The sequence below is a fragment of the Paracoccus ravus genome (assembly GCF_004522175.1).
Taxonomy (GTDB): domain Bacteria; phylum Pseudomonadota; class Alphaproteobacteria; order Rhodobacterales; family Rhodobacteraceae; genus Paracoccus; species Paracoccus ravus.
In genome coordinates this window covers 1-96,420 of sequence record NZ_SDEB01000016.1, presented here as the reverse complement: position 1 = coordinate 96,420, position 96,420 = coordinate 1, and the positions used below count along the sequence as shown (strand labels likewise).

General features: G+C 64.1%; 94 protein-coding genes, 1 tRNA gene and 1 pseudogene. 47 read left to right on the top strand and 49 right to left on the bottom strand.

Annotated features, from left to right (window positions below; genetic code table 11):
- Positions 1–293 precede the first annotated feature (293 nt).
- Complete coding sequence (locus ESZ60_RS13780) at positions 294–740, bottom strand: hypothetical protein (RefSeq protein ID WP_245155702.1); 447 nt, start codon at positions 738–740, stop codon at positions 294–296.
- A 133-nt stretch (positions 741–873) separates the two neighbouring features.
- Here ESZ60_RS13780 and rimO point away from each other — a divergent pair, with 133 nt between their 5' ends.
- The 3 genes from rimO (at position 874) to ettA (ending at position 4,923) form a co-directional block, all read left to right on the top strand.
- Positions 874–2,241, top strand: a complete 1,368-nt coding sequence (gene rimO / locus ESZ60_RS13775) for a 30S ribosomal protein S12 methylthiotransferase RimO (protein WP_167620153.1) — start codon at positions 874–876, stop codon at positions 2,239–2,241.
- Positions 2,242–2,332: 91 nt separating this feature from the next.
- On the top strand, positions 2,333–3,190 hold the full coding sequence (locus tag ESZ60_RS13770) for a sulfotransferase family protein (protein ID WP_134681298.1): 858 nt from the start codon (positions 2,333–2,335) through the stop codon (positions 3,188–3,190).
- A 77-nt stretch (positions 3,191–3,267) separates the two neighbouring features.
- Positions 3,268–4,923 (top strand): energy-dependent translational throttle protein EttA, encoded by a 1,656-nt coding sequence (gene ettA, locus ESZ60_RS13765; protein ID WP_134681297.1) that lies wholly within the window; start codon positions 3,268–3,270, stop codon positions 4,921–4,923.
- A 67-nt stretch (positions 4,924–4,990) separates the two neighbouring features.
- Here the strand turns inward: ettA and ESZ60_RS13760 are convergent, their stop codons facing one another.
- The 5 genes from ESZ60_RS13760 to ESZ60_RS13740 form a co-directional block, all read right to left on the bottom strand.
- Entirely contained in the window at positions 4,991–5,752 is a 762-nt protein-coding gene (locus ESZ60_RS13760; RefSeq protein WP_134681296.1) for an ABC transporter permease, read from the bottom strand.
- Positions 5,749–6,690 carry an ABC transporter ATP-binding protein gene (locus ESZ60_RS13755; protein WP_134681295.1) on the bottom strand — a complete coding sequence of 314 codons (942 nt, stop codon included), beginning with the start codon at positions 6,688–6,690 and terminating at the stop codon, positions 5,749–5,751. Before ESZ60_RS13755 ends, ESZ60_RS13760 begins: the two co-directional genes overlap by 4 nt.
- 68 nt (positions 6,691–6,758) lie before the next feature.
- Positions 6,759–7,532, bottom strand: a complete 774-nt coding sequence (locus ESZ60_RS13750) for a lysophospholipid acyltransferase family protein (protein WP_134681294.1) — start codon at positions 7,530–7,532, stop codon at positions 6,759–6,761.
- Entirely contained in the window at positions 7,532–8,422 is an 891-nt protein-coding gene (locus ESZ60_RS13745; RefSeq protein ID WP_167620155.1) for a cell division protein FtsX, read from the bottom strand. Before ESZ60_RS13745 ends, ESZ60_RS13750 begins: the two co-directional genes overlap by 1 nt.
- 35 nt (positions 8,423–8,457) lie before the next feature.
- On the bottom strand, positions 8,458–9,132 hold the full coding sequence (locus ESZ60_RS13740) for a cell division ATP-binding protein FtsE (protein ID WP_134681292.1): 675 nt from the start codon (positions 9,130–9,132) through the stop codon (positions 8,458–8,460).
- 126 nt (positions 9,133–9,258) lie between these two features.
- On the opposite strand from ESZ60_RS13740, the gene ESZ60_RS13735 reads away from it, so the two are divergent.
- A complete protein-coding gene (locus ESZ60_RS13735; protein WP_134681291.1) occupies positions 9,259–10,071 on the top strand; it encodes a zinc-ribbon domain-containing protein in 813 nt (270 codons plus the stop codon).
- A gap of 1 nt (position 10,072) precedes the next feature.
- Here ESZ60_RS13735 and ESZ60_RS13730 read toward each other — a convergent pair whose 3' ends face one another.
- The 5 genes from ESZ60_RS13730 to argH form a co-directional block, all read right to left on the bottom strand.
- Entirely contained in the window at positions 10,073–12,586 is a 2,514-nt protein-coding gene (locus tag ESZ60_RS13730) for a DUF4175 domain-containing protein (RefSeq protein ID WP_134681290.1), read from the bottom strand.
- A gap of 70 nt (positions 12,587–12,656) precedes the next feature.
- Positions 12,657–13,922: a diaminopimelate decarboxylase gene (lysA, locus tag ESZ60_RS13725; protein ID WP_134681289.1), complete on the bottom strand. Its 1,266-nt coding sequence runs from the start codon at positions 13,920–13,922 to the stop codon at positions 12,657–12,659.
- Positions 13,922–14,197: a DUF2834 domain-containing protein gene (locus tag ESZ60_RS13720; protein ID WP_134681288.1), complete on the bottom strand. Its 276-nt coding sequence runs from the start codon at positions 14,195–14,197 to the stop codon at positions 13,922–13,924. Before ESZ60_RS13720 ends, lysA begins: the two co-directional genes overlap by 1 nt.
- Positions 14,178–14,330 carry a hypothetical protein gene (locus ESZ60_RS20790; RefSeq protein ID WP_167620152.1) on the bottom strand — a complete coding sequence of 51 codons (153 nt, stop codon included), beginning with the start codon at positions 14,328–14,330 and terminating at the stop codon, positions 14,178–14,180. Before ESZ60_RS20790 ends, ESZ60_RS13720 begins: the two co-directional genes overlap by 20 nt.
- A complete protein-coding gene (argH, locus tag ESZ60_RS13715; protein WP_134681287.1) occupies positions 14,327–15,736 on the bottom strand; it encodes an argininosuccinate lyase in 1,410 nt (469 codons plus the stop codon). Before argH ends, ESZ60_RS20790 begins: the two co-directional genes overlap by 4 nt.
- Before the next feature lie 23 nt (positions 15,737–15,759).
- On the opposite strand from argH, the gene ESZ60_RS13710 reads away from it, so the two are divergent.
- On the top strand, positions 15,760–16,305 hold the full coding sequence (locus tag ESZ60_RS13710) for a TlpA disulfide reductase family protein (protein ID WP_167620151.1): 546 nt from the start codon (positions 15,760–15,762) through the stop codon (positions 16,303–16,305).
- On the opposite strand, the gene ESZ60_RS13705 is transcribed toward ESZ60_RS13710, so the two are convergent.
- Positions 16,283–16,864, bottom strand: a complete 582-nt coding sequence (locus ESZ60_RS13705; protein ID WP_134681286.1) for a DNA-3-methyladenine glycosylase I — start codon at positions 16,862–16,864, stop codon at positions 16,283–16,285. The two genes, ESZ60_RS13710 and ESZ60_RS13705, sit on opposite strands and share 23 nt — an antisense overlap.
- Before the next feature lie 92 nt (positions 16,865–16,956).
- Here ESZ60_RS13705 and ESZ60_RS13700 point away from each other — a divergent pair, with 92 nt between their 5' ends.
- The 3 genes from ESZ60_RS13700 to phbB all read left to right on the top strand — a co-directional run bounded on the left by ESZ60_RS13700 (position 16,957) and on the right by phbB (position 19,904).
- Positions 16,957–17,784 carry an EAL domain-containing protein gene (locus ESZ60_RS13700; protein ID WP_134681285.1) on the top strand — a complete coding sequence of 276 codons (828 nt, stop codon included), beginning with the start codon at positions 16,957–16,959 and terminating at the stop codon, positions 17,782–17,784.
- Positions 17,785–17,920: 136 nt separating this feature from the next.
- Entirely contained in the window at positions 17,921–19,096 is a 1,176-nt protein-coding gene (locus tag ESZ60_RS13695) for an acetyl-CoA C-acetyltransferase (protein ID WP_134681284.1), read from the top strand.
- Positions 19,097–19,178: 82 nt separating this feature from the next.
- Positions 19,179–19,904 carry a beta-ketoacyl-ACP reductase gene (gene phbB, locus ESZ60_RS13690; protein ID WP_134681283.1) on the top strand — a complete coding sequence of 242 codons (726 nt, stop codon included), beginning with the start codon at positions 19,179–19,181 and terminating at the stop codon, positions 19,902–19,904.
- Between the two features lie 83 nt (positions 19,905–19,987).
- On the opposite strand, the gene ESZ60_RS13685 is transcribed toward phbB, so the two are convergent.
- The 3 genes from ESZ60_RS13685 to ESZ60_RS13675 form a co-directional block, all read right to left on the bottom strand.
- On the bottom strand, positions 19,988–20,152 hold the full coding sequence (locus tag ESZ60_RS13685; protein ID WP_134681282.1) for a YdcH family protein: 165 nt from the start codon (positions 20,150–20,152) through the stop codon (positions 19,988–19,990).
- Positions 20,153–20,223: 71 nt separating this feature from the next.
- Positions 20,224–20,982 (bottom strand): tRNA1(Val) (adenine(37)-N6)-methyltransferase, encoded by a 759-nt coding sequence (locus ESZ60_RS13680; RefSeq protein WP_134681281.1) that lies wholly within the window; start codon positions 20,980–20,982, stop codon positions 20,224–20,226.
- Positions 20,969–21,184, bottom strand: a complete 216-nt coding sequence (locus ESZ60_RS13675) for a putative signal transducing protein (RefSeq protein ID WP_134681280.1) — start codon at positions 21,182–21,184, stop codon at positions 20,969–20,971. The genes ESZ60_RS13680 and ESZ60_RS13675 overlap by 14 nt, the downstream gene beginning before the upstream one ends.
- Before the next feature lie 75 nt (positions 21,185–21,259).
- Between ESZ60_RS13675 and ESZ60_RS13670 the strand changes: the two genes are divergently transcribed.
- Positions 21,260–22,261 (top strand): polyprenyl synthetase family protein, encoded by a 1,002-nt coding sequence (locus ESZ60_RS13670; RefSeq protein WP_134681279.1) that lies wholly within the window; start codon positions 21,260–21,262, stop codon positions 22,259–22,261.
- 64 nt (positions 22,262–22,325) lie between these two features.
- Here ESZ60_RS13670 and ESZ60_RS13665 read toward each other — a convergent pair whose 3' ends face one another.
- Complete coding sequence (locus ESZ60_RS13665) at positions 22,326–23,765, bottom strand: ammonium transporter (RefSeq protein ID WP_134681278.1); 1,440 nt, start codon at positions 23,763–23,765, stop codon at positions 22,326–22,328.
- Positions 23,766–24,021: 256 nt separating this feature from the next.
- Here ESZ60_RS13665 and ESZ60_RS13660 point away from each other — a divergent pair, with 256 nt between their 5' ends.
- The gene (locus ESZ60_RS13660) at positions 24,022–26,379 is read left to right on the top strand and encodes a transglycosylase domain-containing protein (protein WP_134681277.1); all 2,358 of its coding nucleotides are present in this window, start codon (positions 24,022–24,024) and stop codon (positions 26,377–26,379) included.
- Between the two features lie 52 nt (positions 26,380–26,431).
- Here ESZ60_RS13660 and ESZ60_RS13655 read toward each other — a convergent pair whose 3' ends face one another.
- Together ESZ60_RS13655 and ESZ60_RS13650 are read right to left on the bottom strand one after the other, a co-directional pair.
- Positions 26,432–27,028, bottom strand: coding sequence for an MlaC/ttg2D family ABC transporter substrate-binding protein (locus ESZ60_RS13655; protein ID WP_134681314.1), 597 nt, complete (start codon positions 27,026–27,028; stop codon positions 26,432–26,434).
- Positions 27,018–27,746, bottom strand: coding sequence for an MlaA family lipoprotein (locus ESZ60_RS13650; RefSeq protein WP_245155701.1), 729 nt, complete (start codon positions 27,744–27,746; stop codon positions 27,018–27,020). The genes ESZ60_RS13655 and ESZ60_RS13650 overlap by 11 nt, the downstream gene beginning before the upstream one ends.
- A gap of 149 nt (positions 27,747–27,895) precedes the next feature.
- On the opposite strand from ESZ60_RS13650, the gene ESZ60_RS13645 reads away from it, so the two are divergent.
- A complete protein-coding gene (locus ESZ60_RS13645; RefSeq protein ID WP_134681276.1) occupies positions 27,896–29,638 on the top strand; it encodes a type I secretion system permease/ATPase in 1,743 nt (580 codons plus the stop codon).
- Positions 29,635–30,975, top strand: a complete 1,341-nt coding sequence (locus ESZ60_RS13640; RefSeq protein WP_134681275.1) for an HlyD family type I secretion periplasmic adaptor subunit — start codon at positions 29,635–29,637, stop codon at positions 30,973–30,975. Before ESZ60_RS13645 ends, ESZ60_RS13640 begins: the two co-directional genes overlap by 4 nt.
- A gap of 56 nt (positions 30,976–31,031) precedes the next feature.
- Here the strand turns inward: ESZ60_RS13640 and argF are convergent, their stop codons facing one another.
- The 3 genes from argF to ESZ60_RS13625 form a co-directional block, all read right to left on the bottom strand.
- A complete protein-coding gene (gene argF, locus ESZ60_RS13635; RefSeq protein WP_134681274.1) occupies positions 31,032–31,958 on the bottom strand; it encodes an ornithine carbamoyltransferase in 927 nt (308 codons plus the stop codon).
- 152 nt (positions 31,959–32,110) lie between these two features.
- Positions 32,111–33,280 (bottom strand): aspartate aminotransferase family protein, encoded by a 1,170-nt coding sequence (locus tag ESZ60_RS13630; RefSeq protein ID WP_134681273.1) that lies wholly within the window; start codon positions 33,278–33,280, stop codon positions 32,111–32,113.
- A 165-nt stretch (positions 33,281–33,445) separates the two neighbouring features.
- Complete coding sequence (locus ESZ60_RS13625; RefSeq protein ID WP_245155700.1) at positions 33,446–34,267, bottom strand: ABC transporter permease; 822 nt, start codon at positions 34,265–34,267, stop codon at positions 33,446–33,448.
- A 127-nt stretch (positions 34,268–34,394) separates the two neighbouring features.
- On the opposite strand from ESZ60_RS13625, the gene ESZ60_RS13620 reads away from it, so the two are divergent.
- Both ESZ60_RS13620 and ESZ60_RS13615 read left to right on the top strand, forming a co-directional pair.
- Positions 34,395–35,009, top strand: coding sequence for a GcrA family cell cycle regulator (locus ESZ60_RS13620; RefSeq protein ID WP_134681272.1), 615 nt, complete (start codon positions 34,395–34,397; stop codon positions 35,007–35,009).
- A gap of 3 nt (positions 35,010–35,012) precedes the next feature.
- Positions 35,013–35,441, top strand: a complete 429-nt coding sequence (locus tag ESZ60_RS13615) for an NUDIX hydrolase (RefSeq protein ID WP_134681271.1) — start codon at positions 35,013–35,015, stop codon at positions 35,439–35,441.
- A gap of 38 nt (positions 35,442–35,479) precedes the next feature.
- Here ESZ60_RS13615 and ESZ60_RS13610 read toward each other — a convergent pair whose 3' ends face one another.
- Positions 35,480–36,076, bottom strand: a complete 597-nt coding sequence (locus ESZ60_RS13610) for a hypothetical protein (protein ID WP_134681270.1) — start codon at positions 36,074–36,076, stop codon at positions 35,480–35,482.
- Between the two features lie 245 nt (positions 36,077–36,321).
- Between ESZ60_RS13610 and metG the strand changes: the two genes are divergently transcribed.
- From metG to ESZ60_RS13595, 3 genes are all read left to right on the top strand, one after another.
- Positions 36,322–38,040, top strand: coding sequence for a methionine--tRNA ligase (metG, locus tag ESZ60_RS13605; protein WP_134681269.1), 1,719 nt, complete (start codon positions 36,322–36,324; stop codon positions 38,038–38,040).
- A 40-nt stretch (positions 38,041–38,080) separates the two neighbouring features.
- Positions 38,081–39,001 carry an arginase gene (gene rocF, locus ESZ60_RS13600; protein ID WP_134681268.1) on the top strand — a complete coding sequence of 307 codons (921 nt, stop codon included), beginning with the start codon at positions 38,081–38,083 and terminating at the stop codon, positions 38,999–39,001.
- Between the two features lie 45 nt (positions 39,002–39,046).
- Positions 39,047–39,132: transfer RNA gene (locus tag ESZ60_RS13595), tRNA-Leu, on the top strand.
- Between the two features lie 27 nt (positions 39,133–39,159).
- On the opposite strand, the gene ESZ60_RS13590 is transcribed toward ESZ60_RS13595, so the two are convergent.
- The 5 genes from ESZ60_RS13590 to ESZ60_RS13570 are packed head-to-tail and all read right to left on the bottom strand — an operon-like array spanning position 39,160 to position 46,634.
- Positions 39,160–41,778 (bottom strand): nitrate reductase, encoded by a 2,619-nt coding sequence (locus ESZ60_RS13590; protein WP_134681267.1) that lies wholly within the window; start codon positions 41,776–41,778, stop codon positions 39,160–39,162.
- Positions 41,779–41,788: 10 nt separating this feature from the next.
- A complete protein-coding gene (locus tag ESZ60_RS13585; protein ID WP_134681266.1) occupies positions 41,789–42,634 on the bottom strand; it encodes a formate/nitrite transporter family protein in 846 nt (281 codons plus the stop codon).
- A gap of 11 nt (positions 42,635–42,645) precedes the next feature.
- Positions 42,646–42,978, bottom strand: a complete 333-nt coding sequence (gene nirD / locus ESZ60_RS13580) for a nitrite reductase small subunit NirD (protein ID WP_134681265.1) — start codon at positions 42,976–42,978, stop codon at positions 42,646–42,648.
- Positions 42,975–45,404 carry a nitrite reductase large subunit NirB gene (gene nirB, locus ESZ60_RS13575; RefSeq protein ID WP_134681264.1) on the bottom strand — a complete coding sequence of 810 codons (2,430 nt, stop codon included), beginning with the start codon at positions 45,402–45,404 and terminating at the stop codon, positions 42,975–42,977. The genes nirD and nirB overlap by 4 nt, the downstream gene beginning before the upstream one ends.
- A gap of 15 nt (positions 45,405–45,419) precedes the next feature.
- Positions 45,420–46,634 (bottom strand): MFS transporter, encoded by a 1,215-nt coding sequence (locus tag ESZ60_RS13570; RefSeq protein ID WP_134681263.1) that lies wholly within the window; start codon positions 46,632–46,634, stop codon positions 45,420–45,422.
- Between the two features lie 439 nt (positions 46,635–47,073).
- On the opposite strand from ESZ60_RS13570, the gene ESZ60_RS13565 reads away from it, so the two are divergent.
- Genes ESZ60_RS13565 through lpxK form a run of 3 tightly spaced genes read left to right on the top strand, consistent with a single transcriptional unit; the run spans position 47,074 to position 49,569 of the window.
- Positions 47,074–47,319 (top strand): DUF4170 domain-containing protein, encoded by a 246-nt coding sequence (locus ESZ60_RS13565; RefSeq protein ID WP_134681312.1) that lies wholly within the window; start codon positions 47,074–47,076, stop codon positions 47,317–47,319.
- A gap of 25 nt (positions 47,320–47,344) precedes the next feature.
- Positions 47,345–48,580: a 3-deoxy-D-manno-octulosonic acid transferase gene (locus tag ESZ60_RS13560; protein WP_134681262.1), complete on the top strand. Its 1,236-nt coding sequence runs from the start codon at positions 47,345–47,347 to the stop codon at positions 48,578–48,580.
- A 5-nt stretch (positions 48,581–48,585) separates the two neighbouring features.
- A complete protein-coding gene (gene lpxK, locus ESZ60_RS13555) occupies positions 48,586–49,569 on the top strand; it encodes a tetraacyldisaccharide 4'-kinase (RefSeq protein WP_167620154.1) in 984 nt (327 codons plus the stop codon).
- Here the strand turns inward: lpxK and ESZ60_RS13550 are convergent.
- The 3 genes from ESZ60_RS13550 to ESZ60_RS13540 are packed head-to-tail and all read right to left on the bottom strand — an operon-like array spanning position 49,551 to position 51,879.
- Positions 49,551–50,675 carry a CaiB/BaiF CoA transferase family protein gene (locus ESZ60_RS13550; RefSeq protein WP_134681260.1) on the bottom strand — a complete coding sequence of 375 codons (1,125 nt, stop codon included), beginning with the start codon at positions 50,673–50,675 and terminating at the stop codon, positions 49,551–49,553. The genes lpxK and ESZ60_RS13550 overlap by 19 nt on opposite strands.
- Positions 50,672–51,328 carry a DsbA family protein gene (locus ESZ60_RS13545; RefSeq protein WP_134681259.1) on the bottom strand — a complete coding sequence of 219 codons (657 nt, stop codon included), beginning with the start codon at positions 51,326–51,328 and terminating at the stop codon, positions 50,672–50,674. Before ESZ60_RS13545 ends, ESZ60_RS13550 begins: the two co-directional genes overlap by 4 nt.
- A complete protein-coding gene (locus ESZ60_RS13540) occupies positions 51,325–51,879 on the bottom strand; it encodes a DUF721 domain-containing protein (RefSeq protein WP_245155699.1) in 555 nt (184 codons plus the stop codon). The genes ESZ60_RS13545 and ESZ60_RS13540 overlap by 4 nt, the downstream gene beginning before the upstream one ends.
- Positions 51,880–51,969: 90 nt before the next feature.
- Here ESZ60_RS13540 and mutY point away from each other — a divergent pair, with 90 nt between their 5' ends.
- Both mutY and ESZ60_RS13530 read left to right on the top strand, forming a co-directional pair.
- Positions 51,970–52,998, top strand: a complete 1,029-nt coding sequence (mutY, locus tag ESZ60_RS13535; protein WP_134681310.1) for an A/G-specific adenine glycosylase — start codon at positions 51,970–51,972, stop codon at positions 52,996–52,998.
- Between the two features lie 33 nt (positions 52,999–53,031).
- Positions 53,032–54,165 (top strand): alkane 1-monooxygenase, encoded by a 1,134-nt coding sequence (locus ESZ60_RS13530; RefSeq protein ID WP_209021300.1) that lies wholly within the window; start codon positions 53,032–53,034, stop codon positions 54,163–54,165.
- 91 nt (positions 54,166–54,256) lie between these two features.
- Here ESZ60_RS13530 and ESZ60_RS13525 read toward each other — a convergent pair whose 3' ends face one another.
- From ESZ60_RS13525 to ESZ60_RS13510, 4 genes are all read right to left on the bottom strand, one after another.
- Positions 54,257–55,387: a site-specific DNA-methyltransferase gene (locus tag ESZ60_RS13525; protein ID WP_134681257.1), complete on the bottom strand. Its 1,131-nt coding sequence runs from the start codon at positions 55,385–55,387 to the stop codon at positions 54,257–54,259.
- An 88-nt stretch (positions 55,388–55,475) separates the two neighbouring features.
- Positions 55,476–56,108 carry a ribonuclease HII gene (locus ESZ60_RS13520; protein ID WP_134681256.1) on the bottom strand — a complete coding sequence of 211 codons (633 nt, stop codon included), beginning with the start codon at positions 56,106–56,108 and terminating at the stop codon, positions 55,476–55,478.
- Positions 56,105–56,584 carry an ureidoglycolate lyase gene (locus tag ESZ60_RS13515; RefSeq protein WP_134681255.1) on the bottom strand — a complete coding sequence of 160 codons (480 nt, stop codon included), beginning with the start codon at positions 56,582–56,584 and terminating at the stop codon, positions 56,105–56,107. Before ESZ60_RS13515 ends, ESZ60_RS13520 begins: the two co-directional genes overlap by 4 nt.
- A 25-nt stretch (positions 56,585–56,609) precedes the next feature.
- The gene (locus ESZ60_RS13510; RefSeq protein WP_134681254.1) at positions 56,610–57,761 is read right to left on the bottom strand and encodes an MFS transporter; all 1,152 of its coding nucleotides are present in this window, start codon (positions 57,759–57,761) and stop codon (positions 56,610–56,612) included.
- Positions 57,762–58,127: 366 nt separating this feature from the next.
- Between ESZ60_RS13510 and ESZ60_RS13505 the strand changes: the two genes are divergently transcribed.
- The 3 genes from ESZ60_RS13505 to ESZ60_RS13495 all read left to right on the top strand — a co-directional run bounded on the left by ESZ60_RS13505 (position 58,128) and on the right by ESZ60_RS13495 (position 61,278).
- Positions 58,128–58,808: a GntR family transcriptional regulator gene (locus tag ESZ60_RS13505; protein ID WP_245155698.1), complete on the top strand. Its 681-nt coding sequence runs from the start codon at positions 58,128–58,130 to the stop codon at positions 58,806–58,808.
- A gap of 99 nt (positions 58,809–58,907) precedes the next feature.
- Positions 58,908–60,443: a L,D-transpeptidase family protein gene (locus tag ESZ60_RS13500; protein WP_134681252.1), complete on the top strand. Its 1,536-nt coding sequence runs from the start codon at positions 58,908–58,910 to the stop codon at positions 60,441–60,443.
- Positions 60,444–60,465: 22 nt separating this feature from the next.
- A complete protein-coding gene (locus ESZ60_RS13495) occupies positions 60,466–61,278 on the top strand; it encodes an extensin-like domain-containing protein (RefSeq protein ID WP_245155697.1) in 813 nt (270 codons plus the stop codon).
- Positions 61,279–61,289: 11 nt separating this feature from the next.
- On the opposite strand, the gene ESZ60_RS13490 is transcribed toward ESZ60_RS13495, so the two are convergent.
- Positions 61,290–62,603: a FliI/YscN family ATPase gene (locus tag ESZ60_RS13490; protein WP_134681250.1), complete on the bottom strand. Its 1,314-nt coding sequence runs from the start codon at positions 62,601–62,603 to the stop codon at positions 61,290–61,292.
- 98 nt (positions 62,604–62,701) lie between these two features.
- Between ESZ60_RS13490 and ESZ60_RS13485 the strand changes: the two genes are divergently transcribed.
- From ESZ60_RS13485 to ESZ60_RS13440, 10 genes are all read left to right on the top strand, one after another.
- Positions 62,702–63,088 carry a FlgB family protein gene (locus tag ESZ60_RS13485; RefSeq protein WP_134681249.1) on the top strand — a complete coding sequence of 129 codons (387 nt, stop codon included), beginning with the start codon at positions 62,702–62,704 and terminating at the stop codon, positions 63,086–63,088.
- Between the two features lie 11 nt (positions 63,089–63,099).
- Positions 63,100–63,492: a flagellar basal body rod protein FlgC gene (flgC, locus tag ESZ60_RS13480; RefSeq protein WP_134681248.1), complete on the top strand. Its 393-nt coding sequence runs from the start codon at positions 63,100–63,102 to the stop codon at positions 63,490–63,492.
- Between the two features lie 13 nt (positions 63,493–63,505).
- Positions 63,506–63,784, top strand: a complete 279-nt coding sequence (gene fliE / locus ESZ60_RS13475; RefSeq protein ID WP_134681309.1) for a flagellar hook-basal body complex protein FliE — start codon at positions 63,506–63,508, stop codon at positions 63,782–63,784.
- Positions 63,785–63,789: 5 nt separating this feature from the next.
- Positions 63,790–64,056, top strand: a complete 267-nt coding sequence (locus tag ESZ60_RS13470) for a flagellar biosynthetic protein FliQ (protein ID WP_134681247.1) — start codon at positions 63,790–63,792, stop codon at positions 64,054–64,056.
- Positions 64,057–64,058: 2 nt separating this feature from the next.
- A complete protein-coding gene (locus ESZ60_RS13465; protein WP_134681246.1) occupies positions 64,059–64,775 on the top strand; it encodes a flagellar hook-basal body complex protein in 717 nt (238 codons plus the stop codon).
- Between the two features lie 11 nt (positions 64,776–64,786).
- A complete protein-coding gene (gene flgG, locus ESZ60_RS13460; protein WP_134681245.1) occupies positions 64,787–65,572 on the top strand; it encodes a flagellar basal-body rod protein FlgG in 786 nt (261 codons plus the stop codon).
- Entirely contained in the window at positions 65,572–65,988 is a 417-nt protein-coding gene (flgA, locus tag ESZ60_RS13455; protein ID WP_134681244.1) for a flagellar basal body P-ring formation chaperone FlgA, read from the top strand. Before flgG ends, flgA begins: the two co-directional genes overlap by 1 nt.
- 17 nt (positions 65,989–66,005) lie before the next feature.
- Positions 66,006–66,746: a flagellar basal body L-ring protein FlgH gene (gene flgH, locus ESZ60_RS13450; protein WP_134681243.1), complete on the top strand. Its 741-nt coding sequence runs from the start codon at positions 66,006–66,008 to the stop codon at positions 66,744–66,746.
- Between the two features lie 7 nt (positions 66,747–66,753).
- Positions 66,754–67,269, top strand: a complete 516-nt coding sequence (locus ESZ60_RS13445; protein WP_245155696.1) for a flagellar basal body-associated FliL family protein — start codon at positions 66,754–66,756, stop codon at positions 67,267–67,269.
- 63 nt (positions 67,270–67,332) lie between these two features.
- A complete protein-coding gene (locus ESZ60_RS13440; RefSeq protein WP_134681242.1) occupies positions 67,333–68,277 on the top strand; it encodes a glycosyltransferase family 2 protein in 945 nt (314 codons plus the stop codon).
- Positions 68,278–68,295: 18 nt separating this feature from the next.
- Here the strand turns inward: ESZ60_RS13440 and rfbA are convergent.
- The 4 genes and pseudogenes from rfbA to rfbC all read right to left on the bottom strand — a co-directional run bounded on the left by rfbA (position 68,296) and on the right by rfbC (position 71,649).
- A pseudogene (gene rfbA, locus ESZ60_RS13435) lies at positions 68,296–69,189 on the bottom strand (glucose-1-phosphate thymidylyltransferase RfbA).
- Positions 69,186–70,037, bottom strand: a complete 852-nt coding sequence (gene rfbD / locus ESZ60_RS13430; protein WP_134681241.1) for a dTDP-4-dehydrorhamnose reductase — start codon at positions 70,035–70,037, stop codon at positions 69,186–69,188. Before rfbD ends, rfbA begins: the two are co-directional and overlap by 4 nt.
- The gene (gene rfbB / locus ESZ60_RS13425; protein WP_134681240.1) at positions 70,034–71,071 is read right to left on the bottom strand and encodes a dTDP-glucose 4,6-dehydratase; all 1,038 of its coding nucleotides are present in this window, start codon (positions 71,069–71,071) and stop codon (positions 70,034–70,036) included. Before rfbB ends, rfbD begins: the two co-directional genes overlap by 4 nt.
- Complete coding sequence (gene rfbC, locus ESZ60_RS13420; RefSeq protein WP_134681239.1) at positions 71,068–71,649, bottom strand: dTDP-4-dehydrorhamnose 3,5-epimerase; 582 nt, start codon at positions 71,647–71,649, stop codon at positions 71,068–71,070. The genes rfbB and rfbC overlap by 4 nt, the downstream gene beginning before the upstream one ends.
- 195 nt (positions 71,650–71,844) lie before the next feature.
- Between rfbC and ESZ60_RS13415 the strand changes: the two genes are divergently transcribed.
- Positions 71,845–72,579: a hypothetical protein gene (locus ESZ60_RS13415; protein ID WP_134681238.1), complete on the top strand. Its 735-nt coding sequence runs from the start codon at positions 71,845–71,847 to the stop codon at positions 72,577–72,579.
- Positions 72,498–75,260, top strand: coding sequence for a calcium-binding protein (locus ESZ60_RS13410; RefSeq protein ID WP_134681237.1), 2,763 nt, complete (start codon positions 72,498–72,500; stop codon positions 75,258–75,260). The genes ESZ60_RS13415 and ESZ60_RS13410 overlap by 82 nt, the downstream gene beginning before the upstream one ends.
- A gap of 9 nt (positions 75,261–75,269) precedes the next feature.
- Here the strand turns inward: ESZ60_RS13410 and ESZ60_RS13405 are convergent, their stop codons facing one another.
- Positions 75,270–76,043 carry an ABC transporter permease gene (locus ESZ60_RS13405; protein WP_245155695.1) on the bottom strand — a complete coding sequence of 258 codons (774 nt, stop codon included), beginning with the start codon at positions 76,041–76,043 and terminating at the stop codon, positions 75,270–75,272.
- Positions 76,044–76,169: 126 nt separating this feature from the next.
- On the opposite strand from ESZ60_RS13405, the gene ESZ60_RS13400 reads away from it, so the two are divergent.
- Both ESZ60_RS13400 and ESZ60_RS13395 read left to right on the top strand, forming a co-directional pair.
- Complete coding sequence (locus tag ESZ60_RS13400; protein WP_245155694.1) at positions 76,170–77,642, top strand: KpsE/RkpR family capsule polysaccharide export protein; 1,473 nt, start codon at positions 76,170–76,172, stop codon at positions 77,640–77,642.
- A 3-nt stretch (positions 77,643–77,645) separates the two neighbouring features.
- Complete coding sequence (locus tag ESZ60_RS13395; protein WP_134681236.1) at positions 77,646–78,323, top strand: ABC transporter ATP-binding protein; 678 nt, start codon at positions 77,646–77,648, stop codon at positions 78,321–78,323.
- A 117-nt stretch (positions 78,324–78,440) separates the two neighbouring features.
- On the opposite strand, the gene ESZ60_RS13390 is transcribed toward ESZ60_RS13395, so the two are convergent.
- Positions 78,441–79,823: a phosphohexomutase domain-containing protein gene (locus ESZ60_RS13390; protein WP_134681235.1), complete on the bottom strand. Its 1,383-nt coding sequence runs from the start codon at positions 79,821–79,823 to the stop codon at positions 78,441–78,443.
- A gap of 138 nt (positions 79,824–79,961) precedes the next feature.
- Between ESZ60_RS13390 and ESZ60_RS13385 the strand changes: the two genes are divergently transcribed.
- From ESZ60_RS13385 to ESZ60_RS13375, 3 genes are read left to right on the top strand one after another with little or no spacing between them, the layout of a single operon-like run.
- Positions 79,962–80,363, top strand: a complete 402-nt coding sequence (locus tag ESZ60_RS13385; protein WP_134681234.1) for a ketosteroid isomerase-related protein — start codon at positions 79,962–79,964, stop codon at positions 80,361–80,363.
- Positions 80,360–80,941, top strand: coding sequence for a GNAT family N-acetyltransferase (locus ESZ60_RS13380; protein ID WP_134681233.1), 582 nt, complete (start codon positions 80,360–80,362; stop codon positions 80,939–80,941). The genes ESZ60_RS13385 and ESZ60_RS13380 overlap by 4 nt, the downstream gene beginning before the upstream one ends.
- 8 nt (positions 80,942–80,949) lie before the next feature.
- Positions 80,950–81,804 (top strand): carbon-nitrogen hydrolase family protein, encoded by an 855-nt coding sequence (locus ESZ60_RS13375; RefSeq protein WP_134681305.1) that lies wholly within the window; start codon positions 80,950–80,952, stop codon positions 81,802–81,804.
- A gap of 4 nt (positions 81,805–81,808) precedes the next feature.
- On the opposite strand, the gene ESZ60_RS13370 is transcribed toward ESZ60_RS13375, so the two are convergent.
- Positions 81,809–83,284 (bottom strand): MORN repeat-containing protein, encoded by a 1,476-nt coding sequence (locus tag ESZ60_RS13370; protein WP_134681232.1) that lies wholly within the window; start codon positions 83,282–83,284, stop codon positions 81,809–81,811.
- A 129-nt stretch (positions 83,285–83,413) separates the two neighbouring features.
- Here ESZ60_RS13370 and ESZ60_RS13365 point away from each other — a divergent pair, with 129 nt between their 5' ends.
- Complete coding sequence (locus ESZ60_RS13365) at positions 83,414–85,084, top strand: NAD+ synthase (protein ID WP_134681231.1); 1,671 nt, start codon at positions 83,414–83,416, stop codon at positions 85,082–85,084.
- Positions 85,085–85,087: 3 nt separating this feature from the next.
- On the opposite strand, the gene pncB is transcribed toward ESZ60_RS13365, so the two are convergent.
- Entirely contained in the window at positions 85,088–86,395 is a 1,308-nt protein-coding gene (pncB, locus tag ESZ60_RS13360; RefSeq protein WP_167620150.1) for a nicotinate phosphoribosyltransferase, read from the bottom strand.
- Complete coding sequence (gene pncA / locus ESZ60_RS13355; RefSeq protein ID WP_134681230.1) at positions 86,392–86,988, bottom strand: bifunctional nicotinamidase/pyrazinamidase; 597 nt, start codon at positions 86,986–86,988, stop codon at positions 86,392–86,394. Before pncA ends, pncB begins: the two co-directional genes overlap by 4 nt.
- Positions 86,989–87,085: 97 nt before the next feature.
- Between pncA and trhO the strand changes: the two genes are divergently transcribed.
- A complete protein-coding gene (gene trhO, locus ESZ60_RS13350) occupies positions 87,086–87,976 on the top strand; it encodes an oxygen-dependent tRNA uridine(34) hydroxylase TrhO (protein WP_134681229.1) in 891 nt (296 codons plus the stop codon).
- Between the two features lie 85 nt (positions 87,977–88,061).
- Here trhO and ESZ60_RS13345 read toward each other — a convergent pair whose 3' ends face one another.
- From ESZ60_RS13345 to ESZ60_RS13335, 3 genes are all read right to left on the bottom strand, one after another.
- Positions 88,062–90,344 (bottom strand): NADP-dependent malic enzyme, encoded by a 2,283-nt coding sequence (locus ESZ60_RS13345; RefSeq protein WP_134681228.1) that lies wholly within the window; start codon positions 90,342–90,344, stop codon positions 88,062–88,064.
- 103 nt (positions 90,345–90,447) lie between these two features.
- Positions 90,448–91,935, bottom strand: a complete 1,488-nt coding sequence (locus ESZ60_RS13340; protein WP_245155693.1) for a GumC family protein — start codon at positions 91,933–91,935, stop codon at positions 90,448–90,450.
- A gap of 17 nt (positions 91,936–91,952) precedes the next feature.
- Entirely contained in the window at positions 91,953–92,750 is a 798-nt protein-coding gene (locus ESZ60_RS13335; protein ID WP_245155692.1) for a CpsD/CapB family tyrosine-protein kinase, read from the bottom strand.
- Between the two features lie 135 nt (positions 92,751–92,885).
- Between ESZ60_RS13335 and ESZ60_RS13330 the strand changes: the two genes are divergently transcribed.
- Positions 92,886–93,713 carry a glycosyltransferase gene (locus tag ESZ60_RS13330; RefSeq protein ID WP_134681301.1) on the top strand — a complete coding sequence of 276 codons (828 nt, stop codon included), beginning with the start codon at positions 92,886–92,888 and terminating at the stop codon, positions 93,711–93,713.
- On the opposite strand, the gene ESZ60_RS13325 is transcribed toward ESZ60_RS13330, so the two are convergent.
- Positions 93,710–94,486 (bottom strand): hypothetical protein, encoded by a 777-nt coding sequence (locus ESZ60_RS13325; protein WP_134681227.1) that lies wholly within the window; start codon positions 94,484–94,486, stop codon positions 93,710–93,712. The genes ESZ60_RS13330 and ESZ60_RS13325 overlap by 4 nt on opposite strands.
- A gap of 284 nt (positions 94,487–94,770) precedes the next feature.
- Between ESZ60_RS13325 and ESZ60_RS13320 the strand changes: the two genes are divergently transcribed.
- Positions 94,771–95,475, top strand: a complete 705-nt coding sequence (locus ESZ60_RS13320) for a sugar transferase (protein ID WP_134681226.1) — start codon at positions 94,771–94,773, stop codon at positions 95,473–95,475.
- Between the two features lie 14 nt (positions 95,476–95,489).
- Here ESZ60_RS13320 and ESZ60_RS13315 read toward each other — a convergent pair whose 3' ends face one another.
- Positions 95,490–95,690: a hypothetical protein gene (locus ESZ60_RS13315; RefSeq protein ID WP_134681225.1), complete on the bottom strand. Its 201-nt coding sequence runs from the start codon at positions 95,688–95,690 to the stop codon at positions 95,490–95,492.
- A gap of 557 nt (positions 95,691–96,247) precedes the next feature.
- On the opposite strand from ESZ60_RS13315, the gene ESZ60_RS13310 reads away from it, so the two are divergent.
- Positions 96,248–96,420 (top strand): transposase (locus ESZ60_RS13310; RefSeq protein ID WP_483414161.1); only part of this gene is annotated, 173 nt, incomplete at its 3' end.

The following is a 96,420-nucleotide window of genomic DNA, read 5'->3' as shown; positions in this document are numbered from 1 at the left end:
GGTCACGTTCACTCATCATCACCCATCCCATGCCCGTTCTCCGACTCTGGCCCAGATGCTTCAGCCGGGAAACTGTGACATTCCTGAATTGCCAATGTGAGACATTTTAGCATTGCGGCTATATTTGCGGGTGACGAATTCCGGGATTATGACGCCCGGCACAGGGAAACTCGGCTAAAAAAGTGTACTGGCCCAGAGTTTTCAAAGCGAATCGAGAGGCCAAGATTAGTCGCCCCTGCGATTCGACGGGCCAGGGCGATCGCATCCTTAAGGCAGCGGAAAATTCCCGACTTCTATTTGGCACAAAGCTTGGTCTGCGGGTCCAAGGCAACATATTGCTTGGCCGTGATCTTGTGCATTTTCAGTGAATGTTTCCATTCGCTGTTCCATTTGCGCAGGATTCCGTTGCGATAGTAATGCGCCATCAACTGATCGACGATGGGCGGGATGATCTGGGTGTTCGGAATGCGGGGCGCGTGAAAGCCCACGGTGGCCCCGCGCCCAAGGCAGGCATTCGGCATGGTGATCAGCATGGTGCAGGCCGAACGGCAATAGCCCCGGATCTCGACCGGCCGACCGCTGCGCTCGAGTTGCTGGCGGCGCTGCGCCATTTGCAGCACGTTTCCACCCTTGTCATTGGCGATGACGATGGGCTTGCCGCTCGGGCGGGCATGCGCCTCTGGCGGGGCCATGAGGGCAAGGGACATCAGCAAGGCAAGACTGGCGAGGATCCGATTCATATGAACGCGCATGGTTGTGAAGCTTTCCCGCGATATGCCCAGTGGAACGCCCAAGGCGAAATGACGTTCCGGTGTCCGGGCAATAAGCCGCTTATGGCTTAACAAGCGCGCCGCGCCGCACTATATGGCGCCGATGACCCAGAACCCGCCCCTGCTTCGCCCCGATCTAGCCCCCAGCCCGATCTTCGATACGACGCGAAGGGATGGGCAACCCACGATTGGCATGGTCAGCCTTGGCTGTCCCAAGGCCCTTGTCGACAGCGAGCGCATCCTGACGCGCCTTCGCGCCGAGGGTTATGCGATCAGCCCCGATTACAAGGGCGCCGGCGCGGTCATCGTGAATACCTGTGGTTTCCTCGACAGCGCCAAGGCGGAAAGCCTTGCCGCCATCGGCGAGGCGCTGGCAGAAAACGGCAAGGTCATCGTCACCGGCTGTCTTGGTGCGGAACCGGAATATATCACGGGCGCGCATCCTTCCGTTCTGGCCGTAACCGGCCCGCAGCAATACGAGCAGGTGCTGGACGCCGTGCATGGCGCGGTGCCGCCTAGCCCGGATCCGTTCATTGACCTGCTGCCGGCCTCGGGCGTCAGCCTGACGCCGCGCCATTACAGCTATCTGAAGATCTCGGAAGGCTGCAACCACGCCTGCAAGTTCTGCATCATTCCCGACATGCGCGGGAAGCTGGTCAGTCGCCCCGCCCATGCGGTCATCCGCGAGGCCGAAAAGCTGGTCGAGGCGGGCGTACGCGAGTTGCTGGTCATCAGCCAAGACACCTCGGCTTACGGTCTCGACCGCAAATTCGCGACCGAGCGTGGCCACCGCGCCCATATCACCGACCTCGCCCGCGATCTGGGCAGCTTGGGCGCATGGGTCCGCCTGCATTACGTCTATCCCTATCCGCATGTCCGCGACCTGATCCCGCTGATGGCAGAGGGGCTGGTGCTGCCCTATCTGGACATCCCCTTCCAGCACGCCCATCCCGATGTGCTCAAGCGCATGGCCCGCCCGGCGGCGGCAGCGAAGACGCTGGACGAGATCCAGGCCTGGCGCTCGGCTTGCCCGGACATCACGCTGCGATCGACTTTCATCGTCGGCTATCCCGGCGAGACCGAAGAGGAGTTCCAGACCCTGCTCGACTGGCTCGACGAGGCGCAACTGGATCGCGTCGGCTGCTTCCAATACGAAAACGTCAAGGGCGCGCGCGCCAATGACCTGCCCGACCATATCCCGGACGAGGTCAAGCAGGACCGCTGGAATCGCTTCATGGAAAAGGCCCAAGGCATTTCCGAAGCTAAGCTGGCCGCCAAGGTCGGCCAACGCATCGAGGTGATCGTCGACAGCGTGGACGCGGATGGCGCGACCTGCCGGACCAAGGCCGACGCGCCGGAAATCGACGGCAACCTCTTCATCGACGAGAGTTTCGAGGCGCTGAAGCCCGGCGACATCGTCAGCGTGACGGTGGATGAGGCAGGCGAATACGACCTCTGGGGCAGGCTATGAACAATCGCACGCGTCCGGTGATTGACGTCTTTTCCGATTGATGCGCCTGCCTTAACACTGTCTCGCAAGAGGCAGGCACAAGGGCAGGCGCATGAATTGGGACCCCAAGGGCAGACCCCGCAAACCGGATTTCCTCGGCATCGGGGCGCAGAAGGCGGGAACCACCTGGCTGTCGCAGATGCTGTCCCAGCGCGAGGATATCTGGACCCCGCCCTTCAAGGAGGTCCAGTTCTTCAACCACCGCTATGTCGAGGAGCACCGCCAATGGCTGCCTTGGCATTTCAAGCGCGCCAAGCAGAATATCCAGAAGCGCTGGGAGGCCAGCGGCGAGGAGATGCCCGATGACCTGCGCCGCTATCTGAACCGTGTCACGCGCGAGCCCATGTTCACCAATCACTGGTACAAGATGGTCTTCGCCCCCGCCCCCGAAGGCGCCCGGACGCTGGACATCACCCCCGAATACTCCACCCTCCCCGAAGAGGGCGTGGAATTCGTCGCGAAATTCCTGCCCGAGGCGAAGTTCATCTATATCATCCGCCATCCGGTCGATCGCGCCGTCTCGCAGCTCAAGATGAATCTCACGCGAAAGCGGCGCAAACCCGGATCGGTCGAGGAATGGCTTGCCGAGGTCGAGGACCCGGTCCTGACCGATCGCGGCGATTACATGACCTATGTGCCGCGCTGGAACGCGCATTTCGGGCCGGACCGGCTGCTATACCTGCCGTTTGGCGTCATCGCCCGTGACCCGCTGGGCTTTCTGCGCCGGGTGGAATCCTTTCTCGGCCTTACCCCGTTTGACTATCGCGATGTGGGCAAGAAGGTCTTTGCCTCGGACAATGCGCTGGTGGTGCCGAACGAGGCCCGCGCCCGGCTGCGCGAAAAGCTCGAATCGCAGTTCGGCTTTCTCGACACGACCTTCGGCAAGGACTTCACCGCGCAGTTCCGCTAGGCCCGGCCTTTCCCTTTGGCCACCACTGCACTACATAGCGGCCAAACCCATACAGATTTCATGAACGAGGAATGATCATGGCCTCCTACCAGTATGTCTATCACATGGACGGGGTGTCCAAGACCTATCCCGGCGGGAAGAAGGTGTTCGAGAACATCCACCTGAACTTCCTGCCCGGCGTCAAGATCGGCGTCGTCGGCGTCAACGGTGCCGGTAAGTCCACCCTGCTCAAGGTGATGGCGGGCATGGACAAGGACTTCCAAGGCGAGGCTTGGGCCGCCAAGGGCGCCAAGGTCGGCTACCTGTCGCAGGAACCTTATCTGGACCCCGCGCTGAACGTGCGGGCCAACGTCATGGAAGGCGTCGCCGCCAAGCAGGCCAAGCTCGACCGTTACAACGAGTTGGCGATGAACTATTCGGACGAGACCGCCGACGAGATGGCGCGTCTGCAGGACGAGATCGACGCCGAGAACCTGTGGGATCTCGACAACCAAGTCGATATCGCGATGGAAGCCCTGCGCTGCCCGCCGGATGATGCCGATGTCGAGACCCTGTCGGGCGGTGAGCGCCGCCGCGTCGCGCTGTGCAAGCTGCTGCTCGAAGCGCCCGACATGCTGCTGCTCGACGAACCGACCAACCACTTGGACGCGGAAACGATCGCCTGGCTGCAAAAGCACCTGATCGAATATAAGGGCACGATCCTGACCGTGACCCACGACCGCTACTTCCTCGACGATATCACGACGTGGATTTTGGAACTGGAACGCGGCCGCGGCATCCCGCACGAGGGCAACTATTCCAGCTGGCTGGACGCGAAAGCCAAGCGCATCGCCCAAGAGGCGCGCGAGGACAAGTCCAAGCAGAAGGCGATGGAAAAGGAACTGGAATGGATCCGCGCCGGTGCGAAAGCCCGTCAGGCGAAATCCAAGGCCCGTATCGCTGCCTATAACAAGATGGCCGACGAATCGGTCAAGGAACTGGTCGGCACCGCCCAGATCGTTATTCCGCACGGCCCGCGCCTTGGCAACAAGGTCATCGAGGTCGAGGGCCTGAAGAAGCACATGGGCGACAAGCAACTGATCGAGAACCTCTCGTTCAGCCTGCCGCCGGGCGGCATTATCGGCGTGATCGGCCCGAACGGCGCCGGTAAATCGACGCTGTTCAAGATGCTGGTCGGGCAAGAGCAGCCCGATGAAGGTACCGTCACCATCGGCGATACCGTCAAACTGTCCTTCGTCGACCAGTCGCGCGACAGCCTCGATCCGAACAAAACCGTCTGGGAGGAAATTTCGGGCGGCGCCGAGATGATCGAACTGGGCGATGCGCAGGTTTCCAGCCGCAACTATGTCGGCTCGTTCAACTTCAAGGGCGGCGACCAGCAGAAGAAAGTCGGCCTGCTTTCGGGTGGTGAACGCAACCGCGTCCACATGGCGAAACTGCTGAAATCCGGCGGCAACGTCCTGCTCCTCGACGAACCGACCAACGATCTGGACGTTGAAACCCTTCAGGCGCTGGAAGCGGCGATCGAGAATTTTGCCGGCTGCGCGATCATCATCTCGCACGACCGCTTCTTCCTTGACCGTCTCTGCACGCATATCCTCGCCTTCGAGGGCGATGCCCATGTCGAGTATTTCGAGGGCAACTTCGAGGATTACGAGAAAGACAAGATCCGCCGCCTCGGCCCGGATTCGGTCGAACCCAAGCGCGTGAAGCACAAGAAATTCACCCGCTGATCGCTGAAAACAGAAACGCCGACCGGATCGCTCCGGTCGGCGTTTTTCTTTGCCCGCTTCGCAGCCTCTATTCGCGCAGCCGCCAGCCGGTCAGGAAGATCCAGCGGATCGCGACAAGGCAGACCACGATCATCAGCGCGACCGCGACCAGCGACAGGCCCACCGGCACGTCGGCCAGGTCGAAGAAGGCCCAGCGGAAGCCCGAGATCAGGTAGAGGACCGGGTTGAGCTTGGCGACCGCCTCCCAGAAGGGCGGCAGCATCGAGGCCGAATAGAAGGCCCCGCCAAGAAAGACCAAGGGCGTGATCACCATCATCGGCACGATCTGCAATTGCTCGAAGCTTTTCGCCCAAAGCCCGATGATGAAGCCCAGAAGCGAAAAGCCGATGGCGGTCAGGAACAGGAAGGCGAACATCCAGAACGGATGCGCAATGTGAACGCCGTTGAACCAGAAACTGGTGAGCAGGATCACCAGGGCAATCATCACCGCCTTGGTGGCGGCAGCGCCGACAAAGCCCAGCGTGACCTCGATCCAGCCGGTGGGCGCGACCAGATATTCATAGATCGTGCCTGAGAATTTCGGGAAATAGATCCCGAAGCTGGCATTGCTGACCGATTGCTGCAGGACCGTCAGCATCATCAGCCCCGGCACGATGAAGGCGCCGTAAGCCACGCCCTCGACCGATTGGATGCGCCCGCCGATGGCCGCGCCGAAGACGACGAAGTAAAGCACCGTGGACAGGACCGGCGAGGCGAGGGACTGCCAGACGGTGCGGAAGAAACGGTCCATTTCATGGCCAAAGATGGCCCGGACGGAATGCCAGTTCATGCGCGCACCTCCCGGGGCTCATCGGCAACAAGGGACATGAAAATTTCCTCAAGGCTGCTTTGCGTGGTCGCGACATCCCGCACGGCGATTCCCTGCTCGGTCAGATCTGCCAACAGGCGCGCTATCCCGGTGCGATCGGCATTGGCATCGTAATCATAGCCAAGCTGCATTCCGTTCTCGGCCAGAACCAGCCCTCGCGCGGCAAGGGAAGGCGGCAGGATGCTCAGCGGCTCGTAAAGGTCGATGGTCAGACGCTTCTTGCCGAATTCCCCCATGAGTTCCGCCTTGGGCTTCACCAAGAGGATCTCACCCTTGTTGATGACGCCGATGCGGTCGGCCATATCCTCGGCCTCTTCGAGGTAATGCGTGGTCAGGATGATCGTCACGCCCTGCTTGCTGAGTTCGCGCACGACCTGCCACATCTCGCGGCGCAGCGTCACGTCCACCCCCGCCGTCGGCTCGTCGAGGAACAGGACCTTGGGCCGGTGCGACAGCGCCTTGGCGATCAGCACGCGGCGCTTCATGCCGCCCGAAAGCTCGCGGGTGCGGGCGTCGCGCTTGTCCCAAAGGGACAGGCTACGCAGCAATTCCTCGACATAGGCATCATCCGGGCCCTCGCCATAAAGGCCGCGAGTAAAGCGCACGCAGTCGATGACCTTTTCAAAAGGTTCCAGCAGGATCTCTTGTGGAACAAGGCCGATCAGCTTGCGGGCCTCGCGCCAATGGGTGCGGATGTCGTGGCCTCCGACCCGGACCGTCCCGCCGCTTGGCGTGACGAGACCGCAGATGATCGAGATCATCGTCGTCTTGCCCGCACCGTTCGGACCAAGAAGGGCGAGGATCTCGCCCTCTTCGATGCTCAGCGAGACATCGTTCAGTGCCGGAGTGCCGCTGCCGTAGCGCTTGGAGAGATGGTCGATCTCGATGATGGCGCTCATGCCGCCCTCCTGTATTGTCGCCGGCCTTCCGAGATAGGAAGCGCGCAGGCCCGCCGCAATGCGCGCGATCAGTTTCCGTTCAAAGCCTTCTGCCCGCCTGCCGCCTCGAACAACCGCAGACTGGCGGGCTCGATCATCTCGGCCAGAAGCGGCAGGACCACCTCGGGCGGATCGCCGGCCGGGATCACCGGCAGGAACTCGACCACCGCCGTGCCGCGCCGGATCGGGTAGCCGCGCTTGGGCCAGAACATGCCGCAATTCACCGCGACGGGCATGACCGGAAGCCCGGTCTCGCGCTGGACGACGGCGACGCCCTGCTTGTAGGGCGCGGTGCTGCCGGGTTTTGTACGGGTGCCCTCGGGGTAAAAGATCAGCTGCCCTAGGCCGCGCGGACTCGCCTGGGCGCCCTGCACCTCGGCGATGATCTGGCGCATCGCATCCTTGCCGCGCGAGCGGTCGATCGGGATGCAGCCGACCTTGCGGGCGAACCAGCCCATGACGGGGACATTCATCACCTCGCGCTTCATGACGAAGGCGCGGCGCGGGCTGGCCTGCGCGATGGCAAGGATGTCGAGGAAGCTCTGATGCTTGGCCGCGATCAGCAGGTCGCCCGCCGGGCGGGTGCCGCGAAACTCGACCTTGACGCCGCAGATGATGCGCGCGCCCCCCATCATGAGCCAGAGCCAGCGATCGCCCGTGCGATTGGCGTTGGCCGGATCGATCAGCGTGCCGGGCAGGCCGATCAGCCCGACCAGCGCCGTGGCGATCACGGCATAGACATAGAAGATCGCCGTCCGGACCCAGTCGAGGATCGAGGCGGGGCGCGGCTGATAGGCGTCCATCAGCGCACCTCGCCCAGCATCCGCAGCGCGGCGGCGCGGGTCGCTGCAAAGCCGATCGCGGCCGCGGCGACCGGGATCAGCAGGGGCCAGAACCACGAGGCCCCCTGAAAACCGAGGCCCGTCAGAAAGCCGCCCGCCTCATCGACCGCAGGCAATGCCCAGATCGCCGCCATGCCCAGCAGCGTGCCAAGCGCCGCGCCCGCGGCTGCCCGCCGGGTGAAGCGGCGCACGAAGGCCGTGGCGATGGTGATGTCGCGCGCCCCGATCAGGCGCAGCACCTTGATCACCTGCCCGTTCGCCGCCAGCGATGCCTTGGCCGCCAGGGTGATCATCGCCGCCGAGGCCGCGCCGATCAGCACCAGCGAGAAGAGCCCCAAGAGGCGCAGCCGAGACGCCGCGGCCACCAGCGGCGCGCGCCAGCCGGTATGGTCGTCCAGCACCGCGCCGGGGGCCTCGCCCTCGAGGCGCAGCCGCAGCGCCTCGGCATCCAGCCCGTCGCGGTTTTCGGTGACCTCGATCAGGCGCGGGACAGGCAGGGCCTCGACGGGGACATCCGGGCCGAACCAGGGCTCGAGCAGCTTTTCCACCTCGGGATCGGCCAGCAGGCGAGAGCTCGCCACGCCGGGCGTGGTCTTGAGCACTTCCATCACGGTCACGGTCTGGTCGTCGATCTGCTCGGGCGGGGCCGAGACGCGGATCGTCATGCTTTGCGCCAGCTCCGAGGACCAGCGTTCCGCCAGCCGACCCGTCGCCAGCGCCAGCGCCAGTGCGAAGACCGCCAGAAAGGCCATCGCGGCCGCGGCAAAGACCGTCAGTTGCGCGGTGAATCCGGTGGGCGGCACGACCCGGTCGGTTCCCGCGTTATCGGGGCGCGTCAGGCCGCGCCACAGGCTCGAAAGATCAAGTTTCGTCCGTTCGCGTCTGGTCAAAGGTCAGCTCCCGCAAGTTGCAGCCGCCGTCCGGCGATGCGCAGGACACGCGCCTGCACATGCTGCTTGGCGGCGCGGATCAGGTTCAGGTCATGGGTCGCAAACAGCACCGACTTGCCGGAATGGTTCAGTTCGATCAGCAATTCCAGAAGCCGCATCGACATGTCCCAGTCAAGGTTTCCCGTGGGCTCATCGGCGATGATCACATCGGGCGACATGATGACCGCCCGCGCCAAAGCCGCGCGCTGCCGCTCGCCGCCCGACAGTTCCGGCGGCAGGGCGCGGCTGGCCTGGCTCAGTTGCACCCATGACAAGAGGTCGCTGATCGATTGCATGTCCACGGCCTGGCCCGCGACGATCTGCGGCAGGGCGATATTCTCGGCGACCGGCAGGTGGTCGAGGAATTGCGTGTCCTGGTGCACCACGCCGACCCGGCGGCGCAGCGCCGCGATGCGGTCGCGGTCCAGCGTCGCGACATCCTCGCCAAAGGCCGACATCCGCCCCGAACTTGGCAGCAGATCGGCATAGCAGAGCCGCAGGAAGGTGGTCTTGCCCGAGCCGGATGGCCCGGTCAGGAAATGAAATGATCCCGGCTGCAAGGTCAGGGACAAATCGGTCAGCAGCGGCTCGCTTCCACTGTAGCCGAAGGACAGGTTCTGCATCTCGATCACTTGGACCCCCTTCCGTCCGGGCTTCTTGGCCTACGGTTCGCGGCTTGATAGAACAGTCCGACGACGAATGCGAGACGCAGGCTTTGACAAGCGCCTGCGCCCGACGGCCCCGAAAGAGACCCGAGAATGCGCCTGACCTGCCCAAGCTGCGCTGCCCAATACGAAATCCCGGATTCCGCGATCCCCGCGGCGGGGCGCGAGGTCGAATGTTCCGCCTGCGCCGAGGTGTGGTTTCAGCCCGGCGCGGCCGAGCCCGCGTCGCCGGGAGCGAACACGGCCGTTTACGACGCCGCAGACCGCCCGGTGCTGAACCAGCCCTTGAACGAGTCCGTCCTGTCGATCCTGCGCGAGGAAACCGCCCGCGAACTCGCCCGGCGCGGCGGAAATGGCACCAAGCCGGAACCGGACCGCGAATCGGGTCTGTCCCGGCCGGATGACATCGCATGGCCGGTTGCCACCGTGATCCTGCCCGGTGAACCGCTTGCGCCCGATGCCCCCGCGCCCGAGGAAGCAGCCACGCCCAGCCTTCCTGCCCGGACAGATGGTGACAAGACGCTTCCCCAGAAGCCCGCCCTGCCCGATGCCGAGCGGCTGGCGGCGACCCTGCTGCGCAAAGAGGTCGTTCTGCCCGCCACGGAAAGACCGATACCGGCCGAGACCGTGATCCTGGAGCCCTCCCCGCCGACCCCGTCCTTGCCCGTCCGTCCCGCGCCCGCCGTCCGGGCTGAAACAGAAACCCGCTCGGGCTACATGATGGGATTCTGCCTTGCACTGATGCTCGCGGCGGCATGTCTTGGCCTTTACCTGCTGACGCCGAAACTGGCCGAGCAGCGGGGGCTCGAAGCGCTTGGACATTGGCGGCAGGAAATCGACCAGGGCCGGATCTGGCTGGCCCAGCAGGCGCAAGCCCTGACCGCTTTGCTGGGGCTGGGCCGCTAGGTCAGAAATCCCCCAACAGCCGACCAAGATAGTCGCGCTCGTCACGCGGCCGCTCGCGCTCGCCGCTGCGGCGGCGGATCTCGTCCTGCAGATCGCGGGCCCGGCGCGCCGGATCTCCGCCCTGGGCAAGTTCATTGCCGGTCGAAAGTTGCCCGCCATTCCCCTCGGTCGAGCGCCCCAGGGGGTCGGTCTGGGGCGGGCGGCGAAACGCCTCGGCCAGTCCGCGTTGCCCGCTGCCTTCGGCCGAAGGCCCCTCGGGGCCGTTCTCCTGGCTGCCTTGCTGGGGCTGGCCCTCCTGCCCGGCCTGCTGGTTCTGGGCATTCATCTCGCCCAGGGCACGCATCCCTTCGCGCATCTGTTGGATCGCCTGCGCCTGACGATCCATCGCGCCCGCCTGATCGCCCTCGCGCAGGGCCTGCTCGGCCTCTTCCATGGCGCGGCCCGCCTCATCGAGGCTGCGCCGGGCCTGATCGCCCTGAGGCGTGCCGCGACCGGGCATCAAGCCGCGCTGCTGGCCAAGATCCTCGCGCAATTCGCGCTGGCGGTCGGCCAGTTCCTGATTCTGCGGACCACCCTGACCCTGCTCGCCGCCAGGCTGCCACTGGCCGTATTGGTCCTGCATCTGGCGCATGGCCTCATCGGCAAGCTCCTGCTGCTCGCGCAAGGTATCGGCCAGCCGGTTCATCGGTCGTTGCCGGCCCTGCCCCTCTCCGCCCTCACCTTGGGTCACCTTCATGTTCTGCATCATGCGGTTGAACTGATCCAGCAATTGCTGAGCCTCGGCCATGCGGCCCTCGTTCATCAGGCGCTGGATCTCGTCCATCATCTGCTGGATCTGGTCGCCAGTGATCTGCTGGCCCTGCTGCTGCGGCGAGCGGTCGAATTTCTCGGACGGATCCTCGTTCTGCTGCTGGGCAAGCATCTCGGTATAGGCATCGGTCGCCTCGCGCAGCTCATCCATCAGGCGCTGGATTTCGTCGGGGCTCGCACCGTTGCGGATCGCCTCGGAAAGCCGCTCCTGCGCCTGCTGCATCCGCTCGAGCGCATCGGCCAAGCCGCCATCCTCCAGCGCCACGGCCGCGTCCCACAGGACCTGCGCCAGCCGGTTGCGGGCCTCGTCGCTGAGCGGCCCGGCCTCGAGCGTGCCGATCACGCCGCGCAGCCCTTCGGCAAGGCCCGGATCCATGAAGCCGTCGGGCTGCCAGCTTGCCGCGCGCAGGATCTCGGCGCTGCGGGGCGCGTTCTCGCGCGACCAGAGCAGGTCGCGCCGGGTCTCGATCAGCGCCGCGGCAAGCGGGTCGAAGAAGCGTCGGCCCGGCAAGATCATCTTGACCGGGGCCGAGCTGCCCTTCTGCGCGATCCCGTCCATGACCTCCAGCGAGACGGTGACCGGCAGGTTCGCCCAAGGGTGGCGGGAAAGATCGGTGACGAGCTGGCCGCGCACGTCCTTGCGGCTGCCGGTGGCCATCAGCGGCAGCTCGACCTCTATCGCGGGGCGGTTCTCGGGCGGCGTCGCCAGCCCGAAGCGGCGGTCGATGGCCGACATGTCGATCGCGACCACGGCCTTGCCCTCGGTCACGCCATTGTCGTCGGCGGCGGTGAAGGGCTGCAGGAAGCGGCCATCGGCGCGACGCTCGGGAGCGACGACCGGCTCGACGGTCGGGGGCGCGTCGGGGATCACGGTGATGACGAATTCGCGCCCGGCAAGGCGCAGCAGCCCGTCCTTCTCGGCAGTGAATTCCGGGGCATGCGGGTCGGTGGCCGGAAGCTGCGAGCCGATGCTCTGCTCGATCGCCGCGCCCTCGCCATAGAGCCGGAAGCTGAGCTTCGAGCCCTTCGGCAGGGTCAGCACCTCGCCCTCGGGCAGCGCGTTCAGGTAGATCGCCGGGCGTCGGGTATAGGCGGGCGGCTCGGCCCAGCCCTCCCATGAGGGGCCGATGCCGGGCCCGGGCTGGGTCGGGCCGCTCGGCCGCAGCGTCGCGCCAAGCGCCGCGATGCCCTGCCCGAAGCGGCCGGCCGGGGCGAAGAGCAGGGTCATGGCCAGCGCCACGAGGCCCACGAGCCGCAGCGCCACCGGATCGCGCCAGCGCAGCCGCGCATCGGGCAGGACCGGGCGCGCCGCCCGGGCCGCGCGCCGCATCTGAGCCTGGTGCGCCTGCCACAGCGCCAGCGCCCCGTCATCGCCCTTGCCGATGGTCAGGTCATCGCGCAGCGCCGAAAGCGGCTTGCCCTGCAGGGTGGCATCGACCCGGGCCCGCGCCCGCGCGCGGGTCGGGCGGTGAAACCTCCGGACACCCCGGATCGTGGCCCAGGCGATGGCCAGCGCCGCGACCAGCATGAGCCAGGTGAGGCTCTGGCGGGCCAGCAGCTCGGTCGCGCCGAAGGCGAGCGCAGTGAAGCTCGCGGCAAGGACCACGCCCAGGGGCCAGAAGGCATGGGACAGCGCTTCCCACCACATGCCGAGCCGGGTCAGTTCGACCGCATATCGGACATGGGATGGGTCGCGCCCGGTCATGGGGCGCGCCGGAAAGTCTGCGCCCCCGCGGGCGGATGCCCCCGGGCGGCGCGGTCTCGGATGGGAATGCTTACAACCATTCCGGAATGGTATCGCGTCCCAGCATTTCCTCAAGCGTCGGTCGCGCCCGAATGACGGCGAATTGATCCCCGTTCACCAGAACCTCGGGGACGAGGGGCCGGGAATTGTATTCCGAGGCCATCACCGCGCCATAAGCCCCGGCCGAGCGCAGGGCGACGAGATCCCCTGCCCCCAAAGCAGGCAGTTCGACCGCCTTCTCGAACGTGTCGCCGGTCTCGCAGACCGGGCCGACCACGTCATAGGGCGCGACGGCGGCACCCGGGGCCTGCTCGGCGACCGGGACGATGTCGTGATGCGCGGAATACATGGCGGGGCGAATCAGGTCGTTCATCGCCGCGTCGAGGATCAGGAAGTCGCGCCCCTCGCCTTCCTTCAGGTAGATCACCGAGGACAGCAGGATGCCCGCATTGCCCGAGATATTGCGCCCCGGCTCGATCTCGATCTCGCAGCCAAGATCGCCGACCGCGTCGCGGATCACCTTGCCGTATTCGATCGGCAAAGGCGGCGCATTGTTGTCGCGACGATAGGGAATGCCGAGGCCGCCCCCCATGTCGAGGCGGCGGATGTCGTGCCCGTCGGCGCGCAGCGCGCGGGTCAGTTCGGCCATCTTGGCATAGGCCAGGCGGTAGGGTTCCAGATCGGTCAACTGGCTGCCGATATGCATGTCGATACCGACGACCTCGATCCCCGGCAGGGCAGCGGCGCGGGCATAGACCTCGCGGGCTTTGGCAATCGGAATGCCGAATTTGTTTTCCGATTTGCCGGTCGCGATCTTTTCATGGGTCTTCGCGTCAACATCCGGGTTCACGCGGACAGCAATCGGCGCGCGCAGGCCCATCGAGGCCGCGACTTCCGAAAGCAATTCCATCTCGGGTTCGGATTCGACGTTGAACTGGCGGATGCCGCCCTCCAGCACCATGCGCATCTCGGCCGCGGTCTTGCCGACGCCCGAAAAGACGATGCGTTCGCCCGGCACGCCCGCCGCCTTGGCCCGGGCATATTCGCCCGCCGAGACGATATCCATGCCCGCGCCCAGATCGCCCAGCACCTTCAAGACGGCCAAATTCGAGTTCGACTTGACCGCGAAGCAGACAAGGTGATCGGTCCAGTCAAGCGCCTGCTGGAACAGCTTGAAATGGCGGGTCAGGGTCGCGGTCGAATAGACATAGACCGGGGTGCCGACCTCGGCCGCGATGCGGGTCAGGGGCACGTCCTCGGCATGAAGCACGCCATCGACGTAATTGAAGTGATCCATCAGGTGATCCTGCGAGAGCGGATGAAAAGATAAAGCGGCAGCGCAGAGCCGATGCCTAGCGCCAACGCAGGAAAGGTAAGGAAAGCCGCCCAGTTGCGGCGCACCATCGTCTCGACCATGCACCAGAGGCCAAGGGCGATCTGGGCCACGATCTCGGTCCCCGAGGCGCTCTGCCACAGGGTCTCGCCCCGCCACAGCGCCACGCCCGCGCCTATAGCGGCAAGCGCCAGCCAGACCAGCCGCAGCGGCGTCAGATCAGAGCGACGAGACGACACCGACGCGCGCCTCTCCGCTGAAATGAACGCCCGGCTCAGACGGCTCGGGGCGGGTCGGAGGACCGTCCACGCCGCAAGCCGCCAATGTCGCCAGCATCAGCGCAACAAGCGCCAGCAGCATCGTTTGGGTCATGCTTTTTCCCCAAGAAGCTCGGTCCAGCGTGCGATCTGGGCGCGGACCTGCACGGGCGCGGTGCCGCCATAGGACATGCGCGAGGCGACGGAATTATGCACGCCCAGCACGTTGAAAATATCCTCGGTGATCGCCGGATTGACCGATTGCATCTGTTCCAGCGTCAGTTCCGGCAGATCGACGCCCGATTTCTCGGCTATTGCAACCAGCGCGCCGGTGGCGTGGTGGGCATCGCGGAAGGGCAGCCCCGCCTCGCGCACCAGCCAATCGGCCAGATCCGTCGCGGTCGAGAAGCCCGAACCGGCGGCCGCTTCCAGCCGGTCGCGATTGGCGGTCAGGTCCGACAGCATCCCGGTCATCGCGGCGAGCGCGATCATCAGGTTATCGGCGGCGTCGAAAACCTGCTCTTTGTCTTCCTGCATGTCCTTGGAATAGGCCAGCGGCAGGCCCTTCATCACCACGAACAGCGCGACGGCAGCCCCCAGAATCCGCCCGATCTTGGCGCGGATCAGTTCGGCGGCATCGGGGTTCTTCTTCTGCGGCATGATCGACGAGCCGGTCGAGAAGCGGTCCGACATGGTCACGAAACGGAACTGCGCCGAGGACCAGATCACCAGCTCTTCGGCGAGGCGCGACAGGTGGACGGCGCAGATCGCCGCGCTCGACAGGTATTCCAGCGCGAAATCACGGTCGCTGACGGCGTCGAGGCTGTTCGCCATAGGCCGGTCGAAGCCCAGCGCCTCGGCGGTCGCGTGGCGGTCGATCGGGAAACCGGTCCCGGCCAGAGCCGCCGCGCCCAGCGGGGATTCGTTCATGCGCTTGCGGGCATCGCGGAAGCGCGACAGGTCCCGGCCAAACATCTCGACATAAGCCATCATATGATGGCCCCAGGTCACCGGCTGCGCTGTCTGCAGATGGGTGAAACCGGGCATGACCCAATCCGCGCCCTTCTCAGCTTGGCCTAGCGCGGCCCGGATCAGCGCGTCGAGGCCCTCAATTGCGGCGTCGCATTGGTCGCGCACCCAAAGGCGGAAATCGGTCGCAACCTGGTCATTGCGCGAACGCGCGGTATGCAGCCGCCCCGCCGGTTCGCCGATGATCTCTTTCAGGCGCGATTCCACATTCATGTGAATGTCTTCCAGCGCGGTCGAGAACGGGAAGCCGCCCTTCTCGATCTCTGACAAGACCGTGAGAAGGCCTTCCCCGATCGCCTCGGCATCGCTACTGCTGATGATGCCTTGTGCGGCCAGCATCGCCGCATGGGCGCGGCTGCCCCGGATATCCTGGGCATAGAGCCGCTGGTCGAATCCGATCGAGGCGTTGATTGCCTCCATGATCGCGTCCGGCCCGGCGGCGAAACGTCCACCCCACATCTGGTTGGCGGTGCTGGCGGGCTGCTCGGTCATGGCTGGTCCTTCGGGGGGATGAAATGCTGCGTTCGTTGGTTCTTTATACGGCCCTGCTCATCGGTGCAAACTCGGCCTTGGCCGGGGAAATCGACTGGCAGGCCTTCAAGGACGGCGCGCTTGCGAAACTGTCACAGACCGAACCGGCCCCGGCCCCAGAGACCGAATTCACCGACCCCGAAGGCGGCACCCATTCGCTGAAGGATTATCGCGGCAAGGTCGTGCTGCTGAACTTCTGGGCGACATGGTGCGCCCCCTGCCGCGAGGAAATGCCCTCGCTCGACGCCCTGCAAGCCGAGTTGGGCAGTGAGGAGTTTCAGGTCGTGGCCATTGCTGCGGGCCACAACCCCCCGCCCGCGATCAAGAAATTCCTGACCGAAGCAAAGGTCGAGAACCTGCCCGTTCTTCTCGACCCGCGCCAGACGCTCGCCCGCGAGATGGGCGTGATGGGCATGCCCGTGACGGTGCTGATTGACCGCGAAGGCCGCGAGATCGCAAGGCTGATCGGCGGCGCCGATTGGTCCTCTGATGCTGCCAAGGCCCTGATCAGGCAGGCGACAGCGCCCTGACCTTGGCATGGCTTGGGCAGGTCGCGATATGGTCGTTCACCAGCCCACAAGCCTGCATGAAGGCATAGGTGATGACCGGCCCGCAGAATTTGAAACCGCGCTTCTTGAGTTCCTTGGCCATGGCCTCGGATTCGGGGGATTTCGCGGGGATGTCGGCAAGGCTCGCGCGGCTTTGCTGCAGCGGCTTGCCCCCGACGAAGGACCAGATGAAGGGCGAGAAGCCCTCGGCGGCCTCGATCTCCAGATAGGCGCGCGCGCCGGTCACGGTTGCCTCGATCTTGCCGCGATGGCGGATGATGCCGGGATTTTGCAGGGCGCGGGCGATTTCAGCCTCGCCCCAAGCCGCGACGCGCTCGGGATCGAAACCCTCGAAACATTCGCGAAAGGCGTCGCGCTTGCGCAGGATGGTGATCCAGCTCAGCCCCGCCTGAAACCCGTCGAGGACCAGTTTTTCCCAAAGCGCGCGCGAATCGTATTCCGGCACGCCCCATTCGTCGTCGTGATAGGCGACGTAGATCGGGTCGGTGCCACACCAGCCGCAGCGCGCCTTTTCGGTCATGATCCGTTAACCTCAAGCTGAGAAACCTGCCCGGTTTTACCTGATCTTAGGAGATGAAGGCCAGAGTTTCCGGGACGACAGGAGCTTTGGTCATGACAGAACAATTCGAGACCCGACCGGAATTCGGCTCGCCGCTGGATTTCGCCATCGACCAGAAATCACGCATGACCATGGCCACGGTGCGACGCGCGGTCGAGCGGGGCGACGCGGTGCTGGCCTATCAGCCGGTGGTGCAATCCGAACGGACCGAACTGACCGCATTTCACGAAGGGCTGATCCGGATCATCGACGAGACCGGGCGCATCGTGCCGCTGCGCGATTTCATGGCACTGGCGGAAACGACGGAACTGGGGCGTCAGATCGACTGCCTGTCCCTGTCACTTGGACTACGCGCGCTGGCCGATGAGCCGTCACTGCGCCTCTCGATCAACATGTCGGCCCGATCGATCGGCTATCCCGCCTGGCTGCGGCTCTTGCGCGAGGGAATCGGCAAGGACCCCCGGCTGGCGGAAAGGCTGATTCTCGAAGTCACCGAAAGCTCGGCCATGGGACTGCCCGAGGTGGTCGGACCCTTCATGCATGAATTGCAGTCCCAGGGCGTCAGTTTCGCGCTGGATGATTTCGGCGCGGGCTATACTTCATTCCGCTATCTGCGCGATTTCTGCTTTGACATGATCAAGATCGACGGGCAGTTCATCCGCGAGATTGCCCTGCAGCGCGACAACCAAGTTCTGGCCCGCGCACTCCAGTCCATCGCCCATCACTTCGACATGTTCACCGTGGCCGAGGCCGTGGAAACCGCTGATGACGCGGCTTTTCTGATCGATATGGGCGTCGATTGCATGCAGGGCTATTATTTCGGCGCTCCGACCATCGTGCCGCCATGGCGCGCCCCAAATGCCCGGGCCGAACGCGGGTGACCGGGGCAGAAGCCCAGAAACCCGGCGGCGTCCCAAGGCCGGACCTGCGCGTTTCCTGACCACTTGACGTTACGGCACATTCCCGAAACTGTCGGCCCCGACCCAGCCATTCAGGGATCGTTGGAAGGAGTCTGACATGACCAAAGCCGTAATCGTGGCCGCCGCGCGAACGCCCGTGGGCAGCTTTCTCGGGGGTTTCGCCAATACGCCGGCCCATGAACTCGGAGCCGTGGCGATCAGAGCCGTGCTGGAGCGCGCAGGCATTGACGCGGCCGAGGTCTCCGAAACCATTTTCGGTCAGGTGCTGACCGCCGCCCAAGGCCAGAACCCCGCGCGCCAAGCGCATATCGCGGCGGGCCTGCCCAAGGAATCGCCCGCCTGGCTGATCAATCAGGTCTGCGGCTCGGGGCTGCGCACCGTCGCATTGGCCGCTCAGCAGGTGATTCTGGGCGATGCCAGCATCGTCGTCGCGGGCGGGCAGGAATCCATGTCGCTTGCGACCCATGCCGCCTATATCCGCGCCGGCCAGAAAATGGGCGATATGAAAATGCTCGACACGATGATCCGTGACGGGCTCTGGGACGCGTTCAACGATTACCACATGGGCCAGACCGCCGAGAATGTGGCTGCCAAATGGGAAATCTCGCGCGCCGCTCAGGACGAATTCGCCGTCGCCTCGCAAAATAAGGCCGAGGCCGCGCAGAAGGCTGGCCGTTTCGCAGATGAGATCGCCCCGGTCACGGTCAAATCGCGCAAGGGCGACATTGTCATCGACGCGGATGAATATATCCGCCACGGCGCGACGATTGAGGCGATGGCGAAGCTGCGCCCCGCCTTTACCAAGGAGGGCACTGTCACGGCCGGGAACGCCTCGGGCCTGAATGACGGCGCGGCGGCGCTGATCGTGATGTCCGAGGATGAGGCGGCGCGGCGCGGACTGACTCCCTTGGCGCGTATCGCGTCTTATGCCACGGCGGGCGTCGATCCCTCGATCATGGGCAGCGGCCCGATCCCGGCAAGCCGCATGGCGCTGAAAAAGGCAGGCTGGTCAGTGGCCGATCTTGATCTGGTCGAGGCGAACGAGGCCTTTGCCGCCCAGGCCTGCGCCGTCAACAAGGACATGGGCTGGGATCCGGCGATCGTGAACGTGAATGGCGGCGCGATCGCGATCGGCCACCCGATCGGCGCCTCGGGCGCGCGGATCTTGAATACGCTGCTGTTCGAGATGAAGCGCCGCGACGCGAAAAAGGGCCTTGCCACGCTCTGCATTGGCGGCGGCATGGGCGTCGCGCTCTGTGTCGAACGGCCGTAACAAGAGTGGCGCGCAATTATCTTGCGCGCCGATCTTCCTTACGATTACATAAATTCTCGGCCGAATTCCTGAGGGGGGACAGATGGCAAGGATTGCATTGGTAACTGGCGGCTCGCGTGGCATCGGCGCGGCCATTTCGAAAGCATTGAAAGCTGCGGGCTATGAGGTTGCCGCAAATTACGCAGGGAATGACGATGCCGCGCGCGCCTTTACCGAAGAGACCGGGATCAAGACCTTCAAATGGTCGGTCGCGGATTATGATGCCTGCGTTGCGGGCATCGGCCAGGTCGAAGAGGAAATGGGCCCGATCTCGGTGCTGGTGAACAATGCCGGCATCACCCGCGACGGGATGTTCCACAAGATGACGCCCGCGCAATGGAAGGAAGTCATCGACACCAATCTGACCGGCCTTTTCAACATGACCCATCCGGTCTGGAGCGGGATGCGCGACCGCAAATTCGGCCGCGTGATCAATATCAGCTCCATCAACGGCCAAAAGGGTCAGGCCGGGCAGGCGAATTACTCTGCGGCCAAGGCGGGCGATATCGGCTTCACCAAGGCCCTGGCGCAGGAAGGCGCCCGGGCGGGTATCACCGTGAATGCGGTCTGTCCGGGCTATATAGGAACCGAAATGGTCCGCGCGATCGACGAGAAGGTCCTGAACGAACGGATCATCCCGCAAATCCCGGTGGGTCGCTTGGGCGAACCGGAGGAAATCGCACGCTGCGTGGTGTTTCTGGCCTCGGAGGATGCGGGCTTCATCACCGGCTCGACGATCTCCGCCAATGGCGGGCAGTATTTCGTCTGATTCGCTTGTGCGAAACAAGAACGGCCCGCATCACTGTGCGGGCCGTTTTCCGTCTGAAATCCGTGTCGATGATCCGGCGACGCCTAATGCGTCAGGCGCGTGATCTCCTCCTTGAGGCGCAACTTTTCCTTTTTCATTTTTGCGATCGAAAGATCGTCCATTCCGGGGCAGCGCGCGGCGGCCTCGATCTGATCGGAAAGTGACTGATGTTTGCGGCGAAGCTCCTGAACATGGGATTCAACCGTCATTGTCGTCCTCCTCTTGGATTGATCGAACGAGATCGGATTGCATCACAGAATCGTCGCAATGTCATCGGAAATTACCCCTCCCGGAGGTTGAGTGCGACACCCTGCCTCAGGACGGCGTGAGCCCGCTCGGTCAGATCCTCGCCATCGGTCAAATGTGACGGTTTTGCATGCATGACAAAGGGGAAAAGCAGCCGCGAAGGTGCTCTCGCGCCCTTGCGGGCCTGAACGATCACACGCCCCGCCTCACGCCCTTGCCGCGCGCTGACTGGCAGGATCGTGATCCCCCCGGCGCGGTCCGAAAGCGCGCCCAGAATGCCAGCGAGCCGGTCGGCGCGGTGAATCACCGTCAGGCTTCCGCCCGGCTTGAGACGGCGCAACCCGGCGTCGATCCAGACGGTCAGGGGCGTATCTTCATGCCGCGCCGTGCCGCGACCATCCTCGGCCGCGACCGTCCCGCCGCTGAAATAGGGCGGATTGGCGATGACATGGTCGAAATTCTCGGCCTTGAGCGCAGGTGGCATCAGGGCAAGATCGCCCTGAAAGATCCGCGCCTGAAACCCGTTGGCCGCCGCATTCTCGCGCGCCAGATCGGCGTATGCGGGTTGGAGTTCCAGACCGGCAAGGGCCAATCCGGGCACGCGCGCCGCGACGCAGAGCAGCGCGACCCCTGCCCCGCAGCCCAGTTCCAGAACGCTTTCGCCCGGCGCGGCGGGACAGGCGGCCGCCAGCATTACCGCATCTGCCCCCGAGCGGTATCCGGCAGCGGGCTGAAGAATATGGACCTGCCCCCCCAGAAACTGGTCCTTGCGGACCTGATCAAAGCCCATCATCGATTTCATTATCGCGCAGGATGGCGCGGGCCATGAAATGATGACGGTCGGCAACCATCAGCCGGCGCGGAAGCACGCCCAGCGACCCCTCGAGAATGCTCATATGTTCATCAAGCGCGAAGCTCGCGATGCCTTCTGCCGCCAGCAGATCGGCGACGCGGGTGATCAGAAGCGGATTGGTGGTGCGAATGAGTTCCTTCATCGGCTCAAAGGGTACGGGGCTGTTGCGCCTGTGTCCATGGCATGGCAATGGCTTGCGAATGAAAGGGAATGGCAGATGGGCATGAACGAAAACGTCTCGAAGCCGCTGGATCGGCTTTCCTCTGAACTGGCCGATGACATGGCGGCCGTCAATGCACTGATCCGCGAGCGGATGGCGAGCCGCCACGCACCGCGCATTCCCGAAGTGACGGCGCATCTGGTCGAAGCGGGCGGAAAGCGCTTGCGCCCGATGCTGGTTCTGGCTGCAGCCCGGCTCTGCGGCTATCAGGGCGATAGCCATGTCCTGCTGGCGGCTGCGGTCGAGTTCATCCATACCGCGACGCTGTTGCATGACGATGTGGTCGATGAAAGCCAGCAGCGGCGCGGTCGCCCGACCGCGAACCTGCTCTGGGACAACAAGTCCAGCGTGCTGGTCGGCGATTATCTGTTCGCCCGCAGCTTCCAGCTCATGGCCGATACCGACAGCATGGAGGTGATGCGCATTCTCGCAAATGCCAGCGCCACCATCGCCGAGGGCGAGGTGCTGCAGCTGACCGCGGCGCAGGATATCTCGACCAGCGAGGACACTTATATCCAGATCGTGCGCGGCAAGACCGCCGCCTTGTTCTCGGCCGCGACCGAGGCTGGGGCGGTGGTCTCGGATGTGAATGCCGATGTGCGGCAGGCGCTGTTCGACTATGGCGATGCCTTGGGAATCGCGTTCCAGATCGTCGATGATCTGCTGGATTACGGCGGAGCGACCTCGACCATCGGCAAGAATGTCGGCGACGATTTCCGCGAGCGCAAGCTGACCTTGCCGGTGATCAAGGCGATTGCCGCCGCCGATGCGGATGAGCGCGACTTCTGGGAGCGCACCATCGGCAAGGGCCGCCAGAACGAGGGTGATCTGGAAACCGCGCTGGCGATCCTGAAGCAGCGCGGGGCGCTCGATGCCGCGCGGGCCGATGCCATCGCCTGGGCCCAGCGGGCCAAGGCTGCGCTGGATCTGGCTCCGGCCCATCCCCTGCGCGAGATCCTGTCCGACCTCGCGGATTACGTCGTCGCGCGGATCTCGTAATGCTCCGAGAAATATGAAAAAGCCCGGCTTGCGCCGGGCTTTTCCGTTTCAGACCCCCTGTCCCTCAGGCGTTATAGGCATTCTCGCCATGGGTGGTGATGTCCATGCCCTGGCGTTCGTCATTGGCGGTGACACGCAGGCCGATAACGGCCTTGACGATCATCAGCGCGACAAAGGACACCACGCCCGACCAGATCACGCAGACCACTACGCCCAGTGCTTGGGTAAAGACCTGGCCGCTGATCGAATAGGCTTCGGCCACGGCATTGGTCGAATAGTCCCAGATCCCCGAACCGCCCAGCGACGGAGCCGCAAAGACGCCGGTCAGGATCGCCCCGATGATGCCGCCCACGCCGTGGATGCCAAAGACGTCCAGGCTTTCGTCGATGCCCAGCTTGGATTTCAGGCTGACGACGAACCACATGCAGACGAAGCCCGCGACAAGACCGATCACGATCGCGCCCATCGGGCCGACGAAACCCGCCGCCGGGGTGATCCCGACGAGACCGGCGATTGCGCCAGACACGCCACCCAGAAGCGAGGGATGACCACGAAGCAGCCATTCGCCAAAGGCCCAGGCCAATGCGGCGGCGGCAGTCGCGACGACGGTGTTCAGGATCGCCATGGCGGCAATGCCGGTGGCTTCCATGTTCGAGCCGGCGTTGAAACCGAACCAGCCAATCCACAGCAGGCAACCGCCGAGGAAGGTGAAGGTCAGGTTATGCGGCGCCATCAGCTCCTTGCCGTAGCCAAGACGCGGGCCGACAACGAGGGCAGCGACCAGACCGGCGACGCCGGCATTGATATGGATGACCGTGCCGCCCGCGAAATCAAGGTCGCCATGGCTGAAGAGGAAACCGGCAGGCGCGGTATAGGCGCTCGGGCCGCCCCACCACCAGACCATATGGGCCATCGGCAGGTAGGAGAAGAAGAACCAGATCACGACGAAGAGCAGGATGGCCGAGAATTTCATCCGCTCGACCGTGGCGCCGACGATCAGCGCAGGCGCGATGCAGGCAAAGGCCATCTGGAACACGACAAAGACATATTCCGGCACGAAGACATTGGCCGAAAACGTCTCAGCCAGGCTCGAGGTGTTCACGCCCGCCAGGAAGGCTTTCGACAACCCGCCGATGAACGGGGTCAGCGCGGTGGCGTCCTCGGCCGAACCCGCGCCGGTGAAGGCCAGCGAATAGCCGAAACAGACCCAGAGCAGCGCCATCACGCAAAAGACGGTAAAGACCTGCATCAGCACCGACAGCATGTTCTTGGCACGAACCAGACCACCGTAGAACAGCGCAAGGCCCGGCACCGTCATCATCATCACGAGGATGGCAGAGATCATCATCCAGGTGGCGTCACCCTTGTCGACGATCGGCGCGACGGTTTCGACCGCCGCCGCCGCGGCCTCGGTTGCTTCCTGCGCCAGGCCCGGTGCGGCCAGCCCGACGAGCGGGAGGGCAAGCGCCGGGATCACTGGATTGATCGCGGTTAGTCTTTTCATGTTTCCTGCACCTTCTTTCTGCGTTCCAGCAGTTCCGTGTCGGAGCCAAGAAAACGCGGCGGCCCGCGATCAGCACAAGAGTTGTGCAGCCTTTCGGAAGTTCCTTGTTTTTTCTCGCCTGTTTTTTCATCAGTCGGCGATGGATCTGCGATTGGGGGCGGCAGTTCACTGATAGGTCATCTTGGTTCTCAAATTGCCCGGCATCCTGTATCTTGCGCGCCAAATGGCCAGAACCCGGCCGGGCAGGAAAACAGGCATGAAGAAACCAACCGGCAAGGGCCGGATTGTCGCGGACAAGCGCAATTTCGACCAAAGCCCTCAGAAGGCACAGAAATCCGCCAGCCAGCCCCGGAAATCCCGGGTCCGGTCGACAGCGCGGAGCGGCAATTTCGTCACGCGGGGAATCGCCGGGCTCGTGACGCTGATCTGGCGCGTGGTCTGGGGCTCGTTCTGGCGCCTCGGCGCAACGGTTTTCGCGATCGTGGCTGCCGCGACTTTTTACTTCTATACGACGCTGCCTGAACCCTCCGCATTGTTCGATGGCCGTGCACGCGGATCGGTCACCATGCTCGACAGCGAAGGACGGGTCTTTGCGTGGCGTGGCGAAACTTTCGGCATGGTCAGCGCGGACAAGATCGCCCCGGTCCTGAAGGATGCGGTTGTGGCGACCGAGGACAAGCGCTTTTACCGCCATCTCGGCGTCGATCCGCAGGGCATTGCCAGCGCGATCAAGATCAACCTCGCCGCCGGTCGCGGCCCGCTATCCGGAAACGGCGGCTCGACGATCACGCAGCAGGTCTCGAAACTGCTTTGCCTGGGCGAGAGTTTTGACCCGATCAAATGGAAATCCGAAGCCGATTTCGAGGCCGAGTGCCGCAAATCGACGATCTGGCGCAAGGTCAAGGAAGTCCCCTATTCGCTCGCGATGGAGATCAAATACTCCAAGCAGGACATCCTCAACATCTACATGAACCGGTCGTATCTCGGCGCAGGGGCGCGCGGCTTCGAGGCCGCCTCCAAGCGGTATTTCGACAAGTCGGCCTCGGAGGTGAATGCCTCGGAAGCGGCGATGCTCGCGGGGCTGCTCAAGGCGCCCAGCTATTTTGCGCCGACCTCGAACCTGGAGCGGGCGCAGGACCGGGCCAGTACGATCCTTGCCCTGATGCATGATCAGGGCTATCTGGACGATGCGCAACTCGCCGATGCGAAGGCGCGTCCCGCGGTGCTGTCCAAGGCTGCGGCGGCCCGCGCGGGCGGCTATTTCGCGGATTGGGTGATGGAGGCCGGGCCCGGCTTCCTGACCAGCGAGACGACCGAGGACGTCACCATCTCGACGACCTTTGATCAGCGCATCCAGCGCGCCGCCGAGCGGGCGCTGAAGCGGATCTTTGACGAGAAGGTTGCCGACAGTTCGAAGGCGCAGGCTGCGGTCGTGGTGATGTCCCCCGATGGCGCGGTGCGCGCGATGATCGGCGGGCTCGACAATACCGCGACCGGGACCTTCAACCGCGCCACCCAGGCGATGCGCCAGACCGGTTCCAGCTTCAAGCCCTTCGTCTTTGCCGCGGCTCTGGATCAGGGCTATGGCCCGAACGATCTTGTGCTGGACGCCCCGCTGACCATCAATGTGCGCGGCTCGGGTCCCTGGTCACCGCAGAACTACACGCGCAAATATGCCGGCGAGGTCACCCTGACCCGCGCGCTGATGCAATCGCTGAATACCGCGACAATCCGCCTGCAAGAGATCGCCGGGCGCGATGCCGTGCGCCGCGTCGCGCATGATTTCGGCTTTGCCAATGACATGGCCAGCGGTCCCTCGCTGGGGCTGGGCGTGTCGGAATCGACGCTTCTGAACATGACGGGCGCCTATGCGGGCATCCGCAATGGCGGCACCGCGGTCCGGCCCTATGGCCTGGTCGAATTGCGCATCAAGGGCGACGATCAGGCGCTGATCGGTCAATCCGGCGGTATGGGCCAGCGCGTCATCTCGCAGAAGGCCGCAGGCGAACTGATCGGCATGATGGAGCAGGTCATCCAGAAAGGCACCGGCACCCGCGCCAAGCTCGACCGGCCCGCCGCGGGCAAGACCGGCACGACGTCGAGCTATCGCGATGCATGGTTCATCGGCTTTACCGGGCAGTATGTGACCGGCGTCTGGCTGGGCAATGACGACAACAAGCCGCTCAAAGGCGTGACCGGGGGTGGCCTGCCCGCCGAGATCTGGCAGGCCGTGATGACCGAGATCCATGACGGATTGCCGGTCGAATCCCTTGGGAATTTCGTCTTTGACGCCAGCAGCGCCGTGCCGCAGGTCGTGTCGACCGGGGACGAAGGCGCGGCCGATCCACTGGCCGCGGCCCTGTCGCAGGCGCTTGGCCAGCCCAAGCCGCAGACCCAGGACGCCGCGCCTGTCGCAGACGGAACCGACCCCTCGGACCCGGCGCAGGCGGGTCGCAGGCTGCCCGATCCCGGTGCCCAGACCTCGGGCGGGCCGCCGCAGATCCCGGGCGAGACTTCTTCGACGGCCGATATGGGGGGCGACACGGAAATGACGCCGGTCGACGATCCGCTGACCCAGGCCTTGCGCGGCATCGACGGCGTGATGACGCAATGAAAAAAGGCCGGTCCGGTTCCCGGATCGGCCCTTCCCTTGCTTTGGGGCGGGTTCAGCCCGCCTGCTGCAGATCGGAGGTCAGGCCGGCCATGTCGCCCTTGCGGCGGGCCAGCATCGCCGTGACCTCGGCGCGCTCCGAGGCCAGCATGTTCACGCCCTCGATGATGATGTTGAAATAGCGGCTCTTGCCGGATTTGTCCGAGACATGCCACTCGACCTCCATCGGACTGCGCCCCCTGAGATGGGCGACCGAGCTGACCGCAAAGAACGACTTCACGGGGCGCGCGCCGGTGACCTCGATCTTGGAACCGATGAATTCACGGAACCGCTTGCCGTATTTGCGGCCGATATAGCCCAGGAATGCCTGCCGATAGGCCGAGAACTCGGCCGGGCTGGCCTGCCGCGCAGCCGGCCCCAATGCGGAACGCGCAATGATGTCCACATCCGCATAGCGCGCAAAGATGGACTCGAACTCCTTGTACATCCGCGCCGGAGGCTGGCCGGAATTGATCACCGCATAGACCTCGTCCAGCGATTTCTGCACGAGGCTGCTCGCCTGAACCGTATCGAGCGCATGGGCGGGAAACGCTGCGAAAGCAGCCCCCGCACCCATCAGGCCCAGAAAGCCGCGTCGGGTCTCATTCGGCATAAGGGTCAATCTCTTCTCCTTCCTGGCCAAGTTCGTGACGGCGATGCTGCATCCAGATCAACCGCGTCTGTGCATAACTATCGGCGCTTTCATGCAGGATGGAATCGACAGAATCGCCGAAACGCGCCCGTTCACCGGCTTTTGAGACTGCCCGTGCCCCCAACCCGATCAGCCATTCATCCAGATCCAGCACCTGATGCATGGGGTCGATCACCAGATCGACGACCCGCCCGGCCGTGTCGCGCGTGGTCGAGGGACCTAGCAGCGGCAGTTCCAGATAGGCGCCCTCGGGGACGCCCCAGACCGCGAGTGTCTCGCCGAAATCGGTATCCTGCTCAGGCAGCGCGAAATCGGCACTCGCAGGGTCGAGAAACCCGGCCAGACCCAGCGTCGAATTGACCGCAAAGCGGAACCCGGTCATCACGGCCGGCTCGACCCGGCCCTGCAAGAGATGGTTCAGCGCCTTGCCCGGCTGCGCCAGATTGCTGCCGAAATTTCCGATCCCTTGCAGGACATGGCTTCCCATCCCGCCCCCGCCATCCGAGGACAGTCCGGCGGTCGCGGGCTTCACGACATGGGCATCAAGACCGCGGTTGAAGGCATGGACCTGCCGGTTCATCGGCTCGAACGGGTCATGGATGTCGTTCTGGGAATGATTCGTGGCGCAGGCCGCGCAAAAGCCGCAGGCCAGAACTGCAAAGATGGTGTTGCGGGGCAATATTATGCTAACCTTTCCGTGTTATAGCCCTGACGTGAGCCAAGTTTTTCTTACGGATCAGTCCATTCGGCCTGTTCCACCCCTCGCTTGGGATATGCGCTACCATGTGCCGCGGCAAGCTCGGCGGCAGGAACCGGAGAGATTCAGGCATGTCCTTGCCGGTTGTATTGAAATCCGGCCTCGGCGAACTTCGCGCCGCATCGGCCGAGGGTCGCAGGCTCTATCTGGCGGTCGCGATCTTTTCGCTTGCGGTCAATCTTCTGATGCTGACCGGCCCGCTCTTCATGCTGCAGGTCTATGACCGCGTGCTTGCCAGCCGATCTCTTGAGACGCTGACGGCCCTTTTCCTGCTGGTCGCCTTTCTCTTTGCCATGATGGGGCTTCTTGACCTTGCGCGCAGTCAGATCATGGCCCGGCTCGCCGCGCGATTGCAGGAACGATTGGAGGGGCGGGTTTTTAACGCCGCGCTGCGGGACGGGCAGGCTTCGGGCTCCGATGCCGTCACCAAAGGGGGGATGCGCGATCTCGAAGCGGTGCAGAGGCTGATCGCGTCGCCCGTGCTCATGGCGATGTTCGATCTGCCCTGGGCGCCGTTCTTTCTGGCCGCCGTCTACCTCTTTCATCCGCTGCTGGGGGTGGTGGCGACGGCCGGGCTTGGCGTCCTGGTCGGGGCGACATTGCTGAACCAGAAACTCGGCCGCAACGCCCTGCAAAAGGCCGCCTTGGCGGGCCAGTCCTCCGAGCGTCTGGCTGATATTTTTCACGGCGAGGGCGAGCTGATCCGCTCGCTGGGGATGCGGGATGCAACCTTTCTGCGCTGGCGCGCGGCGCGTGATGCAGCCGCCGAAGCGACCCTTGTCGCTCAGGACCGCGCGGCGGGTTTCACCGTCTTCTCGCGGACCTTCCGGCTGTTTTTGCAAAGCGCGCTGCTCGCGGCGGGGGCCTATCTTGTGCTGCGCCAAGAGATCACCCCGGGTGCCATGATCGCCTCGTCGATCCTGATGGGGCGCGCGCTGGCCCCGGTCGAACAGGTTGTCGGCGGCTGGCCCGTCGTCCAGCGCGCCCAGGACGGTTGGATGCGTCTGGGTACATTGTTGGCGCGGCGTCCCGCCATGGCCGGGCATACGCCCCTGCCTCGGCCAAAGGCGGCGCTTGAGGTCCGCAACCTGACGGTTCTGCCGCCCGGCCAGGCCATTCCCACGATTCGCGGCGTCAGTTTCGAGCTGGCGCCGGGTCAGGCATTGGGGGTGATCGGCCCCTCGGGCGCCGGTAAATCCACCCTCGCCCGCGCCTTGATCGGCGCATGGCCGATCGCGGCGGGCTCGATCCGGCTCGATGGTGCGACGCTGGACCAATATGATCCCGATATTCTGGGCGGGCTGATCGGCTACCTGCCCCAGCAAGTCACTTTGTTCGAGGGAACGATCGCCGAAAACATCTCCCGGCTCTCGCCTCACCCGGACCCGGTCAAGATTGTCGCCGCCGCAACTGCCGCCGCGGCTCATCGCATGATTCTCGAATTGCCGCTGGGTTACGACACGCCTGTCGCGCAGGGCGGTGGCCGGCTCTCGGGCGGGCAGATCCAGCGTATCGGGCTGGCCCGCGCGCTTTATGCCGATCCCGTGCTTTTCGTGCTCGACGAGCCGAATTCCAATCTCGACAATGACGGGTCGGCGGCACTGAATTCGGCGATCCGCAGCATCAAGGCGCGGGGCGGGGCCGTCATCATCATGGCCCACCGTCCCGCCGCGATCAGCGAATGTGACTTACTGATGATGATGGATCAGGGCCTGCGTCGCGCCTTTGGTCCACGCGACGATGTGCTGCGCTCGATGGTCAAGAATGCCGAGCAGATCAGCCGCACGCAGGGCCTTGGCGGGGGTGTGGCATGAACGCGCAGAGTCAACCTGTCCAGGAAAGCCCAGCGGCAGCGCCGCGCTCCGGGCGGTCGGCGCGGGGACCGATCCTGCTCGGTGCATTCGCGCTGCTGCTTCTCGTCGGCGGTTTCGGAGGCTGGGGATTCGCCGCGCGGATCGCCGGTGCGGTCGTCGCGCAGGGCCAGATCGAGGTCGAGCAGCGCCGCCAGATCGTCCAGCATCCCGATGGCGGAGTGGTCGCGCGCATTCTCGTGACCGATGGGCAGGCCGTCGATGCCGGCCAGATCCTGATCCAGCTCGACGGAGCCCTGCTTGGCACGGAACTGGCCATCGTCGAGGGGCAATATTACGAGATTCTCGCCCGACGCGGCCGGCTCGAGGCCGAGCGCGCTGATAATCGCGAGATCAGCTTCCCCGATCCGCTGACCGAGGCCGCGCAGAGCCGCCCCGAACTTGCCGAACTCATGCAGGGTCAATCGCGGTTGTTTCACGCCCGGCTTGATACCTTGGCCCAGTCGCTCGGCCAATTGGCCAAACAGTCCGAGCAGGTCCGGTCCCAGATCACCGGCATCGAGGCGCAGAATGCCGCGCTGCATCAGCAGCGGGATTTCATATCACAGGAATTGAAGGACCAACGCTCGCTGCTCGACAAGGGGCTGGCCCAGGCTCCTCGGGTTCTGGCCCTGGAACGCGAGGCCGCACGCCTTGACGGACTCTTGGGGGAAACGACCGCGAGCCGCGCCCAGGCCGAGACCCAAGTCGCCGAAATCGACCTCTCGCGGCTCGAGAGATCCGCCACTTATCGCGAACAGGCAGAGACCGAATTACGCGATCTGGGCTATCGCGAACTGGAATTGGCGGAAAGACGGCGCTCGCTCCACGAACAGATTTCGCGCCTTGAGATCCGCGCGCCGGTGGCCGGGGTGATCCAGGAATTGCAGGTGACGACGCCACGCTCGGTGATCCGGGCGGCCGACCCGATCCTTTACATCATCCCGCAGGACCGCCCGCTTGTCGTGGCGGCGCGCGTCGCCACGATCAATATCGACGAGGTGCATCCCGGCCAAGACGTGGTGCTGCGGTTCTCGTCCTTTTCATCGCGCACCACGCCCGAGATCGACGGCATCCTCAGCAGGGTCTCGCCCGACACTCTGATCGATCAGACGACGCACCTGCCCTACTACCGCGCCGAGGTGACGATTTCCCCCGAACAGATCGCAAAGCTGGGCGGGCTGGATCTCATCCCGGGGATGCCGGTCGAAGTCTATGTCCAGACGGGCAGGCGCAGCCCACTGGCCTATCTGCTCAAGCCGCTGACGGATTACTTCACCCGCGCCTTCCGCGAGGTCTAGAAGATCGCGCCTTTTTCGGGGGCGCGATCAACTGCAAAAGGCACGGGCAGTCGCGATCAGACGTCGAGACACCAGCGCATGATCGCCTTTTGCGCGTGAAGCCGGTTCTCGGCCTCGTCGAAAATGACCGAGTTGGGACCATCCATGACGGCGCTGGTCACTTCGTCATCGCGATGGGCCGGCAGGCAATGCATGAAAAGCGCATCGGCCTTGGCCTGCGCCATCAGGGCCTCATTGACCTGATAGCCGCGCAACTGGTTGTGGCGACGTTCCCGCGCCGATTGCGGATCATGCATCGACACCCAGGTATCGGTCACGACCAGATCCGCCCCCTCGACCGCCTTCGCGGGGTCGCGTTCGATCAGGGCCTGGACGCCTTGGGCGCGTGCGAATTCCAGGGCCTCGGCCTCGGGATCGAGGGTCTGCGGGCCGGTAAAGGTAAAGTCATATCCGAACTGCCCGGCCGCATGGATCATCGAGGCACAGACATTATTCCCATCACCCGACCAGACGACCTTGCGCCCTGCTATATTCCCGCGATGCTCCTCGAAGGTCATCACGTCGGCCATGATCTGACAGGGATGGGTACGGTTCGTCAGGCCGTTGATCACCGGAACGCTGGCATATTCCGCCATTTCCAGCAACGTCGCCTCTTCGAAGGTGCGGATCATGATCAGATCGACATAGCGCGACAGCACCCGCGCCGTATCCGCAATGGTCTCGCCATGCCCGAGCTGCATCTCCTTGCCCGAGAGGACCATGGTCTGCCCGCCCATCTGCCGCACCCCAAGGTCGAAGCTGACGCGCGTCCGGGTCGAGGGCTTTTCAAAGATCAGCGCCACCATCCGGTTTTTGAGCGGCTGATCGGCGTCGGGCGTGCCCTTGGGCTGGCCGTTACGCGCATCCTTCATCCGCCGCGCCGAGTCGATCATGCCGCGCAGCTCGGCCTTGTCGGTGGTATGGATGTCGAGGAAACTTTTCATTTTCTGTCGTCTTTCGGATTGATCCGGCAAGGAAGCCGCTTTGCCGGCTAGAGGTCAAGGGAGAAGCCCATTTCGCGCGTTTCGACGGCCCGGCAACGTCGTCGGCGATGCGCGAAATGGCGTCTCATGCCCTTTTCCTCCATTTTCCGAGTTCAGGCCGCCAGCCGTGCCGCCGCCCGATCAAGCCGCGCCACCGCTTCGCCAATATCCTCGTCGCTGATATTCAGCGGCGGCAGCAACCGCAGGGTATTGTCGGCGGCGGGCACGGTCAGGATCTGCTCGGCATAGCCCGCCTTGACCAGATCGCCCGGCGCGGCCTTGCATTTCAGCCCCAGCATCAGCCCCTGCCCGCGAACCGAGTCGAAGATATCGGGATGGGCCGCGACAAGCGCCTCGAGCTTCTGACGGAAAAGGCCCGCCTTGCGGTTCACCTCGGCCAGAAATTCCGGCGCGGCGATAATCTCCATGACTTTCGCGCCCACCGCGCAGGCCAAAGGATTTCCGCCATAGGTCGAGCCATGCGTGCCCGCGACCATGCCCGCCGCCGCCGCTTCGGTGGCCAGCACCGCGCCCAGCGGGAAGCCGCCGCCGATGCCCTTGGCGACCATCATCACATCGGGCGCGATCCCGGCATATTCATGCGCGAAAAGCTTGCCCGTGCGCCCCATGCCGCATTGCACCTCATCGAGGACCAGAAGCGCGCCGGTCTCGTTGCAAAGCGCGCGGATCAGGCGCAGATCCTCGTCGGAAAGCGGGCGAATGCCGCCCTCGCCCTGCAGCGGCTCGACCATGACGGCCGCGGTCCGATCCGACATCGCGGCCTTGAGCGCCTCCATGTCGCCCCAGGGCAATTGCCGGAAACCCGGCATCAGCGGCCCGAAGCCCTTGACCATTTTCTCGGACCCCGCCGCCGCGATGGCCCCAGTGGAGCGACCATGGAAGGCCCCCTCGAAGGTCAGGATCTCGAACCGGTCCTCGCCCAGATCGGACCAGTATTTGCGGACCATCTTGATCGCGAGTTCGGCGGCCTCGGTGCCGGAATTGGTCAGGAAGACGGTGTCGGCGAAGGTGTGCTCGACCAGCAGGTCGGCCAGACGCTCCTGCTCGGGGATGTGATAGAGGTTCGAGACATGCCAGATCCGCCCGGCCTGCTCGGTCAGGGTCTTGACCAGTTCCGGATTCGCATGACCCAGCGCATTCACCGCGATCCCCGCGCCAAGATCGAGATATCGCGTCCCATCCGTGGCAATGGCCCAGCTGCCCTCGCCACGTTCAAAGGCGAGATCGGCACGGTTGTAGGTCGGCAGGACATGCGGAATCATGGATGGGTCCCTTTGCAGACATGGGCCGCGTCGAGCGGTCCCGGTAATGACGGAAAGGCAGGCAGGATCGGTCGTTGACGAATCAACGTCGGGGACGAGCGGAATATGCGGTCCGAATGATCATGCGGGTCGCATATCGCGGAACGCTGCGTCACGCAACGGGATTCACGGCTTCATCCGGTAGCCCGAGCGAAGGAGCCGCCAAACCGCATAGAGCACCGCCGCCGCCGTCACCAGCGAAACCACCAGCCCCCGTCCGACAGGCGCATCGGAAACCCCAACGATTCCAAAGCGCGCGCCGTCGATCAGGTAGAAGATCGGGTTCCAATGCGCGAGGGTCGCAAAGGGCTGCGGCAGCGCCTCGACCGAGTAGAATGTGCCCGACAGGAAGGAAAGCGGCGTGACGATGAAGTTCGTGATCGCGGCCATCTGGTCGAATTTCTGCGCGAAGATCGCGCCCAGCATCCCCAAGCCCCCCATCACCAGCGCGCCCAGCGTGATGAAACTCAGCGCGATCAGCGGATGGGCGACGCCCTGCCCGATCAGCAGCGCCATGCCCGTGGCGATCACCGCAGCGACGATCAGCGCGCGGACCAGCGCGCCGATCAGATAGCCGGTCAGGATTTCGCCCGCCGACAGGGGCGGCATCAAGGTATCGACGATATTTCCCTGCATTTTCGATGAGATGATGCTCGACGAGGTATTCGCGAAAGCATTCTGGATGACCGTCATCATCAGGATGCCCGGCCCCAGAAAGGCCAGATAGGGCAGGCCCATGACCTCTCCCCGATCACGCCCCAGAGCCAGCGCGAAAACCATCACGAAAAGCCCGGCCGTCATCAGGGGCGCAAAGACAGTCTGCTGCCAGACATTCATGAAGCGCATGATCTCGCGCCGGGCCAGTGTATAGAGGCCCAGCCAGTTCACGCGGCCGAAACGGCGCACGCCCATCTGTCGAAATCCGGTATCGGGCTGGAACTGGCTCATCTGCGCTCCTTGAATTCGCGGCATGGGGCGGGTAAATCTGGCTATCCCCGGTGTAAGACCGGGTTCCGCGGAATTGAAGCCACCAGTACGACAGTGCACCGGATGAGCGGTGCAGGAAAGGCAAGCCATGTCCTGGACCGACGAGCGCGTAGAAACGCTGAAACGCATGTGGGCCGAAGGCCAGTCGGCCAGCCAGATTGCCAAGGAACTTGGTGGCGTGACCCGAAACGCCGTGATCGGCAAGGTGCATCGCCTTGGCCTGTCGAACCGAAACGAGGACGGAACCGAAATGCCTGCCGCACCCGCTGCGCCCGAGGCGAAGCCTGCGCCCCAGCCCACCGCTGCTGCCCCTGCCCCGCAACCCAAACCCACGCCTGCGCCCGAGCCTGCGCCAAAGCCTGCTGCCGCAGCAGCAGCGCCGGAGCCTGCGCCTGTCGCACCTGCGCCGGTGAATTTCAACCGCCGCCCGATCGTGCCGGCGGGTCAGCCGCTGCCGCCGCAGCCCTCGGCCAATGAGATCAGCCCCGAGGCGCTGGCCTCGGTGCGCGAAGTCGAGAAGCGCGCGCGCAAGCTCACGCTGATGGAGCTGACCGAGCGCACCTGCAAATGGCCGATCGGCGATCCGGCGACCGACAAGTTCTGGTTCTGCGGCCTGCCTTCAGTGGCCGGAAAACCCTATTGCGAGGCCCATGTCGGCGTCGCCTTCCAGCCGATGAGCTCGCGCCGCGACCGTCGTCGCTAAGCCTTGGCACATTTCCCCCGGCTCGCCGCCTTGGCCGTCACGCTGGACGGCGACCGGGTTCTGCTCGTGCAGCGCCGCAATCCGCCCGATGCGGGCCTTTGGGGTTTTCCCGGAGGCCATGTCGAGCCGGGCGAAACGGCGCTTGACGCCGCCGCCCGCGAATTGGCCGAAGAAACCGGCATCGTCGCGAGGCCCCGGAATTATCTCGACAATATTGATGTGATCGAACGCGGGGCCGATGGCGCGTTGCGTTATCATTTCCTGCTGGCGGCGGTACTTTGCGACTACGTCTCGGGCGAACCGGTGGCGGGCGATGATGCGCTGGACGCGGGCTGGTTCGCGGTGGAAGACATTCTCGCCGGGGCAAGGCCACTCAGCGCGGGCGTCTCGCACATCCTGACGCGCGCCCTTGCCGCGCTGCAGACCCTATAGGCGGAACGCGTCGCAAGGCCGAAATCGCGCGGCGCGGCTCAGAACTTTTTTCTGAGCCCCAGCAGATTGGCATTCGTGCCGCCCTTCATGTCCCCCAAGGTTCGCTGGCCGCCCGAGCGATGATGCAGCCGCCAGAACAGGCTCCAATCCTTGTCCGGCAACGAGAACTCGATCTCGGGCGACAGGTAGAACAGCACCGTCGCATCGCCGTCGTATTTCTCGACCTGATTTGCCTCCCGCCCCGGCTGGACGGAATCGACAAAGCTCAGGCCGAACACGACCGAAGGCGTCAACTTCCAGTCGGCCGCCACATCGACGGCGCGAAACCGTGCCACCGGGCCGCCCCAAAGCTCGGTGCTTTGCCCGCCGCCATAACGGAGCGCGGCCCCCGCCTCATAGCCCAAAGTCAGGAAACGCCCGGACTTTCCAAGCCATTGCATCCCTAGCCCGGTGACGTAATTGCCTTCGTAATTCGCGCCAGCAAGATTGAGGCTGCCCGCCATGGATTCGTCCAGAATCCGTCCCGTCATAACGAACAGATTGCGCTGCCCGGACTGATCCGTCTCGGCATTCGCCACACTGCCTGACAGACATAGCATAGCGATCAGCAGGACGGTCCGTCCTGTGCTACGCATTTGCTGGAATTCCGGCGCATGCATCGAGAACCGCAACATGAGGTTGGGACTGGGATCAGCTTAATTCGGCAGGTCGATGCGGAACAAGAACAATCTAAGCGCGGCCCGTCGGCGGCGCCGCGCTGACGTACCTGCCGCGGGCCGGGGCAACATGCCGCCGCGCGCCCTGCGGCAGCAATGTCCGCAGGACTTTCCATCTTGGCGCTTCGCGGCTAGAGATGACGCCGATCAAAAGGACGCATCCCATGGCCCGGCATCTCATCACCTCGGCGATCCCCTATATCAACGGGATCAAGCATCTCGGAAATCTCGTCGGCTCGCAGCTGCCGGCGGATCTTTACGCACGCTACCTGCGCCAGAGGAACCATGAGGTCATGTTCATCTGCGCCACCGATGAGCACGGCACCCCCGCCGAGCTTGCCGCGAAGAAAGCAGGCAAGCCCGTCGCCGTCTATTGCGCCGAGATGCATGAGGTGCAGGCCGAGATCGCCCGCAATTTCGGCCTGTCCTTTGACCATTTCGGGCGGTCGTCCAGCCCGCGCAACCATGGCCTGACCCAGCATTTTGCCGGTAAACTGGATGAAAACGGCTGGATCAGCGAGGTTGAGGAAAAGCAGGTCTATTCCATCGACGACGGCCGCTTCCTGCCTGACCGCTATATCGAGGGCACCTGCCCGAATTGCGGCTATGACAAGGCGCGCGGCGATCAGTGCGAGAATTGCACCAAGCAGCTCGACCCGACCGATCTGATCGAGCCGCGTTCCGCGATCTCGGGTTCGACCAATCTCGAGGTTCGCTCGACGAAGCATCTCTATCTGCGCCAGCGCGCGTTGAAGGACCAGATTTCCGCTTGGATCGACAGCAAGAAAGACTGGCCGATCCTCACCACCTCGATCGCTCGCAAATGGCTGAACGACGGTGACGGGCTGCAGGACCGTGGCATCACCCGCGATCTTGACTGGGGCATCCCGGTCCAGAAGGGCGACCAGCCTTGGCCGGGGATGGAGGGCAAGGTCTTCTATGTCTGGTTCGACGCGCCCATCGAATATATCGCCGGCACCGCCGAAGGCACCGATGCCAAGGGCCAGCCCGACAGCGAGTGGCGCCGTTGGTGGCGTCTGGACGAAGGAGCCGAGGACGTCACCTATACCCAGTTCATGGGCAAGGATAACGTGCCTTTCCACACGCTGAGCTTCCCGGCGACGATCATCGGGTCGGGCGAGCCGTGGAAGCTGGTCGATTACATCAAGTCCTTCAACTACCTGACCTATGATGGTGGCCAGTTCTCGACCAGCCAAGGCCGCGGCGTCTTCATGGATCAGGCGCTGTCGATCCTGCCCGCCGATTACTGGCGCTGGTGGCTGCTCAGCCACGCCCCGGAATCTGGCGATAGCGAATTCACCTGGGACAATTTCCAGCAATCGGTGAACAAGGATCTCGCCGATGTGCTGGGCAACTTCGTCAGCCGCATCACCAAATTCTGCCGCTCGAAATTCGGCGAGGTGATCCCCGAAGGCGGTGAATACGGTCCCGAGGAACTGGCTTTGATCGAGGCTCTGACCACCCGCATCCGCGCCTATGAGGGCTTCATGGACGGCATGGAGGTCCGCAAATCCGCGGGCGAGCTGCGCGCGATCTGGGTTCTCGGCAATGAATATCTGCAATCGGCAGCGCCGTGGTCGACCTTCAAGACCGACCCCGCCCGCGCCGCGATGCAGGTGCGTCTGGGCCTGAACCTGATCCGCCTTTACGCCGTTTTGTCCGCGCCCTTCATCCCGTTCGCAGCGGATGCGATGCTGGCAGCGATGGGCACAGACAACCGCGACTGGCCGGGCGATGTCGCCGAGGCACTGGGTGCCCTGCCCGCCGGTCACGCCTTCACCACGCCCGATGTGCTTTTCGCCAAGATCAGCGATGAGCAGCGCGACGAATGGCAAGAACGCTTCAAGGGGATCCGCAGCTGATCCCCGGCGTTGAATCACCAAAGCAAGTGCAGAGGTAACCATGACCCATTGCATCCTGATCGGCGCTCCGGTCGATGAAGGCCAAGCCCAGCCCGGATGCCTCATGGGCCCGGCCGCCTATCGCGTGGCGGGCCTGGCCGAGACACTGGCCGAACTTGGCCACACGGTCGAGGATCGCGGCGATGTCATGCCCGCCCCCGGTCGTGGCGAGACTTGTGATAACCCGGCAGTCCATCACCTGCCCGAGGTGATCTCCTGGACCGAGGCGCTTGCGGCTTCGGCCAGCGCTGGCATGGCAGATGGAATGCCAGTTTTCCTGGGTGGCGACCATTCGCTGTCTCTGGGCACGGTTGCGGGTGTCGCGGCTCATGCAAAAGCGGTCGGACGCCCGCTTTTCGTGATCTGGCTGGATGCACATAGCGATTTTCACACCGTCCAGACAACGACCTCGGGGAACCTGCACGGCACGCCGATGGCCTATGCGGCGGGTCGCGACGGCTTTGCGCCCTTCCCGCCCTTCCCCGCCCCGGTTCCGGGCGAGAATATCTGCATGTTCGGGATCCGCTCGGTCGACCCCGCCGAGCATACCGCGCTGAAACAGACCGAGATCACCGTCAATGACATGCGGGTTCTGGACGAGCAGGGCGTCGCGGCCCCGCTGCGTGCCTTCCTCGAACGGGTCCATGCCCAGAACGGCCTGCTCCATGTCAGCCTTGACGTGGACTTCCTCGACCCCTCGATCGCGCCCGCCGTCGGCACCACGGTTCCGGGCGGCGCGACCTTCCGCGAGGCGCATCTGGTCTGCGAGCTTTTGCATGAATCCGGGCTGATGACCTCGCTGGATCTGGTCGAGCTGAACCCGTTCCTCGATGATCGCGGCAGGACCGCGAAGATGATGGTAGATCTGGTCGGCTCGCTGATGGGGCGCAAGGTCTTCGACCGTCCGACGCGGAGCTACTGATCCCGCTTGCCAATCTCCGCTGCGCCCATTAGCCACGAAACTGGCGCGGGCGTGGCGGAATGGTAGACGCATGGGTCTTAAACACCCTGGGGCGCAAGCCTGTGCGGGTTCGAGTCCCGCCGCCCGCACCAATTTCCCACTTCATTGTTTCGAGTGTGTTATTCAGCCGCAATCCGGCTCGACGCGGCGATCAACGCCTTGAGTTCCGGTCGACACGAGCCGCAATTCGTGCCCGCCCGCAAGGCTGCGCCGATCGCCTCGACCGTGACCAGATCCTGAGCGGTGATCGCCGACAGGATCCGGTTCACCCCGATGCCGAAACAGGCGCAGACCAGCGCGCCTTCGTCGGGGCGATCCGCACCCGCACGTCCGGCCAGAAGATCGGGGCTGCAAGCCTCACCCAAGGCGGCGGCAACATGGCTGCGCGACAGGGCCACTGGCTCGGGGGAGACAAAAAGCGCGGCTTGCAACTGGCCGTCCACGACAAAGGCCAGCCGGGTGATCCCCCGGCGGCGGTCGCGGACCACCAAAGGTTCCGCCGCGATGCCGAACAAGGTTTGGGCCTCGGCAACCCAGTCCTCGGGCGTCGTGCCTGAGGCAAGCTCGGCCTGCTGCCCGCCCGGCAACCGCGCCAGCGCCCAGTAGTCGCAATCGGGCTTCATGGGCTGGCGCGACACCGCAAAGCCATACCAAGCCGCCGCGAAGGGCCGGATCGCCACCGGCGCGGATTTCGAGGCGGGTTGGCCTGAAACAGGATCGGTCACGCCTTGCACCAGCGCATCGATCCGACCGGTCGGTGCGGTCTCGCCGCTCCAATGGATCGGCGCGAAAGGATGTCCTGGGGCAACGCGCTCGGTGATCAGGACGCGTAGCAGGGCCTTGCCATGCGGGCTTTCGACCTCGGCGAGGCTCGCGGCTTGCAGGCCCAGCCGTGCGGCGTCAGCCGGATGAAGCTCAAGAAAAGGTTCGGCGAGATGGCGCGAGAGCCGGGGCGAAAGCCCGGTCCGGGTCATCGTGTGCCAATGGTCGCGCACGCGTCCCGTGTTCAGCCGGAAAGGATGCGCCTCGTCCAGCGGCTGTGGGCCGCGCGCTGCGACGGCCACCATCCGCGCGCGCCCGTCCGGCGTATGATACCGACCATCGCCGAAGAAGCGCCCGCCGCGTTTCTGCGCTGATTGCGGCCAAAGAAACGGACGCAGCACGTCATAGTCCTCGCGGGTGATCCCGACATGATCCGAGATGTCGAAATCACTGCCAAGCGCGCCCGCCACCCCCGAAAGCGCCGCATGTTCGGCGAAGACCTCGGAGGGGTGCTGCCAAGAGAAAGCGTCCCGCCAGCCCATGCGCCCCGCCACATCTGCCAGAATGCGCCAATCGTCGCGGGCCCGCCCGACAGGCGGCAAAAGACGACGCTGGCGGCTGATGCGGCGCTCGGAGTTCGTCACCGTGCCGTCCTTTTCGCCCCAGCCTGTCGCGGGCAGCAGGACATGGGCAAGTCGCGTCGTATCGGTCTGGGCCATCATGTCCGACACCACGACGAAATCGCATCCCGCAATGGCGCGGGCGACGCGATCAGCCTCGGGCATGGAAACGGCGGGATTGGTGCAGATGATCCACAGTGCCTTGATACGCACGTCCTCAACCGCGCGAAACATGTCCACCGCCTTGAGGCCGGGCCGCTCGGCCATACGCGGCGCGCCCCAGAAACCCTGCACCGCCGCGCGATGGGCAGCGTTTTCGATATCCAGATGACAGGCCAGCATATTGGCAAGCCCGCCGACCTCGCGCCCGCCCATCGCATTGGGCTGGCCGGTCACGCTGAAGGGCCCCATGCCGGGACGACCGATCCGCCGCGTCGCCATATGGCAATTCAGGATTGCATTGACCTTATCCGTGCCGCTTTCGGATTGGTTCACGCCCTGCGAATAGACCGTGACGACCTTGTCGCTGCGCAGCCAGAGGTCGAGGAAACGCGCCAGATCCTCCGGGGCAAGGCCGGTCTCGCCCGGCACGGCCAGGCGGGCGGCGGCAAGGGCAGCCTCCAGCCCCGTGGCTTCGGGATCGCGGATCAGGCCGCGCGCCTCGATCTCGGCCAGCAGCAGGTTGAACAGAACCGCATCCGCGCCGGGCGCTATGGCCAGATGCAGGTCGGCCATGTCGCAGGTCGCGGTGCGGCGGGGATCGATGACGACCACCCGCATCTCGGGGCGCGCCTCTTTCGCGGCGGCGATGCGCTGATACAGCACCGGATGGCACCAAGCGAGGTTCGAGCCGACCAGAACGACCGTATCGGCCAGTTCCAGATCCTCGTAAAGGCCCGGCACGGTATCAGAGCCGAAGGCGCGCCTATGCCCCGCGACCGAGGATGCCATGCAAAGCCGCGAATTCGTGTCGATATTCGCCGAGCCGATGAAACCCTTCATCAGTTTGTTGGCGACATAGTAATCTTCGGTCAGCAATTGGCCCGAGACATAGAAGGCGACCGAATCCGGTCCATGCTCGGCAATGGTTTGGGAAAAACGCTGCGCGACAAGGTCCAGCGCCTCATCCCAATCCGCCTCGCGCCCGTCGATGCGAGGCGCCAGCAAGCGGCCCTCATGCCCGATGGTCTCGCCAAGGGCCGAGCCTTTGACGCAAAGGCGGCCCTTGTTCGCCGGATGATCCGGGTCGCCCTTGATCGCAAGGCCGCCCTTGCCATCGGGCGTTGCAAGCACCCCACAGCCCACCCCGCAATAGGGACAGGTCGTGCGCGTGGAGGGGAATGCGGGATGCGTCATGGTCAGGCCCTCACTCGGCAGGAACGGCCAAAGGCTGGGTTTCCTCCGCCGGAACGCGGGCGGGCGAGGTCTTGTGGTGAGTGGCATAGATCATTGCGCCGACAAAGGTCAGACCGCCGACGAGATTGCCGAGCACCGTCGGGATCTCGTTCCAGATCAGGTAATCCATGATGGTGAAATTGCCGCCCAACAACAGTCCCGCCGGGAACAGGAACATGTTCACGATGGAATGCTCGAAACCCATGTAGAAGAACACGAGGATCGGCATCCACATCGCCATGATCTTGCCCGAAACGCTGGTGGACATCATCGCGGCGACGACTCCGGTCGAAACCATCCAGTTGCACATGACCGCGCGCACGAACAGCGTCAGCATCCCCGCCGCGCCATGAGCGGCATAGCCGAGCGTCCTCCCCTCACCGATATGGCCGATTTTTTCGCCGACCGCGTTGGGGGCTTCCGAGAAACCGAAGGTCACGATAATCGCCATAAAGACCGCGACGGTGAAAGCTCCCGCGAAATTGCCCGCGAATACCAACCCCCAATTGCGCCACAACCCTTGCATCGTGACGCCCCGGCGCTTGTCGATCAGCGCAAGCGGTACAAGAGTAAAGACCCCGGTCAGCAGATCGAACCCCAGCAAGTAAAGCATACAAAAGCCGACCGGAAAGAGCAGCGCGCCGATCAGCGGATCGCCCGTATTCACAGTGACGGTGACGGCAAAGGCCGCGGCCAGCGCAAGGATCGCGCCCGCCATATAGGCCCGGATCAGCGTGTCCTTAGTGGACATGAAGACCTTGGCCTCGCCCGCATCGATCATCTTTTTCGCGAAATCGGAAGGATTGACATAGGACATGATGGTTCTCCTCAGGCGGCCCGGCGGGCCATCAATTCGGCGCTAATCAGGATGCGGCCATTTTCGACACGGATCGGATAGGTGCGGACAGCGCCTTCATCGGCGCCCTGCGCCTCGCCCGAATTCATGTCGAAGACCCAGTTATGCAGCGGGCAGGTCACGGATGTGCCATGCACGATACCCTCGGACAAAGGCCCGCCTTTGTGGGGGCAACGGTCATCGAGCGCAAAGACCCGGTCATCGGCGGTGCGGAACACCGCGATGCAGCCGGTTTGCGTTTTCACCACGCGCGCGCCCTGCTGGGGCACGTCTGAAAGCGCGCCGATATCGACGAAAATGGTCATTCCGCTGCCTCCAGCGTCAGATCTGCAAGGGGGCCCCATTTGGGCGTCTCGGCGGGGGTGGAAAGCTCGGCCCAAGGATCGGTGCGATAGACCGACTGGCTGATCTCGAAACGTTCGACCAAGGCCTTGCGGTTTTCCAGATCATCGACGACCTGCGCCTTGATCCAGTCAAGGCCGACCTTGCCCATCCATTTCCAGAGCCGGTCCAGATACTTGCCGTTCTCGCGGTAAAGTTGGGTCACGGCGAGGATGATCTGGATGGTTTCTTCCTCGGACGGGGTCGAGGCCAGATGCTCGGTTTCCTTGACCTCCATTCCCGCCGCGCCGCCGATCGAGATATTGTAGCCGCTATCGACGCAGACCACGCCGATATCCTTGCAGGTGGCCTCGGCGCAGTTCCTCGGGCAGCCGCTGACGCCGAGCTTCAGCTTATGCGGCGTCCACGAGCCCCACATGATCTTTTCAAGCTTGATGCCCAGACCGGTCGAATCCTGCGTGCCGACGCGGCAGAACTCCTTGCCGACGCAGGTTTTGACGGTGCGGAGGCCCTTGGAATAGGCATGGCCGCTGACCAGCCCGGCATCGTTCAGATCGGCCCACATATGGGGCAAATCCTCTTTCTTGACGCCCAGCAGGTCGATGCGCTGGCCACCGGTCACCTTGACCATCGGCACATTGTATTTGTCGGCGGCGTCCGCAATGGCGCGCAGTTCCGCCGGGGTGGTCACCCCGCCCCACATGCGCGGCACGACGGAATAGGTGCCGTCCTTCTGGATATTGGCGTGGTTGCGTTCGTTGACGAAGCGCGACTGGCGGTCGTCTTTGTATTCCAGCGGGTATTCGGCCAGCAGGTAGTAATTCAGCGCCGGACGACAGGAATGGCAGCCGCCGACCGATTTCCAGCCCAGTTCCTGCACGACGGCGGGGATGGATTTCAGCCCCATCGCCTTGATCAGACGGCGCACGTCCTCATGCGTGTGGTCGGTGCATTTGCACATGCCGGCGGGCGCTTCGACGACCTCGCCGCCAAGCGCGAATGCCATGACCTGCTGCACCAGCCCGGTGCAGGTCCCGCAGGAGCCGCTGGCCTTGGTGCAGGCGCGCATCTGATCCAGCGTGCACGCTCCGCCCGCGACCGCGTCGAGGATCGTGCCCTTGGAGACGCCGTTGCAGCCACAAATCTCTGCCTCAAGCGGCAAGGCTGCAACGGCCGCCATAGGGTCCAGCTTGGCCCCCCCTTGGAAGGCCGGGCCGAAGATCAGCGTCTCGCGCATCTCCGAGATATCGGTGCCGTCCTTCATGAGCCCGTAGAACCAGCTGCCATCGCCAGTCTCGCCATACATGACGACGCCGATGATGCGGTCGTCCTGCAGCACGAGACGCTTGTAGATGCCCCTGCCCGGATCGCGGAAGACGATATCCTCGCGGCCCTCGCCCTCGGCGAAATCTCCGGCGCTGAACAGATCGCAACCGGTGACTTTCAGCTTGGTCGCGGTCTGGACCGGGACGAACTCGGCAGCCTCGTCCAGCAGAGTCTTCGCCAGCACCTTGGCTTGGTCGTAAAGCGGCGCGACAAGGCCGAAAAGCTGCTTGCGATGCTCGACACATTCGCCAAGCGCAAAGATATGCGGGTCCGAGGTCCGCATCGCGTCATCGACGGTAATGCCGCGCTCGACCTCCAGATGGGCATCATTGGCAAGCCGGGTTTCTGGGCGGATGCCGACGGCCATGCAGACCAGATCGGCGGGATAGACGGTGCCGTCTTCCAGCAGCACGGCCTCGGCGCGGTCTTTGCCCAGGATCGCCTTGGTCGCGCCCTTGCAATGGACCTTGATGCCGCGCTTCTCCAGATCCTTTTGTAGAAGGTAGCCTGCCGCCGGGTCCAACTGACGCTCCATCAGGTGGCCCATCAGGTGGATGACGGTGACGCGTGCGCCTCGTGCCGCCATGCCTGCGGCGGCTTCCAGACCCAGAAGCCCGCCGCCGATGACGACGGCATCCTTGCCGTTGGTGTCCATCATGGCGTGGGTGTCTTCGAGATCGCGATAGGTCACGACGCCGGGCAGGTCCTTGCCCGGAACCGGGATGATGAAGGGGGCGGAACCGGTGGCGATGACCAGCGCGTCATAGGGCGCGCCGCCCTTGTTCGAATAGACGATGCGGTTCTTGCGGTCGATCTTGACGACCGGCTCGCCGAAGCGGCAATCAACGCCGTGCCGCGCGTACCAGTCATCGTCATGTGTGACGATTTCCTCATAGGTCTTTTCGCCCGACAGCACCGGCGACAGCATCAGCCGATTGTAGTTCCCGCGCGGCTCGCCGTTGAACAGGGTGACCTCATAGGCATCGGGGGCAGCGTCGAAAATCTGTTCGAGCATCCGGCCCGAGGCCATTCCGGCACCAATGACCACTAGCTTCTTTTTCATGGCTGTGGGCTCCTTTCAGGCGGTTTGTAATGCGGGGGCGCGATTCAGGCGGCGGATCGAGACATGCATCCAGCCAAGGCAGACCGCGACGATCAGGAAAAGGACGACGAAGCAGCTCGACCAGCTTCCGGTCGTGTCCTTGAGCCAGCCGAAGAGCAGCGGCAGGATGAAGCCGCCAAGGCCTCCGATCATGCCGACCAACCCGCCGACCGCGCCAACATTCTGCGGGTAGTAGCTCGGGATGTGCTTATAAACGGCGGCCTTGCCGAGGCTCATGAAGAAGCCAAGAACGAAGATCGTGACGAGAAACAGCTCGGCCGAAATGCCCAGCGACAGGATCGCGGTGCAGGCGAGCGAGACGATCAGCGTCCAATACATCACCGTGCGTGCGCCGATCCGGTCCGACAGCACGCCTCCATAAGCGCGGAAGATCGAGGCCGGGATCGAATAGGCCGCACCGATCATGCCCGCCGTCTTGATATCGAAGCCATAAACCCCGATCAGGTAGCGCGGCAGCCATAGCGCCAGCGCGACAAAAGCCCCGAAGGCGAAGAAGTAGTAAGCTGCGAAGCGCCAGACCTGCACGTTCTTCAGCGGAGCGAATTCGGCCTTGAGGCTGCGCAGCGGGGCTTTCGTGCCGCGACGCGCTTCAGTCACCGGGTCGTCCTTGCTGAAGACCCAGAACAGGATCGCGGTCAGCGCCAGAGCAGCGGCCCAGACCTGCGCCGTGGCCTGCCAGCCATAGGCGACCATGACGAAAGGCGCGACGAATTTGGTCAGCGCGGCGCCGACATTGCCAACGCCGAAGATGCCAAGCGCCGTGCCTTGTTTCGCGCTCGAATAAAAACGTGAGACATAGGCCACACCGACCGCGAAAGACCCGCCTGCCAGCCCGACGCCAAGCGCCGCGAGCAGCATCTGTGGATAGGTCGTGGCCCAAGACAGCAGGAAGGTCGCCAAGGCCGAGGCCAGCATGGTCAGCGTATAGACGACGCGACCGCCAAGCCGGTCGGTCAGCACGCCCAAGACGATCCTGACCAGCGAGCCGGTCAGCACGGGCATACCGATCAGCAGGCCGAATTGGGTCTCGGTCAGGGAAAGCTCTTCGCGGATCTGGATGCCGATAATGGCAAAGATGGTCCAGACAGCGAAGCAGATGATGAAAGCAAAGGTGGAGAGCGTCAGCGCGCGGCTGGAATCCCCGGTGGATGCGGCAGAACTTGCGGACATGGGATGCTCCGATGGCAAAGCGGGTTGCAGTGGCTGTCGGAAAGCGCACAGGAGCAAAGCCTGCCTTGCAGGCGAAACGAATGGGCGCTTTCAAGGATTCCGCGTCCTCGCGGGATCGTGCCGCATCGTTGCGAGCGGGCCGGTGGCGCGCCATTGCGCCGGGCCTATGGATGAGTTGTGACAATTCCGCCGCGTTGCGGCAAGCGGCATCTCGGAATTAGCCGCACAAGCGGACGCGGATCGCATCTCAAGCCTGCGGCATAGGCGATTGCCCGGTGGACTGCGCAAAATGCGATCACTGCTGTAACGATATCGCCCATATGCAATTCTGATCGGATGACATCCCGCCACGGAATCGCAATCTCCCGGCCGGTCCTGCCCTTGGTTTCCGGCCCCGGCTCGGCTAGGTTCCCGCCAAAACGCTTATCAGGAGATTATGATGCCGCAGCGCCTTCACCTTGTGTTCGGTGGCGAACTCGTGGATCCGTCCCGCACCGAATTCCGCGACACGGACCAGATCCATGTCGTCGGAATCTTCCCGGACTATGCCAGCGCCTTCGCGGCCTGGAAGGCCAATGCGCAGCGCACCGTCGACAGCGCCCATACCCGCTATTTCATCGCGCATCTGCACCGCCTGCGCGACGAAGAGCGCGAAGTCAGCCCGACCGAGGAACTCGGCAACTGATTCCGGGGCAAAGGGGGTGCGGGACATGGCATCGCCGGGTCACTTGACGTCATCCCTGGCGCTCTGGCTGCATCTGCGTCGGCGTCGGGGCCAGATCCCCGCGGCACCCGAGGCGATCGCGCTGCCCTCCGGCCAGGGACCCGTGATGCTGATCCACCTCGCCGCCCAAGCCGACGACCCGCCGGCGGTAGCAGGGCTGGTCCGGGCGATGCGGGCGATGCGTCCCGCGCTGCGCTTTGTGATCACCGGGGCGTTGCCGCCCGAGGATGTGATGGCTCCGGGTCTCGGGGCCGTCCATGTCCCGGTGCCGCAGCATCTTGCCGAGGCGGATCGGCTACTCGACCGGATCGCACCGCGCGCCCTGCTGCTGCTGGGGGATGACTTGCCCTCGGCGCTGATCAGCCGCATGGCCGAACGCGACCTGCCGGTGATACTGGCCGAGGCGCGGCTGAGCGATGTCAGCCGCGTCGGGAACTGGCGGATGATCGTCAATCGCGGGTTGATGCAGCGCATCACCCGGGTCATGGCACCCGACCTGACGGCGGGCAGCGCCGCGCGCCAGCTTGGTGTTCGCGCCGACCGTATCGAGCTGACCGGCCCCGTCACCGAGACCCTGCCCCCGCTGAGCGTCAACGAAGCCGAACGTGCGGCGCTGGCGCAGATCCTGCGCGGGCGGCATGTCTGGCTGGCCGCCACCCCAAGCCTGCCCGAAATCCCGGCTCTGCTCGCCGCCCATCAGGCGGCGCTGCATCACAATCACCGCGCGCTGCTGATCCTTGCCGGATTGCCTGCGGCGCTGGTCCCGGACATCCGCGCCGAGGCCGAGGCCTTGGGTCTGGCCACCGTCCTGCGCTCTGATGACGAGGATCCCGAGGCGGATGACCAGGTGCTGATCGCGGATGACGCCTTTGAGATGGGATTGTGGTATCGTCTTGCACCGGTCTGCTTCATGGGCGGCACACTTTCTCCCGGCCCGGCGCTTGAGCCGCGCCATCCTTTCGAACCGGCCGCGCTTGGCTCAGCCATTATCCACGGCCCCCTGACTGCGGCCCATGCGGCGGAATGGATCCAGCTGGACGGCGCTTCGGCGGCGCGGCTGATCACCGATGGCGATACGCTAACGCGCGCCGTCTCGGACCTGACCGCGCCGGATCAGGCCGCAGTGCTGGCGGGGAATGCCTGGTCGGTCAGCACCGGCGGCGCGGCTGTCACGCGCCGCATCGCCGAGACCGTCATCGAGGCGATGGAGACCGGCCAATGAACCTGCTGCGTGCCCCCGATTTCTGGTTCCGCCCTCCCGGGACAGCCGCACGCCTGCTTTCCCCGCTGGGCGCGTTATATGCCGCGGGCACCGGGCGGCGCTTGGCGCGGGGCGAGCGCATCCGCCCCGGGGTCCCGGTGATCTGCATCGGCAATATCAATGCCGGAGGCACGGGCAAGACGCCCTCGACCATCATGCTGGCCCAAATGCTGCAGGCGCGCGGAGTTGCGGTGCATATTGTCTCGCGCGGTTTCGGCGGGAGCGAAAAAGGCCCGCTGCGCGTCGAGGAATCGCGTCACCGCGCCCAAGAGGTCGGGGACGAACCCCTGCTGATGGCGGCCTTTGCCCCGGTCTGGGTGTCGGATGCGCGGCTCGCGGGGGCAAGGGCGGCGGTGGCCGCAGGGGCGCAGGCGATCCTGCTTGATGATGGCTTTCAGGATCCTTCGCTGGCCCATGACCTGTCGCTGGTCGTGGTCGATGCGGCGCGGGGATTTGGCAACGGGCTTTGCCTGCCCGCCGGGCCATTGCGCGAACCCGTCGATCGCGGCCTTGCCCGCGCCGATCTTCTGCTGTCGATCGGCGAACCAGATGCGCAACAGCGTTTTGCCGCGGAATGGGGCGCGCGGATCGCATTGCCGCATCTGCGGGGCAGGCTCGCGCCGCTTCGGACCGGCATGGACTGGCAGGGGCTGCAGGTTCTGGCCTTTGCCGGGATCGGCCATCCAGAGAAGTTCTTTGCCACGCTGCGCGGGCTTGGGGCCAGGATCATCCGCGCCGAACCGCTCGAGGATCACCAGCCCTTTACCCCCGCCCTGCTGACGCGGCTTGAGACCGAGGCACGGCTAATCGGTGCGCAGCTTGTCACCACCGAGAAGGACGCGGCGCGCCTGCCGCGCAGCTTCCGGCCAAAGGTCCTGGCCCTGCCGGTCAGGCTGGAGCTTGAGGATTCCGCGCCATTGACCGAACGGCTTCAGGCGCTGGGGCTTTGATCGGCAGCGCCCAGCCGCGGCGAGGCGCGCTCGAGCGAAAGTTCCGCATCCGAAAACCGGATCGGCAGGCGCAGGCCCGGCACACCTTCGGGGGCGATGCGCAATCCGCGGGCAAGGATCTGGGGATCGGCAAAGACATCGGCCATGTCGTTGATCGGCCCGGCCGGCACACCTTCGGCCTCGAGCGCGGCCAGGAGCGCATCGCGCTGCCACGCGACCGTGACCGCCGAAAGCGCGGCGGAAAGCGCCTCGCGATTGGCGATGCGAACAGCGTTGCTGGCATAGGCCGGGGCATCGGCTAAGGCAGGCAGGCCCAGCACATGGCACAGGCGGCGATATTGCCCGTCATTCCCGGTCGCGATGATGATCCAGCCATCGGCGCAGTCAAAGACCGCATAGGGCACCAGATTGGGATGGGCATTCCCCAGCCGCGAGGGCGCGACGCCGGTCGCCAGGTAGTTCATCGCCTGATTGGCCATCACCGCCGTCGCCACGTCGAACAACGCCATATCGACATGCTGGCCCCGTCCGGTCGCGTGGCGCTGATTCAATGCGGCGAGGATGCCGACGACGGAATAGACCCCGGTAAAGATATCGACCACCGCGACGCCGACTTTCTGGGGCTGGGCATCGGGTTCGCCGGTGACGCTCATCATCCCGGACATGCCCTGGATGATATAGTCGTAACCCGGGCGATGGGCATAGGGTCCGGTCTGGCCAAAGCCGGTCACGCTGCAATAGACGAGGCGCGGGTTCAGGTCCGCCAGAGTTTCGTAGTCCAACCCGTATTTCGCCAGGCCGCCGACCTTGAAATTCTCGATCAGGACATCCGCATCCGCGGCCAGTTCTCGCACCTTGGCCTGACCCTCGGCGGTGCGGAAATCGGCGGTCACGGACCGCTTTCCACGGTTCGTCGCATGGAAATAGGCGGCCGAGCTTTCGCCGTCATGCTCGATGAAGGGCGGGCCCCAGCGGCGGGTATCGTCGCCGTCGGGGGATTCGACCTTGATGACCTCGGCCCCCAGATCGGCGAGGATCTGACCGGCCCAGGGGCCGGCCAGAATGCGGGCAAGCTCGACGACCTTCAGGCCGGCAAGTGGCGTCACTGCTTCCCGGCCTCGGCGAGCTTGGCGTCGAGGATCTTCTTCATGTCGTCCCAGGGCTGGTTCTTGACCGTCTCGCCATTGACGATAAAGGTCGGCGTGCCCTCGATCTTGTCCTCGGTGGCGTTTTTCTGGAAGGTCGCGACAAGATCCGCGACCTTCTGCTGATCCGCCCAGCAGGCATCCATCTGCTCGGCGCTCATGCCGGCCTTGGCACCGACCTTACGCAGGTTCGCGGCGATCTCGTCACCGGACTTCGCGGCCAGCCAGGTCTTCTGGTCGTCGAAAAGCAGATCCGAGACAGCGTAATATTTCGCATCGCCCCCGCAGCGCGCGAGGATGCCCGCCCAAAGGCCGACCGCATCGAAATAGACATCGCGCTGGATGAACTTGACCTTGCCCGTATCGACATATTCGGCCTTCAGCTTGGGCCAGTTCTCGCTATGGAACGCCTGGCAATGGCTGCAGGTGAAGCTGGCATATTCGATGACGGTCACCGGCGCGTCGGCGCTGCCCAGCACGATGTCGTCGAGGATCTTGCCTTCGGGCATCTCGGCCTGGGCAGGGGCGGCTTCCTGCGCAATGACCGGCGCGACCGCGGCCAAGGTCAGCGCAGCCGTGGCGGCGGCGATCAGCGAGCGACGAGTTGAGATCATGGATTGGCCTTTCGGTCGTTGGTGTCCCGGCGGGACAGGATGTTCAGCGCCATCTGCCGCATCGCGGCCGAAAGCTGGGGGTCGTCGAAGCCCTGCGCGATTTCCTCGGCGCGGGCCAGACGGGCGGGATCGGGCGGCGCGGTCCGGCGCGGCCCGGCAAAGCCCGCCTGCTCCTCGGCAAAGCCCGAGGCATCGGCAAAGCCGGTCGGCGCGGTCTGGGTCAGGCTGATCCGCGAGACCGCATTGAAACCGTAGCAGGCATTCACCTTTTGGCGGATCTGTTCCAGCTGCATGGTGATCATCGGTGCACGCGCACCCGCCACCAGCAATGTCAGCGTCGCGCCGAAGCCCTTGCCATGGCTGATTTTGACGGGGCGAGCGTGGGCTGCGATCTCGGGGCCGACCACCTCGGGCCAGTTGGTCAGAAGCCGTGCCACCGCGAAGCCGCGGCTCTCGCCCGCGGAACGCACCCGATGCGCGACAAGGCTTGCCGCGGCTTCGAACCCGCGCATCCGGCGGCGCGGGAAAGTGTCGGGTTTCTTCTGGGCCATAGGGGGACCATGTGATTAATCTGGCGCGCAGTCTGGACCGAGCCGCGCCCGGACGCCAGAGCGGAGAACTGATAATTGCGTGACCCGAGGATGATATCCGCCGAATTGCTGGGATGGTACGACCGCCATGCGCGGACCCTGCCCTGGCGCGTGCCGCCGGGCCGGGGTCAGGCCGATCCCTATCGCGTCTGGCTCTCGGAAGTGATGCTGCAACAAACCACCGTCGCTGCGGTCAAGGCCTATTTCGAGCGTTTCACCGCGCTTTGGCCGACGGTCCGTGACCTCGCCCGCGCCCCGGATGAGCAGGTCATGGCCGAATGGGCCGGGCTGGGCTATTACGCCCGGGCCCGCAATCTTCTGGCCTGTGCCCGCGCGGTCGCGGCCCAAGGCGCATTCCCCGAGACGCGCCAGGGATTGACCGCGCTGCCGGGCATCGGCCCCTATACCTCGGCCGCGATCGGCGCGATCGCCTTTGACAGGCCCGAGACGGTGGTGGACGGCAATGTCGAGCGCGTCATCTCGCGGCTTTTCGCGCTGGAAACGCCGCTGCCTGCCTCGAAATCCGAAATTCACGAAATTGCGGGGCGGCTGACCCCGGCCAAGCGCCCCGGCGATTATGCGCAGGCGATGATGGATTTGGGCGCCACGATCTGCACGCCGCGCAGCCCCGCCTGCGGCATCTGCCCTGTGAATGAATTCTGCGAGGCACGCCGTCTCGGGATCGCGCCGGATTTGCCGCGAAAGGCGCCGAAAAAGGCAAAACCCCAGCGCTCCGGCCGGGTCTGGATCGGCTTTTCGACGGATAAGGTGCTGGTCGAGACCCGCCCGGAGAAAGGCCTGCTGGGCGGCACGCTGGCCTTTCCGTCGAGCGATTGGGACGGCTCGGACCTGCCTCCCCCCGCCCCGGCCGATTGGCAGGAACTGGGGCTGGTGCGCCATATCTTCACCCATTTCGCGCTGGACCTGACGGTGATGAGTGGCGAGTTGACCAGCCGCCCGGAACGCGGCAGGCTCGTCCCGCTTCGCGAATTCAGCCCCGGCGCCCTGCCCGGCCTGATGCGCAAGGCATGGGCGCTTGCCCGTCCGCTTCCCGCCCGCCCGCGACCCGATGTCGCATAGGCCAGCCGACGTTTCCTGCATGATGGTTGACTGATGTCCGATGCCCGCGCCCGCCTGTTCGATGCCCTGCCCTTCTGGCTGTCGCTGGGAATGGTGCCGCTGGCCATGATCGCTGCCCGTTTCGGCGGCTGGTGGTGGGTGCTCATGCCGCTCTATGCCTGGTATCTGATGACCATGCTGGACGTCGTGCTGGGCCTGAACTCGGAAAATGCAGATACCGACACGCCCGAGGCACTGCTCTTCTGGCATCGCGCCATCACCGTGATCTGGTTTCCGCTGCAGGCCGCGATGATCTTTGGCGGTATCTGGTTCGCTACGCGCGGGGAATTGTCGGGGCTGGAAAAGCTGGGGCTGTTCTTTGGCATCGGCACGGCCTCGGGAACCATCGGCATCGTCTATGCCCATGAATTGCTGCATCAGAGGAACCCGGTCGAGCGATGGCTGGGCGATCTGCTTCTGGCCTCGACGCTCTATTCGCATTTCCGCACCGAGCATCTGCTGATCCATCACAGTTGGGTCGCGACGCCGCGCGATGCGGTCTCGGCGCGGTACAACGAGGGTTTCTTCCGGTTCTTCTGGCGCGTGTTGCGCGATTGCCCGAAAAGCGCCTGGGAGGCCGAGGCGCGCCGTCTTGCCCGCGCGGGACGCTCGAAACTCGATCGCCGCAACCCGTTCTGGCGCTACGGCGCGCTGCAACTCGCGATGCTGGCCCTCGCTCTGGCTCTGGGCGGGATTCAAGGGCTTTTGCTGTTCCTGTGGCAGGCATTCGTCGCGGTCTGGCAGCTCGAACTGACCAATTACGTCGAACATTACGGCCTGACCCGCAAGCATCTGGGCGAGGGCCGATATGAGCATGTCCTGCCGCGCCACAGCTGGAATGCCTCGCACAAGGCCACGAACTGGCTGCTCATCAATCTGCAGCGTCATTCCGATCACCATTACAAGCCCGACCGCCGCTTTCCGCTGCTCCAGACCTATGGCGAGGAAGAGGCCCCGCAATTGCCGATGGGCTATCCGGCGATGACCTTCCTTGCGATGATCCCGCCCTTGTGGCGGCGACGGATGAATCCGCGCGTCCGCGCCTGGCGGCGGCAATTCTATCCCGAGATCAAGGATTGGTCGGCCTATAACAGCGGCAATCTGCCCAGGCCGCGCAACGCGCTTTAGCAAAAAAGACCCCGCCCGGCGGATATCCGCAGGACGGGGCAAGGGGTCCCGGCCGCGCCAGAGCTCGCGGTGGTCCGGGACGCGGCGAAACTCAGTTCGGTCGCCCCTTGTCGGCCTCCATCTCGGCGCGAATTTGCTGCCGCAGCATGTCGATCGGGACCATCTTGCCCTCGCGGCGGTAATGCCAATAGGTCCAGCCATTGCAGGTCGGCGCGCCTTCCAGCGCCGCGCCCACCTGATGGATCGAACCCTTGAGTTCATGGCCGACGATGCTGCCATCGGCACGCACCTTGACCTTGTGGCGGCTATCCATCGAGAAAAGCTCTTCGCCGGGGCGCAGCATGCCGCGCTCGACCACCTGACCAAAGGGGACGCGCGGCTCGGCGCGCTTGGCCTTGGTGGTGGCAAGCGCCTCGTTATCGAGCTTGCGCACGCGGGAGATACGCCTTTCGGCGACCTCGCGGTAAGCCTGTTCGCGTTCGATCCCGATGAAATTCCGGCCCAGCATCTTGGCCACCGCCCCCGTCGTGCCCGTCCCGAAGAACGGGTCCAGCACCACATCGCCGGGATTGGTCGAGCCGATCAGCAGCCGATGCAGCAGCGCCTCGGGCTTTTGCGTCGGATGGGCTTTCGCGCCGTCCTTGTCCTTGAGCCGCTCTCCCCCGGTGCAGATCGGGAGCACCCAGTCCGAGCGCATCTGCACACCCTCATTGAGAGATTTCAGCGCCTCGTAATTGAAGGTGTATTTCGCGTTCTCGGATTTCGACGCCCAGATCATCGTCTCATGCGCATTGGTCAGCCGCTTGCCCCGGAAATTCGGCATCGGGTTGGTCTTGCGCCAGACCACGTCGTTCAGGATCCAGAAGCCCTGATTCTGCAACTCGGCCCCGACACGGAAGATATTGTGATATGAGCCGATCACCCAGATCGCGCCATCTGGTTTGAGGATGCGGCGCGCGGCGGCCATCCAGTTCCGGGTGAAACGGTCATACGCCGCGAATCCCCCGAACTGGTCCCAATGGTCATCGACCGCATCGACGCGCGAATTGTCGGGCCGGTGCAACTCGCCCTTCAATTGCAGGTTGTAGGGCGGATCCGCGAAAATCAGATCCACGCTATTGGCGGGCAGCTTCTTCATCACCTCGACGCAATCGCCCGCCAGGATCTGGTTGAGCGGGAGCGCCCGCGCGGATGCGCGGCTTTTGGGAGCATGCTTCGTCATCACTGCCTCGGATTTCGGCTATTTGTCCGCCGATATGGTTGTGGCGATGATGATTCACACATGATTCGGCGTCAAATTCTTTTTTGAATCAAGCGCTTGCGATCAGGGGTTTACACAAGATATTGTGGACAGGCGCGAAGCTGCGCCGATGATGTGGTGTCACCCCCAGATCGCTGAGCGCCTGCAGATGGGCTTTTGTCGGATATCCGGCATTGCCTTCCCAGCCGTAGCCGGGGTGCTGTTGCGCCAAATCCACCATGATCCGGTCCCGCGCAACCTTGGCGAGGATCGACGCGGCCGCGATGGAGAGGCTCAGCGCATCGCCCTTGATCACGGGCTTGGCGCGCAGCTCCAGTCCCCGCGGCAGCATATTCCCGTCGACCAGCACCATGCAGGGCCGCTGTCGCAGGCCCGCAAGGGCGCGGCACATTGCCAGATGCGATGCGCGCAGGATGTTCAATTCGTCGATCTCGGCAATGCTGGCATGGGCGACGCACCAGTCGCAGCTTTCCATGATCAGCGCGGCCAGAGCGTCGCGCCGCTTGGCGGTCAGCTGCTTCGAATCGTTCAGCCCCTCGGGAATTCGCTCGGGATTCAGGATCACCGCCGCAGCCGTGACCGGACCGGCCAGCGGTCCGCGCCCGACCTCATCCACGCCAGCGACAAAGCGCGCGCCGCCCGCGATTTCGAGTTCCTCAAGGCTGTAATCCGGCATGCTCATGCCCGCACCGTCACAGGCGCGATGACGACCTCTTCGAGATTCGCGCCCTCGCCATCGCGATCGACGACGAGAAAATCCGCCGGGCGATCCAGCGGCGTCAGAACCCCGTGCCAGACACCCGCCCGAAGATTGACGCCCACGCCCGCAGGAACCAGGAAGGCAAGCGGCGCGCCGGGGCGGCCATTCTCGTCCGGGGCGACGATCGAAAGCCAAGGGCCCGAACCGATCGGGAAAAAGGCCTGCGAGCCCAGCGGATGGCGTTCGAGCAGGGTGCAGTCATAAGGCAGGCTGACCGGCTCGGAGCGGAAGATCGAGATGATCGCCTCGCCCCCGCCGCGCTCGACCGTCGCCAAGGCGTGATGACGTTCGCACCGACCGGCATTGATCAGCCGGGTCGGAGCCTCGCGGGTGGCCAGGATCTCGCCAAAAGGTGCGAAGGCTTCGGCCGAAATCGGCCTGATGGTAATGCTGCTCATGTTTTTTTCCTGTCTGGGCGGCTTCTCAGCGATGTTCCATCCGCGGAAGGAAAACCGTCAACAGGCCCATCAGAGGAAGGTATGCGCAGATTTCATAAACAAATTCTATCCCGCGCGCATCCGCCACGAGGCCCAGCAGGGCCGCGGCAATTCCGCCCATCCCGAAAGAGAAGCCAAAGAACAACCCCGCCACAAGTCCGGTCCGTCCGGGGACGAGTTCCTGCGCAAAAACCACGATGGCCGGAAAGGCCGAGGCAAGAACCAGCCCGATTAACACCGTGAGGATCCCCGTCGCCGCCAGCCCGACATGGGGCAGCAGCAGCGTGAAGGGCAGGATGCCGAGGATCGAAAACCAGATCACCTTGAGCGGTCCGATTCGGTCTCCGACCAGCCCGCCCAACATCACGCCAGCTGCCATGCCGCCCAGAAACAGGAACAACATGACCTGGGACTGCTGCGTGGTCAGGCCGAACTTCTCGATCAGGTAAAAGGTGTAATAGCTCGAGATGCTGGCCGTGTAGATGTTCTTGCTGAAGGTCAGCAGCGCCAGAATGCTGATCGCGGCGATCACCCTTCCGCGCGCCAGAGGAAGGTCGCGCGGGGCCTGCGCCCCGGCAGCCTTGCGGCGGCCTTCGGCCCAGGCTCCGATGCGCCACAGGATCGCGGAACCCAGCAGGGCCGTCGCCGAAAACAGCGCGATGGACGGCCTGCCCAGCGGCACCACGATAAAGGCCGCGAGCAATGGCCCCAGCGCCTGCCCGAAATTGCCACCAAGCTGGAACAGCGATTGCGCCGTGCCAAAGCGCCCCCCGGAGGCGATGCGGGCCACGCGCGAACTTTCCGGGTGAAACACCGAGGATCCCACGCCGATCAGCATGGCACCCGTCACCAGCACCCAATATTCATGCGCGAGCGCCAATAGCAAAACCCCGCAAAAGGTCGAACCCATGCCCACCGCCAGCGATCCCGGCATCGGTCTGCGATCGGTGATCGCCCCCACCACGGGCTGCAAAAGCGATGCGGTCACCTGAAAGGCAAAGGTCATCAGGCCGATCTGCCAATAGGACAGGGTGAATTCCTGTTGCAGCAGCGGATAGATCGCCGCGAGCAGCGACTGCATCACGTCGTTGATCATATGGCATAGGCTGATCGCCACCAGAACCGGCCATACTGTCATCGTGGAACGGGTTACGTGAATTGCACTGGCTTCCGACACGCAGGCACCTCTTGCTTGACGCGCGGACAATCTTCCCCGACCCGAAGATTGTCAACGCGCCACCACCCGACTGGTTCACGTGAATAAGAATTTTTCTTGACCTATATGGATCTATTCCGTCAAAACCTCTTCTTGTTAGTTAACGCCGTTCCCGACGGGCATAGCTTTCCCGATCTAGGTACAGGCGGGAAGAAAAGGCTTTTCCTGTCGACCGTATCGAGTCCACCACCGACCATCATACGGAAACTATTGCATATAATGTCTCATATTCCCCAAGGATTTTCCGCAGCAACCGCTGTTCTGACTGCCCCCTCGCGCCGCAAGGGAATGACGTGGCAAGCCGTGCAGGATATTGTCCTGGAGCGCATCCAGACCGGGATCTGGAACGAAGGTGAATTGATCCCCACAGAATGCGAACTCGCCGCGGAATTGGGCTGCGCGCGGGCGACTGTGAACCGGGCCATGCAGGCCTTGGCCGAGACCGGCGTCGTCGAGCGCCGGCGCAAGGTCGGCACACGCGTCACCGCCCATCCGCGCGTCCAATTGGTCCGGACGCTGCTGCGGCGCGAACTCGAGGCGGCCGGTCACCAATATGGCTACCGCCTGCTCGCCGCCGAGGAAGCCGTCCCGCCCGCCGAAGTCGCCCAGGCCATGCTCTTGCGCAAGGGCGAGACGCTGCTGATGAGCCGCGCGGTCTATTTCGCCGACAATATTCCGCATTGCTGCGAGATCCGCTGGACGAACACCTTTGCCGCGCCCGGTCTCAGCCCGGCCATACTCGAGGGTCTCAGCGCCTGCGAATGGCTCTTGGGCAATGTGCCCCTGAACCGCGCGAGCATGTCGATCGGTGTCTCGACCGCCGACGGCCCCTTCATCGCTCCGGCGCTGAACCTGCCCCAGAACGACCCGGTTCTGGAACTCGAACGGCTGGAATGGCTGAACAATATGCCGGTCTCGCTGTCGCGCCGCTACTTCCCGCGCGATCACCGGTTTGCCGGGCAGATGTGATCCGGACGATGCGGCGAACCCTTGCCAGGACGCCGCATTCGGCGCAAATTCGCGTCACAGGCAAATAAAACAATAAACCAGAACGAGTAGATTAAGAACATGTCCTCCCGCGTTCCTCATGCAGGCGCGCTCTTGCGCCTATCGCTGATTTCGGCTGCGATTCTCGCCGTCAGCACCCCCGCGCGGGCACAAACTGCCGTCCGGCCTCCGGTCCGGGCGGTGGAAGTTACGGCGAACATGCCCGTGCAGGCTGCCGTCTCCGCCGAGTTGCAGGGTCAGTCCGGCACCGGCGCGGCCAAGGCGTTGAAATCGGTCTCGGCCCAAGATCTCGAGGATGCGGCCTATCGCGGCGGTGACTTGCCCGATGGGCAATCCGCCCTCACCGCCAAGGTGCAGGTCCTCCTTGACCGCTCGGGCATCTCGCCGGGGGTGGTCGATGGCTGGCGCGGCGGCATGAGCGAAAGCGCGATCAAGGCGTTCCAGCGACGCGCCGGATTGCCGATGACCGGCCGGATGAATTCTGATGTGTGGTCCCGTCTGCAAGCCTATGCAGGCGAGCCGATCACGAATTCCTACACGATCACCCAAGCGGATGCCGAGGGTCTCGTGGACCGCATCCCGACCGACTATGCCGAAAAGGCGGCGATGACATCGCAGGGCTACACTTCGGTGCTGGAAAACCTGGCCGAACGTTTTCACATGGATGAAAAATTCCTCGCCAAGCTCAATCCCGGCGCGGCCTTCCGGCCCGGCGAGACGATCAGCGTGACACGTCCCGCAAAGCCGATCCGCGCGACCGTGACCCGCATCATCGTGGATAAGGAAACCCGGCGGGTCGCCGCCTATGATGCCAATGGCCGGATGGTCGCGGATTATCCCGCCACGGTGGGCTCTTCTGACACGCCCTCGCCGCATGGTACGCATAAGGTCAACGCGATCGCGCTCAACCCGACCTATACCTATAACCCGCAGCGCAATTTCAAGCAGGGCGAGAACGATCGCGTGCTGATCGTGCCGCCGGGTCCGAACGGGCCGGTGGGCAATGTCTGGATCGACCTCAGCGAGCCGACCTATGGCATCCACGGAACCGCGACGCCTTCGCGGCTGTTCGTCAACCAGTCGCATGGCTGCGTGCGGCTGACGAATTGGGATGCATTCGAACTGGCGCATATGGTCAAGGCAAATGTCACGACGGTCGAGTTCCTGGCCCCCGGGGTCGGGATCGCGGATGTGACACAGGCAGTCGCGCCCGGGCCGCAGGCCTCGGGACTGGTCCTCAGTTCTGCCCGCCCGCCCATGCGCGCATCCACCGCCGGCCTAATCGGCCAACCGGCCGAGACCGTTCAAGCCGAGATCCAGCCGAGTGACGCCACACCGCGTGTCCGCGCCAAGGCCATCGCTGCCGCCGTGCAGGAAGCCGCCTCGACCGTCGCGGTGAGCATCATCACCGGCACACGTCCCCGAGCAGCCCCGCCCGAACGCGGCGAGCCGCTGAGCGAAGCCCTGGCACGCGCCGAAGCGCTTGCCGATGACATGCTGGCGCAGCGCGCGGCGGATATGGCCGCGACAACCGCGCTGAACGATGTCACGGGCCAGAAACTGCCGCCACCCGCCAAGCCGGTTTCGGTGGAATAACCAAATGCGGCTCCGGGCGGCGATGCTTGTGCTTCTTCTGCTGCCCGGTTTCCTGCATGCCCAGGCGCCCCGCCCCGAGCCCCGACCGGCGGCAAACACCGCGCCGATGCCCGACCCCAGCCCCGCGCCCGAGCCGAAGCCTGAGCCCGAGCCCGGACCCGAGCCTAAGCCTCAGCCTGAGCCTGAGCGCAGACCCGAGTCCGAGCCTGCGCCGCTCTCGGCCGAAACAGCCGAATCCGATGGCCAGCCCGACCAAATCCCCGAGACCAGCGCCTTTGACCACGCGGCATGCCTGCTGGAACTCTCGCTGCTTGGCGCGGAATATGATGAGCCAGAGGCCATTACCGAGCCCGGACAACCCGGTTGCGGTATCCGGCGGCCGGTTCGCCTGCATGCCCCATTGCCCGGCCTCAGGATCGAGGGCGGGGGTGCCTTGATGCATTGCGACACCGCGCGAAGCCTGGCCCATTGGCTGCGCGACGTCTTGCGGCCCGCGGCCTCCCGGCTGCCGGATCGACCTGCACTTAGTGAGCTGGTTCCCGGCTCGACCTATCAATGCAGGCAGACGATCGGCGGCACGGGCGCGAAACTTTCGGAACACGCCACCGGAAACGCCTTTGACCTTTCGGCGCTGGTCTTTTCCGATGGCAGCCGCATGGAGATTGCGCCGCGCGACGGCGACGGCGATATGGAAATGGCGTTTCAGCAGGCGATCCGCGCCGGTGCCTGCCTTTATTTCTCGACGGTTCTGGGTCCGGGCAGCAATGCCGCGCATGACGACCACCTGCATCTCGACATCAAGCCGCGCAAGGGCGGATTCCGGCTTTGCCAATGAGGCAGGCCCCGTCACCTGCCGGGCTGGAGCGCCGATGACAGCATCTGAAAGCTTTCGGGCACGCTGCCGCTCTTGCGCGTAAAGAACGCGTCGAGCGCGGGATAGATGCGGACCGCCTCATCAAGCCGCGCATCCGTACCCTGGGCGTAAAGACCGGCGCGAATCATCAATTCGGATTCGGCATAAAGCCCAAGCGCGGCGCGGGCTCGGGCGAGTTGGCCATTCTCGGCCTCGGTCGCGGCATGGGGCAGCGAGCGCGACACCGAACGCAGCACATCCACCGCCGGGAACCGCCCACGCTCGGCAATGCTGCGGTCCAGAACGACATGCCCGTCCAGCACGCCACGGAGAATATCGGCGACCGGTTCTTCCATGTCCGAGCCCGCGACCAGCACGCTGAAGACGGCGGTAATATCCCCGCTGCCCATCGCGCCCGGCCCGGCACGCTCGGCCAAGGACATGATGAGATGCGAGACCGACGGAGGAAATCCACGATAGCTGGGGCTTTCACCCGAGGCGAGCGCGATCTCGCGATGTGCCTCGGCAAAGCGCGTGACGGAATCGGCAAGGAAAAGAACATGCTTGCCCTGATCCCGGAAATGCTCGGCCACCGTCATGCCCGCCCAGGCGCAGCGCCGGCGCATCAGCGGCGACTGGTCCGAGGTCGCCGCCACGATGACGGCCCGCTTCATCCCCTCAGGGCCGAGCACCTCTTCGATGAATTCGCGCAGCTCACGACCGCGTTCGCCAATCATCGCGATGACGACCACATCGGCCTCGACCCCGCGCGCCAGGGCAGAAAGCAACGTCGACTTGCCCACACCGGAACCGGCAAAGAGCCCGATCCGCTGCCCCCTGACAATGGGAAGGAACGTGTCGAAAACCGCGAGTCCGCTGCGCAGGCGTTCGCCCAGCCGCTTGCGCTGCGTCGCCGGCGGCGGGGGGGCGCGAAAGCCGCGATCCTCCACGCCCGAGTCGATCGGATGCCCGTCAAGCGGACGGCCCAGCGGATCGATCACCCGCCCGATCCAGCTGTCGTCTGGTGCCAGAAGCGGCGCGAAAAGTAACTCGACCCTGATCCCGATGGACAGCCCCTCGGTCGAGCCATCGGGAAGCACCGAGACCTCGCCCCTGTCGATCGCGACGATCTCGCCGCCGCCTGCTTCGCCGGATTCGCGCAAGAATTCCACGCGATCGCCCACCGAGCCATGAACCACCAGCCCCGCGACCCGGACCAGCCCGCCACCGATCGAGACGACCTTGCCGAAATAGCGCGCCTTCCGAAGTCGCCGCAATTCGGCGGTAATCAGTTGAATTTTATCCATCACGCTAACCAGTCCCGTCTGAAAGGTGACATCCGCGAAACTGTTTCTAAACGAATTGAAGTTAAGACCGGGTTTATCGAAACAGAGGAGAAGCCTCGATGTTTGACCGGATCGACACCCTCCGGATGGCGTCTGCCCTGACGACCCATGCCGAGAACCGGCAGAAGCTCATCGCCCGGAATGTCGCCAATGCCGATACGCCCGGCTTTCGCGCCCAGGATCTTGCACCGTTTCCACAGAGCTACGGCGGGGGAAAGCCGCTCGAACTGCGCATGACGCGACCGGCACATGTCGCGGGGTCGGGCTGGTCCGCCTCGTCGAACGTCACCGACACGCAAGGCGAACCCGCCCCCAATGGCAACACCGTCTCGCTTGAGGAAGAGATGATCCGCTCGACTCAGGCAAAGCGGCAATTCGATCTGTCGCTTGCCATCACGCGCGCGTCGCTGGACATGATCCGGACGAGCCTGGGTCGCCGCGCCTGATGGGGGATTGGATGAAAACGCCAGCTTCCGCCGCCGATCTTGCCGCCTCGGGAATGCGGGCACAATCGGTTCGCCTGCGCCATGTCTCGGAAAACATCGCCAATATCGACACTCCCGGCTACCGCCGCAAGCTTGTGACCTTTCAGGAGGAAATGGATTTCGGCCGGGCAACAGGCGGGGTCAAAGCCAGTCCCACGCGCCTCGACCAGACCGAACGGCAGCGCATCTTCGAGCCGGCCCATCCGCTCGCCGATGACGAGGGTTATTACACCGGATCGAATGTCGATCTTGTCGTCGAAATCGCTGACGCGCGCGAGGCCGGGCGCAGCTACGAAGCCAATCTGCGCATGTTCGAGCAGTCCCGCCAGATGAGCAGCGCCCTTCTTGATCTGATCCGCCGATAGGAGCCCAGCCATGATGACATCGAGTATCGCCGCGGCCGCCGCCTATGACCGCGCCCGCCCCGCCCTTGCCCCGACGGGGGGCATGTCCGAAGAATTGCGTTCCGCCGCGGCCGAGTTCGCGCGGGTGATGCAGCAGGTGGATGTCTCGGCCCAGGCCGCCATGACGGGGGCCTCGGACACGCATCAACTGGTCCAGAGCATCACCCAGGCGCAGCTCGCGCTAGAGACGGCGGTGTCCATCCGGGACAAGGTTGTCGAAGCTTATCAGGAAATCCTGCGTATGCCGGTCTGACCGCGATGGATGAGAACCAGATTTTCGACATGGTGCGACAGGCTTTCTTGATCGCGGCGCGCATGTCCGCGCCGATGCTGATCGTCGCGCTTGTCGCGGGCGTGGTCATCGGCCTTCTGCAAGCGCTCACCTCAGTCCAGGAAATGACCCTGACCTTCGTTCCAAAGATCGGCCTGATGCTGGTGGTATTCTGGGTCAGCATGAGCTTCATGACCGAGATTCTCTCGGATTTCTTTACCGAGCAGATCATTCCCCTCGTCGCAGGAAGCTAGCCATGGACAATGCGATCTATGCTTCTTTGACGCGGCAATCCGGGCTGATGCGCGAAATGCGCGCGATTGCCAATAATATCGCGAATGCCAATACGACCGGCTTTCGTCGCGAGGGGGTGTTGTTCTCGGAATATATGGTCTCGCTGCGATCGGGCGGAGAGACGCTGGCGATGGCCAATATCCGGGGCCGGATGGTCGATCTGAGCCAGGGCGCGATGCAGGCGACCGGCAGCAGCCATGACCTGGCCATTGATGGCGACGGTTTTTTCATGGTCCAGACCCCCGAGGGCAACCGCCTGACCCGCGCCGGCGCCTTCGCCACCAATGCCGAGGGCGAGATCGTCAATCCCGACGGCCATCCCCTGCTCGATGACGGCCAGGCGCCGATCGCGGTTCCGCCCGGCACGCGCAGTCTGGGCATCGCCGAGGACGGGACAATATCGGCGGACGGGACACCCATCGGCCGGGTCGGCGTCTTCGAATCTCCGGATCCGGCGGATCTGCGCCATGTCGCCGGGACGCTTTTCGAGGCCCCCGAGGACCCCGAAACAGCAGAGGAAGCCAAGGTCCGGCAGGGCTTTCTCGAGGAATCGAATGTCGAGCCGGTGGCCGAGATCGCACGGATGATCGAGGTGCAAAGGGCCTATGAACTGGGCCAGTCCTTCCTGGATCAAGAGGACAAGCGCATCCGCCAGGCCATCACCTCGCTCACGCGTTGAAAGGAAATCAGATGAAGGCTCTTCAGATCGCCGCCACCGGGATGAGCGCCCAGCAGATGCGGGTCGAGGTCATCTCGAACAACCTGGCGAACATGTCCACGACCGGCTTCAACCCGCGACGCGCCGAGTTCTCTGACCTGCAATATCAGCAGGCGACTCGTCCCGGCACGCTGACCTCGACCTCGGGCGCGATGGTGCCGGCCGGCGTCCAGCTTGGGCTGGGGGTGCGCCCCGCATCGGTCGCGGTCATGCTGGGACAGGGTGGGCAGGTCCAGACCAATGGGGAACTCGATGTCGCGATCGACGGCAATGGCTATCTTGAGGTGATGATGCCCTCGGGGATTTCGGCCTATACCCGGGATGGCAGCCTGAAGCGCTCGGCCGAGGGGCAGATCGTCACCTCCGAAGGTTTCCCGCTGATCCCGGACATCACCATTCCGCAAGAGGCCAGCAGCATCTCGATCAGCCCCTCGGGCGAGGTCCTCGCCCATTTCAACGACCGGGTCGAGGCGGAAAATCTGGGCCAGATCACGCTTGCGACTTTTCTCAATGAAAAGGGGCTCGAGGCGATCGGATCGAACATGTTCCTCGAATCCCCTGCCTCGGGCGCGGCGATCGTTGCCGCGCCGGGCGAAGAGGGGCTCGGCACGTTGCGGGCCGGCTATCTCGAGGAAAGCTCGGTCGACCCGGTCCGCGAGATCACCGAGTTGATCAAGGCCCAGCGGGGCTACGAGATGAACTCGAAGGTCATCACTGCCGCCGATCAGATGCTGAGCGCCACGGTCCAGGTCCGCTGATGCGCAGCTTTTTCATCCTGCTCTGTCTTGCCACGCCCTGCCCCGCGCTGGCCGAAGCAATTTTTGCTGCCAGAACGCTGCATTCCGGGACCGTGCTCACTGCCGAGGATCTGCGCGGCGCGGATGGGGCCGCTCTCGATACCGACGCGGCATCGCATTTCGCGGGCAAGCAATTGCGGGTGATGGTCAGCAAGGGCCGCAGCATAGATCCCGCGCAGCTTTCCGCGCCGACCGTCATCGAGCGTAACCAGATCGTGACCATCGCCTATGAAAACACCGCCCTGCGCATCGAGACCGAGGGCCGAGCCCTGGGCTCGGGTGCCATCGGAGAGTCGGTTCGCGTGATGAACAACAGCTCCCGCACGACGCTGATCGGCCGCATCGCGCCGGACGGCACTGTCCTTGTGTCGCATTGACGGAACGGATTGCCAGAATGACGAGAAAGACCCGTTTCCTGTTGCTCGGCACAGCCCTTCTGCTGGGACTCGGCGCCTGCAGCCGTGCCGCGAATATCGGCCAGACCCCGCGGCTTTCACGTGCCGAGGACAGCGCCGAGTTCCGGGCCATGGTGGCCTCGGACAGCATGTATGACGGGCTGCCCCAGAGGGCGACGCAGAGCGCCTCGCTTTGGACCACCGCGCAGAATTCGCTCGTGGCCGAGCGGCGGGCCTCGGCGCGGGGCGATATCCTAACCGTCGTCATCGAGATCGACGACCGGGCCGAGATGCAGAACACATCCGGCCGCAGCCGCAGCGCATCCGACAAGGTCGGCATCCCCGCCCTGGCCGGACTGCCGCAGCGCGCCGCCGAGATTCTGCCGGAAGGCGCGGGACTTGATGAACTGGTCGATGCGAAAAGCGCCTCGGCCTATAAGGGCAGCGGAAACATCTCGCGCCGAGACAAGCTGACCCTGAGGGTCGCCGCAACGGTCGTCGAGCGCCTGCCCAACGGCGTTCTGCGCATCGAGGGCACCCAGGAGGTGCGCGTCAATTTCGAGGTCCGGGTGCTCACGGTCAGTGGCTTCGTCCGGCCCGCGGATATCGCCCGGCGCAACGAGATCGCCTATGATCGCATCGCGGGCGCGCGGATTTCCTATGGCGGTCGCGGGCAGATCAGCGATGTGCAGCAGCCCCGTTACGGCCAGCAGATTGCCGATATCGTGATGCCATATTGAGGCCATAATGTTGCATAAAATCATTGTTGCCGTCCTTGCCATTGCCGCCTTTGTCGGGGGCGCCTTGGGGGGCGAAATGCTTCGCGCCCGGCTCGTCGGACCGGGCGAGACCGCCAGCGCAGCGATTGGGGGCGATCCCCATGCCGGGACGGATGGAGCCGCAAACTCCGATGCGGCGCTGCTTGACGGCGAGCGCGAGGGCGATGACTGGTTCCGTTTCCCCAAGCAGTTCTTCGTGCCGATCCTGCGCAATGGATCCACCGATTCGGTCATGGTCCTGACCCTGACGCTGGAAATCTCGGCCGATGCCCGCCCCGAAATCGAGGCACGGGAATTCCGCCTGCGCGATGCCATGCTGAACGCCTTGATGATCGAATCGAATACCGGCGCCTTTGACGGGAATTTCACCTCGCAGCCCTCGTTGGACCGTTTGCGGAGCGCCCTTCTCAAGGCGGCGCGGCAGGCAGGAGGACCCAAGGTCGCGCGCGTCCTGATCGAGGACATCGCGCGTCAGCAGCAATGAGACGGGCTGGTCTGGAAGGCTCGCTGCTATATAGCGGTAGATGCAATTTCCCGGGTCAAGAACGTGCCGCCCCTCATCACCATCGTCATGGCCACCTATCAGGGGGCAGATTATCTTCCGGCCCAGCTCGACAGCATCCTGGCGCAGGATCATGCGCGATGGCGGCTGCTGGTCTCGGATGACGGATCGCGGGACGACACCTGCGGCATCATCCAGCATTATGCCGCGCGCGATCCCCTGCAAAGAATCAGCCTCATCGGCGGGCCGGGACGTGGCGCGACCGCGAATTTCCTGCATTTGATCCGTCGCGCCGATCCCGAGGCGTGGATCGCCTATTGCGATCAGGATGACATCTGGCATCGCGACAAGCTCTCCCGGGCGGTTGCGCATCTGGAACAGCGCCGAGAGGCCGCGGTCTATGCCGCGCGGACGACGATCTGCGACGAGTCCATGCGCATCCTTGCCCCCGCGCCGCATTTCCGCGGGCCGTTCAGCTTCCCGAATGCCCTGATCCAGGCCTGTCTGCCGGGCAATACGACCGTCGCGAATAGCGCGGCCTTGCGCATCCTGCAGGCCGGCGCGGAAGCGGCGGACAGGGCCGGGATCATTTCGCATGACTGGTGGACCTACCAGCTGCTTGCGGGCGCCGGTGCCGATATTCATCGTGACGAGGCACAGGTGCTGCTTTACCGCCAGCATGGCAGCAATGTGATGGGCCGCAATGACACGGCCAGCGCCAAGGGCGCACGACTGTCGATGCTCTTCGACGGCAGTTTCGCGGCTTGGCTGGCCGCCAATCACAACGCGCTTGAGGGCGCGGCGCATCTGCTCTTGCCCGAAAACCGCGAGCGGCTCGAGGGTTTTGGCAGATTGATCCACGCCGCGGGACCGGAAGCCGCAGCACGCATGATCGCGCTGCGGCTCTACCGCCAGAACCGCAGCGGAACGCTCGCAGTGCTGGCGGCAGCCTTCGCAGGACGCCTCAGGAAACCATCCGCTCCGGCCTGAGGCGGGCTCTCCCGGCCGTCAGGCCAAGAGCGAGCGAAGATATTTCCCGTAATCGTTCTTGGAGAACTTCCCGGCATTTTCCGCCAGTTTCTCGCGGCTGATCCAGCCGTTATTATAGGCGATCTCGTCGGGACATCCGGTCTGCATGCCCTGGCGTTGTTCCAGCGTGCGCACGAAATTCCCGGCATCGAGAAGGCTTGCATGGGTTCCGGTATCCAGCCAGGCAAAGCCGCGCCCCATGCGCTGGACCGTCAGGCTGCCCTCATGAAGGTAGGTTTCCAGCAAGGTGGTGATTTCCAACTCGCCCCGCTCCGAAGGCTTGACCTCGCGGGCCCGGGCGGATGCCGTCCCGTCCAGGAAATACAGGCCCGTGACGGCGTAATCCGATGGCGGGACCGGCGGCTTCTCGACGATCGAGACGGCCTTGCCGGCCTCGTCGAAATCGACGACGCCATAGCGCTCGGGATCGGCCACGCGATAGCCAAAGACCGTGCCCCCTTCGGCGCAGGCATCCGCCGCCTCAAGCATGAGGGGCAGGCCGTGACCGAAAAAGATGTTGTCGCCCAAGACCATGGCGGATGGCGCGCCGGCCAGGAAGTCCTCGGCCAGGATATAGGCCTGCGCCAGCCCGTCGGGCGAGGGCTGGACGATATATTCGAAACGCAGCCCCCATTGGCTGCCATCCCCCAGCAGGCGGCGAAACTAGTCGCCGTCCTCGGGGGTGGTGATGATCGCGATCTCGCGGATACCCGACAGCATGAGCACCGAAATCGGGTAATAGATCATCGGCTTGTCATAGATCGGCAGAAGCTGCTTCGAGACGCCCATGGTGATGGGATAGAGCCGGGTTCCCGAGCCTCCGGCCAGGATGATGCCCTTGCGTTGCGTGCCAGAATTTCGCGCTGCGTTCATGCTTTCAACTCCGTCAATACCTGCGTCAGGCCAAGGCGCCAGTCGGGACGGGAAATCCCGAAATCACGCGCGATCGCGCTGCAATCCAGTCGAGAATTCGCCGGCCGTCGCGCCGGGGTCGGATAGTCGCGGGTGGAAATGTCGCTGATCCGGCAGGACAGCCCTGCCTGGGCCATGATCTCTCGTGCGAATTGCGCCCAGGACACGTCCGGCGTTCCGGCGAAATGGTAGATCCCGCCTTTCTTGGCGTCAGCCAGCATCTGCGAGACCATTGAAAGGCAGGCGGCCGCGATATCGGCAGCGGGGGTCGGCCCGCCATGCTGATCGGCCACGACGCGCAACTCGTCGCGTTCGGCGCCCAGCCGCAGCATGGTCTTGACGAAATTCGCGCCATGGGCAGAGAACACCCAGGAGGTGCGCAGCACCGCCCATTGCCCTCCCGCCTCGGCAATCCCGCGTTCCCCGGAAAGCTTCGATGCCCCATAGACGCCCAAGGGGCCGGTCCCGTCGGCCTCGGTCCAAGGGCGTTCGCCCGAGCCGTTGAACACATAATCCGTCGAGATATGGACGAAGGGCACGCCCAGCCCGGCGGCCGCACGCGCCATCGCGATCGGTGCCTCGGCGTTGACCGCATGGGCCAGATCCGGCTCGGATTCGGCGCGATCGACGGCGGTATGGGCGGCGGCGTTGATGATCGCGCTGGGGCGCGCAGCCGCGATCAACTCGCCTAGCCGCGTGGCATCGGCCAGATCCGCCTGGTCACGCCCGAAAAAGCGCGCCTCGGGCGCAAGGCGGGCCAGGTCGGTCGCAACCTGGCCGCTGCGGCCGAAAACAATCAGACCCCTCATGCCTTGCCCAGCCTTTCCCCGACGCCCTGGCGCGCCAAGAGCGGCTGCCACCAATCGGCATTCGCAAGATACCATTCGACGGTCTGGCGCAGCCCCTGTTCGACCGTGACCGAGGGACGCCAGCCCAGTTCCGTCCGGATCCGAGTCGGATCAATCGCATAGCGGCGATCATGGCCGGGCCGGTCGGTGACATGGGTGATCAGCCGCTCATGCGGCGCGTTCTCGGGGCGCAGCTCGTCCATATGGGCGCAGATCGTGCGGACCAGATCTATGTTTCGCGCCTCGTTCTCGCCGCCGATATTGTAGCTGCGGCCCAGCTCGCCCTTTTCCAGGACCAGCAGCAGCGCATCGGCATGATCCTCGACATAAAGCCAGTCGCGGACATTGCCGCCATCGCCATAGACCGGGATCGGCCGTCCATGCAGCGCGTTCAGGATAACCACCGGCACCAGCTTTTCGGGAAAGTGGAACGGGCCATAATTGTTCGAGCAATTCGTGAGCACCACGGGCAGGCCATAGGTCTCGTGCCAGGCACGCACCAGATGATCCGAGGCCGCCTTGCTGGCCGAATAGGGGCTGCGCGGATCATAGGGCGTCTCTTCGGTGAATTGCCCCTCATCGCCCAGCGACCCAAAGACCTCGTCGGTCGAGATGTGGTGAAAGCGGAAGCCTTCCGGCCGCCCCTGCCCGAGCCAATAGGCGCGCGCGGCCTCAAGCAGGTTATAGGTGCCGGTAATATTGGTTTCGATGAAATCGCCCGGCCCGTCGATCGAGCGGTCGACATGGCTTTCCGCCGCCAGGTGCATAATCGCATCGGGCTCGTGGTCGGCCAGAACCCGGTCGAGCGCCGCGCGGTCGCGCAGATCGGCCTGCTCGAAGACATAGAGCGGGCTGTTCGAGACCGAGGCCACGTTTTCCAGATTGGCCGCATAGGTCAGGCTGTCGAGGTTGACCACCTCATGCCCGCGCCGCACGGCAAGCCGCACCACGGCCGAGCCGATAAAGCCCGCGCCGCCCGTGATCAGGATTTTCATAATGTCGCCTCGTAATCAAAAGGTCCCGTATAGGAAAACGGGCTGTCGAAATCCGCCAGCCGTGGCGCGGCCGCATCCTTGCCGGAAAGCAGGGGCGCGCCTGTCAGTCCCCATTCGATGCCGACGCTGTCCCAGGCCACCGCGCCGTCACATTCCGGCGCGTAATGATCCGTGCATTTGTAGCAGATCTCGGTATCCGGCGCGCGCGTGACAAACCCGTGCAGGAACCCCGCCGGAATCCAGAGCTGACGCCCGTTTTCAAAGGAAAGCTCTTCGGCCACCCATTTTCCGTAGCTGGGGCTGCCCTTGCGGATATCGACCGCGACATCGAGCAGGCTGCCCCGGCCGCAGCGCACCAGTTTTCCCTGGGCATGGGGCGGTGACTGGAAATGCAGCCCCCGCAGGGTCCCGGTTGCGGCCGAGAGCGAATGATTGTCCTGAACGAATTCCGGCAGGTCCAGCCCCGCCTCGCGCAGGGTGCGCCGGTTCCAGCTCTCCGAGAAGAAGCCACGTTGATCGCCATGCCGGCGGGGTTCGAGTATCAGCACGCCGGAAAGCGAACTCTGCCTGATATTCATTGGCATCTTCCTTGTCTTGGCGGGAAACTTCCTCTTCACGATGCCGCTTGAAATCCCGCCACGCGAATATCGGCGGGCGGCACGGAACCCCCTAAAATGCTCAGAATTTTTGACCTTTTTGCGGGCGGGACATCAAGCCCTCATTAAGCGCCAAGGCGTAGATTTTCCGGAATGCCTCCTTAATGGAAACCGGCCATGCTGCCCTACCGGCTCGTCGTTACATTTGCGGACCAGACGAACCCGTTCCTGCTCAACATTGCGGATCTGGGGACGCTGCAGACCCCGGACGGGGGCGTCCTGTTTTCGGCCACGCATCTGGGGGGCGGGCTGGCATCCTATGTGGTCTCGGCGGCGGACGCGCCGCTGCGCCTGATCTCGGCCCTGGCCTATAGGACGGACCAGACTTATCTGGACCGGCCCCAAGCTGCCTTGGCCATGATCGATGGCCAGATGGCGCTGATCGCGGCGGGACTGACCAATGCGGCGTCGAATGTGTTGAGCGTGGACAAGTCTGGTGGCCTCGCCCTGGCTTCCGACGGCAAATTCGCCGCTCTGGGTGCGGGCCTCACCCATATCGGGAGTGTCGAAACCCCCGAAGGGCGCTTTCTCTACACCGCCCGCGATGCCAGCACGACATTGCAGACCTGGCGGATCGGTGAAGCAGGAACATTCAGCCACGCTTCGACAGCGACGCTGCCCCAGGGAACAGCGCTCGCAAGCCCGGCCGAATTCGATGACCTGGTCCTGACCGCGCTGGGGACAGACAATTCATCGCCGGGGTCTCGGCGCTTGGGAACTGGGTCTCGGTCCAGGAATTGCGGGCGGATGGCACGCTCGGAACGGCGCAGATGCTGCTGTCCGAACGAGGGCTGGGTCTCAACGCGCCGCGTCAGGTCGAGGCGATCAGCGTCGCGGGCCAGACCTATCTGATCGTCGGATCGGGGGAAAGCTCGACGCTGACGACCCTGCGCCTGACCGAGACCGGCGGCCTTTCGCCCGCCGATCATATCCTTGACGAATTGGGCACCCGGTTTCGCGGCGCATCGGCGCTTGAAGCCGTGATGCTGGACGGTCGGGCCTTCATTTTCGCAGGTGGGTCGGATGACGGCATTTCCGTCTTTACCATCCTGCCGAACGGTCGTTTGCTGCATCTGCGCAGCATCGCCGATAGTGACGCCGCCAGCCTGGCGGATATTTCCAGCCTTTCGGCCTTGGCGCTCTCGGGCAGGATCGCGCTTTTTGCCGCCTCCCGAACCGAGAACGGGATCAGCCAATTCGTCTTTGACCCCGGCCCCATCGGCATGACGGGCATCGCCGGGGCGGGTCGGATCACCGGCAGTCCGGGGTCGGATCTGCTTCAGGCGGGGGACGAGACGACCCAGATCAATGGCGGCGCAGGCGATGACATCCTGATCTCGGGCGCGGCCCCCATCACCTTCCGCGGTGGGGACGGGGCCGATCTCTTCGTCGCGACGGCGGTGGCCGGCCGCATCCTGATCGCGGATTTCCAGCCAGGGATCGACCGGCTGGACCTGTCCAATCTGGGCTTTGTGCGCAGCACGGCGCAGCTTGGCTTTCAATCGGTCTGGGACGGGATCCGGATCACCTGGGGCGAAACCGAAATCCAGATGCGGACCGCCGACCGTCAAAGGCTGCGCGACACGGATTTCGATAATGCGCTTTTCCCGATCGCCCATTACGGGGCGCCCGACATGCGCACCAGCCTGATTGGCTCTGCTGCGGCGGACACGCTTACCGCCAGTTTTGCCGGGTCCAGCATCCGCGGCATGGGCGGCCACGACCGGATCACCGGCCGCGAGGGCGATGACAGCATCTGGGGCGGCAGCGACAATGACACGATCTATGCCGCCGGCGGCAATGACACGATCTATGGAGAGGACGGGCATGACCTGCTGCATGGCGGCCTGGGCGAGGATTCCCTTGACGGCGGCGCCGGGAATGACCGGCTCTATGGCAGCCACGGCGCGGACAGGCTGTTCGGCGCGATGGGGAATGACTCTCTCTATGGCGAGGACGGGGACGACCAACTTCACGTCTCATCGGGCCTGAACCGGCTGTGGGGCGGCCTGGGCGATGACATCATCATTGCCGGGGTGGGCAACGATTCGCTTTATGGCGAGGCTGGCAACGATCGGCTCTATTCCGGCTCGGGGAATGATCTGCTCTGGGGTGCCGAGGGCGATGACCGGCTGGATGCCGGGGCGGGGAACGACTCGGTGTCCGGCGGTCCCGGCAATGACTTCATTACCGGCGGCGACGGCAATGATCTGCTGGATGGCAGCCTGGGTCATGACCAGATCGAGGGGCATGCCGGAAATGACAGCATCCTTGCCGGTTTCGGCAACGATACCTGCCTGGGCGGGGCCGGCAATGATACGATCCGCGGCGGCGGCGGAAACGACCATCTGCAGGGGGATGACGGGAATGACCAGATCTGGGGCGAAGATGGCAATGACAGCCTTATGGGTGGAAATGGCGACGACCTGATCGACGCCTCGGCCGGCGATGACACCCTGTCCGGCGATGAGGGGCATGACCGTCTTTATGGCGGCAGCGGCCGGGACGTGCTGAGTGGTGGCGGCGGGAATGATCGGCTCTATGGCGGGAGCGGTGGAGACAGGCTGGTCGGCGCCATGGGGAACGATTCGCTCTATGGCGAGGACGGGGACGACGAGCTTCATGTCTCATCGGGGCTGAACCGTCTCTGGGGCGGCTCAGGTGACGACATCATCACCGCCGGGGTCGGCGACGATTCGCTTTATGGCGAGGCCGGGAACGACCGGCTCTATGCCGGTTCGGGAAATGACCTGCTCTGGGGCGCCGAGGGCGATGACCGTCTGGATGCAGGCGCCGGGGACGATTCCGTTTCGGGCGGCCCGGGCAATGACTTCATCACCGGCGGCGACGGCAATGACCTGCTGGACGGCAGCCTGGGCCATGACAATATCGAGGGCCATGCCGGGCATGACAGCATCCTGGCCGGGTTCGGCAACGATACCGGCGCGGGCGGGGCGGGCGATGACACGATCTGGGGCGGCGGCGGAAACGACACGCTGCTGGGCGAGGCCGGGGATGACGTCCTTTATGGCGAGGCGCAGGATGACCTGCTCATCGGCGGCGAGGGCGATGATCTGCTGGATGGCGGCAGCGGGCTCGACACGCTGCTGGGCGGGGCCGGCAATGACACCCTGTCCTCGCGCTATGGGCATAACGTGATGTCCGGAGATGCCGGGGACGATCTGATCCTCGGCGCGTCGGGGAATGACGTGATCCGCGGCGGAACGGGGCGGGACACGATGACCGGCGGGATCGGGGCCGATATGTTCGACTTCTCGTCGGTCCATGACCATGACCAGTCTGTGGACCAGATCACTGATTTCCGGCAGGGGCTGGACCTGATCGACCTGCGGGGCCTGGGTTTGGGCTATATCGCGTCGACCGGATTCTCGGGCGCGAGAGAGGTCCGCAGCTTCTGCGACGCGGCGGGCCGCGCTTTTGTCGAGATCGACTCGGACGGGGACGGATCCTGCGATCTCACGATCGCTCTGGGCGATATCGCGGCGCTGCTTCGCAGCGATTTTCTGCTGTGAGGCGGCGGGTCATCGCTCAAGAAGGTCGCGATGGTTGCGCGCGAGCAACAGCAGGCCCAGGACCAGAAGCAGCGTGGACACGCCGAAAACAAAGAACGGCGAGACGAACTCTGCCTCATAGGTCGGGTAGAATCCCTTGCGCAGCTGCGAGGTGCAATGCAGCAGCGGGTTGAACCACAGGATCTGCTTGGCCGCCATCGGCATCATGTCATAGAGAAAGAAGATCCCCGAGGCGAGAAAGAGCGGACGGGTGATGATGCCCCAGACGCGTTCCCAGATCGGAAAGGTGGTCATCAGGTAGCAATTGACCGTGCCGATCCCCGCCGAGAGCATGACGATCATCAGCAGCGCCTCGAATATCTCGGCCAGATTGATGACGACAGGAAGCCCGTAAAACAGGAAGATCCCTCCCACCACGATCGCCAGAACGCAGATATGCGTCAATGCGTTCAGGATCAGACGCGCCAACAGGGCATCGACGAAAGTCACATTGGGATAGGCCAGCAGGGGCCGGGAATATCGGATCGAGGAGGCCACCTTGTTCGTCAGGTCGTTGAACATGATGAAGGGCAGGAAGCCGGTGGCGTAGAACAGCGGAAAATTCGTCCCCAGTCCCGGCCGCGCCAGGGCCATGCTGAACACCACGGTCAGCAATGCGACCCCCAGGACCGGCTCGAGAATGGCCCAGATATATCCGCCCGCCGAGCGCCCATAGGTGGTCGCCATCTCGCGCAGCACCAGCGCGGCCAGAATGCGCGGCATCAGCATCCGCGGCTTTGTCATGCGCGGCCTTTGCGGCGAGGGATGGTCGCTTGCGCGTTCGGACATATGATCACAAAGGCTGGTCTAGATGGGCCGCACTATGTATCAACTGAAGGAAAAAGGTAAACCAGCGAAAGCGCGACGGCTGTGAGCAACCCCAACGACACCACCAACGCGACAGGCCGCAAGCCCCTGCCCGAGGCCCAATCGGCAGGTATTGCGCCCGAAGGCGCGCCCCGCGAAGCGCCGCAGCAAAGCGCGACCGCTCGGTCCGTGGCCCGTCCCTTTCCGGCCAAGGCGCCGATCCAGAACGTCTCCGAGCTTGCCCGCGCAAGCGTGCGGCCCCTGCCCTCGAGCCCGGCTTCCGAGACGAGATCCGCGCCGCAGCCCATCCCGGTCAAACCGGTTCCCGCCTCGGTCCCGGCAAAACCCGTGCCGGCCAGAACCCCGGCCATGCCCCCCGCCGGACCGGCGCAGACCCCGCCGATCCGTCCGACCGTCGCCACCAGCTATGCCCGTCGCCGCCACTGGTTTCTGCTTCTGACCTTTCTGCTGCTCGTCGTCCTGCCGGGCGCCTTCTGGGGATGGTATCTCTGGACCCGGGCCCAGGACCAATATGTCTCGACCGTGGGCTTTTCGGTCCATAAAGAGGAACTGTCGCCGGCGGTGGACCTGCTGGGCGGACTTGCGCCCCTGACCGGGGCGGCCGGCGCATCGGATACGGATGTGCTTTACGAATATATCCGCAGCCAGGACATGGTCGAACGGATCGACGCCGAGCTTGATCTGCGCAGCCGGTTTTCGCGCGACTGGCCGCAGGATTTCATCTTTGCCTTCGATCCCAAGGGACATGTCGAGGACCTGACCGATTATTGGCAATGGCAGGTCAAGGTGCTTTACGATACGTCGAGCAACCTCATCACGCTGAACGTCCACGCCTTTTCGCCCGAGGATGCGCAACGCATCGCCGCTGCCGCGTTTCAGGCCAGTTCAGACAAGATCAACGCGCTTTCCGCCATTGCCCGCGACGATGCGACCCGGCTGGCCAAGACCGAGCTTGAAGCCGCGCGCGACGCCGTGACGCAAAGCCGTCAGGCGATGACGCAGTTCCGGATGCGCACCATGATCGTCGATCCCGAGGCCGATCTGACCAGCCAGATGGGCGTCCTGACCGGGCTTCAGACGCAACTGGCCGAGGCGCTCGTGGCCCATGACGTGCTGACCGAGACGGCAAAGCCCGATGATCACCGCGTGATCAAGTCGCAGCAGAGGATCGACGCCCTGCGAAACCTGATCGAGACCGAGCGCGGCAAGTTCGGCCAGCAAGGCAAGGGCCCCGATGGCGAGAGCTATTCGCAGCTTGTCGCGGAATATGAAAAGCTGATGGTCGATCGCGAATTCGCCGAAGGCACCTATCGCACGGCGCGCGTCGCCTATGAGACCGCCCTTGCCGAAGCGCGGCGCAAATCCAGGTATCTTGCCGCCCATATCGAACCCAAGGTCGCGCAAAGCTCGGTCGTGCCGAACCGGCCCTGGCTGCTGGTCGTCGGGCTGGGGCTTCTGCTGTCGGTCTGGTCGATCCTTGCCCTGATCTATTACAGCATCCGTGACCGCGTCTGAGCCATGATCCGGCTGGAAAATCTGACGAAGCTCTATCGCCTCAGGGGGCGCAGGAACCTTGTCGCGGACAATATCAACGCGATCTTTCCCACCGGCGCCTCTGTCGCCCTGCTGGGGCGCAACGGGGCGGGAAAATCCACCCTGTTGCGGATGATTGCGGGGACCGTCTCTCCGACATCGGGACGGATCGTCTCGACCGGGACGATCTCATGGCCGGTCGGCTTCGCGGGCAGCTTCCATCCCGAACTGACCGGGGCGCAGAATGTGCGCTTCGTCGCCCGGATCTACGGCGTCGATACCGATGAGTTGGTCGCTTATGTCGAGGAATTCGCCGATCTGGGGCAGCATTATCACCAGCCCTTCCAAAGCTATTCCTCGGGGATGAAATCGCGCCTCGCGATGGGGACCAGCATGGGGATCCATTTCGACACCTATCTGGTCGATGAGGTCACGAGCGTCGGAGATGCGGATTTCCGCGCCAAGTCGCAGCGCGTCTTCAACGACCGGATGAGCCGTTCGGGCGCGATCGTGGTCAGCCATTCCATGCCGATGATCCGGCAGATGTGCAATATGGGCGCGGTTCTGGATCGCGGCCAGTTGCATGTCTATGACAATTTGGACGAGGCCATCGCCATGCACGAGGCCATCCTGCGCGTGCCTCCGGACGTGGTCGGGGACTGATCGGGCCTGCCTGACCCCAGCGCTTTGGCAGAGCGCTTGCGCAAGACGCAACCGATCGCGCCTTGCGGCACCCCGATTAAATCGGATTTCCGTTCCGGGCCACCCGGCGAGGCGCGATCACGCCATGTTCAGCAAGGTGCCGATCTCTCGGGCACGGGCCTCGACCAGCGCGGCATCGCCGACCGATTCGACATTCAGCCGGACAACCGGCTCGGTGTTCGAGCGCCGCAGATTGAAGCGCCAATCCGCGAATTCCAGGCTGATCCCGTCGGTATCGTCGCGCGTCGCGGCCGCCCCGGCGAACCGCTCCAGCACGCGCGCGATGGCCGCCTCGGGATCGGTCAGCCGGAAATTGATCTCGCCGGACGAAGGATAGGCCGCGATCCGCTGGGCCAGAACTTCCTCCAGCGTCTGAGCCTTGCGGGACAACAACTCTACCACGAGAAGCCACGGGATCATCCCGCTATCGGCAAAGGCGAAATCGCGGAAATAGTGATGGGCCGACATTTCGCCGCCATAGATCGCATTCTCGCGCCGCATCGCCGTCTTGACAAAGGCATGGCCGGTACGGGCCTGCACCGCCTCGCCTCCGGCTTCGGCGATCATCGCGCGGGTGTTCAGGACGACCCGGGGATCATGCACGATCCTTTCGCCGGGATGCTTTTCCAGAAAGGCCGTGGCCAGAAGCCCCACGATATATTCGCCCGGAATGAAACGCCCTTGGCCGTCAAAGAAAAAGCAGCGATCGAAATCCCCGTCCCATGCGACGCCCAGATCGGCACCATGCGCCCGAACGGCCTGAGAGGTCATGGGCTGGTTCTCGGGCAGCAGCGGATTGGGAATGCCATTGGGGAAATCCGCATCCGGCTCGTGGTTGATGCGGATGAAACGCAAAGGCGCGCCGCGCCGGGAAAGCTCATCCGCAATCGCGTCGAATGTCGGGCCGGCCGTGCCATTGCCCGCATTGACGAGGATGGTCATCGGCCGAAGCGCCGCGATGTCGACGAAATCAACCACGGCGCGGGCATATTCCTGTCGCGCCTGCGCAAAGGGCGTGACCTGGCCGGGCGCGGCCCTGCTGAAATCACCCGAACGCGCCAGCGCGGCCAGATCGGCGAAATCGGTCTCGGGATCAAGCGGTGCAGCCCCCGGGCCGACCAGCTTCATGCCGTTGTAATCGATGGGATTATGCGAGGCCGTCACCTCGATCCCGCCATCCGCGCCATAATGGGCGGTGGCGAAATACATCTCTTCGGTTCCGGCCAGGCCAAGATCGCGGACATGCGCACCGCCCTCGGTCAGACCACGGATCAGAGCCGCGGCCAAAGCGGGCGAGGTGGCGCGGCTGTCGCGTCCGACGATCACCTCGCGCGCGCCACGCAGCTGGGCAAAGGCCCGGCCGACGCGCCATGCCACATCCTCGTCAAGCTCGCTGCCCAGCCGTCCGCGAATGTCATAGGCCTTGAAGCAATCGATCTGGCGCGCGGGGGATATGGACATGGCAGGTCTCCGGTTTCCTGCCCGAATGGCTACACCAGCGCCGTCGGCAAGGGAATGGCCGCCCTCAGCCGAAGGGGGGAGGTGACGCCCCGCGCCACCCGCGCTAACACAGTCGCAATGTACCGACGGGGAAAGACCATGCAGACCAAAGACCTGATCGCCGCCTATTACGCTGCCTTCAACGCGGGCCGGACCGAGGAAATGTTGACCTATCTGCATGACGAGGTCGAGCACCACGTCAACGAAGGCCAGATCCGTCGCGGCAAGGATCTGTTTCGCGCCTTCAATGCCCATATGACGGATTCCTACAAGGAAGAACTGACCGACATCACCATCTTTGCGAATGATGCGGGCGACCGGGCTGCGGCGGAGTTCGTGGTCAACGGAACTTATCTGAAAACCGATGACGGGCTTCCCGAGGCAAGGGGACAGAAATACGTGCTGCCCGCCGGGACGTTCTTTTCGATCCGAGACGGCAAGATTGCGCGGGTGACGACCTATTACAATCTTGCCGATTGGACAGCGCAGGTCTCGGCATGATCACGACGCGGGTTCTGACCGGCGCGGCCGTCGCGCCGGTAATCGACGATCTGGCCGGGCTGCGGATCGCGGTGTTCCGGGACTGGCCCTATCTCTATGACGGGGATCTGGCGCATGAGCGCGACTACCTTCAAGCCTATCTCGCCCCCGGCGCCGTTGTCGTCGCGGCTTATGACGGTACGCGCATGGTGGGGGCCGCCACCGGCGCGCCGATGGAGGATCACGCCGAAGGGTTCAGGCAGGCCTTTGCCGGGCGGCCCGAGAATCTGACCGATATTTTCTATTGCGCGGAATCGCTCCTTCTGCCGGAATATCGCGGGCGCGGGCTTGGGCATGTGTTCTTCGACGGGCGCGAGGCGCAGGGGCGCGCCCTTGGCCGCCGCTACAGCGCGTTTTGCAGCGTCGAGCGGTCCCAGGATCACCCGCTTCGCCCCGCCGATTACCGCCCGCTGGACGGATTCTGGCGCAAGCGCGGCTATGCCCCCCTGCCGGGCGTGATCGCGCATTTCGACTGGAAGGACGTGGACGCCGAGTCCGAGACACGCAAATCCCTGCAATTCTGGATGAAAAGCCTGTGACACGCGAAATCAAGATCGCCGCCGCCGCCTACAGCTTTGACTGGTTCGAGGATTTCGACGCCTATCGCGCCAAGCTCTCGCGCTGGGTCGAGGCGGCCTCGGACTGCGACCTGCTGGTCTTTCCCGAGTATGGGGCGATGGAACTCGCCTCGCTCGGCGGGGCCGGGATCGCGGGCGATCTTGAGGCGTCCCTGCATGAGGTGGCGCGCCATGAAGCGGCGCGGATCGCACTGCATGAGGAACTTGCCGCGCGGTATGGATTGCATATCCTTGCCGCATCGGCACCGTTCTTTGTGGGGGAAAGGCCCTTCAACCGCGCAACGCTGATCGGCCCACGGGGCCGGATCGGGCATCAGGACAAGCAGGTGATGACCCGCTTTGAACGCGAGGAATGGCACGTCGTCGGCGCGCCGGGCCTGCGCGTCTTTGACACCGCGATCGGTCGTCTTGGCATCCTGATCTGCTATGACAGCGAATTCCCCCTGCTGGCGCGGCAATTGGCCGAGGCCGGGGTCGAGTTGATCCTGACGCCCTCCTGCACCGACACTGTCGCGGGTTTCAACCGCGTGCGGATCGGGGCCATGGCGCGGGCGCTGGAAAGCCAATGCGTCGTGGTCCATGCACCGACCGTCGGAGATTGCGACTGGAACCCCGCCATCGACGAAAACCGCGGCAGGGCCGCAATCTATGCGCCCTCGGACGGGGTCTGGCCGGAAAGCGGTATTCTGGCCGAGGGCGAGATGGACCGGGCGGGATGGGTCAAGGCAAGGATTGATCTGGACCGGGTGCGGGAAAGCCGCGAAAATGGCCGCGTCCTACCCTTTGCGCATTGGCCCGAAAGCCATGTCGGCCTGATCACCTGAGGCGTCAGGCGGGTGGAGGCTCTTGCGCCGGCTCGGCCGGGACCGGCTGGTCGGGCGGGGCTTCGGCATCCGCCGCGCCGTCCGGACCGGTCTGCGGGGCGGGTTTCGCCAAGCGGTTGTCCTGCCATTCCCCCGCCGCGACCTGACCGGTCGCATAGGTCATCACGCCCTGCCCCTGCCGCTTTCCGGCTGCGAAATGGCCGGTATAGACATCGCCATTGGCATAGGTGGCGACGCCCTCGCCATCCATCTCGCCCTTGGTCCAGTTGCCCTCGTAGCGAAAGCCGTTCGGCGCGATCAGACGGCCCTTGCCATGCCGCAGCCCGGCGACGAAAGCGCCGTCATAGGTCGTGCCGTCGGGATAGGTGGCCTGCCCCTGGCCGTGCCGCTGCCCGTCGCGCCATGCGCCGTTATAGACATAGCCATCGGGATAGGTCATGCGCCCCTGGCCTTCGTTCCGGCCGCGCTTGAAGCCGCCCTCATAGACCAGCCCGTTGGCATATTTCGCGACGCCCTGCCCCTCGATTTCCCCGGCGCGCCATTCGCCCTCATAGCTTGCGCCATCGGGATAGGTGATCCGGCCGCGCCCTTCGGGCAGGTTATCCGCGAGAGAACCCTCGAAGCTCGAGCCATCGGGATAGGTGATGCGGCCCAGCCCTTCCATCCGGCCTTCCCGCCAGTCTCCGGCATAGACATAGCCGTCCGTCGCCGTGAATGTCCCGATTCCAGAGCGCAGGTCGGTGCGGAAATCGCCCTCGTAGCGGTCGCCATTGGCATAGACCACGACACCGCGCCCCTCGCGGCGGCCATTGCCAAAGCGTCCCTCATAGACATCGCCCGAAGGCTCGGTCAGCTTGCCCTCGCCCGACATCTGGCCCCCGGACCAGCCCCCTTCATAGATCAGCCCGTCCGGCATGGTCAGCCTGCCGCGTCCGGCGCGCTGGTTGGCCTTCATCTCGCCGTCATAGCTCGCGCCGTCCGGATAGGTGATCCTGCCGCGGCCTTCCTTGGCACCCATCCGCCACTGGCCCTCGTAGCGATAGCCATTGGGCTGGCTCAGAACGCCCTGCCCGTCATGTACGGCATTGAGAAAACCACCCTGATAGACCGAGCCATTCGCGTAACGCGCGACCCCCTGCCCGGTGATCTGGCCGTCCTTCCAGTCGCCCTCATAGGTGCCGCCATCGGCATAGGTGATCTTGCCCTTGCCATGCGGCTTGCCCTTGGCAAACGCGCCCTCATAGACCGAGCCATTGGGGAAGGTCGCCTGGCCTTGGCCCAGGATCTCGCCCTCGACCCAGTCGCCGGTATAGGCATAGCCCGAGGGCAGCGTATAGGTGCCGCGCCCATGCTGTTTTCCGTTGCGGAACGTCCCTTCATAGACGCCGCCGTCGTCATATTGCTTGGTCACGACGGATTGGGCACCGGCCATACCCGTGCCCGCCAGGATCATCGCGCAAGCGACAATGGCTGCTTTCATGGGTTCCGCCTCTGCCTTCGTGGTTCTTTTGGGCGGGTTTACCGCAAGGGCGTCCCGCGCGCAAAGGCCGACTTTTCCTTTGGCACGGTCTGGCCTATCTAATTCCGGCAATCTCGAAAGGACGATCCCATGGCCGACCGGTTCCGCATCACCCTTGGACAGCTCAACCCCACGGTGGGCGACCTGCCGGGCAATGCCGCCAAGGCGCGCGAGGCCTGGGCAAAGGCGCGGGAAGCGGGGGCCGATATGCTGGCCTTGCCCGAGATGTTCATCACCGGCTACCAGACGCAGGATCTGGTGCTGAAACCCGGCTTCACCCGCGAGGCCATGGCCCGGATCGAAGAGCTTGCCCTGGCTTGCGCGGACGGCCCCGCGATCGGGATCGGCGGCCCCTATGCCGAGGGTGACCGGCTCTACAACGCCTATTGGATCTTGCAGGACGGCAAGGTCGTGGCGCGGGTCCTGAAACACGAATTGCCCCATAAGCAGCTTTTCGACGAGTGGCGGCTTTTCAATGTCGGCCCGATCAGCGGCCCCTATCGCATCGGCCCGCTGCGCATCGGCAGCCCGATCTGCGAGGATGCCTGGTGGCCCGAGGTCAGCGAAACGCTTGCCGAAACCGGAGCCGAGATCCTCATGGTGCCCAATGGCAGCCCCTATCACCGGGGCAAGCTGGACCTGCGCATGGGCCATATGGTCGGCCGCGTGGTCGAAACCGGCCTGCCGCTGGTCTATCTGAACTCGGTCGGCGGACAGGATGACCAGATCTATGATGGCGGCAGTTTCGCCCTGAATCCCGGCCCGGATGGCGGCGCGGTCAAGGTCATGCAGATGGCGCCTTTCATCGAGATGATCGAGCATCTGGATTTCGAGCGCACGCCACAGGGCTGGCGCGCCGTGCCGGGTCGCATGGATCACCACCCCGATGAATGGGAGCAGGATTACCACGCGATGGTGCTGGGCCTGCGCGACTACATGCGCAAGTCGGGCTTTCGCAAGGTCGTGCTGGGCATGTCGGGCGGGATCGACTCGGCGCTGGTCGCGACCATCGCGAGCGACGCGATCGGGCCGGACAACGTCCGCTGCGTGATGCTGCCCAGCGAATATTCATCGCAGGCCAGCCTCGACGATGCCAGTGACGCCGCGACGCGCCTCGGCGCGCGGCTCGACACCGTCCATATCGAGGGCGCGCGCGATGCCGTGGGCGAGGCGCTGGCCCATCTGATGGAAGGGACCAAACCCGACACGACCGAAGAGAACATCCAGTCGCGCCTGCGCGGCGTGATGCTGATGGCGATCTCGAACAAGTTCGGGGAATTGCTTCTGACCACCGGCAACAAGTCAGAAGTCGCGGCCGGCTATGCCACGATTTATGGCGACATGGCGGGCGGCTATAACCCGATCAAGGATCTCTACAAGACCCGGGTCTTTCAGACCTGCCGCTGGCGCAATGAAAACCATCGCGACTGGATGATGGGTCCGGCGGGCGAGGTCGTGCCACCGCAGATCATCTCGAAGCCGCCCTCGGCCGAACTGCGCCCCGACCAGAAGGACGAGGACAGCCTGCCGCCCTACGAGGTGCTGGACGCGATCCTCGAAGGTCTGGTCGAGAAGGACCTGGCACTGAAGGACCTTGTCGCGCAGGGCTTCGATGCTGAGACCGTCAAACGCGTCGAGACCCTCCTTTATGGTAGCGAATGGAAGCGCTATCAGGCCGCGCCCGGCCCGCGCATCTCGACCAAGGCCTTCTGGTTGGACCGGCGCTATCCGCTGGTCAACCGCTGGCGCGACCGGCTGTAAGGCTCAGACGACCACATCCAGCCGCTGCTGCTGGCCCACGTCAAAGACGCGGCGGTAGCGCTGGATCTGGTCCGCAGGCCCGGTCGCCTTTTCGGGATTGTCCGAAAGCTTGACCGTCGGCCTGCCCTCGGCCGCAACCGCCTTGCAGACCAGAGAAAACGGCGCAAGCCCGTCGCCCGGCACCAGCCCGCGGAAATCATTCGTCAGTAGCGTGCCCCAGCCAAAGCTGACCTTCACCCGCCCGTGGAAGCGGTGGAACAGCTCCTTGATCTTTTCGACATCGAGCCCGTCCGAAAAGATGATCAGCTTCTGACGCGGATCCTCGCCCCGGCTTTTCCACCATGCGATTGCATTCTCGGCCCCCTCGGCGGGATCGCCGGAATCGATGCGGATCCCGGTCCATTTCGCCAGCCAATCCGGCGCGTGCTGCAGAAATCCCTTGGTGCCATAGGTATCGGGCAGGATGACGCGCAGATTGCCGTCATGCTCTTCGTGCCAGTCGGCGAGGATGCGGTAAGGGGCCTCGCGCAATTCCGCGTCGCTCTCGGCCAGGGCGGCAAAGACCATGGGCAGCTCATGGGCATTGGTGCCGATCGCCTCGATGTCGCGGCGCATGGCGATCAGGCAGTTCGAGGTCCCGGTGAAGCACTTGCCAAGACCCTCGATCATCGCCTGCACACACCAATCCTGCCACAGGAAACTGTGCCGACGACGCGTGCCGAAATCGGCGATGCGCAGATCGGGACCCAACTCGCGCAGGCTTTCGATCTTTTCCCAAAGCCGGGTCATGGCGCGGGCATAGAGCACCTGCAATTCGAAGCGGCCCATCTCCTTGAGGATGGCGCGCGAACGCAGCTCCATGATGATCGCAAGCGCGGGGATCTCCCACAGCATGACCTCGGGCCAGCGCCCCTCAAAGGTCAGCTCATATTGCCCGTCGCGCTTTTCCAGATGGTAGGCAGGCAGGCGCAGGTTTTCCAGAAACTCCATGAAGTCCGGGCGGAACATCTGGCGTTTGCCATAGAATGTATTGCCGCGCAGCCACGTGCTTTCACCACGCGTCAACGACAGTCCACGGACATAGTCCAACTGCTCGCGCAACTCGCCTTCGTCGATCAACTCGGCCAGCCGGATGCGGGTTGTGCGGTTGATCAGGCTGAAGGTGACATTCGTGTGCGGTCGGTTGCGGAACACCGACTGGCACATCAGAAGCTTGTAGAAATCCGTGTCGATCAGCGAGCGGACGATCGGGTCGATCTTCCACTTGTGGTTATAGACCCGCGTCGCGATATCGACCGTTGGCGTCATCATAGCAGGCTGATCCCGGCTTGGCGCATGTTCTCGCGGGCGATCTCGCGCGAGCCATTGAGGTCGATGGCGCACGTCGCCGCCTCGATCACGCTGACGCGGAAACCCTGCCGCGCCGCATCGACCGCCGACCAGGCGACGCAGAAATCATGCGCGAGGCCGACGAAATACAGGTCCTCCATCTCGCGCTCGCGCAGATAGCCGGTCAGGCCAGTGGGGGTAGAATAATCGTTCTCGAAAAAGGCCGAATAGCTGTCGATATGCTTGCGGAAGCCCTTGCGGATCACCGCCTCGGCACGATCAAGGCGCAATTCGGGATGGAAGTTCGCGCCCTCGGTGCCGATCACGCAATGCGCGGGCCACAGAACCTGCGGGCCATAGGGCATCTGGGTCAGCGAAAAGGGCATGGCTCCGGGATGGTTGTCGGCAAAGCTTGCGTGATCCGCCGGATGCCAGTCCTGGGTCAGCACCACATGTTCGAAATCATCCATCATCGCATTGATCGGAGCGACGATTTCGTCACCGCCCGCGACGGCGAGCTTGCCTCCGGGACAGAAATCCACCTGCAGATCGACGACAATCAGGGTTTTCGCCATGGCGTCCTCCTCTTTTCAGGCTGTCGTAGGGTCCCCGTCCCAAGCCGTCAATGCCAAGAGCTTGAACCGGACCGCAAGCGGAACTAATTCTGCGCCCATGTTCACCGTCGCCGCGCTTTACCATTTCACCCGTTTCCCCGATCCCGCAAGCCTGCAGGGGCCGCTGGCCAAGACCTGCTGCGCCATGGGCGTCAAGGGAACCCTGCTCATCGCCCCCGAGGGGATCAACGGCACCATCGCCGGCCCCCGCGAGGGGATCGAGGCGGCGCTTGCCCATATCCGCGCCCTGCCCGGCTGCGCGGATCTCGAATGGAAGGAAAGCACCGCCGCCGAAATGCCCTTCGGCCGCATGAAGGTGCGCCTCAAGCGCGAGATCGTCACCATGGGCCAGCCCGACGTGGACCCGACCGCCTCGGTCGGCCATTACGTCGAGGCGCGGGACTGGAACGCGCTCATCAGCGATCCCGACGTCGCGGTGATCGACACCCGCAACGATTACGAGGTCGAGATCGGCACCTTCGCCGGAGCCGTCGACCCGGCCACGCGGACCTTCCGCGACTTCCCCGACTGGTGGCGCGAGAACGCGCATCGCTTCCACAACAAGCGCATCGCCATGTTCTGCACCGGCGGCATCCGCTGCGAGAAATCGACGAATTTCCTGCTCGGCGAGGGCGTGCCCGAGGTCTATCACCTCAAGGGCGGCATCCTGAAATATCTCGAGGAGGTCCCCGAACAGGACAGTCTGTGGCAGGGCGAATGCTTCGTCTTCGACAAGCGCGTGAGCCTTGGCCACGGGTTGAAGCAGGGGAATTTCGATCTCTGCCATGCCTGCCGCCGCCCGATCGCCGCCGAGGATCGCGCCCGCGCCGAATATGAGGAAGGCGTCAGCTGCCATCGCTGCGCCGAGGAATATTCCGAAGCCGACCGCGCCCGCTTCCGCGAGCGCCAGCGTCAGGCCGACCGGGGCGAGTGTTTCGCAAGCGAATAACGAAAAAGCGCGCCCTAGGGACGCGCCTTCTTTCTTGCCGAAATATCCCGGGGGAATCGCCGTCAGGCGATGGGGGCAGAGCCCCCTATTTCACCTGACCCAGCCGCCCCGCCGCGATCGCCGCCATGTTCAGGATGTCATTGACCGATGACCCGGTCGAGCAGATCTGGATCGGCTGCGGCACCCCTGTCAGGATTGGGCCGACCACGGTTGCCCCCGCCATTTCCTGCAAGAGCTTCACCGAGATCGAGGCCGAATGCCGCGCCGGAACGACCAGCACGTTCGCCGGGCCGGTCAGGCGCGAGAAGGGGAATTTCGCCGCCTGAGCCGGGTTCAGCGCCACATCCACGGTCATCTCGCCCTCATATTCGAAATCGACCTTGCGGGCGTCCAGAACCTCGGTCGCATGCGCCATTTTCACCGCGCGCTCGCTGACCGGATAGCCGAAATTCGAGAAGGACAGAAAGGCCACGCGCGGGTCCAGACCCAGCCCACGCGCGACATGCGCGCCGCGGGTCGCGATATCGGCCAGATCTTCGGCCTCGGGCCATTCATGGACCAATGTATCGCCGATCAGGATGATGCGACCATTATGCAGGACCGCGGTAATGCCGACCGCCCCATCGGCAGGGGTGACATCGAACACTTTGCCGATCTGCGCCAGAACATGGGCGTTCTTGCGCGTGGCCCCGGTCACCAGCCCGTCGCCATGGCCATGCATCAGCATCAGCGCGGCAAAGACATGGCGGTCGCGATTGGCCAGGCGATTGGTATCCTCGCGGTCAGAGCCCTGACGCTGCAAACGGGTATAGAGCGTCTCGTGATATTGCTCGAGATGGCGGGTATTCGACGCATTGACAACGGTCAGTTCGCGCACCGCATCCCCGAGGCCCGCGGCCTCCAGCTTTTCCTTGACGTCGGCCTCGCGGCCCACGACCAGCGACTGGCCCATGCCGCCACGCTGCCAGGCGACAGCGGCACGCAACACGCGCGGATCGTCGCCCTCGGCAAAGATCATCCGGGCCTGCGCCTGACGCGCGCGGGCATGGATGCCCTGCAGCACGGCGGCGGTCGGGTCCATGCGGGCCTTCAGCGACTGGACATAGCCCTCCATGTCGATGATCGGGCGGCGGGCGACGCCGGTTTCCATCCCGGCCTGCGCGACCGCGGGCGGCACGACATGGATCAGGCGCGGATCGAAGGGCGTCGGGATGATGTAGTCGCGGCCGAATTGCAGCTTGCGGCCGTAAGCCACGGCGACCTCGTCGGGGACGTCCTCGCGGGCCAGCTCGGCCAGCGCATGGGCGCAGGCGATCTTCATCTCGTCATTGATAGCGCGGGCATGAATGTCCAGCGCACCGCGGAAGAGATAGGGGAAGCCCAGGACGTTGTTCACCTGGTTCGGGTAATCCGAGCGCCCCGTCGCCACGATGGCGTCGGGACGGACCTCATGGGCTTCCTCGGGGGTGATCTCGGGATCGGGGTTCGCCATGGCGAAGATGACCGGATTCTCGGCCATGGACAGGACCATGGCCTGCGTCACCGCGCCCTTGGCCGAGACACCAAGGAACACGTCGCAGCCCTTCATCGCCTCTTCCAGCGTGCGTAGGTCCGTTTTGACCGCATGGGCCGATTTCCACTGGTTCATGCCCTCGGTGCGGCCTTGGTAGATCACGCCCTTGGTGTCGCACATGATGCAGTTTTCATGCCGCGCGCCCATGGATTTCAAGAGTTCGAGGCAGGCGATCCCAGCGGCCCCCGCGCCGTTCAACACGATCCGCACGTCCTCGATCTTCTTGCCCGAAAGCTCCAGCGCGTTGATCAGGCCCGCCGCGCAGATCACCGCCGTGCCGTGCTGGTCGTCATGGAAGACCGGGATGTCCATGAGTTCCTTGAGACGCTGCTCGATGATGAAGCATTCCGGCGCCTTGATGTCCTCGAGATTGATACCGCCGAAGGTCGGACCCATCAGCTTGACAGCATTGATGATCTCGTCCGGGTCTTCGGTATCCAGCTCGATATCGATGGCGTTCACATCGGCGAAGCGCTTGAAGAGCACCGCCTTGCCCTCCATCACCGGTTTTGATGCCAGCGCGCCCAGATTGCCCAGACCAAGGATCGCCGTGCCGTTCGAGATCACCGCGACCATGTTGCCCTTGACGGTATAGTCATAGGCGGTCTCGGGACGCGCGGCGATGGCCTCGACCGGGACGGCCACGCCCGGCGAATAGGCCAGCGACAGATCGCGCTGGGTGGCCATGGGCGTCGAGGCGACGATGTCGTATTTGCCCGGACGCGGCTCGAGGTGATAAGCCAGCGCCTCCTCGGGCGAGATGCGGGACCGGCGGGGGGTATTGTCGTCGCTCATGGGCGTCCTCCTCATTTCCCCGCTTCATTAACGAAGCGGAAAGCCGGGCTAAAGCGCCAATTGCGTTGAGGCTGTACCCACCGTTCGGCGGTGTCGCGCGACGTCAGCCCAGGCCGTCTTCTGGTGCGGCGGCCACTTCGGGCGCGGTTAAACCGGGAATCTTGCCCATGATTGCAAGTGCCCCCAGCGCCCCCATGATCAGAATCAGGATGACATAAGCCATGCCGATCCGCCGCCCGAGTATCTCGCGCCGCGATCTGCGGTAGCGCAGCGAGACCACGGGGCGCGCCCCGGTCACGCGCGCGAACTGATCCGCGCGCCGCAGCACCGGATTCATCATCTCGAGCAAAAAGGCGGCCGCGAAGGCCAGGCCGAAGCTGCCGATCGCCCCCATCATCGCGCGCTTCTTGCGGTTTGACATGGCAGCATATTCCGGCGGCACGGCGCGTTCGAGGATGATAAAACGCTCGCTCTGGTCATTGTCGAGCAGCAGGCTTTGCGTTTCGATCAGCGCCAATTGGCGCGAGATTTCGCCATATTGGTCCTGAAGCCGGACCTGTTCGCGCATCATGGATTCCAGATCGCGCGCCACCTGCGGGGAATCGGCCTGGGCCTTTTCGATCTGGTTTCGGCGGGTCGCGATGCTCAGCTGTTGGCGGCGCAGTTCCTGCAACTGGGTTTCCAGCAGAGTCGCTTGGCGCGACATGACATCCGCCGAACCCTCGCCCCCCGCTTTAAGCCGCCGCAGATTGTCTTCCAGACGGGCGATTTCGGGATGACCTACCGGCAAGGCGCGCCTTGTCTGCGCCAGATCGACCTCGGCCGACCGGATCTGCTGGACCAGCGATCCCTGCCGATCCGTCCCACCCGCCACCAGCGACAACTGGTCGCGCTGCAAGGCCATGATCGAGCGATCCAGCGTCGCCCCGGACTCGTCGAGCTGGGCCAACTCGCTGCGCAGGCTTTCCTGCGCCTCGGGCAATGCATCCTTGTGACGGCTGCTGAATTCGGCGATCTCGCGGTCATGCCGGGACAGTTCCCGGGTCAGCCGCTGCTCTTCGGTCGTCAGAAAGCTCTGGGCCTCCTGAATGCGGCGCTCGCGGTTCTCCCGATCCCTGTTGACCACACTATTGGCAAAGTCATTGGCGATCGCGGCGGCCAGGGCGGGCGTTTCGGCCTGCGCCGTGATCACGATGGCCGCGAGCGAGGCCGGAGCGCCGGGATTGCCCGAGGCGGCAACGCTCTCGATAAGGATCGAGCTGCGCAGGGCGCCGATCTTTTCGGTCTCGCTGAGTTCCGGCAGATCCTTGAACAATTCGAGCCGATCGATCACCTCGAGCATATTCGCGCGCGCCGTCAGAACCTGCTCGATCAGCTGCACCCGGCGCGTGGCGGGCAATGCGGCATCGCTTCCCGGAACGATGGTGGCGGGCGTATCGACCTGGATCACCGCCGTGGATTCGTAGACCCTCGGCGCAGAGACGATCAGATAGATGGAAATCAGGATTCCCAGCACGATGATCGTGGCTATCAGCGGCAAGCGCCGCCAAATCATCGAGATCAGATCCTGCAGGTTCTGTATCGGGCCCAAGTAAACCTAACCTCGGATCAATCTTCGGATTTGTTGAGGATCACGCCGATGACAGGCGGCGTGTCCTTGAGAAGGCGCTGGACCTGCGCCACATCTGCCGCAGTTCCTTTCTGCCCATCGGCCACCAGCAGGACGGCATCAACCAGCGGCAGCAACGCGAGGCCCGAATCCTCGCCGACCAGCGGGCCGGAATCGATGATCTCGATCGCATCCGGCCAGAGCCGTCTCAGATCGTCGAGACGCGGCGCGAATTCCTCGTCCTGCAGCAGTTCCGCGGCATCGAACTCGGCCCCGGACGGGGCCAGCACGGCAAGGTTCGGGGCCTCTTCCAGCACCATGATCATATCCGCGACGCTCATCCCTTCGCGCATCAACTCGCCCAGATTCTCGCAGCCGGGGATGCCCAGATCGCGCGCGATCGAAGGGCGCGACAGGTCCAGGTCGATCAGGATGACTCGGCTGTTGCGTTGTCGCGCAAGGGCAAGGGACAGATGGATCGCCACGAAACTCGCCCCTGCCCCACGCGACACCGGAATGACGGCAAGACGCCGCCAGTCGCGGCTGCGCATCTCGCCCAGCAGGCGGGTGCGCAGGATCGAGAAATTATTCGCGATGGCCTTGGCATGATCCTGGTTTTCAACGACTCGGGCCGCCTCGCGGCGGATGAAGCTGCTGGAGACCTGCCGACCAAGCGGCCGCGTCGCGATCGCGCGCGTCGCCCCGGTTTCGGCGTTCTTGTCCGTCTCGGCCTGCAATCGCCTGGTCCCTTCGTCCTGTGCCCATGCGCCGCCCTTCGCAAGCCGGCAGGAGTTCATGACTTTGCCCTTGGGGCCATGCTAACGTCCTCGACATGAGCGCGACAACTGAAAACAGAGGCATGTCCGAGGATGCTGATGCGACGCCCTGCCGCGGCGGATTACTCGGACCTGTCTTCGCAAGGCGAAAGACAGATGCAGCGGACCACCATTCTGATCCCCGCCCATGACGAGGCCGGTTATATCGACACCTGTCTGCGCGGCCTGCTGACGCAGGATCATCGCCCGCCCGTCGCGATCATTGTGATTGCCAATGGCTGCCGAGACGACACGGCCGCACGCGCGCGCAGCCATGGCCGGGCCTTTGCAGCCCGTGGTTGGTCCTTGCGTGTCGAGGAATTGGCCGAAGGAGGCAAGATCGGCGCCCTGAACCATGGCGACGCCTGCGCCGCGCCGGGCATCCGCATCTATCTGGACGCAGATATTGTCATGTCGCCGCGGCTCTTGGCGGGGCTCGTGCTGGCACTTGATACGGCCGAGCCGCGCTATGCGGGTGGTCGGCTTCGCGTCGCCCCGGCCGAAAACCTGCTTTCCGCAGCTTACGCCCGTTTCTGGCAGAAGCTGCCCTTCGTGGCACATGGCGTCACCGGCGCGGGGCTTTTTGCCGTGAACGAGGCAGGCCGGGCCCGCTGGGGCGCGTTTCCGCAGGTGATCTCGGACGATACATTCGTCCGTCTGCACTTCAGCGAGGCCGAGCGTCTGCTGGTCGACGAGCCCTATTCCTGGCCGATCGCCGAGGGTTTCACAAGGCTCGTCCGGGTGCGCAGAAGGCAGGATCAGGGCGTGGCCGAAATCGCCCTGCGCTTTCCCGAACTGCCCCCCAGACAGGGCCATGTCAGGCCCGGCCGGCACGAGTTGCTGCGGCTGGCGGCGGGGGATCCGCTGGGCTTCGCCGCCTATGGCGCCGTCGCGCTGGCCGTTCGTGCCGGGCGAAACCGGCAAGATTGGGCGCGCGGGCGCTAATCGGCAATATAGGCCTCGACCGTCTCCTGCGCGAGACGCTGGAGCACCTTGGCCTGGTCCTGGGGCACGGGCGGATAGGGACCCCAACGCCCCTGTAGCCGACGGGGCAAACCGTCCGGCGATGTGCCGGTCAGCGCCGCGAAATGGATCATCGCGATGTAATAGAACCCGCTTTCCGTCGGGTGAATGCCATCGCTGAAAAAATCGTGAATCGTTGTCGCGCCCGGCACCTCTCCGGCGGCAATCGCGTCATGCAACCGCACCATGCCCAGACCCGCGGGAATCATCTTCATGGGCGGCGCGCCTTTCGGCAGCCCATCATTGACGCTGTCCAATATGCCCTGCCAAAGCGGCAGATCCGCCACGATGCGGTCCCGCCAGGCACGCGTCGATCCGGATGTGCCCCCGTCGATTTCGTCCCAGGTCTGATAGAGATAGCCCTGCACCTGGGGATTGCCCTCAAGCGCGACGCGCATCCAGCGCAGCGCGTAATCCCCGCTGGCGTGATATTCGATCGTCGGTGCCAAGGGCACGCGTTCGGTCAGAATGAAGGCATCGACCGGGTTTACGGGCAGCCATGTCAGCCCATCTTTCCCCTCGGCTTCGGAGGCATGTTCCCATTGCGCCTGCAAGGGGGCGCCATTGATGATCTGATACTCGACCGGCGCGTTCAGAAGATCATCCATCATCGTGGGCAAGGTGGGGCTGACCAGACTGTGACCCAGATAGAACGCGGAAATGCCTTCGGCCAGAAACTGAAGGTAGAAAGACACGCGTCACTCCCATGAAAGCTCTGACCTGCACCGGAGTCATATCCCAAAAGCGACATTCCGTAAAACAACCGGGAATTGTTTTTGCGCATCGCGCGACTTGAGCCCGGTAATCATGAGAAAATTTGCCGCGGCATCATATGCTTTTCAGGGCAAGCATGGGAAGATAGGATGGAAGTTGTTGAAATAAAATAAACCTATCCTTTTCGATAGGGAGGCATTTCGTTCTAGTTTTATTCAAATGCCGGGCTATACTTCCCTCGTTAACGATTAACACAGGTTTACCGATGCGACCGTCGAGGGACTTTGTTACTTCGCATTTGGAACTGGTCGACGCCTCAGCCCGTCAGAAACTCGAACTTTCGTCCGAGCCTGTTGGCGTCCGCTCCATTTATGCCCGTTTTGCAAAAAGGCCGCTTGATCTCCTCGCGATTCTGCTTGCTGTGCCAATTGTCCTGCCGGTCATTCTGGTGCTTGTCCTGCTGATCCGGGCTGATGGCGTGCGGCCCTTTTACTCACAGATGCGCGTTGGCCGCTCGGGTCGCGCCTTTCGATTGTGGAAATTGCGAACCATGGTCGAGGATGCGGACAGGAAGCTGGCGGATTATCTTGCCATCAACCCAGAGGCGAAAGCTGAATGGGATTCCACGCAAAAGCTCAAGAGCGATCCCCGGATCACCCGACTGGGCCATTTTCTCCGCAAAAGCTCGCTCGATGAGTTGCCGCAGCTTTGGAACGTCTTTCGCGGCGACATGAGCATCGTCGGTCCTCGTCCTATGATGGTCGAGCAAGCTCGGCTTTACCCCGGCGCCGATTACTTTCACCTTCGTCCGGGGGTCACCGGTCTTTGGCAGATTTCGGATCGCAACGACAGCACCTTTGCCGCGCGCGCCTCATTCGACGCGACTTATGCAACAGATCTCAGTTTTTCGAATGATCTTTCCATTATCCTGCGCACCGTGGGCGTGGTCATGCGCTGCACCGGTTACTGACCATTCTGCGGGCGCTAGCTGCGCCCCAGAGTTTCATGCTCTTCGACACAGCGAAACCTGCGCCAGCCGATGAAAAGCGTCGCGACTGTTCCACTGAGCATATAAAGCAGAAAGGCCGCCCAGAACGAAAGTTCCAAGAGAACCACGCCCGCAATCGTGGTCATAGCCGCGATGGCGACTCCCAATGTCAGGATGCCGATCAGTGTGACCTCCAAACCAAAACAATCTGTCTTTATGGATAGTGCCCAAGATTGGGCGAATCGCTAGTCAATTTTATGACTGCGCTTATAATCGGATCAGTTTCGCCAATCGACTGGTGCATTTGCGCATATTCCAGCCGATAGGGTCGTTTCGAAAGAAATGACCTTTGAATAGCGCAGGCTGTCAAGGTGTCCGCCCTTGCGAATCGGATATATCCGTCAAGACCTCTCCTCGGCCCTCGCATAGCTTCATCCGCCGCGAGATTGCCACCCTGACGCACACGGGATTCAAATCCACCGTTTCGCCATGAGTGGCCATGTCGGATGCTTTGCGCCGATTTCGGACGAACCGGGCTTGCCTAATACCCATCTGCTTGGCGGTCCCGGCGTCAGCTTTGCCATCCATGGCCCCGAGGAATTCGGCAGCTTTGGCCGCGACCAGCTGGGCCAATCAGTCCGGTCTGAACAACCAAGAACGCTTTGATTTTTCGTAACGAATCTGCGGTTTGGTTCGCTTTAAATTGCAGGGTTTCGTATGCTTTGGCCAGAAACCCTGCAATTCCCGGTCGCCAATGAAGCCCCATTCCCGCGCCCCTGAACAAGATGACCTGCTCCGCCCGCGGCTGGTGGACATGATCGACGCCCGGCATGAACTGGTGAGACTCGCTGCCTTGATCGACTGGGATTTCTTCGAACGGGAATGGGCGAGTTTCTTCCCCTCGCATCAAGGCCGACCGGCGACCTC

Bases quoted from the DNA above. Each gene is read 5' to 3' on its own strand.
- mutY (WP_134681310.1), top strand. From the start codon at position 51,970: ATGATATCCGCCGAATTGCTGGGATGGTACGACCGCCATGCGCGGACC.
- ESZ60_RS13395 (WP_134681236.1), top strand. From the start codon at position 77,646: ATGATCCGGCTGGAAAATCTGACGAAGCTCTATCGCCTCAGGGGGCGC.
- rfbD (WP_134681241.1), bottom strand. From the start codon at position 70,037: ATGAGGGGTCTGATTGTTTTCGGCCGCAGCGGCCAGGTTGCGACCGAC.
- lysA (WP_134681289.1), bottom strand. From the start codon at position 13,922: ATGGATCACTTCAATTACGTCGATGGCGTGCTTCATGCCGAGGACGTG.
- ESZ60_RS13760 (WP_134681296.1), bottom strand. From the start codon at position 5,752: ATGAACTGGCATTCCGTCCGGGCCATCTTTGGCCATGAAATGGACCGT.
- ESZ60_RS13365 (WP_134681231.1), top strand. From the start codon at position 83,414: ATGGCCGACCGGTTCCGCATCACCCTTGGACAGCTCAACCCCACGGTG.
- ESZ60_RS13670 (WP_134681279.1), top strand. From the start codon at position 21,260: ATGGGCATGAACGAAAACGTCTCGAAGCCGCTGGATCGGCTTTCCTCT.
- ESZ60_RS13515 (WP_134681255.1), bottom strand. From the start codon at position 56,584: ATGAGCAGCATTACCATCAGGCCGATTTCGGCCGAAGCCTTCGCACCT.
- rfbC (WP_134681239.1), bottom strand. From the start codon at position 71,649: ATGAATATCAGGCAGAGTTCGCTTTCCGGCGTGCTGATACTCGAACCC.
- ESZ60_RS13510 (WP_134681254.1), bottom strand. From the start codon at position 57,761: ATGACAGTATGGCCGGTTCTGGTGGCGATCAGCCTATGCCATATGATC.
- rfbB (WP_134681240.1), bottom strand. From the start codon at position 71,071: ATGAAAATCCTGATCACGGGCGGCGCGGGCTTTATCGGCTCGGCCGTG.
- ESZ60_RS13770 (WP_134681298.1), top strand. From the start codon at position 2,333: ATGAATTGGGACCCCAAGGGCAGACCCCGCAAACCGGATTTCCTCGGC.
- ESZ60_RS13755 (WP_134681295.1), bottom strand. From the start codon at position 6,690: ATGAGCGCCATCATCGAGATCGACCATCTCTCCAAGCGCTACGGCAGC.
- ESZ60_RS13495 (WP_245155697.1), top strand. From the start codon at position 60,466: ATGCTTGTGCTTCTTCTGCTGCCCGGTTTCCTGCATGCCCAGGCGCCC.
- ESZ60_RS13585 (WP_134681266.1), bottom strand. From the start codon at position 42,634: ATGTCCTATGTCAATCCTTCCGATTTCGCGAAAAAGATGATCGATGCG.
- ESZ60_RS13485 (WP_134681249.1), top strand. From the start codon at position 62,702: ATGTTTGACCGGATCGACACCCTCCGGATGGCGTCTGCCCTGACGACC.
- argH (WP_134681287.1), bottom strand. From the start codon at position 15,736: ATGACCGAGCAGCCCGCCAGCACCGCCAACCAGATGTGGGGTGGACGT.
- ESZ60_RS13505 (WP_245155698.1), top strand. From the start codon at position 58,128: ATGACGTGGCAAGCCGTGCAGGATATTGTCCTGGAGCGCATCCAGACC.
- trhO (WP_134681229.1), top strand. From the start codon at position 87,086: ATGTTCACCGTCGCCGCGCTTTACCATTTCACCCGTTTCCCCGATCCC.
- ESZ60_RS13570 (WP_134681263.1), bottom strand. From the start codon at position 46,634: ATGTCCGCAAGTTCTGCCGCATCCACCGGGGATTCCAGCCGCGCGCTG.
- ESZ60_RS13695 (WP_134681284.1), top strand. From the start codon at position 17,921: ATGACCAAAGCCGTAATCGTGGCCGCCGCGCGAACGCCCGTGGGCAGC.
- ESZ60_RS13665 (WP_134681278.1), bottom strand. From the start codon at position 23,765: ATGAAAAGACTAACCGCGATCAATCCAGTGATCCCGGCGCTTGCCCTC.
- ESZ60_RS13500 (WP_134681252.1), top strand. From the start codon at position 58,908: ATGTCCTCCCGCGTTCCTCATGCAGGCGCGCTCTTGCGCCTATCGCTG.
- ESZ60_RS13675 (WP_134681280.1), bottom strand. From the start codon at position 21,184: ATGAAGGAACTCATTCGCACCACCAATCCGCTTCTGATCACCCGCGTC.
- ESZ60_RS13490 (WP_134681250.1), bottom strand. From the start codon at position 62,603: ATGGATAAAATTCAACTGATTACCGCCGAATTGCGGCGACTTCGGAAG.
- ESZ60_RS13610 (WP_134681270.1), bottom strand. From the start codon at position 36,076: ATGCGTAGCACAGGACGGACCGTCCTGCTGATCGCTATGCTATGTCTG.
- ESZ60_RS13540 (WP_245155699.1), bottom strand. From the start codon at position 51,879: ATGGCCCAGAAGAAACCCGACACTTTCCCGCGCCGCCGGATGCGCGGG.
- ESZ60_RS13625 (WP_245155700.1), bottom strand. From the start codon at position 34,267: ATGAGCCAGTTCCAGCCCGATACCGGATTTCGACAGATGGGCGTGCGC.
- ESZ60_RS13465 (WP_134681246.1), top strand. From the start codon at position 64,059: ATGGACAATGCGATCTATGCTTCTTTGACGCGGCAATCCGGGCTGATG.
- flgG (WP_134681245.1), top strand. From the start codon at position 64,787: ATGAAGGCTCTTCAGATCGCCGCCACCGGGATGAGCGCCCAGCAGATG.
- ESZ60_RS13390 (WP_134681235.1), bottom strand. From the start codon at position 79,823: ATGTCCATATCCCCCGCGCGCCAGATCGATTGCTTCAAGGCCTATGAC.
- ESZ60_RS13330 (WP_134681301.1), top strand. From the start codon at position 92,886: ATGCAGCGGACCACCATTCTGATCCCCGCCCATGACGAGGCCGGTTAT.
- ESZ60_RS13705 (WP_134681286.1), bottom strand. From the start codon at position 16,864: ATGACCGAAAAGGCGCGCTGCGGCTGGTGTGGCACCGACCCGATCTAC.
- ESZ60_RS13565 (WP_134681312.1), top strand. From the start codon at position 47,074: ATGCCGCAGCGCCTTCACCTTGTGTTCGGTGGCGAACTCGTGGATCCG.
- ESZ60_RS13620 (WP_134681272.1), top strand. From the start codon at position 34,395: ATGTCCTGGACCGACGAGCGCGTAGAAACGCTGAAACGCATGTGGGCC.
- pncB (WP_167620150.1), bottom strand. From the start codon at position 86,395: ATGATGACGCCAACGGTCGATATCGCGACGCGGGTCTATAACCACAAG.
- metG (WP_134681269.1), top strand. From the start codon at position 36,322: ATGGCCCGGCATCTCATCACCTCGGCGATCCCCTATATCAACGGGATC.
- ESZ60_RS13645 (WP_134681276.1), top strand. From the start codon at position 27,896: ATGTCCTTGCCGGTTGTATTGAAATCCGGCCTCGGCGAACTTCGCGCC.
- rocF (WP_134681268.1), top strand. From the start codon at position 38,081: ATGACCCATTGCATCCTGATCGGCGCTCCGGTCGATGAAGGCCAAGCC.
- rimO (WP_167620153.1), top strand. From the start codon at position 874: ATGACCCAGAACCCGCCCCTGCTTCGCCCCGATCTAGCCCCCAGCCCG.
- ESZ60_RS13520 (WP_134681256.1), bottom strand. From the start codon at position 56,108: ATGAGCATGCCGGATTACAGCCTTGAGGAACTCGAAATCGCGGGCGGC.
- ESZ60_RS13655 (WP_134681314.1), bottom strand. From the start codon at position 27,028: ATGCCGAATGAGACCCGACGCGGCTTTCTGGGCCTGATGGGTGCGGGG.
- ESZ60_RS13630 (WP_134681273.1), bottom strand. From the start codon at position 33,280: ATGATTCCGCATGTCCTGCCGACCTACAACCGTGCCGATCTCGCCTTT.
- ESZ60_RS13590 (WP_134681267.1), bottom strand. From the start codon at position 41,778: ATGACGCATCCCGCATTCCCCTCCACGCGCACGACCTGTCCCTATTGC.
- nirD (WP_134681265.1), bottom strand. From the start codon at position 42,978: ATGACCATTTTCGTCGATATCGGCGCGCTTTCAGACGTGCCCCAGCAG.
- ESZ60_RS13410 (WP_134681237.1), top strand. From the start codon at position 72,498: ATGCTGCTGTCCGAACGAGGGCTGGGTCTCAACGCGCCGCGTCAGGTC.
- argF (WP_134681274.1), bottom strand. From the start codon at position 31,958: ATGAAAAGTTTCCTCGACATCCATACCACCGACAAGGCCGAGCTGCGC.
- ESZ60_RS13530 (WP_209021300.1), top strand. From the start codon at position 53,032: ATGTCCGATGCCCGCGCCCGCCTGTTCGATGCCCTGCCCTTCTGGCTG.
- ESZ60_RS13335 (WP_245155692.1), bottom strand. From the start codon at position 92,750: ATGAACTCCTGCCGGCTTGCGAAGGGCGGCGCATGGGCACAGGACGAA.
- ettA (WP_134681297.1), top strand. From the start codon at position 3,268: ATGGCCTCCTACCAGTATGTCTATCACATGGACGGGGTGTCCAAGACC.
- ESZ60_RS13470 (WP_134681247.1), top strand. From the start codon at position 63,790: ATGGATGAGAACCAGATTTTCGACATGGTGCGACAGGCTTTCTTGATC.
- nirB (WP_134681264.1), bottom strand. From the start codon at position 45,404: ATGAAAAAGAAGCTAGTGGTCATTGGTGCCGGAATGGCCTCGGGCCGG.
- pncA (WP_134681230.1), bottom strand. From the start codon at position 86,988: ATGGCGAAAACCCTGATTGTCGTCGATCTGCAGGTGGATTTCTGTCCC.
- ESZ60_RS13445 (WP_245155696.1), top strand. From the start codon at position 66,754: ATGTTGCATAAAATCATTGTTGCCGTCCTTGCCATTGCCGCCTTTGTC.
- flgC (WP_134681248.1), top strand. From the start codon at position 63,100: ATGAAAACGCCAGCTTCCGCCGCCGATCTTGCCGCCTCGGGAATGCGG.
- ESZ60_RS13660 (WP_134681277.1), top strand. From the start codon at position 24,022: ATGAAGAAACCAACCGGCAAGGGCCGGATTGTCGCGGACAAGCGCAAT.
- ESZ60_RS13710 (WP_167620151.1), top strand. From the start codon at position 15,760: ATGCTGCGTTCGTTGGTTCTTTATACGGCCCTGCTCATCGGTGCAAAC.
- ESZ60_RS13730 (WP_134681290.1), bottom strand. From the start codon at position 12,586: ATGACCGGGCGCGACCCATCCCATGTCCGATATGCGGTCGAACTGACC.
- ESZ60_RS13780 (WP_245155702.1), bottom strand. From the start codon at position 740: ATGAATCGGATCCTCGCCAGTCTTGCCTTGCTGATGTCCCTTGCCCTC.
- ESZ60_RS13415 (WP_134681238.1), top strand. From the start codon at position 71,845: ATGCTGCCCTACCGGCTCGTCGTTACATTTGCGGACCAGACGAACCCG.
- ESZ60_RS13560 (WP_134681262.1), top strand. From the start codon at position 47,345: ATGGCATCGCCGGGTCACTTGACGTCATCCCTGGCGCTCTGGCTGCAT.
- ESZ60_RS13685 (WP_134681282.1), bottom strand. From the start codon at position 20,152: ATGACGGTTGAATCCCATGTTCAGGAGCTTCGCCGCAAACATCAGTCA.
- ESZ60_RS20790 (WP_167620152.1), bottom strand. From the start codon at position 14,330: ATGACCCAAACGATGCTGCTGGCGCTTGTTGCGCTGATGCTGGCGACA.
- fliE (WP_134681309.1), top strand. From the start codon at position 63,506: ATGACATCGAGTATCGCCGCGGCCGCCGCCTATGACCGCGCCCGCCCC.
- flgH (WP_134681243.1), top strand. From the start codon at position 66,006: ATGACGAGAAAGACCCGTTTCCTGTTGCTCGGCACAGCCCTTCTGCTG.
- ESZ60_RS13405 (WP_245155695.1), bottom strand. From the start codon at position 76,043: ATGACAAAGCCGCGGATGCTGATGCCGCGCATTCTGGCCGCGCTGGTG.
- phbB (WP_134681283.1), top strand. From the start codon at position 19,179: ATGGCAAGGATTGCATTGGTAACTGGCGGCTCGCGTGGCATCGGCGCG.
- ESZ60_RS13525 (WP_134681257.1), bottom strand. From the start codon at position 55,387: ATGACGAAGCATGCTCCCAAAAGCCGCGCATCCGCGCGGGCGCTCCCG.
- ESZ60_RS13545 (WP_134681259.1), bottom strand. From the start codon at position 51,328: ATGATCTCAACTCGTCGCTCGCTGATCGCCGCCGCCACGGCTGCGCTG.
- ESZ60_RS13385 (WP_134681234.1), top strand. From the start codon at position 79,962: ATGCAGACCAAAGACCTGATCGCCGCCTATTACGCTGCCTTCAACGCG.
- ESZ60_RS13345 (WP_134681228.1), bottom strand. From the start codon at position 90,344: ATGAGCGACGACAATACCCCCCGCCGGTCCCGCATCTCGCCCGAGGAG.
- ESZ60_RS13735 (WP_134681291.1), top strand. From the start codon at position 9,259: ATGCGCCTGACCTGCCCAAGCTGCGCTGCCCAATACGAAATCCCGGAT.
- flgA (WP_134681244.1), top strand. From the start codon at position 65,572: ATGCGCAGCTTTTTCATCCTGCTCTGTCTTGCCACGCCCTGCCCCGCG.
- ESZ60_RS13370 (WP_134681232.1), bottom strand. From the start codon at position 83,284: ATGAAAGCAGCCATTGTCGCTTGCGCGATGATCCTGGCGGGCACGGGT.
- ESZ60_RS13700 (WP_134681285.1), top strand. From the start codon at position 16,957: ATGACAGAACAATTCGAGACCCGACCGGAATTCGGCTCGCCGCTGGAT.
- ESZ60_RS13640 (WP_134681275.1), top strand. From the start codon at position 29,635: ATGAACGCGCAGAGTCAACCTGTCCAGGAAAGCCCAGCGGCAGCGCCG.
- ESZ60_RS13380 (WP_134681233.1), top strand. From the start codon at position 80,360: ATGATCACGACGCGGGTTCTGACCGGCGCGGCCGTCGCGCCGGTAATC.
- ESZ60_RS13320 (WP_134681226.1), top strand. From the start codon at position 94,771: ATGCGACCGTCGAGGGACTTTGTTACTTCGCATTTGGAACTGGTCGAC.
- ESZ60_RS13750 (WP_134681294.1), bottom strand. From the start codon at position 7,532: ATGGACGCCTATCAGCCGCGCCCCGCCTCGATCCTCGACTGGGTCCGG.
- ESZ60_RS13680 (WP_134681281.1), bottom strand. From the start codon at position 20,982: ATGATGGGCTTTGATCAGGTCCGCAAGGACCAGTTTCTGGGGGGGCAG.